General features: G+C 50.1%; 99 protein-coding genes, 1 tRNA gene, 3 pseudogenes and 2 other annotated features (2 of these 105 cut by a window edge). Of the genes and pseudogenes, 85 read left to right on the top strand and 18 right to left on the bottom strand.

The window, feature by feature from the left end; genetic code table 11:
- Positions 1–960, bottom strand: the 5' portion of a protein-coding gene (locus QQK89_RS19645; protein ID WP_284240359.1) for a LacI family DNA-binding transcriptional regulator. It extends 78 nt beyond the left edge of the window; the window shows 960 of its 1,038 coding nt (coding positions 1–960); it begins with the start codon at positions 958–960; its stop codon lies off the left edge, out of view.
- Between the two features lie 116 nt (positions 961–1,076).
- Here QQK89_RS19645 and QQK89_RS19640 point away from each other — a divergent pair.
- A pseudogene (locus tag QQK89_RS19640) lies at positions 1,077–7,883 on the top strand (carbohydrate binding domain-containing protein); the annotation flags it as partial.
- 48 nt (positions 7,884–7,931) lie between these two features.
- Positions 7,932–8,501: pseudogene (locus QQK89_RS19635) on the top strand (chitinase N-terminal domain-containing protein); the annotation flags it as partial.
- Positions 8,502–8,567: 66 nt separating this feature from the next.
- Here the strand turns inward: QQK89_RS19635 and nagA are convergent.
- Positions 8,568–9,752, bottom strand: a complete 1,185-nt coding sequence (gene nagA, locus QQK89_RS19630) for an N-acetylglucosamine-6-phosphate deacetylase (RefSeq protein WP_284240358.1) — start codon at positions 9,750–9,752, stop codon at positions 8,568–8,570.
- A complete protein-coding gene (gene nagB, locus QQK89_RS19625; protein WP_284240357.1) occupies positions 9,752–10,477 on the bottom strand; it encodes a glucosamine-6-phosphate deaminase in 726 nt (241 codons plus the stop codon). The genes nagA and nagB overlap by 1 nt, the downstream gene beginning before the upstream one ends.
- Positions 10,478–10,739: 262 nt before the next feature.
- Here nagB and fni point away from each other — a divergent pair, with 262 nt between their 5' ends.
- A complete protein-coding gene (gene fni / locus QQK89_RS19620) occupies positions 10,740–11,810 on the top strand; it encodes a type 2 isopentenyl-diphosphate Delta-isomerase (RefSeq protein WP_284240356.1) in 1,071 nt (356 codons plus the stop codon).
- Between the two features lie 74 nt (positions 11,811–11,884).
- Positions 11,885–12,871 (top strand): MBL fold metallo-hydrolase, encoded by a 987-nt coding sequence (locus QQK89_RS19615; protein ID WP_284240355.1) that lies wholly within the window; start codon positions 11,885–11,887, stop codon positions 12,869–12,871.
- Positions 12,872–12,885: 14 nt separating this feature from the next.
- Here the strand turns inward: QQK89_RS19615 and QQK89_RS19610 are convergent, their stop codons facing one another.
- The 3 genes from QQK89_RS19610 to QQK89_RS19600 form a co-directional block, all read right to left on the bottom strand.
- Positions 12,886–13,620 (bottom strand): sulfotransferase family 2 domain-containing protein, encoded by a 735-nt coding sequence (locus tag QQK89_RS19610; RefSeq protein ID WP_284240354.1) that lies wholly within the window; start codon positions 13,618–13,620, stop codon positions 12,886–12,888.
- Positions 13,610–14,239: an adenylyl-sulfate kinase gene (gene cysC / locus QQK89_RS19605; protein WP_284240353.1), complete on the bottom strand. Its 630-nt coding sequence runs from the start codon at positions 14,237–14,239 to the stop codon at positions 13,610–13,612. Before cysC ends, QQK89_RS19610 begins: the two co-directional genes overlap by 11 nt.
- 149 nt (positions 14,240–14,388) lie before the next feature.
- Positions 14,389–14,928 carry a phosphatidylglycerophosphatase A family protein gene (locus QQK89_RS19600; RefSeq protein WP_284240352.1) on the bottom strand — a complete coding sequence of 180 codons (540 nt, stop codon included), beginning with the start codon at positions 14,926–14,928 and terminating at the stop codon, positions 14,389–14,391.
- A 132-nt stretch (positions 14,929–15,060) separates the two neighbouring features.
- On the opposite strand from QQK89_RS19600, the gene QQK89_RS19595 reads away from it, so the two are divergent.
- The 3 genes from QQK89_RS19595 to rdgB all read left to right on the top strand — a co-directional run bounded on the left by QQK89_RS19595 (position 15,061) and on the right by rdgB (position 17,658).
- Entirely contained in the window at positions 15,061–16,116 is a 1,056-nt protein-coding gene (locus QQK89_RS19595; RefSeq protein ID WP_284240350.1) for a GerMN domain-containing protein, read from the top strand.
- Positions 16,117–16,282: 166 nt separating this feature from the next.
- Entirely contained in the window at positions 16,283–17,020 is a 738-nt protein-coding gene (gene rph / locus QQK89_RS19590; RefSeq protein WP_284240349.1) for a ribonuclease PH, read from the top strand.
- 5 nt (positions 17,021–17,025) lie between these two features.
- A complete protein-coding gene (rdgB, locus tag QQK89_RS19585) occupies positions 17,026–17,658 on the top strand; it encodes an RdgB/HAM1 family non-canonical purine NTP pyrophosphatase (RefSeq protein WP_284240348.1) in 633 nt (210 codons plus the stop codon).
- 213 nt (positions 17,659–17,871) lie between these two features.
- Here rdgB and asnB read toward each other — a convergent pair whose 3' ends face one another.
- Entirely contained in the window at positions 17,872–19,716 is a 1,845-nt protein-coding gene (asnB, locus tag QQK89_RS19580) for an asparagine synthase (glutamine-hydrolyzing) (protein ID WP_284240347.1), read from the bottom strand.
- Between the two features lie 132 nt (positions 19,717–19,848).
- Here asnB and QQK89_RS19575 point away from each other — a divergent pair, with 132 nt between their 5' ends.
- Positions 19,849–20,190, top strand: coding sequence for a hypothetical protein (locus QQK89_RS19575; protein ID WP_284240346.1), 342 nt, complete (start codon positions 19,849–19,851; stop codon positions 20,188–20,190).
- Between the two features lie 166 nt (positions 20,191–20,356).
- Complete coding sequence (locus tag QQK89_RS19570; protein WP_284240345.1) at positions 20,357–20,962, top strand: AAA family ATPase; 606 nt, start codon at positions 20,357–20,359, stop codon at positions 20,960–20,962.
- Between the two features lie 117 nt (positions 20,963–21,079).
- Here the strand turns inward: QQK89_RS19570 and QQK89_RS19565 are convergent.
- Positions 21,080–21,156, bottom strand: a tRNA-Arg gene (locus QQK89_RS19565).
- 258 nt (positions 21,157–21,414) lie between these two features.
- On the opposite strand from QQK89_RS19565, the gene QQK89_RS19560 reads away from it, so the two are divergent.
- The 19 genes from QQK89_RS19560 (at position 21,415) to QQK89_RS19470 (ending at position 44,102) form a co-directional block, all read left to right on the top strand.
- A complete protein-coding gene (locus QQK89_RS19560) occupies positions 21,415–22,302 on the top strand; it encodes a hypothetical protein (RefSeq protein ID WP_284240344.1) in 888 nt (295 codons plus the stop codon).
- An 87-nt stretch (positions 22,303–22,389) separates the two neighbouring features.
- Positions 22,390–23,694 (top strand): trigger factor, encoded by a 1,305-nt coding sequence (gene tig, locus QQK89_RS19555; RefSeq protein WP_284240343.1) that lies wholly within the window; start codon positions 22,390–22,392, stop codon positions 23,692–23,694.
- A gap of 222 nt (positions 23,695–23,916) precedes the next feature.
- Complete coding sequence (gene clpP, locus QQK89_RS19550; protein ID WP_284240342.1) at positions 23,917–24,510, top strand: ATP-dependent Clp endopeptidase proteolytic subunit ClpP; 594 nt, start codon at positions 23,917–23,919, stop codon at positions 24,508–24,510.
- A gap of 24 nt (positions 24,511–24,534) precedes the next feature.
- A complete protein-coding gene (gene clpX / locus QQK89_RS19545) occupies positions 24,535–25,791 on the top strand; it encodes an ATP-dependent protease ATP-binding subunit ClpX (RefSeq protein WP_015846009.1) in 1,257 nt (418 codons plus the stop codon).
- Positions 25,792–25,881: 90 nt separating this feature from the next.
- Positions 25,882–26,991 (top strand): flavodoxin-dependent (E)-4-hydroxy-3-methylbut-2-enyl-diphosphate synthase, encoded by a 1,110-nt coding sequence (gene ispG / locus QQK89_RS19540; RefSeq protein ID WP_284240341.1) that lies wholly within the window; start codon positions 25,882–25,884, stop codon positions 26,989–26,991.
- 172 nt (positions 26,992–27,163) lie between these two features.
- Positions 27,164–28,867, top strand: a complete 1,704-nt coding sequence (gene lonB / locus QQK89_RS19535; RefSeq protein WP_284240340.1) for an ATP-dependent protease LonB — start codon at positions 27,164–27,166, stop codon at positions 28,865–28,867.
- A gap of 36 nt (positions 28,868–28,903) precedes the next feature.
- Positions 28,904–31,411 (top strand): endopeptidase La, encoded by a 2,508-nt coding sequence (lon, locus tag QQK89_RS19530; protein ID WP_284240339.1) that lies wholly within the window; start codon positions 28,904–28,906, stop codon positions 31,409–31,411.
- Positions 31,408–31,995, top strand: a complete 588-nt coding sequence (yihA, locus tag QQK89_RS19525) for a ribosome biogenesis GTP-binding protein YihA/YsxC (RefSeq protein ID WP_284240338.1) — start codon at positions 31,408–31,410, stop codon at positions 31,993–31,995. Before lon ends, yihA begins: the two co-directional genes overlap by 4 nt.
- Positions 31,996–32,192: 197 nt before the next feature.
- Positions 32,193–32,783 (top strand): non-ribosomal peptide synthetase module, encoded by a 591-nt coding sequence (locus QQK89_RS19520; RefSeq protein WP_284240337.1) that lies wholly within the window; start codon positions 32,193–32,195, stop codon positions 32,781–32,783.
- 367 nt (positions 32,784–33,150) lie between these two features.
- A complete protein-coding gene (speD, locus tag QQK89_RS19515; protein WP_284240336.1) occupies positions 33,151–33,549 on the top strand; it encodes an adenosylmethionine decarboxylase in 399 nt (132 codons plus the stop codon).
- 193 nt (positions 33,550–33,742) lie between these two features.
- Positions 33,743–35,113 (top strand): glutamyl-tRNA reductase, encoded by a 1,371-nt coding sequence (hemA, locus tag QQK89_RS19510; RefSeq protein ID WP_284240335.1) that lies wholly within the window; start codon positions 33,743–33,745, stop codon positions 35,111–35,113.
- A gap of 46 nt (positions 35,114–35,159) precedes the next feature.
- Positions 35,160–35,975 (top strand): cytochrome c biogenesis protein CcsA, encoded by an 816-nt coding sequence (gene ccsA, locus QQK89_RS19505; RefSeq protein ID WP_284240334.1) that lies wholly within the window; start codon positions 35,160–35,162, stop codon positions 35,973–35,975.
- A gap of 16 nt (positions 35,976–35,991) precedes the next feature.
- Positions 35,992–36,630 carry a precorrin-2 dehydrogenase/sirohydrochlorin ferrochelatase family protein gene (locus tag QQK89_RS19500; RefSeq protein ID WP_284240333.1) on the top strand — a complete coding sequence of 213 codons (639 nt, stop codon included), beginning with the start codon at positions 35,992–35,994 and terminating at the stop codon, positions 36,628–36,630.
- An 18-nt stretch (positions 36,631–36,648) separates the two neighbouring features.
- Complete coding sequence (gene hemC / locus QQK89_RS19495) at positions 36,649–37,626, top strand: hydroxymethylbilane synthase (protein WP_284240332.1); 978 nt, start codon at positions 36,649–36,651, stop codon at positions 37,624–37,626.
- On the top strand, positions 37,623–39,158 hold the full coding sequence (gene cobA, locus QQK89_RS19490; protein ID WP_284240331.1) for a uroporphyrinogen-III C-methyltransferase: 1,536 nt from the start codon (positions 37,623–37,625) through the stop codon (positions 39,156–39,158). The genes hemC and cobA overlap by 4 nt, the downstream gene beginning before the upstream one ends.
- A gap of 84 nt (positions 39,159–39,242) precedes the next feature.
- The gene (hemB, locus tag QQK89_RS19485) at positions 39,243–40,238 is read left to right on the top strand and encodes a porphobilinogen synthase (RefSeq protein ID WP_284240330.1); all 996 of its coding nucleotides are present in this window, start codon (positions 39,243–39,245) and stop codon (positions 40,236–40,238) included.
- A gap of 6 nt (positions 40,239–40,244) precedes the next feature.
- Positions 40,245–41,546 (top strand): glutamate-1-semialdehyde 2,1-aminomutase, encoded by a 1,302-nt coding sequence (gene hemL / locus QQK89_RS19480; protein WP_284240329.1) that lies wholly within the window; start codon positions 40,245–40,247, stop codon positions 41,544–41,546.
- Between the two features lie 114 nt (positions 41,547–41,660).
- Positions 41,661–42,620: an RluA family pseudouridine synthase gene (locus QQK89_RS19475; protein ID WP_284240328.1), complete on the top strand. Its 960-nt coding sequence runs from the start codon at positions 41,661–41,663 to the stop codon at positions 42,618–42,620.
- A 108-nt stretch (positions 42,621–42,728) separates the two neighbouring features.
- Entirely contained in the window at positions 42,729–44,102 is a 1,374-nt protein-coding gene (locus QQK89_RS19470; RefSeq protein ID WP_284240327.1) for a LysM peptidoglycan-binding domain-containing protein, read from the top strand.
- An 82-nt stretch (positions 44,103–44,184) separates the two neighbouring features.
- On the opposite strand, the gene QQK89_RS19465 is transcribed toward QQK89_RS19470, so the two are convergent.
- Positions 44,185–44,802 carry a TetR/AcrR family transcriptional regulator gene (locus QQK89_RS19465; RefSeq protein WP_284240326.1) on the bottom strand — a complete coding sequence of 206 codons (618 nt, stop codon included), beginning with the start codon at positions 44,800–44,802 and terminating at the stop codon, positions 44,185–44,187.
- A 193-nt stretch (positions 44,803–44,995) separates the two neighbouring features.
- Here QQK89_RS19465 and QQK89_RS19460 point away from each other — a divergent pair, with 193 nt between their 5' ends.
- The 14 genes from QQK89_RS19460 to QQK89_RS19395 all read left to right on the top strand — a co-directional run bounded on the left by QQK89_RS19460 (position 44,996) and on the right by QQK89_RS19395 (position 60,883).
- Complete coding sequence (locus tag QQK89_RS19460) at positions 44,996–46,498, top strand: MDR family MFS transporter (RefSeq protein WP_284240325.1); 1,503 nt, start codon at positions 44,996–44,998, stop codon at positions 46,496–46,498.
- Between the two features lie 72 nt (positions 46,499–46,570).
- Positions 46,571–46,802, top strand: a binding site (T-box leader).
- A gap of 91 nt (positions 46,803–46,893) precedes the next feature.
- Positions 46,894–49,548: a valine--tRNA ligase gene (locus QQK89_RS19455; RefSeq protein ID WP_284240324.1), complete on the top strand. Its 2,655-nt coding sequence runs from the start codon at positions 46,894–46,896 to the stop codon at positions 49,546–49,548.
- 27 nt (positions 49,549–49,575) lie between these two features.
- On the top strand, positions 49,576–50,952 hold the full coding sequence (locus QQK89_RS19450) for a bifunctional folylpolyglutamate synthase/dihydrofolate synthase (protein ID WP_284240322.1): 1,377 nt from the start codon (positions 49,576–49,578) through the stop codon (positions 50,950–50,952).
- A 7-nt stretch (positions 50,953–50,959) separates the two neighbouring features.
- A complete protein-coding gene (gene murC / locus QQK89_RS19445; protein WP_284240320.1) occupies positions 50,960–52,348 on the top strand; it encodes a UDP-N-acetylmuramate--L-alanine ligase in 1,389 nt (462 codons plus the stop codon).
- A 144-nt stretch (positions 52,349–52,492) separates the two neighbouring features.
- Positions 52,493–53,932, top strand: coding sequence for a hypothetical protein (locus tag QQK89_RS19440; RefSeq protein ID WP_284240318.1), 1,440 nt, complete (start codon positions 52,493–52,495; stop codon positions 53,930–53,932).
- A gap of 62 nt (positions 53,933–53,994) precedes the next feature.
- Positions 53,995–54,237 (top strand): DUF4321 domain-containing protein, encoded by a 243-nt coding sequence (locus QQK89_RS19435; RefSeq protein ID WP_284240317.1) that lies wholly within the window; start codon positions 53,995–53,997, stop codon positions 54,235–54,237.
- Positions 54,238–54,256: 19 nt separating this feature from the next.
- Positions 54,257–54,904, top strand: coding sequence for a Maf family protein (locus tag QQK89_RS19430; protein WP_434481724.1), 648 nt, complete (start codon positions 54,257–54,259; stop codon positions 54,902–54,904).
- 85 nt (positions 54,905–54,989) lie between these two features.
- Positions 54,990–55,676: a RadC family protein gene (gene radC / locus QQK89_RS19425; RefSeq protein WP_284240315.1), complete on the top strand. Its 687-nt coding sequence runs from the start codon at positions 54,990–54,992 to the stop codon at positions 55,674–55,676.
- Positions 55,677–55,717: 41 nt separating this feature from the next.
- Positions 55,718–56,746 (top strand): rod shape-determining protein, encoded by a 1,029-nt coding sequence (locus tag QQK89_RS19420; protein ID WP_284240314.1) that lies wholly within the window; start codon positions 55,718–55,720, stop codon positions 56,744–56,746.
- Positions 56,747–56,828: 82 nt separating this feature from the next.
- Entirely contained in the window at positions 56,829–57,668 is an 840-nt protein-coding gene (gene mreC, locus QQK89_RS19415) for a rod shape-determining protein MreC (RefSeq protein WP_284240313.1), read from the top strand.
- The gene (gene mreD, locus QQK89_RS19410) at positions 57,668–58,201 is read left to right on the top strand and encodes a rod shape-determining protein MreD (RefSeq protein WP_284240312.1); all 534 of its coding nucleotides are present in this window, start codon (positions 57,668–57,670) and stop codon (positions 58,199–58,201) included. Before mreC ends, mreD begins: the two co-directional genes overlap by 1 nt.
- 67 nt (positions 58,202–58,268) lie before the next feature.
- Positions 58,269–58,922, top strand: a complete 654-nt coding sequence (locus QQK89_RS19405; RefSeq protein WP_284240311.1) for a septum site-determining protein MinC — start codon at positions 58,269–58,271, stop codon at positions 58,920–58,922.
- A 13-nt stretch (positions 58,923–58,935) separates the two neighbouring features.
- Entirely contained in the window at positions 58,936–59,727 is a 792-nt protein-coding gene (gene minD, locus QQK89_RS19400) for a septum site-determining protein MinD (protein ID WP_284240309.1), read from the top strand.
- A 7-nt stretch (positions 59,728–59,734) separates the two neighbouring features.
- On the top strand, positions 59,735–60,883 hold the full coding sequence (locus tag QQK89_RS19395) for an FtsW/RodA/SpoVE family cell cycle protein (protein ID WP_284240307.1): 1,149 nt from the start codon (positions 59,735–59,737) through the stop codon (positions 60,881–60,883).
- A 413-nt stretch (positions 60,884–61,296) separates the two neighbouring features.
- On the opposite strand, the gene QQK89_RS19390 is transcribed toward QQK89_RS19395, so the two are convergent.
- The gene (locus tag QQK89_RS19390; protein ID WP_284240305.1) at positions 61,297–61,458 is read right to left on the bottom strand and encodes a hypothetical protein; all 162 of its coding nucleotides are present in this window, start codon (positions 61,456–61,458) and stop codon (positions 61,297–61,299) included.
- Between the two features lie 212 nt (positions 61,459–61,670).
- Between QQK89_RS19390 and QQK89_RS19385 the strand changes: the two genes are divergently transcribed.
- The 23 genes from QQK89_RS19385 to yajC all read left to right on the top strand — a co-directional run bounded on the left by QQK89_RS19385 (position 61,671) and on the right by yajC (position 83,440).
- Positions 61,671–62,219: a collagen-like triple helix repeat-containing protein gene (locus QQK89_RS19385; protein ID WP_284240304.1), complete on the top strand. Its 549-nt coding sequence runs from the start codon at positions 61,671–61,673 to the stop codon at positions 62,217–62,219.
- 405 nt (positions 62,220–62,624) lie between these two features.
- Positions 62,625–63,617 carry a M23 family metallopeptidase gene (locus QQK89_RS19380; RefSeq protein WP_284240303.1) on the top strand — a complete coding sequence of 331 codons (993 nt, stop codon included), beginning with the start codon at positions 62,625–62,627 and terminating at the stop codon, positions 63,615–63,617.
- Positions 63,610–64,491 (top strand): M50 family metallopeptidase, encoded by an 882-nt coding sequence (locus QQK89_RS19375; protein WP_284240302.1) that lies wholly within the window; start codon positions 63,610–63,612, stop codon positions 64,489–64,491. The genes QQK89_RS19380 and QQK89_RS19375 overlap by 8 nt, the downstream gene beginning before the upstream one ends.
- 84 nt (positions 64,492–64,575) lie before the next feature.
- Positions 64,576–65,829, top strand: a complete 1,254-nt coding sequence (locus QQK89_RS19370) for an Rne/Rng family ribonuclease (RefSeq protein ID WP_284240301.1) — start codon at positions 64,576–64,578, stop codon at positions 65,827–65,829.
- A gap of 67 nt (positions 65,830–65,896) precedes the next feature.
- Positions 65,897–65,980, top strand: a sequence feature (ribosomal protein L21 leader region).
- 13 nt (positions 65,981–65,993) lie between these two features.
- The gene (gene rplU / locus QQK89_RS19365; protein ID WP_284240300.1) at positions 65,994–66,305 is read left to right on the top strand and encodes a 50S ribosomal protein L21; all 312 of its coding nucleotides are present in this window, start codon (positions 65,994–65,996) and stop codon (positions 66,303–66,305) included.
- A 12-nt stretch (positions 66,306–66,317) separates the two neighbouring features.
- On the top strand, positions 66,318–66,653 hold the full coding sequence (locus tag QQK89_RS19360; protein WP_284240299.1) for a ribosomal-processing cysteine protease Prp: 336 nt from the start codon (positions 66,318–66,320) through the stop codon (positions 66,651–66,653).
- A 17-nt stretch (positions 66,654–66,670) separates the two neighbouring features.
- Positions 66,671–66,982: a 50S ribosomal protein L27 gene (gene rpmA, locus QQK89_RS19355; RefSeq protein ID WP_015845972.1), complete on the top strand. Its 312-nt coding sequence runs from the start codon at positions 66,671–66,673 to the stop codon at positions 66,980–66,982.
- Positions 66,983–67,105: 123 nt separating this feature from the next.
- A complete protein-coding gene (locus QQK89_RS19350) occupies positions 67,106–67,843 on the top strand; it encodes a Spo0B domain-containing protein (protein WP_284240298.1) in 738 nt (245 codons plus the stop codon).
- A 16-nt stretch (positions 67,844–67,859) separates the two neighbouring features.
- On the top strand, positions 67,860–69,179 hold the full coding sequence (obgE, locus tag QQK89_RS19345) for a GTPase ObgE (RefSeq protein ID WP_284240297.1): 1,320 nt from the start codon (positions 67,860–67,862) through the stop codon (positions 69,177–69,179).
- A gap of 148 nt (positions 69,180–69,327) precedes the next feature.
- Entirely contained in the window at positions 69,328–69,765 is a 438-nt protein-coding gene (locus tag QQK89_RS19340) for an ACT domain-containing protein (RefSeq protein ID WP_284240296.1), read from the top strand.
- 18 nt (positions 69,766–69,783) lie between these two features.
- Entirely contained in the window at positions 69,784–71,070 is a 1,287-nt protein-coding gene (locus QQK89_RS19335; RefSeq protein ID WP_284240295.1) for a homoserine dehydrogenase, read from the top strand.
- A 54-nt stretch (positions 71,071–71,124) separates the two neighbouring features.
- On the top strand, positions 71,125–72,096 hold the full coding sequence (gene thrB, locus QQK89_RS19330; RefSeq protein ID WP_284240294.1) for a homoserine kinase: 972 nt from the start codon (positions 71,125–71,127) through the stop codon (positions 72,094–72,096).
- Positions 72,093–72,971 carry a prephenate dehydratase gene (pheA, locus tag QQK89_RS19325; protein ID WP_284240293.1) on the top strand — a complete coding sequence of 293 codons (879 nt, stop codon included), beginning with the start codon at positions 72,093–72,095 and terminating at the stop codon, positions 72,969–72,971. Before thrB ends, pheA begins: the two co-directional genes overlap by 4 nt.
- A 154-nt stretch (positions 72,972–73,125) precedes the next feature.
- Positions 73,126–75,210, top strand: a complete 2,085-nt coding sequence (locus QQK89_RS19320) for a LysM peptidoglycan-binding domain-containing protein (protein ID WP_284240292.1) — start codon at positions 73,126–73,128, stop codon at positions 75,208–75,210.
- Positions 75,211–75,334: 124 nt separating this feature from the next.
- Positions 75,335–75,991, top strand: a complete 657-nt coding sequence (locus QQK89_RS19315) for a BofC C-terminal domain-containing protein (protein WP_284240291.1) — start codon at positions 75,335–75,337, stop codon at positions 75,989–75,991.
- 151 nt (positions 75,992–76,142) lie between these two features.
- Positions 76,143–76,643 carry a crossover junction endodeoxyribonuclease RuvC gene (gene ruvC / locus QQK89_RS19310; RefSeq protein ID WP_284240290.1) on the top strand — a complete coding sequence of 167 codons (501 nt, stop codon included), beginning with the start codon at positions 76,143–76,145 and terminating at the stop codon, positions 76,641–76,643.
- Positions 76,640–77,278, top strand: coding sequence for a Holliday junction branch migration protein RuvA (gene ruvA / locus QQK89_RS19305; RefSeq protein WP_284240289.1), 639 nt, complete (start codon positions 76,640–76,642; stop codon positions 77,276–77,278). The genes ruvC and ruvA overlap by 4 nt, the downstream gene beginning before the upstream one ends.
- 21 nt (positions 77,279–77,299) lie before the next feature.
- Positions 77,300–78,301: a Holliday junction branch migration DNA helicase RuvB gene (ruvB, locus tag QQK89_RS19300; protein ID WP_284240288.1), complete on the top strand. Its 1,002-nt coding sequence runs from the start codon at positions 77,300–77,302 to the stop codon at positions 78,299–78,301.
- A gap of 5 nt (positions 78,302–78,306) precedes the next feature.
- Positions 78,307–78,750 carry a thiol-disulfide oxidoreductase DCC family protein gene (locus QQK89_RS19295; protein WP_284240287.1) on the top strand — a complete coding sequence of 148 codons (444 nt, stop codon included), beginning with the start codon at positions 78,307–78,309 and terminating at the stop codon, positions 78,748–78,750.
- Entirely contained in the window at positions 78,750–80,849 is a 2,100-nt protein-coding gene (locus QQK89_RS19290; RefSeq protein WP_284240286.1) for a SpoIID/LytB domain-containing protein, read from the top strand. The genes QQK89_RS19295 and QQK89_RS19290 overlap by 1 nt, the downstream gene beginning before the upstream one ends.
- 8 nt (positions 80,850–80,857) lie before the next feature.
- Positions 80,858–81,904, top strand: coding sequence for a tRNA preQ1(34) S-adenosylmethionine ribosyltransferase-isomerase QueA (gene queA / locus QQK89_RS19285; protein ID WP_284240285.1), 1,047 nt, complete (start codon positions 80,858–80,860; stop codon positions 81,902–81,904).
- Between the two features lie 53 nt (positions 81,905–81,957).
- Positions 81,958–83,094: a tRNA guanosine(34) transglycosylase Tgt gene (gene tgt / locus QQK89_RS19280; RefSeq protein ID WP_284240454.1), complete on the top strand. Its 1,137-nt coding sequence runs from the start codon at positions 81,958–81,960 to the stop codon at positions 83,092–83,094.
- A gap of 31 nt (positions 83,095–83,125) precedes the next feature.
- The gene (yajC, locus tag QQK89_RS19275; RefSeq protein WP_284240284.1) at positions 83,126–83,440 is read left to right on the top strand and encodes a preprotein translocase subunit YajC; all 315 of its coding nucleotides are present in this window, start codon (positions 83,126–83,128) and stop codon (positions 83,438–83,440) included.
- An 86-nt stretch (positions 83,441–83,526) separates the two neighbouring features.
- On the opposite strand, the gene QQK89_RS19270 is transcribed toward yajC, so the two are convergent.
- Positions 83,527–83,919: a TIGR04086 family membrane protein gene (locus QQK89_RS19270; RefSeq protein WP_284240283.1), complete on the bottom strand. Its 393-nt coding sequence runs from the start codon at positions 83,917–83,919 to the stop codon at positions 83,527–83,529.
- Between the two features lie 147 nt (positions 83,920–84,066).
- Between QQK89_RS19270 and QQK89_RS19265 the strand changes: the two genes are divergently transcribed.
- Together QQK89_RS19265 and QQK89_RS19260 are read left to right on the top strand one after the other, a co-directional pair.
- Positions 84,067–85,386 (top strand): ArsB/NhaD family transporter, encoded by a 1,320-nt coding sequence (locus tag QQK89_RS19265; protein ID WP_284240282.1) that lies wholly within the window; start codon positions 84,067–84,069, stop codon positions 85,384–85,386.
- A 116-nt stretch (positions 85,387–85,502) separates the two neighbouring features.
- Positions 85,503–86,243 carry a DUF421 domain-containing protein gene (locus QQK89_RS19260; RefSeq protein WP_284240281.1) on the top strand — a complete coding sequence of 247 codons (741 nt, stop codon included), beginning with the start codon at positions 85,503–85,505 and terminating at the stop codon, positions 86,241–86,243.
- A 58-nt stretch (positions 86,244–86,301) separates the two neighbouring features.
- Here the strand turns inward: QQK89_RS19260 and spoVB are convergent, their stop codons facing one another.
- Positions 86,302–87,858 (bottom strand): stage V sporulation protein B, encoded by a 1,557-nt coding sequence (spoVB, locus tag QQK89_RS19255; protein WP_284240280.1) that lies wholly within the window; start codon positions 87,856–87,858, stop codon positions 86,302–86,304.
- Between the two features lie 232 nt (positions 87,859–88,090).
- On the opposite strand from spoVB, the gene QQK89_RS19250 reads away from it, so the two are divergent.
- The 17 genes from QQK89_RS19250 (at position 88,091) to QQK89_RS19170 (ending at position 108,426) form a co-directional block, all read left to right on the top strand.
- Positions 88,091–88,330 carry a post-transcriptional regulator gene (locus QQK89_RS19250; RefSeq protein WP_284240279.1) on the top strand — a complete coding sequence of 80 codons (240 nt, stop codon included), beginning with the start codon at positions 88,091–88,093 and terminating at the stop codon, positions 88,328–88,330.
- 94 nt (positions 88,331–88,424) lie between these two features.
- Positions 88,425–89,657 carry a protein translocase subunit SecD gene (gene secD / locus QQK89_RS19245; protein ID WP_284240278.1) on the top strand — a complete coding sequence of 411 codons (1,233 nt, stop codon included), beginning with the start codon at positions 88,425–88,427 and terminating at the stop codon, positions 89,655–89,657.
- Positions 89,647–90,567 (top strand): protein translocase subunit SecF, encoded by a 921-nt coding sequence (gene secF / locus QQK89_RS19240; protein ID WP_284240277.1) that lies wholly within the window; start codon positions 89,647–89,649, stop codon positions 90,565–90,567. Before secD ends, secF begins: the two co-directional genes overlap by 11 nt.
- A gap of 39 nt (positions 90,568–90,606) precedes the next feature.
- Positions 90,607–91,479, top strand: a complete 873-nt coding sequence (locus QQK89_RS19235) for a cation diffusion facilitator family transporter (RefSeq protein ID WP_284240276.1) — start codon at positions 90,607–90,609, stop codon at positions 91,477–91,479.
- Positions 91,480–91,503: 24 nt separating this feature from the next.
- Positions 91,504–93,537, top strand: coding sequence for a single-stranded-DNA-specific exonuclease RecJ (gene recJ / locus QQK89_RS19230; RefSeq protein ID WP_284240275.1), 2,034 nt, complete (start codon positions 91,504–91,506; stop codon positions 93,535–93,537).
- Between the two features lie 44 nt (positions 93,538–93,581).
- Entirely contained in the window at positions 93,582–94,094 is a 513-nt protein-coding gene (locus tag QQK89_RS19225; RefSeq protein WP_284240453.1) for an adenine phosphoribosyltransferase, read from the top strand.
- Positions 94,095–94,374: 280 nt separating this feature from the next.
- Entirely contained in the window at positions 94,375–95,334 is a 960-nt protein-coding gene (locus QQK89_RS19220) for an ABC transporter permease (RefSeq protein ID WP_284240274.1), read from the top strand.
- A 52-nt stretch (positions 95,335–95,386) separates the two neighbouring features.
- Positions 95,387–96,286 (top strand): carbohydrate ABC transporter permease, encoded by a 900-nt coding sequence (locus tag QQK89_RS19215; RefSeq protein ID WP_284240273.1) that lies wholly within the window; start codon positions 95,387–95,389, stop codon positions 96,284–96,286.
- 126 nt (positions 96,287–96,412) lie between these two features.
- On the top strand, positions 96,413–98,092 hold the full coding sequence (locus QQK89_RS19210; RefSeq protein WP_284240272.1) for an ABC transporter substrate-binding protein: 1,680 nt from the start codon (positions 96,413–96,415) through the stop codon (positions 98,090–98,092).
- A gap of 138 nt (positions 98,093–98,230) precedes the next feature.
- Positions 98,231–99,034 carry a response regulator transcription factor gene (locus tag QQK89_RS19205; RefSeq protein ID WP_284240271.1) on the top strand — a complete coding sequence of 268 codons (804 nt, stop codon included), beginning with the start codon at positions 98,231–98,233 and terminating at the stop codon, positions 99,032–99,034.
- The gene (locus tag QQK89_RS19200; protein ID WP_284240270.1) at positions 99,035–100,795 is read left to right on the top strand and encodes a cache domain-containing sensor histidine kinase; all 1,761 of its coding nucleotides are present in this window, start codon (positions 99,035–99,037) and stop codon (positions 100,793–100,795) included. It abuts the gene before it with no gap.
- A 188-nt stretch (positions 100,796–100,983) separates the two neighbouring features.
- Complete coding sequence (locus QQK89_RS19195; protein ID WP_284240269.1) at positions 100,984–103,167, top strand: RelA/SpoT family protein; 2,184 nt, start codon at positions 100,984–100,986, stop codon at positions 103,165–103,167.
- Between the two features lie 17 nt (positions 103,168–103,184).
- Positions 103,185–103,628: a D-aminoacyl-tRNA deacylase gene (dtd, locus tag QQK89_RS19190; RefSeq protein WP_284240268.1), complete on the top strand. Its 444-nt coding sequence runs from the start codon at positions 103,185–103,187 to the stop codon at positions 103,626–103,628.
- A 91-nt stretch (positions 103,629–103,719) separates the two neighbouring features.
- Positions 103,720–103,887: a hypothetical protein gene (locus QQK89_RS19185; RefSeq protein WP_284240267.1), complete on the top strand. Its 168-nt coding sequence runs from the start codon at positions 103,720–103,722 to the stop codon at positions 103,885–103,887.
- A gap of 631 nt (positions 103,888–104,518) precedes the next feature.
- A complete protein-coding gene (gene hisS, locus QQK89_RS19180; protein ID WP_284240266.1) occupies positions 104,519–105,769 on the top strand; it encodes a histidine--tRNA ligase in 1,251 nt (416 codons plus the stop codon).
- A 24-nt stretch (positions 105,770–105,793) separates the two neighbouring features.
- Positions 105,794–107,602 (top strand): aspartate--tRNA ligase, encoded by a 1,809-nt coding sequence (gene aspS, locus QQK89_RS19175; protein WP_284240265.1) that lies wholly within the window; start codon positions 105,794–105,796, stop codon positions 107,600–107,602.
- Positions 107,603–107,670: 68 nt separating this feature from the next.
- Entirely contained in the window at positions 107,671–108,426 is a 756-nt protein-coding gene (locus tag QQK89_RS19170; RefSeq protein WP_284240264.1) for a tRNA threonylcarbamoyladenosine dehydratase, read from the top strand.
- Positions 108,427–108,720: 294 nt separating this feature from the next.
- Here QQK89_RS19170 and QQK89_RS19165 read toward each other — a convergent pair whose 3' ends face one another.
- Together QQK89_RS19165 and QQK89_RS19160 are read right to left on the bottom strand one after the other, a co-directional pair.
- Entirely contained in the window at positions 108,721–110,205 is a 1,485-nt protein-coding gene (locus QQK89_RS19165; RefSeq protein WP_284240263.1) for a methyl-accepting chemotaxis protein, read from the bottom strand.
- Positions 110,206–110,235: 30 nt separating this feature from the next.
- Positions 110,236–110,814 carry a GNAT family N-acetyltransferase gene (locus QQK89_RS19160; protein ID WP_284240262.1) on the bottom strand — a complete coding sequence of 193 codons (579 nt, stop codon included), beginning with the start codon at positions 110,812–110,814 and terminating at the stop codon, positions 110,236–110,238.
- Between the two features lie 279 nt (positions 110,815–111,093).
- Here QQK89_RS19160 and QQK89_RS19155 point away from each other — a divergent pair, with 279 nt between their 5' ends.
- The gene (locus QQK89_RS19155) at positions 111,094–112,404 is read left to right on the top strand and encodes a replication-associated recombination protein A (protein ID WP_284240261.1); all 1,311 of its coding nucleotides are present in this window, start codon (positions 111,094–111,096) and stop codon (positions 112,402–112,404) included.
- 57 nt (positions 112,405–112,461) lie between these two features.
- Here QQK89_RS19155 and QQK89_RS19150 read toward each other — a convergent pair whose 3' ends face one another.
- From QQK89_RS19150 to QQK89_RS19140, 4 genes and pseudogenes are all read right to left on the bottom strand, one after another.
- Positions 112,462–113,748, bottom strand: coding sequence for a sensor histidine kinase (locus QQK89_RS19150; RefSeq protein WP_284240260.1), 1,287 nt, complete (start codon positions 113,746–113,748; stop codon positions 112,462–112,464).
- Positions 113,749–113,920: 172 nt separating this feature from the next.
- Positions 113,921–114,124, bottom strand: a pseudogene (locus QQK89_RS29735) (hypothetical protein); the annotation flags it as partial.
- A 223-nt stretch (positions 114,125–114,347) separates the two neighbouring features.
- Positions 114,348–115,145 carry an ABC transporter ATP-binding protein gene (locus tag QQK89_RS19145; RefSeq protein ID WP_284240259.1) on the bottom strand — a complete coding sequence of 266 codons (798 nt, stop codon included), beginning with the start codon at positions 115,143–115,145 and terminating at the stop codon, positions 114,348–114,350.
- 21 nt (positions 115,146–115,166) lie between these two features.
- Positions 115,167–115,343 carry the final stretch of a FecCD family ABC transporter permease gene (locus QQK89_RS19140; RefSeq protein WP_284240258.1) on the bottom strand. It continues 873 nt past the right edge of the window, so 177 of the gene's 1,050 nt are visible here — the last part of the coding sequence; the start codon falls outside the window, past its right edge — the gene reads right to left on this strand; its stop codon occupies positions 115,167–115,169.

Raw genomic sequence — 115,343 nt, 5'->3', positions numbered from 1 at the left:
GATTCTTCGGAGCATCAGTTCTGCCGCACGCTCGCCGGCTTCGCGCACTAACAGTAGCGGGCGGGACATATAGGGGAAAAACGGGCTCTCCTCATTCTCCATGCCAACGACCGAGAGGTCGCTCGGGATACTCAGGTCCAATCTAGCCGCGGCGGCGGCAATCCATTCCGACATATAAGGCACCGCGCTAATGACGGCAGTGAACCGGCCACTGGCGAGCTTCCGGCATAGATCGTCCAGCCAACTGTTCCGATCAACAGCCTGGCTGATCATATGCAAGCCGGGATTCGTCAGATCATATAGGCCAAGCCGCTGCGCGGAAGTAACAAAAGCTTTCCATCGCAAGTGAAACCCTCTCATGGGGGCTATATCCACCACATACAGAATTTCACGGTGTCCATAGCGGTACAGTTCCTCCATGGACCGATGAACGGCGTATTCAACATCCCATATTACGCTGTCTACTTCGGCTAAATCAGGCGGATAATTGAGTAGCACCTTAGGAAGTGGCTGCTTAAGCAGATCGTTCTCCATCCACTCGGGAAGAGCTGCGGTCAGAAACAATCCGTCCGAAAATAATAGTTCGTTTTCATTCAGCCACGCTTTAAACCTTGCTCCTTGCGTGAGACCGGGAGGGACTGAAAGAGGATATACCGAGTGTCCCAGCTCGTTCATCCGAATGCTTACGCCTTCAAATTGAAGACGATGAAACCGCGTATCTCCGATAATTAGCATGGCAAATCGGCGATATTTGGTATACCCCCATGGAATTCGCTCCGCGGACATGCCTTCTTCCTGATCCTTCGTTTTATAGCCAAGTTCCCGTGCCCGTGTAGCGACGAGTCTTCTCGTCGATTCGGACATACCGGGCAGTCCCCGAAGCGCTTTGGATACCGTATGGATTGTGAGGCCAAGCTCATCGGCTATCGTTTGCAAGCTTACCTGTTTTTTTCTCGCCACAGCCTTCCCTCCCCACATACCGCAAACATTATTGTAACAAAATTGAAACTATTATTTAAGCGCTTTCTTTTCTACAATGAAGCCGTTCATATCATATTTTAGGGGAAAAGGCAGGGATGGGGATGTATGTTTACAAAAAGAGCAAAAGGGCGGTAGCTATGTTATGCGCGGTGCTTCTTCTACTTTCAATACTTCCGGGTAATTTGGCTTCAGCAGCGGAAGCGCAAGTCACGCATGTACTCTCCGCAACGCTTAAAGGAGATGCAACCGATTGGGCTTATGTCGAACAGCCTATTACCGGGATTACCGTAAATACAGACTATACATATGGCGTTTGGATAAAAGGGGACGGCATTGTAACATTAAAGGTTTCGGCGAACGGAACCACGTTGTCTTATAAACGTGCGCTTGCTACTTCGGACTGGACCTATGAAAGCGTGCCGTTTAATTCTGGAGCACGTTCGGGTACGGTTACTTTCTCGATTGTAGACAGCGCGGCAACGGCTTATCCGCAAAGCGAGACTGCCGGGCAGATGTACTTGAACGACGCGTTTTTTGGAGGAGCCGGTTCCAATGTGAATCTCTTGCAAAACGGTGGGTTTGAGGATGGTTTTAGCGGATGGAACAAATACGCAAAAGACGTGTTTGCAGTAATCGAGGAGGAAGCCACCGAACCTAACGAACCACCGGCTGATACAACCGTTCATAGCGGCCAATATTCGCTTCAAGCACAACTGCTTGGCAAGTCCGCCAATTGGGCGTACGTGACGCAACAGATCACGGGAATCGTCTCTGGCAATGTCTATGAGATGGGGATGTGGGTGAAAGGCACCGGTGTGGCAACCTTCAAAATATCAAAAGGCTCCAGCTCTTCAAACGCACTCCAATTTGTGAGGCAGAAGGGTACCGGAGATTGGACTTATTGGACAGCGGATTATACGGCAACTTCGAATGAGAACGTGTACCTGTCGGTCTTCGACAGCGCCGCAGCTTCCGGATCGGGGATTACGCAAGCAGAAGCGGCAGGGACTATGCATGTGGACGATCTTTATTTCGGAGTGAAAGGTTCTTCGGTTAACCTTGTGCAAAATCCCGGATTTGAATCGGGGCTGACAGGTTGGATTGCGGCCAATAACAGCTCGCCAACCGTCTTCTCCATACTAGAAGGGAACGGATCGGGTGAACCGACGCCAACTCCAACACCAACTCCAACACCGACGGAGACGCCTGCACCAACAGCAACGCCTGCACCAACGGCAACGCCGGTTCCTACGGATCCGGACAATCCTGGCAATATCCACAGCGGCAACCGTTCAATGCAAGCTGTTACCTTAGGCAAAAAATCCGATTGGAAAACAGTGACCCAGCAGGTCAGCGGCATTACTGCTAATACCGACTATACATTTGGAGCCTGGATTAAAGGCAGCGGCGCGATTACGATCAAGACGACAAAAAGCAATGGAGAGAATCTTCAATTCATCCGTCCAGAAGCAACGGGCACCTGGTCCTATGTAACTACCGCCTTTAATTCGGGCACGTATGCAGGCAGCATCGTCTTTACCATTTCCGACAGTGCGGGAAGCGCGCTTCCCGAGGCGGAAGCGGCAGGAACGATGTACTTGGACGATGTGTTTTTCGGGAAGACGGGAGATCAGAATCTGCTGCTTAACGGCGGATTCGAGGAGCAGCTTAAATTTTGGGGAGGAGACAAAGGAACGGTCTTTACCCGCTATCCGGACCGTTCGGACAATCCCCCGGCCGAGCAGTATGAGGGGATTAACAACGTAGGCGTCTACTCCTGGGATCGCAATCCGGAAGGCGTAACGGATTTTGGGGATTGGGTTGGAAGAACTCCTTATCTGGCGGAAGATTTCCTCGAACAAAATACCTGGTTTGACCTCGAGGGCGGTGTCCGGCTTGCTCCATGGAAGGATACGCCTTATGCAAGCAAGATGCTTTGGGCGGCATATCCGTTCCCGAAGACTGGTGGAAGTCTGGCCCAAGCTGCAAGCGGAGCCTATAATGACCACTATCGGACATTGGGAGAAAACTTGATCGCAAACGGTATGGCTAACGCAACGATCCGTTTCGGTCATGAATTTAACGGGGGCTGGTATATCTGGTCGATAGGAAATGCGAATGATCCGAATCACCTGCAGAAGGCACAGGATTTTGCGGAAGCTTTCCGCCAATTTGTAACGACTCTGAGGAGTATTGAAGGCCAGCAGTTCAAGTTTGTTTGGAATCCGGCAACGGCGATCTGGGGCGTAGATCTCGAGGCTGCTTTTCCGGGCAGAGATTATGTAGACTTCGTTGGGATTGACCATTACGATCAGACCTGGACGCAAAGCAACGGTACTCCTATTTACGGCGCAAGCTACCAGAATGCCGATCCTGCCGAGAAGCTTAGGAGACAACAGCTGGCCTGGAATGCCGAAGTGAACGATGGCAATTGGGGATTAAACATGATTGCCCGGTTTGCGGAAGATCAAGGCGTTCCTGTAGCAATCTGCGAGTGGGGGCTTGCAACAAGATCGGATGGCATGGGCGGTGCGGACAATCCGTATTTCATCGAGAAGATGCATGAGTGGATTGAAAGCAACAACGTAGCTTGGCATGTATATTTCAATGTATCGGCTGACGACGGGGATCATGATCTTTACGATACGGTAGCGTTCCCGCAAGCATCCGCCAAATTTAGCGAGCTATGGAATCCAAGCGGTGCGCCTGATACTTCTCCGGCGATAGAACCTGCAGATATACCGGAGATCAGCGGGCCATATGTCAAGATTGAAGGGGAAGACGGCATTCTGACAGGAAGCGTGAACAGGTATCACGGAGATCCGTGGGCTTCCGGCGGGGAATTTGCAGCCATGTATAAATCGGTGAACGCTCTTACTTTTACAAATGCGAATCAGGCGGACAGCGGATTAGCCATCGTGTATCAAGGCTGGGCCGACGATCAGAAAGCTTCGCTATATGTAAACGGAACGCTTGTTAAACCGAACATCCTGTTTCCGCAACATGGACGTTCCTGGTCGCATAGCTACGGTTATGTCATTCTAAACGATGTTCAGATCCCTGCCGGAGCTACCGTTAAACTTCAAATCAATCCGAGCGATGAGTTGAATAATTACTCGAGCCTGAAGATTGATTACATCTTGCTGCTAGGGGCAACAGGCGAATATGAACCCGCAGATCCAAGCGAGTTGACGGACTTAAATGATGCCGTAAGCGTCCCTTCACGAACCTCCTACTCGCATAGCGGCGTATGGGCTTTAACGGCGAATGTGAAAGGGACAGGAGATACAAACGGATCCAGTTATAACGCGAAGCCTACTCTTACGGCTGGCAAAAGCTATACGTTTGGAGCCTGGATCAAAGGCTCGGGCAAAATGGCTCTTGTTATCCAGAATACGACAAGCTGGGCAGAGGTGCTGGTGAAGCCGTTTCAGGCTACGGAAGAATGGCAATTTGTATCGGCAACCTATACGCCTACCGTTACCGGCCCCTACAATATTAAGCTCGGGGACAGGGATACAAGCGGAGTTCCGGGTCGGGTCTATATCGACGACGTGAAGCTGGCGGGAACGGAGGACGGCATTCCGGTCATCGACGATAATTTCGAAGACGGCGGCGTGAAATGGTGGCACCCGGCCAACTATTTCATCATGACCGATTACTCGCAAAATTCCGGAGGCGCAAATGCACATAGCGGGAGCTGGGCTCTGAAGGTCAACTCCTCGGAGTCGGCACAGGAACAGGATAGCGAGCTTGCTTCCGCACGGCGGTTGAAGGGCGGTGTGGCTTATACGTTTAAGTTCTGGATGAAGGGTTCGGGCAATTTGAACGTACAACTGCTTAAAGACGGGCAGGTTGTGTCCGATAAACCATTCTCGGCTGCGCAGAATTGGCAGGAATACAGCTTTACGATTACGCCTGAAGCAACGTCCGACTATACCTTGAGGCTTCATAACGCCGACACTGAAGGCGTAAAAATCGTGGACGATCTGCTTTTGTATGCATCCGGTGGAAATAATCTGCTGCCCAATAGCGATTTCGAGCTGGGGAAGGAATACTGGCAAGAGAACGATACGTATTCGGTCGTGAATGCTTCCGAAATTGTATTGGATCATGGATTGTTGGATAACTTGGATAACTTGATGCAGGTTAAGGAATCTGGCAATCTCGCTATAGACAGCACAAACGCCTCCTGGTATGGAGGCGATACGGCGAGGGCAGTTAGAAAAGACGATGGTGAGAGTTATCTGATCTATGAACTGCCGACGGGGATCCGATCCGTTTCCATATCGGTGTACGATTCGGAAAGGTCGGATGGCAATGGAGTGACTGCTGCCGTCTCGAAGGGGAGCGGTTTCGAAGAGCTTGAGCTGACCAAGGACTCGTATGCCAATGCCGTCAAGGCAGATTTGCCGCTTACGGTGTATGGCAGCTACCATATTCCGGACGGCGCTTCATTATTGAAGCTGACCTTGCCAAGCCAAAGCAGCGCCCAGCTGTCGGAAGTCGCGCTTAATATTACAGCCGCACCGGTAACAGCCTCGCCGAATGCCGGAGAGTTCGTCACAGGTCAGAACGTTTCCCTCGCGACAGAGGAGGCCGACGGAGCTATCTATTATCAATTATCGGGCAGCTCGGACAAACAGCTCTACACAAGCCCGATCAAGCTGGAACATTCCGCAACGGTTACCGCCTGGACGGAAAAAGAAGGGAAACGAAAAAGTATTGTCCGCATCTTCAACTATGTCAATGCAGACGAGGTGCTGGTAGATCCGTACGGTCAAATCCGCAGCGCCGAATTTGACGGGAAGGTGCATAATGAATCCGAATTCGCTCAGGCAGCCAAGGAAGACGAGACCTTGCGCGAAGAGCTTTCCGTCCCTTCCGGCAGAGATGAATATGGCGGACTGGAGGGGAGCCAGTCCACCTATCAATTGGCGAAGACCGGTTACTTCCATATGGAGAAGCTAAACGGCAAATCGGTAATGGTTGATCCGCTCGGAAACTTGTATTTCAATCTCGCCGTTAACGGAACGGGATATGTCGACGAGACTTTTACCGTTGTCAAAGGACGCGAGAATGTCTATGAATGGTTGCCGTCTCCAACCGGAGAGTTCAAGACCGCCTACGATGGCAATGGCAACTTCTCCTTCTATGTGGCTAACTTGATCCGCCAAACCGGGCAACCGTTTAGCCAAGCCGCATATTCATTGGACAGTGTGGACTTCGTCAAATCGCTTGGCTTCAACGGACTAGGCGCGTGGTCCAATGCGAGCGGCATGCCGTATGTGAATTGGCTTCCGATGCCTAACCTGAAGATTGGGGACAGCGGACTATTCGATATCTTCCATCCGGATATGGCGGCTCAAATGGATGCCAGATTTGCGGCGCTTGCGAATAATAAAGACGATCATCTTCTAATTGGATATATGTTTGGCAACGAGCTGCCGTACAACAAGCTGAGGAGTGCGGTGCCGGCGGCTAGCGCCTCTACGGGCAGCAAACTAAAACTTGTTGAAATGTTGGCTGAAGAGTATGGCACAATCGATCAGTTTAATGCGGCTTGGGCCATGAATGCGGCAAGTTTCGAGGCGCTGAAAAGTCTTTCGTTCACCGTCAAGACCGGACCGGCGGCGGAGGATATGGACCGTTTCACCGGTTTGTATTTGGATGAGCTTTACAAACAGGTTGCCTACTATACCAAAAAGTATGACCCGGACCATCTGGTCATGGGAGACCGCTGGCTGGTCGGTGTCATGAACGACAGCAAGCTAAGGGAAGCGCTCGCCGTGCATGCCGGCAAATATATGGATGTATTGACGTACAACTATTACACTTATGATCCGAATCTGGAAATGATTAAGCACTTGTACGAGCTTGCGGGCGGCACGCCTTTTATCATGACGGAATTCCATTACGGCGATCCTACGACCGGACTCACCTTTGCTGCGAGAATGGCCGAAGATGAACAGGAAAAAGGACTAATGTATAGCAATTATGTCGAGCAGGCGGCGGCATCGGGTTATATTGTAGGAACGAACTGGTTCTCTTATTTGGATCAGGCGCCAACGGGAAGATGGTTCGAAGGATTAAACGGCGAAGCGGGTGCAATTGGGTTGATGAATGTCGTCAATCGGCCTTATAAGGACTTCCTGCAGTCGGTCTCCCGCACAAACGCCAATATTTATGACATCATGCTGGGCTCCACTCCGCCGTATGACCATGTGTTCAAGCCAGGTCAAGTAGAGAGGACTTCCGATAAAGAACTAAAGATCCCGCAAACGGCAAGTAGCCCGGTTATTGGCGATTTTGCTTCCGCTTGGCAAGAGGCGGCAACGGCAAATCTCACGGATGTTGATCTTGTGCTTGGTGTGATGAAAACAGGGATCGGCGCTCAGATGAGCATGACCTGGGATGATGAAGCGGTTTATTTGCGCGCTCACGTCAACGACCCCTCGCCGATGCAAAATCCAAACGTGATCAAGGGGATTACCGTGCCTGCCGCCAAAGCTTACTTGTGGGCTGGAGACGCAATTGAGCTGTTTTTTGGACCGGATCATGTCAATGAAGGCGGATCGATGCAATTCAACGATAGTCAGCTTATGCTTGCGGCGGCGCCAGATGCGGAGGGCAACATTCAAACCGCCTATTATTGGGCGGGTTACAGAGTAGAGGAACAGCCGGCAATCGAGATGGCTGCGAAGTTGGATGAAGACGGTCAAGGATATTGGATGGATGCCAAGATTAAATTCGAAGATATTGGGGTTTCGAATCCTTCGGACGGCACGGTTATCCGTTATGACATGGGATTTGATGAAGGGGGGGCCAAGGGGCGCGAACGTCAGTTTTACTGGAACGGCGTTGACGGGAACTCTGCCAACCGGGAGAAATGGGGCAAAATAGTGCTGGATGGCGGAGAAGAGACTCCGGCCGATTCGGCAACGGGTGCGCCAGGGAAGCCTGTTCTATCTGACAACAACGGCTACGATAACGGACTTCATGACGGCAGTTACGACATTACGATGAATATGTGGTGGGGCAATAACGGGACAACGTATAAACTTTACGAGAACGATGTCCTGATTGACACCCGAACGCTGTCAGCACAGTCTCCGAACGCGCAGAATAGCGTTACGGAGATCGAGAGAAAACCAAATGGAATCTACCGCTATTATGCGGAGCTGACCAATAAGTTCGGAACGACCCGAAGCGACGTATTATCGGTTCAGGTTACCGATGCTGCTCCGGCTATACCGGTTCTAAGTCATGACAATTGGGATGCGGACGGCAATTTTTCAATCACCATGAACCTATGGTGGGGGACGAACGGAACGATTTACAAGTTGTACGAAAATGGCGTTCTCATTGATACGCAACCGTTAGAGGAGCATACGCCAAATGCCCAGTCTGCCGTAACCGCCATTCATGGTCGGGATCCAGGGGTCTATGAATACCGTTGTGAATTGATCAATCAGGAAGGTATAACAGCAAGCCAAACGATAACCGTCAAGGTTACTTGACTCTATAGGGAACAATGCAAAGAGCGGTTGAAGGAAATGATCCTTCAACCGCTCTTTGCTAGTTTCTTATGCCTTATATACCTGTCTGCCATTCACCCAAGTCGAACGCACTTGGCTGAAATCCGGCGCGGCCAGCACAAGGTCGGCTTGTTTGCCAACCGCGATCGAGCCTGTACGATCAAACATGGCAAGCTGTTTGGCCGGATTGGCGCTTGCATACCGGCTGATATCGGTTACGCTAAGTCCGGAATGCTCCAACATATACCGGAAAGCGTTAATCATCGTTAAGCTGCTGCCGGCAAGGTTGCCCTCCGCAAGTCTTGCGACGCCGCCTTGAACGGTAACCGGCAAGCCGCCCAGATCATACAATCCGTCCGGTCTTCCGGCTGCGGACATGGCATCCGTAATCAAGATCAGCTTGTCTGCCGGTTTGGAGCGGGCAAGCAGCCGGATCGCTCCTGGATGAACGTGATGGCCGTCGGCAATCAGCTCCGCATAGATCCGGTCATCGGTCAATACGGCGCCAACAGTACCTGGCTCGCGGTGATGAAGCGGACGCATGGCGTTGTAGGTGTGAACCGCATGCGTAAGACCGGCATCAGCCGCTTGAGCCATCACTTCATACGTCGCATCCGTATGGCCGCATGCAACAATTACATTTTGCCCGGATAACCATTTAATCGCATCAATCGCGCCTTCGTTCTCCGGAGCTAAGGTTAGCAACTTCAGAATGCCCGGATAACGCGTTGTCCAGTCCTTCAGCCAGTCAAGTCTAGGAGGCGTCTGGAAAGCCGGATTCTGGGCTCCCATCCATTTCGGGCTGATGAAAGGCCCTTCCAAATGGACCCCAAGCAATGCCGCGTAAGGCATTGCTTGCTGCACGTAGGAGCTAGTCGCTTGGAATACCGCTTCAATCGCTTCCCGCGAAGCCGTAACCGTCGTTGCGAGCATCCCCGTTGTGCCTTGGGAAGCATGGAACTGTGTAATCGTATCGTAGCTTTCCTGATTGGCATCCATGAAATCTCCGCCAAATCCGCCGTGCACGTGCACGTCAATAAAGCCCGGAAGCAGCCATGCGCCTTCACCGTCTACAACCTGTTCCGCCTCTATTGCCTGATCCTCATTCTTTTCAATAATAGTAGCAATGATACTGTCTTTAACAAGCACGCTGCCTTCTATCACGGTGTCTTCCAGAACGATCTTTACATTTCGAATGAGCATTTGTTTGTCTTGTTTATTGTGTTGGTCCATTAATCCAACATCCTTCCCGCCTCGCGGTCAAGAAGTACGGTAACGCGCGGATGCGTCTGCAGAAGCGATGCCGGAACCTCCGTTGTAATTGGTCCGGTCAAAGCCTGCTTGACGATTTCCGCTTTGTCCGCACCCCGTACCACAAGCAAAATCGAATTGGCTTTCAATATCGAACCTACGCCCATCGTAATCGCGTATTCCGGAACTTCGTCCATCGTTGCGAAAAATCTAGCGTTTGCTTCCCGTGTTGCTTCCTTCAGTTTAACGACATGAGTTCCGCCGGAGAGGGCATGGTCAGGCTCGTTAAAGCCGATATGGCCGTTATGGCCGAGGCCAAGCAGTTGAACATCAATTTGCTTTAAAACCTGCATCTTGTCGTAATTAACGCATTCCGCATCCAGATCTTCGGCCATCCCATTCGGCAGGAATGTCTGCGTATCCGGAATATCAATATGAGCGAATAAATGCTTGTTCATATAATAAGCATAACTTTGATCGTTATAAGGCTTAAGTCCGACATATTCGTCAAGGTTAAACGTCGTTACGCCGGAGAAGGATACTTCGCCCTTGCGGTACATCTCCACCATTTTGGCATAAATCCCGATAGGTGTCGATCCTGTTGCAAGACCTAAAACGGCGTTTGGTTTTGAAATAACGGTATCAATAAGAAGATTGGCTGCAGACGCGTCCAATTCTGCTTGCGTATCAAATATTTGAATGTGCATGAAAGAGGCCTCCTTAATTTCATTTTGATTCTATTCTAATTTATATTATTCATTTTAACAACAAAATTGATTGTAAAATTCATTTTAATGATTGTAAACGTCAAAATAATAGTAGGTCTTTGTTCCGTCCTTGCTCCAGTCCAGAGCACTGGGTTATGATGAACAAAAGTATTCTCGCAAAGCTTGAAGCTTATGCTCAGGTACAGGAATTGCCTGATCATAAGCAGGAAAGTTGGCTATACAAATAGGAGGATTGCCCGATATGACAGTAGAGCAAGAGACGGGGGCAAGCGTTTCCACATCGAAACGCAAAAGTGAGCATATACGCATATGCCTGCAGGAGAACGTGGCCGGGGAAGGCATCGATACGGGGCTGGCGCAGCTGCGCTTCCGCCATAATGCGCTTCCGGAAATCGCGTTTGAAGACATCAAGCTGGACTCGGAATGGCTTGGCCGGCGTATGCGCACACCGCTGCTTGTCAGTTCCATGACGGGAGGCACAAGCGAAGCCGGAGCCATTAACCGGCGGTTGGCGGAAGCGGCAGAGACGCGGGGCTGGGCCATCGGACTTGGTTCCATGCGGGCGGCCATTGAACATGAGGAGCTAGCCTCTTCTTTTTATATCCGGGACATCGCGCCAACGGTTCCTGTCATTGCCAATCTTGGAGCGGTACAGCTTAATTACGGATACGGCGTGGAAGCTTGCAGGAGAGCGGTTGACATTGCGGAAGCGGACGCTTTGGTGCTTCATTTGAACAGTATGCAGGAGGTATTTCAGCCGGAAGGCGATACGAACTTCCGCGACTTGCTTCCAAAGATTGAGGAGGTATGCCGGGCATTGCCTGTGCCAGTTGGCATTAAAGAGGTAGGCTGGGGAATAGATGCCGATTCGGCTGCAGCACTTGCTTTGGCGGGGGCTGCTTTTATTGATGTTGCGGGAGCAGGGGGGACTTCATGGAGTCAGGTGGAGAAATTCCGCCAAAATGATCCGATGCGCAGATTAGCGGCGGAAGCGTTTGCCGGTTGGGGCATCCCAACCGCGGCAAGCCTCGCGGAGGTTAAAGCGCGTTTGCCACATATGCCTGTTATAGCAAGCGGCGGCTTGCAGCATGGCGTAGATGCCGCCAAATCGATTGCGCTCGGGGCGGATCTTGCGGGATTTGGACGCGTGCTTCTTCCGCGTGCGGCAAACGAAGATACCCGGATATCCGTAGAGATGTTAGTCGAGCAATTCGAACGTATCGAATTTGAGCTGCGCGCGGCGATGTTTGGCATAGGGGCAGCAACGATTGCGGAGCTGCAGCATACAAACCGACTTATTCCAGTGCGCTGACCAATTAAGTCCGGCATGTATGGCGAATACTAAACGGTATAAGATTGGTTGAAGAGCGGGAGGGCAGAACATACATGACGGTAGAGACAAAAGTATGGGGCGACGGATATATTCAAGTGAAAATTCCGCTTCCCTTTTCATTGAAGTGGGTGAACAGTTATCTGATTCCGGAGGAAGGCGGCGGTTATACGCTTATCGATCCGGGACTTCATACGGACGAAGCGCTGCAGTCCTGGGATGAAGCGTTTCTGAACCACGGCATTACGATTGAGCAGATCAAACGAATTATCGTTACGCATCAGCACCCGGACCATTATGGACTCGCGGGACATTTCCAGGATAGGACCGGCGCCCCGGTCTACATTTCGGAACGTTCGCATGGCTATACGAGACGGTTATGGGGAGAGAGCAGCACGTATTCGGAAGAGCTGCGGGCGCATTTTGCCATCCACGGCATGCCGGATGAACTAACGCTTGCCATCAAAAACAATCTGGATGGATTTGTTCGGCAAGTATCTCCCCAGCCCGATGTCACCTATTTAAATCCCGGGGATACCATCCGGCTCGGAGGCTACGAATGGCAGATGATTGATGCGCCGGGGCATGCTTTTGGGCAGTTGTGCTTTTATGAACCATCCTTGGAGTATATGATCTGCGGTGATCAGGTGCTTCCCCATATTACCCCTAATATCGCGTTTAATCCCGGCGAAGAAGAAGATCCGCTCGGCTGTTTCCTAGGCAGTCTGGACGAGCTTTATGCCTATAAAGTGAAGCTGGCGTTCCCGGGACACCGCGAACCGTTCGACGATTTTGCGGGCCGGATTGTGGAGATCAAGCAGCATCATGAGCGGCGGCTGCAAAAAATGTGGGAGATGCTAAGGGAGCCAAGCAGCGCTTTCGAGCTTTGCGAGCATTTATTTGGCGGTCATCTGCGAACCAACCCTCATAACTTGCGATTTGCGATGTCGGAGACGGTCGCCCACCTCCATTATCTGGAGAAGCGGGGCAAAGTGATTCGTACCGGAACAGCGGATACGGTCATGTTCCGCACTGTTGAATAACGTATGTAAAAGCCTCACGGTTGTGAGGTTTTTTTTCTGCCTTCTCTCAAGTAAGTTTTAAGTTGTTGTCCTTGTTCAAAAGACAGATTCAAAATCCGCTCGTTAAATTGCCGGTAAGCATATTTGTACAATTTGTGGTCAATCTCGTTTTTGAGCAGGACCGACTTCATGGCTTCCTTCGATAAGGAGATGTCCAAGGGACGGACTTTGGTTACGTTTACCTTAGGGTAATGCTTCGGCTCCCAGTTCATCTTCTGCGCAAATAGAAATAAAGAAGCCTCGTATTGCTCGGTTATGCCAAAAAAGGCGAAGTGCTGCTTCAGACGATCCCGGGCTGTTTTGTAATTTGGGTATGGATTGGTAATTTCTCCTGATATCATCCTAGCTTGCAAATTGCAATACTCAAGGTCAAAGTAAGGATTCAACACATATTCCTCGAAGGTTAGCTCCTGATTATAGGAGAACATATAAGCCGGATTTTTGTATTTGAAATAAAAGGAAGAGAATGTGCGTTCAAGAGGATGGCGAAGCATGGTTGCATATTGGTATTCCCGCTCGGTAAATTGATGGATCCCATAGATAAAATGACCGCATAAGGCGTCTGCGCCGATAAGGCTCTCGCTCAGCTCGGCTGCATTGTTTAAGGTGTAGAAATGGACCGTATTCGGGCAATTGTCCATAATAGTTTGGGTGAAAGAAGATCCTCCCGTCTTCGGGATGTGCAAATACAGCAGCAGCTTATCGTCCATGTTCCTCTCCACCAGCCCTTGAGGGATGAAGCAGTCCGCGGCGCCGAATGTATGCCATAACCCGGCTTACGGATTCATCTATCGTCTCACCGTCTGTTTCTACAATTAGTTCCGGATGAAGAGGGGGTTCGTATGGCGCGGAAATGCCAGTGAAATGAGTGATTTCACCTGAACGTGCTTTCTTGTACAGACCTTTCGGGTCTCGTCTCTCGCATTCCTCGAGCGTGCATTTCACGTAAATCTCAACAAATCCGCTTGATGCCAGAGAACTCCTCAGTTTATCCCGATCCTCTCGGTATGGAGCAATGACCGCCACAATGGTGATTATTCCCGCATCCGCAAAAAGCCTCGCGATCTCCCCAATTCTGCGAATGTTCTCCGACCGGTCTTCCGGACGGAAACCAAGGTCGCGGTTGATGCCGAATCTTAAATTGTCGCCATCCAGAATGTAGCAGCGTAACCGCTCGGTGAACAATTCCTGTTCCAGCGCCGCCGCAAGGGTAGATTTGCCAGAGCCCGAAAGCCCTGTCAACCATAAGATACAGCTTGAATGGCCATTCAGAAGCTGCCGGTCTTCCCGTGTAAGGCGGGAACGATGCCATTCCACATTCTCGCTCATATGCCCGTGTCACCTCTCTCAGACGATTCCATCTCGAACACGAAACTACTTTACTCATAAAATATTCCAAAAAATAGAAAAAGGTTCAGAGAGTAGGCAGAGGATAACAAAAAGCCGCCCTGCAAATGCGGGCGGCTTTTTGGCCAATGTTATTCTTGTGCGCGTACGGTTGCTTCTTCGCGCTCGGCTTGCTTGCGGTGAGCTAGGCGGCTTGCGGCCGAAGCGGCGATTGCCCCTACGATGTCATCCAGGAAGGTATGAATCTGAGTATCGTTTTTGTCATTCAGCTTCTTCAGAATGCCCGGCTTCAGCTTGTCAATATAGCCGAAGTTCGTAAATCCGATACTGCCGTAAACGTTGACGATCGATAACGCTAAAATTTCATCGCAGCCGTAAAGGCCTTCGTCATTTTTGATCATATTTTGGAGCGGCGCCATCAACTTGCCTTCCTCCGCCAGCAGATCTAGCTGAATGCCGGTTAAGACGGCATTTTGCACTTCTCTTTTTGACAGGACGGCCTCTACATGACTGATGCATTCATCCAACGTCAGTTCAGGATAATAATCCTTCTGCAGGAAATGAACGAGCTGCGCAATGGATGTTTTGGATACGCCTCGTTTGTCGAGCCATTCGTTTGTTGCTTCCGCGACCTCACGGCTGTTCAAGCTATAAGTGACTTGATTAAACATATTTGATTACCCCCTCAGATTTTGTGGACAAAACTGGTCTAAAAAAGGGAAGGGCTCGTATACATAGTACTACAAATCAACAAATGTACAAAGCCGCCGAACAGGCAATAACTTATTTGGGAGGAAAAATCAATGACTCAAACAAGATGGATTCGCCGTGCAGCAATTTGCGGTGTGCTAGTATTTCCCATTCTAGCAACAGGATGCGGCTTGATCTCGCAGGGTACAAAAGGAGAGATTGACCCGCCGCAGCAATCGGAATCCGTAGACGGAACCAATACCGGACAGGCTGTTCTGCCCGGACAAGCGGATGACTCCAATCTGACGGTGTACCTTGAGGACCGCAACGGTTATCTTGCCCCCGTATCCTTGAATACGGCGCTTGACCAGAACGACATTGCAGTAGCCGGCAAAAAAGCGCTTGAGCTTATGGTTGACGGCGGTAGCTTAGCTAACCAGCTGCCTGAAGACTTCCGTGCCGTACTTCCGAAAGGCACAGAAGTGAAGTCGCTTCAGCTTGATCCGAAGTCGCAAATCGCAACCGTTGAATTTGGCGGAACTTTTACGGATTACCCGGCAACGGACGAGCGTACAATCGTTGAGGCCATTACTTGGACGCTGACTGCTTTGGGCGCAAAAGGAGTAGAGGTGTGGTACGACGGCGCCAAGCTGCCGGAGATGCCGCAGGATGGATTCCCGCTTGACGAGCCGCTTACTCGCGCGGTAGGGATCAACCTGGAAGCAGCCGACGGAGTCAATTATTTGAACTCGACGCCGGTAACCTTGTACTTCTCGTCCACAACGTCAAACGATGAGCAATATTATGTACCGGTTACCCGCTTGATTAACCGCACGGACGAATCGTCCGCCAAAGCGGCCATGGAGCAGTTGATTGACGGTCCGCTTAAGGCCAAAGACCTGACGGCGGTTCTCACAAACGACGTGGAAGTTACGAGCATTAATCAAAAAGAAGATACCGTAACCGTTGACCTGAAAGATCAGGCGTTTGAAGAAGGGCTGCCGGCTCCGGCTGAAATGCTCGAGGCCATCGTCCTCTCGATTACGGAGAACACAGGCGCCGCTCAAGTCCAAATTACGCTTAACGGACAAAACGTAACGGATGAGAACAATGTGGATTACAGCAAGCCGGTATCCCGTCCTCACCATGTCAATGCCATTAAGAGCTAATTTGAAATAATAGGTAAAAAAGCAGTCCCAAAAGGTTCCAGTGACCTTGCGGGACTGCTTTTTTGCGTGAAAAGATGCTTTTCGCAGGTCGCTTTGGTAAAATAGGAAAGATTGCGATGCCAGTACATAACAGCAAAATGAGAAGGATCCAGGAGGAACAAACAGAATGAGAACAGACGGTCGGCAACAAAGCCAGCTTCGGCCGGTTACGATAACGCCAGGCGTTAATAAATATGCGGAAGGTTCCGTACTTATCGAAGTCGGCGAGACAAAGGTCATTTGCACGGCTAGCGTAGAAGAACGCGTGCCTCCATTTATGAAAGGACAAGGCAAAGGCTGGATTACAGCAGAATATTCGATGCTGCCTCGTGCCACGCATTCCCGTAACCAACGGGAAGCGGCCAAAGGAAAGCTGACGGGCCGGACGATGGAAATTCAACGTTTGATCGGACGCGCGTTGCGTTCCGTCGTAGACCTGCAAGCGCTAGGCGAGCGTACGATTACGCTTGATTGCGATGTCATTCAGGCGGATGGGGGGACGCGCACAACGTCCATTACCGGTGCTTTCGTAGCGCTATGCCTCGCGGTGAACAAGCTGTCCAAAACTACCACCTTCGCCAAATATCCAATTACCGATTTTCTTGCTTCGGTGAGCGTTGGGGTTATTCAGGAACGCGAACTGCTTGATTTGAATTACGAAGAGGATTCCAAAGCGAAAGTCGACATGAACGTGGTCATGACCGGCCAAGGCAAATTCGTCGAACTGCAAGGTACCGGTGAAGATGAGCCATTCTCCCGCGCGGAACTTAATAAGCTGCTGGAGCTGGCAGAAGGCGGAATCGAGGAATTAATCGAGAAGCAGCGCGCGGCACTTGGAGAGATCGCTGACCGGATCGGAGGATAACATTCGTGTCACAGCCCATATTGATTGCAACGAAAAACGAAGGCAAGGTAAAAGAATTTGCCCATGCCTTCGCCAAGCTAGGCCGGACGGTCGTCAGCTTGAACGAATATCCGGATTTCCCGGACATCGTGGAAGACGGGGATACCTTCTCGGCTAATGCCCGAATTAAAGCGAAAGCGGCAGGCGATGCGTTCCAGGTTCCAGTGCTTGCGGATGACTCGGGCCTACGCGTAGCCGCACTTGATGGTGCTCCAGGCGTCTACTCCGCGCGTTATTCCGGAGAAGGCGCTACGGATGCTTCCAACAACGCCAAGCTGCTTGCAGAACTGGGACGCCTTAACGTACCGGACGCGGCAGATCCGTTGCCGGACGGAACCCGGCTGCTAAGCCCCGCTCAATTCGTCTGCGTGCTCGCGCTCTACGACCCGGCAACCGGCCAGTTTGTCGAGACGGAAGGCACGGTCGACGGCTTCATCGCCGAGCGTCCGCGCGGCGAGGGCGGCTTCGGCTACGATCCGCTCTTCTGGCTCCCTCAGCTCGGCCGTTCCATGGCGGAGTTGTCCAAGGAAGAAAAACAAGCGATTAGCCATCGCGGCAACGCTCTAGCCAAGCTGATCGATGAACTTAAAACGAACTAGTCTCAAAAAAACGTCACCGGATGACACACCGGTGACGTTTTTCTTCCCTCTTTAAGGTTTGGTGAGCGGAGCAGTTCGAATGATTCTGGAGAAACGATAGTGTTCGCTTTTGTGAGGGGATTCCTACCTTTAAAAATTAATTCAGAGGAATCCACGAGCAATGGCGATCGGAAGAACATTCGAATGCGCAGTGATTATCTTTTATCTCACTTCTCACTTAATACTTACCCCATACTCCTTAAGCCAAGTATTCACCTGATACAAATAAGCAAACAACTGCGGCCCCGACATCAGCTGACCAAACCAAGGTATATTCGATTTGGCCGAGTCCGATTCAGCCAGCTCCCTGATCTTGTTCACGTTAATGAGCGGCAATACAGGAGAGGAAGGATCGTTTAATATATCAAGCATCAGACCTTTGACGGCCGCAAGATAATTCGGGTTATGCGTTTTTGGATACGGGCTTTTTTTGCGGGTCAGCACATCGTCAGGAAGCACGCCGCGCAGGGCCCGCCTTAGAATGCCCTTCTCGCGGTCGCCGGCCGTCTTGATCTCCCACGGGATATTCCAGACGTATTGCACAAGCCGGTGATCGCAGAACGGAACGCGTACCTCTAGGCCTGCGGCCATGCTCATCCGGTCTTTCCGGTCAAGCAGGGTCGGCATGAAACGCGTAATGTTCAAATAGGACATTTTGCGCATTTTGCGTACCGTCTCGGATTCCCCGTCCAGATGCGGCACTTCCGCAATGGCTTGCGCGTAACGGTCATTAATATAGTCAATTGGCTTGATCCAAGCCGCAACATCCGGAGCAAGCAGTTCCGCGCGCATAGAGGAAGCGAGAGACCAAGGGAACGTATTTGCGCTTAGCGCTTCTTCGCGGTGGAACCAAGGGTAACCGCCGAAAATCTCGTCCGCCGCTTCGCCGGAAATGGCAACCGTGGCGCCTTTTTTAATCTCGCGGCAGAACAGCAGAAGGGATGCGTCGACGTCAGCCATGCCCGGCAAATCTCTTGCGAGCGTTGCGTCTCTTAATGCGCCGACGAGCTCCGGAGTATCGAATTGAATCGGATGGTGAATGGTGTCCAGATGGGAAACCATCCGCTCGATCCAAGGCGCATCGCTGTTTGGCTGGAAGGCATGCGCCTGGAAATGCTTGTCGTTATCCGCATAGTCAACGGAATACGTATGCACATTGCCTTGGCCGGTTTGTTCGTAATAACGCACGGCCAGCGTAGTTAACGCGCTGGAGTCGAGCCCCCCGGAGAGCAGGGTGCCGACCGGCACGTCGGATACAAGCTGGCGTTCCGTTGTATCTTTCAGAAGCTCGCGGACATGTTCTGCCGTTGCTTCTACATCCTCTTCGTGAGGAATGGTCTCAAGACTCCAATATTTCGTTTTGCGGACGCCGGAGCGGTTAACCGTCATGCATTGTCCGGGCAGCAGTTCGGTAATATCTTTATAGACGCCTTGGCCCGGCGTGCGGGCTGGGCCCATAATGAAAATTTCGGCGAGACCTTCCGCGCCGACTTCCGCTTTGACGGCCGGATGGGCAAGAATCGCTTTTGGCTCTGAACCGAAAATAAAAAGTCCATCCGCAAAGCTGATGAACAGTGGTTTTACGCCCAATCGGTCGCGGGCAAGGAACATTTCCTGCTCCGTTACATCCCAAATCGCAAAGGCGAAAATTCCGTTGAACCTTTCGACGCAAGCTTTGCCCCATTCCATGTAAGACACCAGCAGCACTTCCGTATCGCAATGCGTCGTAAAGGTTCTGCCGCGGTCCTCCAGCTCTTTCCTCAGCTCTAGCGCGTTATAAAGCTCGCCGTTGTACACAACGACATATGTGTCATCGCCCGAGCGCCGAATCATCGGCTGAGCGCCATTCTCGGGATCAATTACGCTAAGCCTGCGATGGCCAAGCGCACAACTGGGCGAAATCCAAGTACCCGACGCATCAGGCCCGCGCAGCGCCAAAGTCTCCGTCATTTTGATCAGGCTGCTGCTGTCCTGGGTTAGATCCCGGGTCCAATCGATCCAGCCGGTTATTCCACACATATTCTCATTCCTCTCTTCTGCTGGACTCCAGTAGCGATAATATCCGTTATATGCTGAAAAAAGGGATAAAATGTCTGTCCGCCGGGGGATGCTAAGCGAGCAGGTTTGCATAAAGGAGCTGAGTATTAGCAGATGTCGGGCGATGAGCGTAAAAAATACTATGTTTCGGTTCAGGCAGGACAAATATTGCGGGATCAGGGAGCTGCTTCGTACGAGCTTGAGATTATGGCCGATTACGAGGAGTATAACCAGCTCCAGGTTATGTTCGAGGAATTGTCCAGCATGGACAATGCGATAACGGGCCACTACAACTATACGGTGGGAACTTTGCAGTCGGAAAGCAGCGATAATCGGATGAATGCGGGATATGATGCCATATTGCATGATATCTATCTGTTTATTCATGAGCATGGCACGGAATCTACCCGCAAACACGTGGAGTCGATGGGCATCCTCGATCCAGGCCGTATATAATTATGAATAAGAAAGGGTAATGGACCGCTACCTCGGGACATTATCCTTTTTTTTGTGAGTATGATGTCGAAATCTCGCTGAAATTGTAGCCTTTGTGATACCTTTATTGGGTTAGGAGTGTTACAATAGGGGGATAAAACGAGTAATTTAGTGGAGGCATCAGGCATTGCAAAAGTTAGTGTTTTTCGTAGGAGTTGCCGGTACCGGCAAAACAACCGTGGCAAGGAAGCTTTCGGAACGGATTCCCGCTGCATTTTTGGACCGGGATACGGTGGGGGGCCGATTTGTAGAGGCGATGCTGGAACGCAGCGGATTCGATAAGAATGATCGGGATTCGGATTTCTACAAGCAGAATCTTCGCGACTTGGAATATGACACAACCAAAGATATTTGCATCGAGAATCTGGCAGCTGGTCAGAACGTATTTATGATCTCTCCTTTTACGGCAGAGTTGAAAAATAAAGCATGGATCGAAGAAGTTGTTGCGGCTGCCGGTCTGACGAAAGCGCAAGTGGACGTTAAGGTCGTTGTCGTAACCCTTGAAAATATCGAGCTGCAGAAAAACCGCATTATCGGACGCCAAACCGAGCGCGATCAATGGAAGCTCGACAACTGGTCGCATTTCGAGAAACGCGTGGCGTTCGTTCCCGAGATCAATTGGGATATTCCTCAATCGTCAATCCTCGTGTTCGATAACAGCGGCGAGATGACGGCGGAGAAAGTCGAGAAGCTTCAGCAATTTGTCGAAGACAGAGCTGTAGCAACGGTATAAACAAATAAGACGGAGCCTATCAATAGGCTCCGTCTTATTTGTAGGTAATCAGATCATAAAAAAACCCGCAACACCTTGTTTGACAAGGGATTGCGGGTCTGAATGTTGTTGGGAAAATGGCGTCCCAGGAGGGATTCGAACCCCCGACCGCACGCTTAGAAGGCGTGTGCTCTATCCGGCTGAGCTACTGGGACACGTAAGAATGAGTATAGCATGTAACTTCTTGACTTGGCAAGAGTTAATTTCAAAAAGTTTGTAGCAAGCGAAGGGACATCAAATTCGCTTGGTAAATATAGCATAGACCAGCTGAAGAAAGCAAGACTAAAAAACAGGTTAGTTTTTATATTAGCAGGTTCCGTGATATAATCGAACGCAAGCAATAGGCAGACGATTGGGACCTACAAGGTGGTGATACCATAACTACACCCGATAACGTATATTTATTTCCGAAGATGCTGGATCACTATCAAATTCAGCTCACCCGCATGCTGGAATCCGAGCAATATGGCGAAGCCAAAAATTTGCTAAGGTTCCTGTTGCAATGCCGAGGTGAAGATGAACGGCATTACGAGGAATGGGGAAGTCTTCTCTCCTGGCTGGAAATGGCGTTTCCAGGGACGGAAGAGTCCGGCATGATGACCGGCATTGACGATAAGCAGGAAGACAGCGAAGAGAGCTTTCGCGAGCAGCTTCTTAATCCCCCTGAGCAAGATGAAGCCTATATCAAGCAAGTGCTTTATATCATGGAGCATCATCCGATGATCGACCAGCAGATTCTGGCGCTGGAACGTGCGGCCTACATACAATCTACAGAAGTGGATCAGGTGATGTTGGACTGGCTTTCCAGCGGCAAGCCTATCCATCCAGTCGTTCAATTTAAAGCATTGCAATGTCTGCGGAAGCGGGAAATATCCGGGCAGCTGATGCTTGACCGGATGGGCGAGAAGGTAGAGCTCGATATCGAAGCGACGCCGCTTGCGCTCGATGATTTCCCCGCGCCGGTAATCCGGATTCTGGAACGAGTGGAAGCCGTTGCCGAAGCGGATGATCCGACTTTGCCTCATTTTGCCAGGGAACTATGGAAGGAAAGTCTCCAATTTCTGTATGGTACTTCTGCTTACCTATGGATGCAGAGAGAGGACGACGAGACCGTCGACAGTTATGCAGCCGCGCTGCATTTAACCTTGCTGCTTACGGTTTACGGCACTGCAAACGACGATGATATCCGTGAGGCATACGGCATAACGGAGCCTCTCAGATTCCGTTATGAACAGGCGTGCCGAACTCTTCGGCAGGTAGCTGCGATGCAGCAATCTACCGAAGATGATCATCAGCCTTGAAATGATGGCCAAGGTTGATTATAATAGAGTGGTTTATGAAGCGAATACTAATTGGCGTGATGCGTATTTTGGAGGGGAAAGCATAAAATGAAAGCAACTTGGGAAAAAATAGACAAGAACCTCGTATCGATCGATGTTGAGGTTGATGCTGAGAAAGTCGCTGCAGCACTTGATCAGGCATTTAAGAAAGTCGTTCAAAAAGTAAACGTACCTGGCTTCCGTAAAGGTAAAGTGCCGCGTGCAATGTTCGAATCGCGTTTCGGCGTAGAAAGCCTGTACCAGGATGCAATTGACATCCTGTTGCCGCAAGCTTACGAAGAAGCAGTCAAAGCAACTGAGCAACGTCCGGTTGACCGTCCGGAAATCGACGTTGAACAATTCGCTAAAGGCCAAACGTTCAAGTTCAAAGCTAAAGTTATCGTTCGTCCGGAAGTAACGCTTGGCGAATACAAAGGTCTGGAAATCCCGTCCTTTGAAGCAACTGTAAGCGACGAAGAAGTGAACGCTGAACTCGAGCGTCTGCAACAGCGCCATGCTGAGCTGACTGTTCTTGAAGAAGGCGCTGCTCAAAACGGCGACATCGCTGTAATCGACTTTGACGGCTATGTAGACGGCGAAGCATTCGACGGCGGCAAAGCTGAAAGCTACTCCCTGGAACTGGGTTCCAACTCGTTTATCCCAGGCTTCGAAGACCAAGTAGTTGGCATGCAAACTGGCGACTTCAAGGATGTTGAAGTAACATTCCCTGAAAGCTACCATGCTGAGAATCTGGCTGGCAAACCAGCTGTGTTCAAAGTGAAACTGCATGAAATCAAACGCAAAAACCTGCCTGCTCTTGACGATGAGTTCGCAAAAGACATCAGTGAATTCGATACTCTTGAAGAGTACAAGCAGGATCTTGTCTCCAAGCTGAAAGAAAACAAAGAAGGCGAAGCAGAGCGCAATCTGCAAAACGCCGTAATCGAAAAAGCGGCTGAAGCTGCTGAAGTAGAAGTTCCACAACCAATGATCGCTACAGAAGTTGACTTTATGCTTCGTGATTTCGAGAACCGTCTTCGCTCGCAAGGCATGAACATCGACCTGTACTACCAGTTCTCCGGTCAATCCGAACAAGTTCTGCGCGAACAAATGACTGAAGACGCAGAGAAACGCGTTCGCAACAACCTGGTTCTGAATGCCATTGCTAAAGCGGAAAACATCCAAGTTTCCGAAGAAGACGTGAGCGAAGAGCTCGAATCGCTGTCCAAAGCTTACAACCGTCCTGCGGCTGAGCTTCGCGAAATCTTCGAGAAAAACGGTCAACTTGACAGCTTGAAAGAAGACATCGAGCTTCGCAAAACGATCGAATTCCTCGTTGAAAACAGCAAGACAGCTGAAGTTGCCGGAGCATAATAGTTCAATTGAATAAATAAGAAGAAAAGGCACGTCATCGTCAGATACGTGCCTTCTTTTCACCCTACATATTGGTTGTGCAATCCCAAAGAACAATCTTCAATACATATCGAGCGAAGCTCACCGTATACTGTATTACCGGAAAAATGACATTGCTCATTTGACGTGATACAATAGAAAACATGAAACATAAAAGTCTCAAATAGAAAAGAGGTTGGTCGCATGAATCTGGTACCTATCGTAGTTGAACAAACAAATCGGGGAGAACGGTCTTACGATATTTACTCCCGCTTGCTCAAGGACAGAATCATTTTTCTCGGGAGCGCTATCGATGATGATGTAGCAAACTCCATTATCGCACAGCTGCTTTTTCTGGCGGCCGACGACCCGGAAAAAGACATTCACTTGTACATAAATTCCCCTGGCGGCTCGGTAACGGCCGGCATGGCTATTTATGACACAATGCAATATATTAAGCCAGACGTCTCGACGATCTGTATGGGCATGGCGGCTAGCATGGGCTCGCTCCTGCTTACAGCCGGCGCGAAAGGCAAACGCTTTGCTCTTCCGAACGCGGAAGTGATGATCCATCAGCCGCTTGGCGGCGTTCGCGGCCAGGCATCGGACATTAAGATCCACGCGGATTGGATTATCAAAACTAAGCAAAAGCTCAATCAGATCTATGTGGAACGCACGGGTCAGCCTTATGAGAAGATTGACCGCGATACCGACCGCGATAATTTCATGAGCGCGGAAGACGCACTGAATTACGGTTTGATTGACAAAGTCATTACAACTCCGGTATCGGTATCGTAAAGATTTAATCGAAGGGGTGAATATATGTTTAAATTTAATGATGAGAAGGGCCAATTGAAATGCTCGTTCTGCGGCAAATCCCAGGAACAAGTACGCAAGCTGGTTGCCGGTCCTGGCGTTTATATATGTGACGAATGTATCGAGCTCTGCACGGAAATCGTGGAAGAGGAGCTTGGACATGAGGAAGAGCTTGATCTGAAGGACATTCCGAAACCAAAGGATATTCGCGCAATTCTTGATTCCTATGTAATTGGGCAGGAATTTGCGAAAAAATCCCTTTCGGTTGCGGTTTACAACCATTACAAACGGATCAACTCGCAAAGCAAAATCGAAGACGTTGAACTTCAAAAGTCCAATATCCTGCTTGTAGGTCCTACAGGTTCGGGTAAAACGTTGCTTGCCCAAACGATGGCCAAAATTTTGAACGTACCGTTTGCGATTGCGGATGCAACCTCGCTAACGGAAGCCGGCTATGTCGGTGAAGACGTTGAGAATATTTTGCTTAAGCTTATTCAAGCAGCGGATTACGATGTAGAGAAAGCTGAACGCGGCATTATCTACATCGATGAAATTGATAAAGTTGCCCGCAAATCGGAAAATCCGTCGATTACTCGCGATGTGTCCGGTGAAGGCGTTCAGCAAGCATTGCTCAAAATTCTTGAAGGAACAGTTGCTTCCGTTCCACCGCAAGGCGGACGCAAGCACCCTCATCAAGAATTTATCCAAATCGATACAACAAACATTTTGTTCATTTGCGGCGGTGCATTTGACGGCCTTGAGTCGCTGATCAAACGTCGTATCGGCAAAAAGGTGATTGGTTTCAGCTCGACCGGCGAGGTTCAAAAGGACCTGAAGCCTGGCGAATATTTGTCGATGGTTCTACCGGAAGACTTGCTGAAGTTTGGTCTCATTCCAGAGTTCGTAGGCCGTTTGCCGGTCATCTCGACTTTGGAGCCGCTTGATGAAGCAGCCTTGATGCGTATTTTGTCCGAACCAAAAAATGCTTTGGTGAAACAATACCAAAAACTGCTTGAGATGGATAACGTGAAGCTCGACTTTGAACCTGCTGCTCTGGAAGCGATCGCGAAAGAAGCGATCAAACGGAACACGGGCGCTCGCGGCTTGCGTGCCATTATCGAGGGCATTATGCTTGAAGTGATGTATGAAGTCCCTTCGCGTGACGACGTGAGCACTTGTCTCATTACGGAGAAAAACGTAAAAGACAAAATCATGCCGGAGCTGACAGCTAAGAAGGGCAAGAAGAAAGAAGAAAGCGCCTAAGTTCATTACCGTCATCGCCTCCACCCTTTGGCCTGCGGAAATTTCGCCGGTCAAAGGGTGGACTTTGACGTTCATGGGAGAGATCATTTTATGTATTTGCGCAAGGATACTGTGCCGGTCAAAGTCGGCAACTTAACAATTGGCGGCAGCAATGAAGTCATCATTCAGAGTATGTGTACAACGAAGACGGCTGATGTAGAGGCTACAGTAGCCGAGATTTTGCGTCTGGAAGAGGCAGGTTGCCAGATTGTACGGGTTACCGTCAACAATAAGGAAGCTGCCGATGCGATTAAGGAAATTAAGAAGCGGATCAACATTCCGCTTGTCGCGGATATCCATTTCGACTATCGCCTAGCTCTGCAAGCGATCGAGAACGGCATCGATAAAGTTCGGATCAACCCGGGCAATATCGGCCGCCGCGAGAAGGTCGAAGCTGTCGTTAAGGCTTGTAAGGAACGCGGTATTCCAATCCGAATCGGCGTTAATGCCGGTTCTCTTGAGAATCATCTGCTGGAGAAATACGGTTACCCGACACCGGAAGCTATGGTAGAAAGCGCGCTGTTCCATATCGGCATTCTGGAAGAGCTCGATTTCCACGATATTATCGTGTCGCTGAAGGCATCTGATGTTCCTATGGCCATTGCGGCTTATAGCATGGCTGCGGAGAAAATCAAGTATCCGCTTCATCTGGGCATCACGGAAGCCGGCACTCTGCACTCTGGTACCATCAAGAGTTCAGCGGGTATCGGCGCGCTGCTCGCAATGGGTATCGGTAACACGGTGCGGATCAGCTTAAGTGCGGATCCGGTAGAAGAAGTGAAAGTAGCGCGCGAATTGCTCAAGACTTTTGGATTGATCACAAACGCAGCTACCCTGATTTCCTGTCCGACTTGCGGACGACTGGATATCGACCTCTTCTCGATCGCTAACGAGGTAGAAGAGTACATTTCGAAGGTTAAAGTGCCGATCAAGGTGTCCGTGCTTGGTTGTGCGGTTAACGGCCCGGGCGAAGCGCGCGAAGCGGATATCGGCATTGCCGGTGCACGCGGCGAAGGCATGTTGTTCCGTTACGGAGAAATGATCCGTAAAGTGCCGGAAGCGGAGCTCCTTAACGAGCTGAAGAAAGAAATCGACGTGATCGTACGCGCATTTGAGGAAACCGGCGAAATTCCGGGACGCAAAAATCACGCGCATGCATAACTTTTCGTCTTTATCCCTTCATAGAAGAGGCATTCCGAAGCAATCGCTAACGCGGTTGCGGGCGAATGCCTCTTTTTTCTTCCGAAAGCGATTATTCCCTGCCGCAAGGGGCAATACTAGCAATTACGTACTCTTTTGCCGGAATAGGTTGCTTTGAGAGGAGAAGATAATAATGAGTTTAAGTATGGTATTGATGTTGATCCAAGTCTTTTTTGCTGTGGTTATTGGTTTATATTTTTGGAATTTGCTGCGCAATCAGAAGACGAACCGCTCCGCGGTTGATCGTGAGTCGCGCAAGGAGATGGACAAGCTGCGCAAGCTTCGTTCTATTTCGCTGACAAAGCCGCTCGCGGAAAAAACGCGTCCGCAAGCGATGCAGGATATCGTTGGGCAAGTGGACGGCCTACGTGCGCTGAAAGCAGCGTTATGCAGCGCGAATCCGCAGCATGTTATTATTTATGGACCGCCTGGCGTCGGCAAGACGGCGGCAGCGCGCGTAGTGCTTGAGGAAGCGAAGAAGAATCCTTCTTCGCCGTTTCTGACAGAAGCGAAATTTACCGAGATTGATGCGACGACTGCCCGCTTTGACGAGCGGGGGATTGCCGATCCGCTGATCGGATCCGTTCATGATCCGATTTACCAAGGTGCAGGTGCCATGGGCGTAGCCGGTATTCCGCAGCCTAAACCAGGTGCGGTGACGAAAGCGCATGGCGGGATTTTGTTTATCGACGAAATCGGTGAATTGCATCCCATTCAGATGAATAAGCTGTTAAAAGTACTGGAAGACCGTAAAGTGTTTCTGGAGAGCGCTTATTACAATTCCGAAGATGCGAATATTCCGCTCTATATCCATGATATTTTCCAGAACGGTCTGCCCGCTGATTTCCGTCTCGTTGGCGCAACTACCCGTTCGCCGCAGGATTTGCCTCCGGCAATCCGCTCGCGTTGCATGGAAATTTATTTCCGGCCGCTGCTTGCCAGCGAGATTGCTTCGATCGCCGAAAACGCGGTCAAAAAAATCGGTTTTGGCCCATGTCAGGAAGCAGTTGATGTTGTGAAGAAATATGCAACGAACGGCCGCGAAGCGGTTAACGTGATCCAGCTGGCCGCCGGTATGGCTTTGTCCGAGAAACGCGACAACATTACGGCAGCCGACGTGGAATGGGTAGTTAACAGCAGCCAAATTCCACCGCGTCCAGATCGAAAAATTCCGGAAGCTCCGCAAATCGGTTTCGTAAACGGTCTGGCGGTGTATGGTCCTAATATGGGAACTCTGCTGGAGATTGAAGTAAGCAGCATTCCTGCTGCCGAAGGCAAAGGGCAATATACGATTACCGGGGTAGTAGACGAAGAAGAGCTTGGAGGAGGATCTCGGACGCTTAGACGGAAAAGCATGGCGAAGGGCTCCGTTGAAAATGTGCTGACGATGCTCCGTCGTTACGGGCTCAATCCGCATGATTACGATTTGCATATCAATTTCCCGGGAGGAACTCCAATCGACGGACCGTCCGCGGGAATTGCGATGGCAACGGCAATCGCCTCGGCCATCAAAGAGGTGCCCATCGACAACAAGCTTGCGATGACGGGCGAGATAGGCATCCACGGCAACGTGAAGCCGGTTGGCGGCGTATTGGCCAAGGTAGAAGCGGCGTTCCAAGCCGGTGCGGATACCGTTATTATTCCGCGCGAGAACTGGCAAGCGATTTTTGCGAATCTGGAAGGACTGAAAGTCATACCGGTAGACCGGGTTGACGAGGTGTTCAGATACGTGTTTCCAATTGGCGAGAGCGTTGTTGCGGAAGTCGAAAAACCCGTCGGATCCGATTTATTTATCCCTTCAGGGGTTCCTTATTTGCAGGCGGATTCCGTGGAATGATAAAATAGGGTATTCGAAACAATTGGAGGTGCTGGTGTGGGATCCGGAAAAACGAAAAACCGGCGGCTTCCCCTGCTTCCTTTAAGGGGGCTGCTTGTATATCCCAGCATGGTGCTCCACCTTGATGTGGGAAGAGACAAGTCGGTGCGGGCGCTTGAGAAATCGATGATCGACGATCACATGATTCTTTTGTGCTCGCAGTCCGAAGTCAATATTGAAGAGCCTACAGAAGACGATATTTACCGCGTCGGCACCATTGCAAAGGTCAGACAAATGCTGAAGCTACCAAACGGTACCATCCGCGTGCTTGTAGAAGGCGTAGTGAGAGCAGAGATTGTGGATTATGTACCTAACGATCAGTACTATGAGGTGACGGTTATTGAACTTCCGGAGCCGGAGACGGAAGATCCGGAAGTGGACGCCCTCATGCGCTCGGTGCTTAGCCAATTCGAGCATTACATTACGTTATCCAAAAAGGTAACGCCTGAGACGTTGGCAGCCGTATCGGATATTGATGAACCGGGCCGGCTGGCCGATGTCATTACGAGCCACCTGTCGCTTAAAATTAAGGATAAGCAGGATATTCTGGAGACGATCGATGTTCGGGAGCGTCTGGAACGCCTGCTTGATATTCTTAATAATGAGCGCGAAGTGCTGGAGCTTGAACGCAAAATCAACCAACGCGTTAAAAAACAGATGGAAAAAACGCAAAAGGAATATTATTTGCGCGAGCAGATGAAAGCGATCCAGAAGGAGCTTGGCGAGAAGGAAGGCCGCGCCGGCGAGGTTGAAGAGCTTCGCAATCAGCTCCAAGAGGCAGGAGTTCCTGATCTCGTAAGAGAGAAGGTCGAGAAAGAAATCGACCGTCTTGAGAAAATGCCCGCGACCTCTGCGGAGGGCGGCGTTATCCGCAATTATATCGATTGGTTATTAGCACTGCCTTGGAGCAAGCATACGGAAGACGACTTAAGTCTCAGCAAGGCAGAAGAAGTTCTGAACAACGACCACTACGGCCTTGAGAAGCCGAAGGAACGCGTGCTTGAATATTTGGCCGTTCAGCAGCTGGTCAAAAAGATGAAAGGGCCGATCCTTTGCCTTGTGGGCCCTCCAGGCGTCGGCAAAACGTCACTGGCCCGTTCGATCGCCAAGTCGCTTGAACGCAAGTTTGTGCGGGTATCGCTTGGCGGCGTGCGGGATGAAGCCGAGATTCGCGGTCACCGCCGCACGTATGTAGGCGCAATGCCGGGACGGATCATCCAAGGGATGAAGACGGCTGGATCCTATAATCCGGTCTTCCTGCTTGATGAGATTGACAAGATGGCCAGCGATTTCCGGGGAGATCCGGCATCGGCTTTGCTTGAGGTGCTTGATCCCGAACAAAACAATACGTTCAGCGATCATTTTATCGAAGTACCGTTTGACTTATCGAACGTCATGTTCGTTACGACCGCAAACTCTCTGCATTCGATCCCCCGTCCGTTGTTAGACCGGATGGAGGTACTGTACATTCCGGGCTATACGGAGCTTGAGAAACAGCAAATCGCAGAGCGCTACTTGCTTCCGAAACAGCGCAAGGAGCACGGGTTGACGGAAGATCAACTAGCCCTTGAAGATGAAGTGTTATTGACGCTCATCCGGGAGTACACGCGTGAATCCGGCGTACGGAACCTTGAACAGCAGATTGCGGCGATTTGCCGGAAGGCGGCGAAGCATATCGTAGCGGCCGGTTCCAAGCTGCAAACTGAGGGCAAGCCGGAGTCGGACGATGCAGCTTTAGCAGGACAGCCGTATGAAGCGCCTGAAATGAACGCGCTTGAGGCCGCGTTTGGTTCTGACATGGATGACAAGCAAACGCAGGCTCAGAATACAACCTTAACGCCGGCAACCTTGACCGTAACGCCGGAGCTTCTGAAGGAATGGCTCGGACCAGCGAAATTCCGTCATGGAACCGCAGAAATCGAGAACCAGATCGGAGCGGTTACCGGCCTCGCATGGACGGAAGTTGGCGGGGATACGCTTGTCATTGAAGTAACGGTTATGCCGGGCAGCGGCAAGCTTACGCTAACGGGCAAGCTTGGCGACGTAATGAAAGAGTCCGCGCAGGCCGCGTTCAGCTACACCCGTTCCAAAGCGCTAGAGCTCGGCATAGATCCGGCCTTCCATGAGAATAAGGATATTCATATCCATATTCCTGAAGGAGCCATTCCTAAGGATGGACCTTCAGCGGGGATTACGATGGCGACAGCCTTGATCTCCGCGCTTACCAATCGTTATGTCTCGAAAGAGGTTGCGATGACCGGGGAGATTACCCTCCGCGGACGCGTGCTTCCGATTGGAGGACTGAAGGAGAAATCGCTTGCCGCTCACCGGGCAGGCATCCGCAAGGTGCTTCTGCCGAAGGATAATGAACGTGACCTCAGCGATATTCCGGACAGCATTCGCAGCGAAATGACTTTTGTTCCTGTCAGCCATATGGACGAAGTACTGCGGCACGCGCTGCTGCCGGTCAACACAGAAGAGAAAGCAGGAACAGTAATCGGATGAAAATTACCCAATCAGAATTTATTATAAGCGCAGTAAGACCTTCCCAATATCCAGTTGACGCCTTGCCAGAGATTGCTCTGGCAGGGCGTTCCAATGTCGGCAAATCGTCGCTCATCAACAAATTGATCTTGCGGAAAAACCTTGCAAGAACAAGCTCGCAGCCCGGAAAGACGCAGCAGCTTAACTACTATCGCGTGAATGACATGGTCTATTTTGTCGATTTTCCAGGCTACGGCTACGCCAAAGTATCCAAAACGCAGCGAGAGCTGTTCGGGCAAATGATCGAGACTTATATTCGTGACCGCGAAGAACTGAAATTGCAGCTGCTTGTCATTGATATGCGGCATGCGCCTTCTAAAGATGATGTTCTTATGTATCATTGGCTCAAGCATTATAACGTGCCGACCTGCATTGTCTGCACCAAAGCGGACAAAATCCCAAAAGGCAAGTGGGACAAGCATGTTAAGGTTATTAAAGATACGCTGGAAGCGGACCCGCGCGATCAGATAGTCATGTTTTCATCGGAAACGGGGCTTGGCCGGGAGAAGCTTTGGGAAGTCATTTCAGAAGCAATTGGCACATAACGGAGATAGATCAATAACTACGTCTATAAGGCAGAGGATACAGCAAGAAATACAGCTTTCCTCGTGAAATCTACGGGATTTTTCTGAAATATGCGAGAATATCGAAGCTGGACGGCAGGAATAAAAAGTTCTGATCACGTATAATATACTTAGGCATTAAGAACAAAGCGCAAGTTTAAAGAATTGAGGAGATTTTTATGGCTCAGCGGCTAGCCACAGAGTATGTAAGCGCCAAACTGCAATTGACGAGCGATGAGATGAAGCAATTTATCCGTTTTTTCGATGACCAACAGGTTTGCATGAATATCAAGGTCCTCGACAACGGAAACCAGGAGCTGGTTCTCGAAGACGTAGCAGGGAAGGAAGAAGTCACACTGACGTTCGAACGTCAGCAAGACTACTATGTATGTGAACTCTCTTGCCGCCTGATTCACCCTAAGCTAACCAACGCCATGCGCAAAGCCGTATCGGCTTTCCGTGGAGACGCAGTTGTTAATCGTATCTACAGCCATTATACGATGATCTATCATTATACAAACGGAAGCGTCCGCAAAATCGTTGAGAGCACATCGTCGGGCACGCGGGTCGTATTCGAATACAAGGATACGATTGGCCAATTGGAGCGTGTGTTCCGGAGCCGACTGATTGAACGTGAGATCGAACTGGTCAACAACGCAATTAACGAGCTGCTAGATCTGCGCAATCAAACGAAGGACCTTGAGCAAATTGCCGGCATCGACGATAGACTGGCAATGATGACCAGAAAGTTATTTGTTCTCGAAGCATAACGAAACGATAAATCCTGTAGTGGAAGAGCCGCTTATTCGCGGCTCTTTTCTTATTTTGTTAACGAAAAACGAAAATAGGTATGTAGCTATATCCAGGTACCTAAAGCGCTGTCGTAACATACTGTGTATACGGGATTAAAGCGGAATGAAAAATTCGTTTTACCCGAAAAAAAAGTAGTTGCAATTCTGCCCAATAGATGTTATTTTTAATCTCGTTGAAAACATTGGTCTAAACAAAATAGGAACCAGGATTCACTCAGGACATGGTTATGTTGCGAGAGATTATTCCCTCGGGAAGTGAATGACGTAGGTCCTAGCGGATGAAATTTTTTTAAACATTTTATTCCTAGGAAGGGGGAACCGGAAGATGGAATATTCAACTTTCGGAAGACACGTTGCTGTTGATACTTGGGGAGTAGATTTTGATCTGCTGAACAACGCTGAATTTTTGCAAGCCCAAATGGTGGAGGCTGCTGAAGCATGCGGCGCTTCTGTATTATCGGTGCAATCGAAACAATTTGAGCCTCAAGGAGCAACAGTGCTTGTATTGCTGTCGGAGAGTCATCTCTCGATTCATACGTATCCTGAGAAAGGATTCGCCGCTCTCGATTGTTACACTTGCGGTGAAACTGTGGATCCGCAGCTTGCAATTGACTACATGATCGCTGTATTGAAACCAACAACTACTCATGCTAAGAAACTTGTTCGCGGCATGGGCGAATTGAAGGTCGAAGAACCAAAAATGCAACAAGTTGAGCTTGTATAAGCTCCTAATTGAAACGATATAGAGATAACCATAGACCTTTGGTCCATGGTTATTTTCTTTATATAAACAGGGAATAATGGCAATGTGGGTTTTCAAATATTATTCATAAATGAAGGCATTATGAAGTCTTGCGGGTTGTCGAACTATGTTATAATTATTCTAACGAAAATTGAAGAAAGGCAGGTGAACGCGCATGCACATTATCGTAGTCGGTTTGAACTACCGAACATCACCCGTAGAAGTAAGAGAACGGTTTGCCATCGCAGATAAAGAATTGCCGGAAGCACTCAGACAGCTAATGAATACGAACAGTATTATGGAATGTGTCATTGTTGCGACCTGCAATCGTACCGAGTTGTATGCGGTAGTGGACAGGCATCATTTGTGCGGTCATTATATCCGCAGCTTTATGGAGCAGTGGTTTAAGCTGCCTAGACAGCAGTTCACTAGCCATTTATATATGCATGAAGACGACAAGGCCATCGAGCATTTATTCCGAGTAACAAGCGGACTTGATTCCATGGTGATCGGTGAAACGCAAATTTTGGGTCAGGTGAAGGATGCTTTTGCACTAGCCCAAGAGCAGAAAACAACGGGCACCTTGTTTAATATGTTGTTCAAGCAAGCTGTTACTATGGCCAAACGTGCACATTCGGAAACTACGATTGGAGAATCGGCAGTCTCTGTCAGTTATGCGGCGGTTGAGCTTGGCAAACGGATTTTCGGCCAATTCAACAAAAAGACGGTAATGGTCATTGGCGCAGGCGAGACGGGCGAATTGACCGCAAAACATTTGTACGCGAATGGCGCAGACCGCGTTATTGTTGTGAATCGCACATACGATCGGGCAGCTCAGCTCGCAGAGAAGTTCAACGGTTTGGCTTGCTCCATGGAAGATGCGGCACACAAGCTGCATGAAGCAGACATTGTCATCAGCTCAACAGGAGCAGACGGGTATGTTCTGAACCGTCAAGTTGTTGCAGATGCGATGAAACGCCGGAAGTCGAAGCCTTTGTTCATGATTGATATCGCGGTTCCGCGTGACCTGGATCCCGGTATTGCTGCGGTCGAGAACGTATTTCTCTACGACATTGACGATTTGGAAGGTATCGTAGCAAGCAATATCGAGCAGCGCCGGAAGGAAGCGGAGAAGATCGAAACGATGATTGAGCAAGAAGTTGAGCAATTCCAGCAGTGGTACAAAACGCTTGGCGTTGTTCCTCTAATCCGTTCATTGCAGACTAAAGCTGCCCATATTCATGAAGAGACGATGAACAGCTTGACGAACAAGCTGCCGGATTTGGAAGAGCATGAGTTAAAGGTGATCCGCAAGCTGACCAAAAGCATTGTGAACCAAATGATGCAAGATCCGATCCTGCGGATTAAAGAAATGGCCGGGGACAAGCATTCCGAAGAAGCTATGGATATGTTCGTGAAGTTGTTTGCGCTTGAAGAAGAGCTGGCCCAGTCGAAACAAGCTGAAGCAGACTCAGAGGCTGCGGCGAAAAAGAAAACGATGCCTGCACGTCCGGCAGCTTCGGCACTGGCGTCCATCCTTCGATAATAGCGCGCTACCCGAATAATCGCGAAGGGCGGCAAGGTGGAAGCTTATGTTCTTAACGCAAAAATGGCTATACGACGCGATACTTTATATCTACGCCCTGAGCCTTCTGTTTTACTTCTCCGATTTCATGGATGCGAACCGGAGAGCGAAACGGATTGGAACAGGGCTCCTTATTTTTGTATGGATATTGCAAACGGTCATTCTGGTATGGCGGCTCGTTACGCATTTCGAGGAGACGGCTATATCCTCCTTTGAATATTGGCTTGGCTTCTCTTGGCTTTTAGTTACCATCTCGCTTGTGATTAGCCAGTTTTTCAAGATCGAGTTTCTGGTTTTTGTGGTCAATCTGATCAGCTTCTCCGTGCTGGCGCTGAACTTATACAGCCGGCCGGGAATGGAAGGGCAATTCGGGGTTTCGCAGGCGATGCGCGACTTGCTTATCGTACATATTAGTTTGGTATTATGCGCTTACGCCGCGCTAACCATCGGTTCCGTATTCGCAGGCATGTACTTGTTTCTGCATAAACAGTTAAAGGGGAAGAGATGGACGCCTTTCACTCGGAGATTGCCAAGTCTCGATACCATTGAACGGTTCTCGGACAGAGCCATAATTATAGGGGTGCCGCTGCTTGCCATGTCTTTGTCGGTTGCGGTTACGGTGCTTTTGGCGGAAGGCCGGCCAAAGCTGCTGCTGGACTGGAAAGTGTTAACCTCGTTTGCGACGTTGATCTTTTATGTCAATTATATCATTCAGAGGGCAATGCTTAGACGTCCGGGCAAACAGCTGGCGAGAATTCATCTTATTGCATTTGTCATGTTGCTCATTAATCTTTTATCCAATTCTTTATCGACGTTTCATTAGGAAGAAGGGGATGCGCATGAACGGATATTATCCGGTAATGCTTCAACTTCGGGGTGAACGCTGCGTTATTGTTGGCGGCGGGCGGATTGCCGAGCGCAAGTTGCTTGGTCTCCTGGAAGCGGGAGCGGATAACGTTGCAATCGTCAGTCCGGAGCTTACTCCGCGCCTATCGGAGCTTGCAGCCGGTGGATCCTTTCAGTGGGTAAGCCGCAACTTTCAACCTTTGGATGTTGTAGGAGCGAGACTGCTGTTCGCCGCAACGAATCATGCGGAGCTTAATCGCCTTATAGCCGAAGAAGGCAGGCATGCCGGGGCATGGGTGAATACGGTGGACGAGGAGCGTGGAAGAGGGTTCCTGAATCCTTCCGTTGTCCGCCGCGGTGATTTGTTAATCGCGGTGTCTGCATCGGGAGCGAGTCCCGCTTTGTCGGCGAGGCTGAAGCGGGAGCTTGAACGGCACTACGGCGATGATTACGAGTATAGCGTGGAGCGGCTTCGAATGCTGCGTGAACATATGAAAGCCGCTGTCTATGAGCCTGGCGAGCGTGAAGCACTATTAAGGCTAGCTGCCGAAGAGGTACCCTTCCAGGAAGAGACAGCGTTCGATATGACAACTTGGATAACGCGACTTCGAGCGAAACGGCTTGAGGATTGACGACAGGAGGAAACAAATATGGGAGCTGCAAATAATGGACAGCGTACGATCGTGGTAGGGACTCGTCAGAGCGCGCTTGCTTTGACGCAAACCGGCCAAGTGATTGATGCATTGAAACAAATCAGCGAGAAACATGGGTTTGACTACAATTTTGAAATTCGGAAAATTGTGACGAAAGGCGACCGCATTTTGGATGTGACGTTGTCCAAGGTTGGAGGCAAAGGTTTATTCGTCAAAGAGATCGAGCAGGCTTTGATTGACGGCGAGATCGACATGGCTGTTCACAGCATGAAGGATATGCCATACGAGCTCCCTGAAGGATTAATGAACGGCGCTATTCCAAAACGGGTTGATCCTCGTGATTGTCTCATTTTGAAGGACGGACTATCGCTTGACAATCTGCCGGAAGGAGCGCGTGTTGGGACAAGCAGCCTTCGCCGTTCGAGCCAGCTTAAAAATATGCGGCCGGATCTTCGGCTGGAGTCGATCCGCGGCAATATCGATTCGCGGATTAAGAAGATCGAGACGGAAGGATTCGATGCGGTTGTACTTGCGGCGGCCGGCTTAACCCGCATGGGCTGGCAGGAACGAATCTCGGCCTATATCCCGGTTGATGTGTCCATTCCGGCTGTTGGACAAGGAGCCCTTGGCATTGAATGCCGCGCGGATGATGCGAATGTGCGCGAGTTGTTAGATTTGTTCAATGATACGGAGACTTCGCTTGCGGTGAGAGCGGAGAGAAGTTTCCTCGGCGCGTTGAACGGCGGCTGCCAGATTCCGATCGGCGCGTATGCCGTCGTGCACAAGAAGACAGAAGATAGCTTCGAGCATGCCGAACTGGAATTGACGGGAATGGTTGGATCTCCTGACGGTGAAACCATGTTGAAGGAAATCCGGAAGGGAACCGATCCCGAGCAACTGGGCCGCGATGTTGCGGAAGCATTAGTAGCAAGAGGCGCGGATCGAATATTGGCGGAGATCGGGGATCACGTATGAAAAAAGGGATTGTCTATTTAGTAGGCGCCGGACCGGGTGATCCTAAGCTCATCACCGTTCGTGGACTGGAATGTCTGGAACGTTGCGATGTTGTCGTCTATGACCGTCTGGCCAGCCCGAGATTGCTTCGTCATGTGAAGGAAGGCACGCGTAAAATTTATGTCGGCAAGCTGCCTGACCGCCATACGATGAAGCAGGAGGAGATCAACCAACTGTTGGTTGATCTGGCTTTGGAAGGCCACACCGTAACGAGGCTAAAAGGCGGAGATCCCACGATATTCGGCCGCGTAGGAGAAGAAGCCGAATTGTTGCAGGACAACGGCATCCCGTTCGAGATTGTTCCCGGCATCACATCCGCGATCGCGGTGCCCGCTTATGCCGGAATTCCGGTCACGCACCGTGATCTGGCCTCATCCTTATCTATTATTACGGGACATGAAAGCCCTGAGAAGCTGGACCGTTCCATCCATTGGGATAAAGTGACCAATGCGACGGGTACTCTTATCTTTCTGATGGGAGTAGCCAAGATTGGTTATATTGCCGAACAGCTGATCCGCCACGGCAAGCCTTCAACGACGCCGGTTGCGCTGATTCGCTGGGGTACTCGCGTGGAGCAGCAAACGATCGTCGGCACTTTGGAGTCGATTGAACGGATTGTGAAAGAGGCGAACTTCCAACCGCCGGCAGTTATCGTAGTTGGCGATGTGGTATTGCAGCGGGACAAGCTGAAATGGTACGAGCAGAAGCCGCTCTTTGGCGTCCGCGTTCTCGTTACGCGCGCAAGAGCGCAAGCGAGCGATCTGGCCGACCGGATCGAGGAGCTAGGCGGCGAGCCTTGCGAGCTGCCCGTCATTGAGATGCGGGAGCCCAAGGATGAGGCCGCGGTTCAATCGATTGAGGCCGCGCTTGCGGAAGCTGAATCGTTTAACTGGATGATGTTCACAAGCGTGAATGGCGTTGAATATTTCTTCAACTGGCTGGATCGGTTTAACGTAGATATTCGCCGATTCCATGCGGCTAGGATAGCAGCGGTAGGACCAAAGACGGCCGAAGCGCTGCGGCATCGCGGACTTGTTGCGGAGCAGCTTCCGGCCAAGTTCCAAGCAGAAGGTTTGCTGGATGTGCTGGAAGACAAGCTGAAGCCCGGCGAGAAGGTATTGTTGCCGCGGGGCGATCTTGCCCGCGAGATTCTTCCGCGCGAGCTGGAGGCCAAAGGTCTTGTTCCTGTGGAACTGGACGTATACGAAACGGTAATGGCAGATACGCAGGACGAACAGGCATTTGAGTGGATCCGCAACAGGGAGATTCATGCGATTACGTTCACCAGCTCTTCCACGGTAACGAATTTGCTTGAGTTGCTTCGGAGGAACGGGTTCGAGGATCCTGCCGCCCAACTGAAAGGTATCACAGTCGCCAGTATTGGCCCTGTGACTACAAAAACGGCGGAAGAAGCCGGGCTTACGGTCAACGTTGAACCAAAAGAAGCTACGATTGATGCTCTTCTTGAAGCGCTTATCCAATATATGAACTAGAGTAACGCTTTCGAAGTATGAATCACCACAAAACTGGTTAATGTTTCACCTTTGTATGGCAATTCATTTGAGGAGGAAGATAAAATGGCATTTCCAATTGTAAGACACCGCAGACTTCGCCAGTCGGCCGCTATGCGCAACATCGTGCGCGAAACGGTTCTGACCGCGAATGATTTTATATATCCGATTTATGTGAAATACGGCACCAATATCAAGGAAGAAATCAGCTCCATGCCTGGCGTGTACCGCTTCTCTCTTGATGTGCTGGAGGCTGAAATCCGCGAGATTACTTCGCTTGGCATCCAGGCGATTATGTTGTTTGGTCTGCCGGACCATAAAGATGCGGAAGGTACTTCAGCTTATGATCCCAACGGAATTGTTCAGGAAGCTACCCGTTTGATCAAACAATGGGCGCCTGGGCTCATCGTCATGGCGGATACTTGCTTGTGCCAATTTACAGACCATGGCCATTGCGGGATGGTGCACTTGGATGATGCGACTGGAACGGCAGTTGTCGATAATGATCCATCGCTATCCCTGCTTGTCCGTACGGCTGTTTCCCAAGCGGAAGCTGGCGCTGACGTGATTGCTCCCTCCAACATGATGGACGGCTTTGTGTCCGCAATCCGCGAGGGGCTTGACGAAGCGGGCTTCAGCCACGTACCGATCTTGTCGTATTCCGTGAAATACGCATCTGCCTTCTATGGACCATTCCGGGATGCAGCGAAATCCGCGCCGCAATTCGGCGACCGCAAGACGTATCAGATGGACCCGGCCAACGCGCGCGAAGCGTTGCGCGAAGCCGATTCCGATGTTTTCGAAGGCGCTGATATGCTTATGGTCAAACCGGCTTTGTCTTATCTGGATATTGTCCGTCAACTGCGTGACAGCTTTGATCTGCCGATTGTCGCTTACAATGTAAGCGGGGAATACGCAATGGTGAAGGCTGCAGCGGCTAACGGCTGGATTGACGAGCGGGCTATCGTGCTGGAGAAGCTGATCAGCATGAAGCGCGCCGGCGCGGATCTAATCATAACTTACCATGCGAAGGATGCTTCGCGTTGGTTGAGAGGAGAGTAACGTCAGATGAGCAATACGATTGGCAACAGACGTGACGACCGTTCAAGAGAGGCTTTTGCCCGTGCCAAACAGGTGCTGCCAGGCGGAGTGAACAGCCCGGTGCGCGCATTCAAATCGGTAGGGTTAAATCCGGTTTATATGGACCACGGCAAAGGAAGCCGTGTCTATGATATTGATGGCAACAGCTATATCGATTATGTTGGCTCGTGGGGACCGCTCATCATGGGGCATGCCCACCCGGAAGTAATCGAAGCGATCAAGAAAACAGCTGAAAAAGGAACAAGCTTTGGCGCGCCAACCGAGCTCGAGACGTTGATGGCGGAATTGGTTGTGGAACGCGTGCCGTCCGTTGATATTGTCCGCATGGTGAACTCCGGTACAGAGGCTACGATGAGCGCTCTCCGCCTTGCGCGCGGTTATACGAAGCGGAGCAAAATCTTGAAATTTGAAGGCTCTTACCACGGACATGCCGATAGCCTGCTGATCAAAGCCGGCTCAGGCGTTGCTACGCTTGGTCTGCCGGATAGTCCTGGCGTGCCGGAAGGCGTGGCTTCCCAGACGATTACAGTGCCTTATAACGATCTGGAATCGGCCATTGTGGCGTTCGAGAAGTTTGGCGAAGAGATCGCCTGCATCATTGTTGAGCCTGTGGCCGGCAATATGGGCGTTGTGCCTCCGCTGCCCGGCTTCCTGCAAGGATTGCGAGACCTGACGGAGCAATACGGCAGTCTGTTGATCTTTGACGAAGTCATGACCGGCTTCCGCGTTAATTACCATTGTGCGCAAGGATTGTACGGAGTGACGCCGGATTTGACCTGTTTTGGCAAAGTGATCGGCGGAGGTCTGCCGGTTGGTGCTTATGGCGGCAAACGCGAGATTATGGAAATGATCGCGCCAAGCGGCCCAATCTATCAGGCAGGTACATTGTCCGGTAATCCGCTTGCGATGGCTGCCGGTTACACGACACTTAAGCTGCTCACAAAAGAAACGTATGAGAAGCTGGAGCGTTCGGCGGTCCGCCTGCAGCTTGGTTTTGAGAAGAACGCAGCAAAACACGGCATTGCGACGACGATCAACCGCGTGGGCTCGATGGTATGTCCGTTCTTTACCGAGACGCATGTCATTAACTTCGAGACGGCGAAAACATCCAATCTCGAACAGTTCAGAGCTTATTTCTCCGCGATGCTCGATCTTGGCGTAAGTATCGCTCCTTCTCAGTTTGAAGGAATGTTTGTATCCGGCGTCCATTCGGATGAAGATATCGACGCAACGATTGAAGCCCATGATCAGGCGTTTGGCAGCTTATAAGATATACAACCTTGTATGGCAATTCATTAGGTTTATGCTTTCGAAGTATGAATCACCACAAACGGTTGCTATACAACCTTGTTTGGCAATTCATTTTAGGAGGGTTTTCGATCCATGCATAAACGTCCTTACCGGCGTATTGGACAATGGCTAGAGCTTCTGCCGGCAGATATTGCCGCAGAAGCGGGCAAGGATTCGGAACCGGAGGCCGGCAGTCATCCGCATCTCGTGCGGCAATGGCTGCTGGCCTGTTCTCTATTTCCGGCCAAATGGATTAACAGGCTGTTTTCGGTAGGCGGAATCAAATGGGAAGGGGAACGGATCGCTCTCCTTGCCTTCCCGCCAGCGGATCCGGTTAAGGATCCGTTATACCGGAAAGCCCAAATGAACAGTAGCTCCGTAGAGGAACCAGAGGTGCTCTATGAAGATGATTTCTGCCTAGTTCTTAACAAACCCGCTGGCATGCCGGTTCACGAGTCGTATCCCGGCCAGATCGGTACGCTCGACGAAGCGGCGGCACGATTGCAGCTAAGGAAAGGTGATCCGCTGACCGTGCGCCATATTCACCGTCTCGACGACGATACGTCCGGACCTGTATTGTATGCTAAAAATGATCTAGCCCAATGGATACTGGATGAAGCCATGCGCGACAAACGGATTGACCGTCGTTATCTGGCCGTTGTAGAGGGTCATGTGAAGAAAGCTTCGGGTACGATTAACGCTCCAATCGGCAAAGACCGTCACCATTCCTCGAAGCGCCGCGTGACGCCAGGCGGAGAATTATCGGTTACCCATTATGATAAGGTCCGTACGTTTGCTAATGCAACTCTAGTCCGGTTGAAGCTTGAAACAGGCAGGACGCATCAAATCAGGGTGCATATGAGCCATCTTGGACATCCGCTCCTTGGCGACAAGCTTTATGGCGGAGATACAAGGCTGCTGCCGCATCAAGCCTTGCATGGAGAGCGGATTCTTTTTCCACATCCCTGGACGGGAGAAACGGTGGAAGCGGCTGCGCCGCAGCCCGATTGGCTGATAGGTCTGCTTGACAAGCTTGGCGGACGGACAAATTGATAGTCATGCTCCTTATAACCGCGCCATATAGATATTAGTGAGTGTAACTTTAGCCCAAGCTTTAGGCATTTGCTATTTATTCATGGTTATAGGGAGGGAGGAAATCGCGTGACGGATCAGTCCAAGGGATTGCGATTTGATTTGTATGAGCGTATTCATCTGCCGGATGAAGTAGCGGCGATTGACGAACTGGAGGAAATTGAGCTTACCCCGCGTATTCAGGTGATCGAGCAGGGGGATCATGCGGTACTGAAGGGACAGCTGCTCTTGAATGGGGTTTATCGCGGCCAAAATGATGGCGGCAGCTTGCAAACGCTTGAGCATTGGATACCGGTCGAAATTACGCTGCCTCTTAATCGGGTGTCGCGGCTAGACGAGATTTCGGTGGAGATCGACAACTTTGATGTCGATCTGCTATCCGCCCGGACACTGAACGTGACCGGCGTGTTATCGCTCCGCGGTATTCTTGTTGAACCGCTTCCGGAAGCCGAAGAAGCATGGCGCGAGGAGCCGATTACGGTAGTCCATGAACGCGAGGCTTCAAACGACAGTGATGAGTTTGAACCACAGGCTAATGAGGGAATAACCCAAGAGACTTGGCATTCGGTAACGCAACAGCCTTATTTTACGGGTTACGCCGGACAAATTCCTTCTCCTCAAAGGGCACAGGAAGAAGAGTTTGAGGAAGAAGAGGAAGAGGAAAGTTACGAAGCCTACGAGGAAGCTGAGGAGGAAGAAGCCGATGCTGACGAGGCCGATGCTTCCGTTACGATCTCAGCTTCGCCTCGGGATAGCGGATGGTCGGCATCGCAATGGTTCCAGTCGAACCAACCTCCGAATCAACCGCCGAACCAGCCACCTAACCATCCTGCGTATCAGCCGGCGATCCAGCAGAACCCGCAGTATTATCAGCCTATAAATCAGCCTCCACAGCGTGAGAATACTTACGAACTGGAACAAGAGAGCGAGGAGTTCGAGGAGTCCTCATTTGCCCAAGAGGCTGAACCAGACGAGGAGCCGGCTTCTTTTAACGGTGATTCGGCTAGCGAATCGGAATGGCAAACGCAAGCCGAAGCGTCTCGTGTTCCCGATAGCAACGAGAAGCAGGAAATTCGAATCGGCGTAGGCAGCAAGCAGCCGGAAGCCAATCCGGAGCAGGCGCCTAATGTCGGAATCATGACCTTATTGCAGACGAGCAAGCGGGAGCAGGCGATAAGGCAAGCAGCAGAGGAAGTCGCAGCCAAGCAGGCGGAGCAAGCCAAAACTCGTTCTTCCGGCGATGAAATCGAGTGGAAGACGTTATTCCTCGGCAAACAGTCCGATGAGAACGAGTTCCGCAAAATCCGCGTCTGCATCGTGCAAAGGGATGAGACGCTGGAATCGATTGCCGTAAGATACAGCTTGAATCCGCGCGAGATTTTGCTCTACAACGGCTTAAACGAATCTTCCGTGGCCGAAGGCCAACTCCTGTATATTCCATAATGAAATAAAAGCTCCGCCAATAGCCGTCCTACGGCAGTTGGCGGAGCTTTTGTTAGTATTCACCGGAATAAAGCGCGTCGCGTTACGCCATTTCACCTTGGTTAGGCCTGAAAAGAGGATCGATCAAAGTCTTGCAGAAGTTGTCGGCTATTTGTTCAATCGGGTAAGCTAGCACCTTCGAATAATAAAGAAGAGATTCGGGAGCCATCGTACTAATCAACAAATGAGCGGTGAACTCGGGATTCAGGGAAATAATCTCTTTCTTGCTCTGCGCTTCGCTTAGAAGAGATAACAACAATTGATTTAATTTGCTGTAGCTTGGACTCTCAAAGAAATCCATATCATCCGGCTTGCACGGTTTGCTGATACGAATCACATTCAGCCATTCCAGCTGGTCGTAAGAGAATCGAAGCAAGCGCCGGAACACGACCGTCAATCGGAACTGGACGGGCTGATCGGCGCACGGAAGCAGCAATTGTTTAATTTCATCCATAAGATTGTCGAAGGTGTCGTTCATCAAGTCCATGCATAAATCTGATTTATTCGCATAACGCCTGTACAGCGTGCCTTGTCCAATTTGAATCGATTTAGCGATTTGGTGCATGCTGACGGCTTCAACGCCGTGTTCGGCAAAAAGGGATCTCGCGGCTTGCAGAATCATCTGGCTAACCTCTTTGGAGTCCTTCTTTTTTTCTATCATGCGCGCACCCTCCATTCATAAAAAAATAACAAAGAAACGGCTGTATTGACAACCGGACAATTGTCCGGTATCATACGTTAGCGGACAATTGTCCGCAGTCGTCTTACGCCTTTCCCATTTTACTGCTGCATTATGCAATGGTCAAGGCGTCAGCAGATAGATAGAAAGATATACAAGGAGGAGTAGGGAGAACATGACTGAAGCAACAAACAACAACTCCATGTCCATCAAGTCCATCATGGTGCCGCTTTTGGCTATCATCGTGGGAATGTTCATGGTTATTCTCGACGGTACGGCGATGAACGTCGCTATTCCGAAGCTGCGTGAAGATTTCGGGGGAGCGTCCCTGTCGCTCGTACAATGGACCGTTACGGGTTATGCGCTTGCGCAGGCAGCGGTTATTCCGCTTGCGGGCTGGTTGTCCGACCGGTTCGGCGCGAAGCAAATTTACTTAACTTCGATTGTGCTTTTCACGATAGGCTCTGCGTTATGCGCATTTGCGACTAACGCCGACCAATTGATTGTTTACCGTATTATTCAAGGTCTTGGCGGGGGTATGGTTGCTCCAATCGCCATGGCATTTACTTATCGTTTAAGCCCTCCGGGCAAACAAGGCGCTGTAATGGGTATGATCGGTATTCCGATGCTTCTTGCGCCAGCTCTTGGTCCTGTGCTTGCCGGCTGGCTTGTTGATTATGTAACTTGGCACTGGATTTTTATTATCAATATCCCTGTTGGCGCGATCGCGGTTATCCTTGGTCTTCGTACATTGCCGGCATTGGCACGCCAAAGCGTTCCACAGCTTGATCTTCTTGGCATGATTTTTGCGCCGCTTGCGTTTGCGGGTCTTGCGTACGGCGTTAGTGAAGGCGGTACAGACTGGGGCTCTGCCAAAACATTAACCGGTCTGATCGTCGGCGGCATCTCGCTTATTATCTTTATTATCGTAGAATTGAACCGCAAGCAGCCGTTGCTTGAACTTCGCGTCTTCAAATCGGCGGATTTCTCCAAAGGCATCGTTGTTCAATGGGTATCGCAAATTGCATTATTTGGTACTCTGTTCTTGTTCCCATTGTTCTTGCAAACCGCAAAAGGCTATTCCGCTCTGGATACGGGCTTGATCCTGCTTCCTCAGGCACTGGCAGCCGCGGTATTCATGCCAATTGGCGGCAAACTATTTGACAAGATTGGTGCTCGTCCGCTAGTTATGAGCGGTCTTGCGATTGTTACGATTGGCGCTTTCTTGCTCTCGAATATTTCGGCCGATGCAACCGTAGGCACTTATATTCTTCCTTTAATTTTGCTTGGAGCAGGTATGGGCCTATCCATGATGCCGCTGAATACGCATATTATTCAAGCAGCGCCTCCGGAGCTTGTTGGCCGCGTTACGTCCCTGACAAGTGCCGCTCAGCAGGTTATGACTTCCTTTGCCGTAGCAGGTCTTGCAACGATTCTCGCTAGACGCACGGAACATTATATGGCATCGGAAATGGCAGCTGGAGGCATCTCCAACCCTGCTGATCTTACACCGGCGATTGCCGCTCAAGTTGCGTCTTCTTCCTATGGCGACACATTCCTGATCTTGACGATTGTTGGCGTTGTAGGGACGCTGGTAGGTTTCCTTCTGTCGAAGCCGAAACGCGCAGAAGGCGCAAACACGGAAAAAACAGAAGTGCCGATGATGATGGGCCACTAATTAGGCGTCCCCGAAAGTTGACTTTCGGGGACATCTTGGATAAAATATGCTATATCTGATTTTTTTCAACATATATTGACGTTGAAGGGGAAGAGGAAGTAGCAAACCTTCAGAGAGCGGGACTGTAACGCTGAGAGGTACCGCAGGAATTTACTGCTTCGCTTGTCGCCCCGGAGTTGCTTGAATGAAGCGGGTTCATCCGTTATTTCGAGCCGGCCACAGCCGTTATCTGTTTGAGTGCCGTGCTTGTTATCTAAGCGCGGAACAAAGGTGGTACCACGGAAGATAACCTTTCGTCCTTTGCTATAAGGGCGGAAGGTTTTTTTGTATTTCTATCCATGCAATGACAAGAATGGAAATGCTTGCGAAGCAATTCATTTTAGGAGGATGTAAAGATGTCAGACAAGACGACGACTATGCCGACGACTTACGATCCGAAGGCAGCCGAGCAGAAATGGTACGATTTCTGGCAGCAGGGTCAATTTTTTAAAGCGGGCCAGCGCCCGGAAGCGAAACCTTTCACCATCGTAATCCCGCCGCCAAACGTTACGGGGATGCTTCATATCGGGCATGCGCTCGATTTCACCCTTCAAGATATTATTATCCGCACGAAACGGATGCAAGGTTTTGACACGCTCTGGCTCCCGGGAACGGACCATGCGGGCATTGCGACTCAGACGAAGGTAGAGCAGAAGCTGCGCGAGCAAGGCCTCAGCCGCTATGATCTTGGCCGCGAGAAATTCCTGGAGCAGGTATGGGATTGGAAAGAGCTGTATGCGAACACGATTCGCGAGCAATGGGGTAAAATGGGACTGTCTCTGGACTACTCCCGCGAACGTTTTACATTGGATGAAGGTTTGTCCAAGGCGGTTCGCGAAGTGTTTGTCCGTCTTCATGAGAAAGGTCTTATCTACCGCGGCAAAAAAATCATTAACTGGGATCCGGCTGCGCGTACGGCTTTGTCCGATATCGAAGTAGAGCACAAGGAAATTAACGGCCATTTGTATCATCTCCAATATCCGCTCAAAGACGGCAGCGGCCATATTACCGTTGCAACTACCCGTCCGGAGACGATGCTTGGCGATACAGCCGTTGCCGTTCATCCGGAAGACGAGCGATACAAACATCTGATTGGCCAAATGATCGTATTGCCGGTTGTTGGCCGCGAAATTCCGATTATTGCCGATGACTACGTAGAGAAAGAGTTTGGATCCGGTGCCGTAAAAATTACGCCTGCCCATGATCCGAACGACTTCGAAGTTGGCCTTCGCCATGATCTCCCGCAAATCATCGTGATGGATGAGACGGGCACGATGAACGAACAAGCCGGTCCTTATCAAGGTCTTGACCGCGCAGACTGCCGCAAGCAGCTGGTGAAGGATCTGCAGGAGCAAGGCGTTTGCATACTCATTGAGGACCACGTCCACCAGGTTGGCCACAGCGAGCGCAGCGGCGCGGTTGTTGAGCCTTATTTGTCGACGCAATGGTTCGTTGCGATGAAACCTCTGGCTGAACGCGCAATCGAGGCGCAGAAATCCGGCAAAGGCGTAAACTTTGTGCCTGACCGCTTTGAGAAAATTTATTTGAACTGGATCGAAAACGTTCGCGACTGGTGTATTTCCCGCCAGCTATGGTGGGGCCACCGTATTCCGGCGTGGTATTGCGAATCTTGCGGCGAGATGCACGTTGCGCGCGAAGATATTACAGCTTGCGCGGCTTGCGGAAGCACGTCGCTGCGCCAGGACGAAGACGTACTGGATACCTGGTTCAGTTCAGGGCTATGGCCGTTCTCCACGCTCGGCTGGCCGGAAGAAACCGAAGACTTCAAACGCTACTACCCGACCGACGTATTGGTAACGGGTTATGATATCGTTTATTTCTGGGTTGCGCGCATGATCTTTACGGCGCTTGAATTCACGGATCAAATCCCGTTCAAGGACGTATTGATGCATGGTCTCGTACGCGACGCGGAAGGACGCAAAATGTCCAAGTCGCTTGGCAACGGCGTTGATCCGCTGGACGTTATCGAGAACTACGGCGCCGATGCGATGCGTTATATGATCTCGACAAGCAGCACGCCCGGACAGGATCTGCGTTTCCGGATCGAGAAGGTCGAGCAGGCCCGTAACTTTGCGAACAAGATCTGGAACGCTTCCCGTTTTGCACTCATGAACCTCGAAGGCTTCACCGCTTCCGATATTGATATCAAGAGCAACTTGGGTACGGCGGAGCGCTGGATTCTGCACCGCTTGAACGAAACGATTCGCGAAGCAACCCGTCTGATCGACAGTTATGAGTTCGGCGAAACCGGCCGTATTTTGTACAATTTCATTTGGGATGATCTGTGCGATTGGTACATCGAATTCGCGAAGCTGAATTTGTACGGTACAGACGAGCAGGCCAAACGCGCAACGCAGTCGGTACTGGCTTATGTGCTTGACCGCACGCAGCGTCTGATTCATCCGTTTATGCCTTATATCAGTGAAGAGATCTGGCAGCATCTGCCGCATGAAGGCGAGTCGATTACCGTTGCCGCTTGGCCGGTATACGACGAAGCGCTTGAAGCGCCGGAAGCGGTTAAAGAGATGGAGCTTCTCATGGACATTATTCGTGCGGTACGTAACGTTCGCGCGGAAGTGAACGTGCCGATGAGCAAAAAGGTTGAGCTTATGATCAAACCTTCCAGCGAAGCGGAAGCGGCTATTGTGAGCCGCAACGAGGAGTTTATCAGACGTTTCTGCGGAACTTCGTCGTTTGAGACCGGCCTTGAATTGGCCGCTCCGGACAAAGCGATGACGGCGATCGTAACGGGAGCCGAGCTGTACCTTCCGCTTGCGGGCCTGATTGATATTTCGCAAGAGATTGCTCGTCTTGAGAAAGAGTTTGCAACGCTTAACTCTGAAGTAGAGCGCGTGGAGAAAAAGCTTGGCAACGAAGGCTTTGTTGCGAAGGCGCCTGCGAAGGTCATTGAAGAAGAACGTGCGAAAATGGCGGATTACGCCGGTAAACGCGACAAAGTGCTTGCGCGGATCGAAGAGCTGCGCAGCTAATGATCTGATGGAAGAAGGACGTTTAAGATGAGCGAGAACGGTACTGAAATGGAACGAAGCGGCATGCTTCGTTCCTATACTGAAGCGGTCGATTGGATTAACGGACTTATTCCGTTTGGAATCCGCCCGGGTCTTGACCGTATTGAGCAACTGCTGGAGCGTTTGAATAATCCGCACCGCAGGCTCAAATTTATTCATATCGCAGGTACAAACGGCAAAGGTTCGACCTGCGCATACTTAACGAGCGTATTGCTCAAAAGCGGCTATGACGTAGGTACGTTTACTTCGCCTTATATTACGAAGTTCACAAACCGCTTCCAATATAACGGGCAGGATATCGACGAGGAGACCCTTCTCCGACTGTCCAATGAGCTTAAGCCGCATGTAGAAGCGATTGCGGAGACGGATTTCGGATCGCCAACGATGTTCGAGGTATCGACGGCTCTTGCGATTCTGTTCTACGCGACAGTGACTTATCCGGATTTCGTGGTTTGGGAGACAGGCCTTGGCGGAAGAATGGACGTTACGAATATCGTTACTCCTATTATTTCTGTCATCACGAATGTCGGACATGACCACATGGACCGCTTAGGCAATACGCTTGAAGCCGTAGCCGGGGAAAAGGCAGGCATCATTAAAGCCGGCGTTCCGGTCGTGAGCGCGGTTGCTCAGCCCGAAGTGGTTGAAGTTGTGAAACGGACGGCGGCGGAGAAAAAAAGCACGCTTTATTTGCTAGGCGAGCAGTTTAACGTGAACGAGCTGTCAAGCCGGGAAGATGAACAATCCTTCCGTTTTGAAGGCATGTTCCGAGCAATCGAACCGCTCACCATTACGTTAAACGGAGCGCATCAGAGGACCAATGCCGCGGTTGCGGTAATGGCGCTTGAGGTGCTGCGACAATACTACGCGTTGATCGTAGAAGACGAAGCGTTGGCGGAAGGCTTGCGCGAGGCTAAATGGCCGGGCCGCTTGGAAATGGTATCCCGCTCTCCCCGCATTCTAATCGACGGCGCGCATAATCCCGAAGGCGCTGAATCGCTTGTCCAGACGTTGCGCTCGACTTACAAGTATGATCGGCTTCATGTCATGATGGCGATGGTAGAGAATAAGAATCATCGGGATGTTCTAAAGCATATACTACCAATAGTGGATACGCTTATCGTGACCGAGCCTGATTTCCGCAGTAAATTGGATGCGGAACTTCTCGCCGATCTTGTCCGCGAAGTGAAAACAGCGGAGCATTCTTTTGAGCTTATCGTGGAGAAGGATTGGCGCGAAGGCCTCCGCAAATTGCAAGAAATGACCGGGGAAACAGACCTTGGGGTTGTGACTGGAACGCTTTATTTGATAGGTGACGTTCGCTCCCGCATATTGTACAACTCGGATTCTGAAAAAGGTTGGTGAACCGTCTTTGAATACGGCAGAACATGTTCATTTCATCGGAATCGGCGGTTACGGCATGAGCGCAATCGCCCGCGTTATGCTCGAAATGGGATATAAAATTACCGGTTCCGATGTAGCCCGTCAGGAATTGACGGAGAAGCTTGCGGCGAAAGGCGCGCAAATCTATATCGGCCATGAGGCGGAGCATGTCAAGGGAGCGGATCTTGTCGTTTATTCGACTGCTCTATCTAGGGACAATGTTGAGCGGGTAGCGGCGGAAGAGCTGAATATTCCGGTTCTGCACCGGGCTCAAATGCTTGCGCGGCTTATGAATGCCGGTAAAGGCGTAGCCGTAGCCGGGGCGCATGGGAAGACGACAACTTCCTCCATGATTGCACTCGTAATGGAGAAATGCGAAGCTGATCCAACTTATATTATCGGCGGCGAGATCGTCAATGTGGGAACGAATGCTAAAGCCGGCAAAGGCGAATATGTCGTTGCGGAAGCGGATGAAAGCGACGGTTCGTTTTTGCAATATCACCCAAGCATTGCTATTGTAACGAATATTGAGCCTGACCATCTGGAGAACTATGACGGTGATTTCAACAAGCTTAAGGCAGCTTATGTGAAATTCTTGACCCAGGTTAAATCGGACGGCAAGGCGATTGTATGCTCGGATGACGAGACGGTTACCGAACTCTTGCCTAAGCTTGACGCGGACACGGTTGCCAAGCTGATCACTTACGGCATCGACAGCGATGCCGAGTACAAGGCGGAGAACATCGTTCTCGGAGACCGCAAAGTTTCGTTTGTCATGTCGCATCGCGGAACTTCGCTTGGCACAATTGAATTGTCCGTTCCAGGACGCCATAACGTGTATAATGCCATGGCAACGGTTATTACCTGTCTTGAAGCGGGATTATCGTTCGACAAGATTGCCGCGGCTATTCATGAATTTATCGGCGCCAAACGCCGATTCCAGGTGCTTGGCGAAGTAAATGACATCTTAGTTATTGATGACTACGCGCATCATCCAACCGAGATTCAAGCTACCATTAGCGCGGCGAAAGCGACGGGCAAACGGATTATTGCCGTATTCCAGCCGCAGCGTTATACGCGTACGTTTTTCCTGCTGGAGCAGTTCAGCCGGGCATTCCCGGAAGCAGATGAGGTAATCATTACCGACATCTACTCTCCTGCCGGCGAACAGCAGATTGAAGGCGTCCATTCCCGGAAGCTGGTCGACATGATTAAGACAAACAGCAATGCCAATACGTTCTATATCCCAACGAAAGAAGAGGTACTGGAACATTTGACCGATAAGGTTGTTCCTGGCGATCTCGTCATTACGATGGGTGCAGGCGACATTTGGAAAACAGCGGATGCGCTTGCGAAGACGTTAAAAGCAAAAGCTTAAATAAAGATGGCGAAGAACGCCCTGAGTGCCTCATACGAGGTCATTCAGGGCGTTTTTTGTATCGGTTTACTAGGCAAATCTATCATAATTCTCTATCGAATCTCATAGAGTAGAGTGAGATGAATGGGACAAGGAGAGAATGACATGAACAAGAATAACCGCATTACTTACCGATTTGACCGTGCCGGCCAGACGATTGATGATAACAGCCGTAAAGAAAATAACGCCAAGCCTCAGACAGTCCCTGTGCGGGATCCAGGCAAGCCTTCAAATATTGTTCCTTTGTACTCCTCTACCGAATATGAACAAGCGGCAAGTCCGTTCAGCCCTTGGATGAGTCCGTTTCAGGAGGATGTAAGCGCGCTGGAGGATTTGATCAGAGAGACGGAAGAGAAGCCTAAGGCCGTACCTGCGCCGGCACCGACATCGGAAAGAAAGCAATCTGAAATCCCGCAGCCACCGATTCCGCAGCCAGAAGAGGCGCAGCAGTCCGCTGAGTGGCATCCCCGCAAACGGGTTCACGCCGAAGTAATGCAGGGCAATGCCGTAAAGCCGCAGCCAGAGGCGATCTCGAAAGCCCCTGTTCAGCCGGAGAAGCCTATTGCTGCCCAACAGCGCGCGGTTGATGCTTCGAGTGAAGAGCAGCATTTCCCCGAGGTAGAACTGGAGACAGATTCAGCCAAACGCTGGTCGGGTCCTGTTCATAAATATTCCGCCCCGCCATCCTGGATTAAAGTGTTCCTATCGGTAGCCGGAGCTTTAGCAACGGGGGCTCTATTTGGTTATCTACTGCTCAACTTGTTCACTAACATGCCGGATCAAACGAAAGGCACCAATGATAATCCTGCAAATCCAGTGAACGGTACTGTATCAAATAATCCAACCGCTTCGCCTGCTAATGGGAAAACCAATACTAACAAGGGCACGAACGTTGCTCCAACAGCCGGACAGGTGAAGCTGGACATTCCGGCTCAGACGTACCAATTGTTGCAATATGGCGTATTCAGCAACGCGGAAGGCAGTGATGCGGCAATCAAGGAGTTAACGGATAAGGGGCTTGCGGCGGCAGGATTGAAGACAGCGGATGATTACCGCGTGTATGCAGGAATGGCGATTGATCGGGGCAAGGCGATGACGCTCAGCAATGATCTAGGCGAAGATGTGCCTGTCTATATTAAGCAAGTTGATGTCGAGGTTCCCCAGCAATTCCCTTTTGCGGGCGATGCTAAGGCAGCAACTGCTTTCATGAATAATACGATCAGCCTGATCAGCATGCTGGATGAGTTGTCTTTGACCCAGTTGGAACAGACGGATCTGTCTCCGCTAAGTTCAGCGGCAGCCGATGCTTGGCAGGCTGAGCATCAGCAGTGGACCGCAAGCGTGAAAGCCATGCAGGCCGGCGTAACGGACGAGGCCGGAAAAGCATTTCTCATAAAATTAATTCAGTCTATGAATACGGCAGCCAAATCTCTTCAGGAATACGATAAAAAGCCGTCACAATCGCATTTGTGGGCGGTTCAGGATGCAGTAATGGAGGCGGTTGTCACGCAAAAAGAATGGTATGACGCAATCCGCGCATTGTAAACGAAATGGAACCTAAGTATAATAGGGGACAGGTGTCAATAAATGGCGAGAGGCGTTGAATAATGAAGAAAAACGGCTGGATTTTATTGCTTTTCCTCGTGCTTGGCTTATTGGCGGGCGCCCTGATTGCCCGATGGCTCGAGCCGGTATCCGGAATCTCTTTTTTGACCAAAACGATAGATACGACTTGGTCTCCTGCCGTTGATCTTTACGTACTCAGCCTTGATTTGAACGTACATGTTCAAATCAGTTTATTCAGCATTATTGGCGCATTAGCCGCAATCTGGCTATATCGTAAAATGTAAGACGTCTTATCGGGCGGAAATGAAGGAGCAAGTGGAACATTTGAGCAAGAATGTACAGGATAATCCGATTCGCCAGCTTGTGCTGGCATCGTCGTCACCGCGCCGGAAGGAACTGGTCGCATCTCTCGGCCTTTCCTTGCCGGTTTCTATTTTGTCTTCGGATGTAGGCGAGTCTGTGCCTTCCGAATGGACACCTGCTCATATCGTTGAGCAGCTTGCTTTGCGCAAAGCAAACGCAACCGCTTCGATTCTAGTGGAACGGCATGAAGAGCTGTTGTCTCTTGTTGTTGGCGCAGATACGATTGTTGTTGTTGACGGCCAAGTGCTGGGCAAGCCAAAGGATCATGAGGATGCTTTGCTAATGCTGCGCAGCCTGCAAGGGCGGGAACACGAGGTTTATACGGGAGTAGCTTGCGTTATTGCCCAGTCCGGCGAGGCGACAGTTGCGCACCGGATGACGAAAGTTTATATGAAGCCGATGTCTGACGAAGTTCTGAAGCGATATATTGCAACGGGTGAACCTCAAGATAAAGCCGGCGCGTACGGCATTCAGGGATTAGGCTCCACGATGGTCGAGAAGATCGAGGGCTGTTACTTTAACGTTGTTGGCCTGCCGGTATCGTTATTATCGGACATGCTTGCTCAATATGAGATTTACGTTTTCTAGCAATACCATTCATGAAGTGGCATTGATTTGGACATAACACCAAGTAATGCCATATTATCGTTTTTAAGCAAAGGCAGGGACGGACATGGAACAAGGCAATTTGTTGCGTAATGTCCCCCATGAAGAACGACCAAGAGAACGCATGATGCAATATGGGGCTGAAGCGCTTAGCCATACCGAATTGCTTGCGATCCTGCTGCGTACGGGTACGAAGCAGGAATCAGCTGTGCATTTGGCTGGTAAAATATTGAAAGAATGCGGAAGCTTGCGAAATTTGCTTGATATGAGCATGAGCGAGCTGACGGCTATAAAAGGCATCGGACCGGCCAAAGCGGTCCAATTGCGGGCTGGAATCGAACTTGGCCGCCGTATTGTACGAACCGGGCAAGGCGAAGTCGTGACGGTACGTAAACCGCAAGATGCTGCGAACTATGTGATGGAAGAGCTGCGCTACTTGAAAAAGGAGCACTTCGTCTGCCTGTTTCTGAATACGAAGAACCATATTATTGCCCGGGAAACATTATCGGTAGGTACGCTGAACGCTTCGCTTGTTCATCCGAGAGAAGTGTTTCGGGCAGCCGTCAAAGCCGGCAGTGCTTCAATTATTTGTGTACATAATCATCCGAGCGGCGATCCCATGCCAAGCCCGGAAGATATAACACTGACGAAGCGCCTTGTGGAAGCCGGTGAGCTGATGGGTATTGAAGTACTTGACCATCTGGTCATCGGGGATGGAAGGTTTATCAGTTTGAAGGAACATGGTTACATGTAATATAATAAGAAGGATTGTCGCAATTAGAAGGGAGCATTAACATGTTTGGTGGTTTTTCGAAAGATTTAGGAATTGATTTGGGTACTGCAAACACGCTCGTATTTGTAAAAGGTAAAGGGATTGTTGTAAGAGAGCCGTCTGTAGTAGCCCTGCGTACTGACACTAAAACGATTGAAGCGGTTGGCGAGCAAGCGAAAAAAATGATCGGCAGAACGCCTGGCAATATTCGCGCTGTACGTCCAATGAAAGACGGCGTTATCGCCGACTTTGAAACAACCGCAACAATGATTAAATATTTCATTCGTTCCGCACAAAAACAAAAATCGCTGTTTCCAAAACATCCGAACGTGATGGTATGCGTACCGTCCGGTATTACAGCGGTAGAAAAACGCGCCGTTGAAGATGCGGCGAAGCAAGCGGGCGCTCGTGAAGCCTATACGATTGAAGAGCCGTTTGCGGCAGCGATTGGCGCAGACCTTCCGGTTTGGGAGCCAACGGGCAGCATGGTAGTAGATATCGGCGGCGGTACGACGGAAGTTGCTGTTATTTCGCTTGGAGGTATTGTAACTAGCCGTTCGATTCGCGTAGCCGGTGACGAGATGGATGAAGCAATCATCCAATATATCAAACGTTTCTATAACCTGATGATTGGTGAAAGAACGGCTGAGCAGCTCAAGATGGAGATTGGTACGGCACTTCCGCTTGACGCTTCCGAATCGATTGAAATTCGCGGCCGCGACCTGGTAACAGGTTTGCCTAAGACTTTGCCGATTACATCGGAAGAGGTTACGGAAGCATTGATGGATACGGTTAATTCGATCGTTGATGCGGTGAAAATTACGCTTGAAAAATGCCCGCCTGAATTGTCGGCTGATATTATGGACCGCGGCATTGTTCTGACTGGCGGCGGCGCGTTGCTTCGCAACCTGGACAAGCTGCTGGCTCGCGAGACTGGCATGCCCGTTATTGTTGCGGACAATCCGCTTGACTGCGTAGCTATTGGTACAGGCCGTTCGCTTGACCATATTCATTTGTTCAAAAAAGGCGGATCTTCCCGCTCGAAACGATAATTTATAGAACCAGAGCGGAACTGGATATGGAACGGGCAGGTGATTAAAACTGTTTAAGCTGCTAAGAAATAAGCGGTTGTTTATGCTTATGATTGGGTTAATCCTGTTCATTGCGGTTATCGGTTTCTCGCTGAGCGACCGTAAGGAACTGACCTACCCCGAGAAGTTTCTCGGAGATTCTGTTGGATTCGCGCAGCAATGGTTCTACAAGCCCGCTGGAATAGTAGCGGGCTTCTTTGAGGACATTCGCGATCTTAAGACGCTGCATGAAGAGAATGAACAGCTGAGATTGACGGCCGCTGCTTATGCACGGGATAAAATTAATTATAATTTTATCCAGAAGGATAATGAGCGACTGCAGAAAGAGCTGGATTTCACGGAACGGCAGAAAAATATGAATAAATATAAGTATGTCATTGCTCAAGTCATTGCAATCGATAACGATCCTTACAATCATACGATGGTTATAAATCTAGGCTCCAAGGACGGTATTAAACCAAATATGGCCGTTACCACAATTGACGGGCTAGTTGGTCTGGTAAGCAACGTACGTCCTTACACGGCGACCGTAACCCCGATTACGGAGCTGGATGATACTTCGCCAACGTCCAATTCCATAGCGGCAACGGTTCTTGGCAGAGAAGACACGTCCTTTGGTATTGTCGGCAGTTACGACAAAGAAACCGATCGCCTGATTATGACGAAGATCGCCGAGAACGACAAAATGATCGTAGATGACACCGTCATTACGTCGGGTCTTGGCAACGTGTATCCGCGCGGTCTTGTTATCGGTACGGTAGAAACGAGACAGGTAGGCGATTTTGGCCTAACGCATACGGCTACGATTAAGATGGCTGCCAAATTCGATCATTTGACGGAAGTATTTGTCGTTAAGACTTCGAACTCGGGAGATGAAGAGTAATGGGCGATAGAGGCATTAACCGTCTCCTTCTCGTCATGCTGCTGCTCTTTATCGTAGAGGGCACCATTATGCCATGGCTGATTCCGGTAGAGCTGACGGGCCGAATCGTTCCTCATTTTTTGTTCGTGTTTGTTATGTTTGCTGCGTTATACAGCGGACGGCATCGGGCTTTGTTTTTTGGCATAAGCTTCGGCTTTTTGCAGGATATCGTCTATTTCGGACATCTAATGGGCGTTAACGCATTTGCTATGGGACTTATCGGATACTATACCGGGGTTCTTCTGGAACGTCGCCGCTGCACGCTATTGACGGCTTTATCGGTCATTGGCCTCGGCTGCATTTTATATGATACGATCGTATATTTCGTCAACATGGTGTTCCGGATTACGAACGAATCATATGCCTGGGCATTGATGGATCATATATTGCCAAGCTTATTCCTTCAGTTGGTATTTGCGCTCGCGGTGTACGTGCCTGCTAGACGTCTCTTTGAAAGCCATTTGAAGTTAAATCAGGAGACGGAAGAAGAATAATTTTATAGGCAGAAAGCAGGAATTTGCACACCGTGAAAAGAATGGATTACGTTGGGGAGGGGCAGACGTGACCGAGAAACAGCATATCATGATAAAAGGTGTCAAAGAAGGTCTCGTGTTCCTTCTCGACGATAAGTGCGAATTCGCAGTATTGCTTGACGAATTGCAGTACAAGCTGGAAAAAACGCATCAGCAACTGCTTACCGGCCCGCTGGTTCACGTACACGTGAAACTCGGGACAAGGCAGCTTGACGAGGATGATAAAGAGCGGATCAAATCGGTTATCCGCTCGCAAGGCAATTTGATGGTACAGTCGATCGACTCATCCGCAGCGGCGCAGGATGGTATCGCTACGCCGGCAGGCCCTCATGTCATTACAGGCATGGTTCGTTCCGGCCAAACGATTGAACATGACGGCGATCTGCTGCTTGCAGGCGACGTGAATCCAGGCGGTACTATCTTGTGCAGCGGTGATATCTATGTAATGGGCGCGCTGAGAGGTGTCGCCCATGCAGGCGTAAACGGCCGGACGGATGTCATCATAGCCGCATCGCTTATGCGGCCAACCCAGCTTCGAATTGCCGATATCATCAGCCGGCCGCCGGAGGAATGGATGTCCGGGGACGCGGCTATGGAGTTCGCTTATTTGTATGAGGGAAGCATGCAGATCGACAAGATGACGCAATTATTCCGTTTACGCAATAATCCGATTAAGGTATAAGGGGTGTTCAGGCATGGGAGAGGCGATTGTTGTAACATCGGGCAAAGGTGGAGTCGGTAAAACGACAACCTCGGCTAATTTAGGTACGGCACTTGCTTTGCTTGGTAAAAAGGTTTGTATGGTCGATACCGACATCGGATTGCGTAATTTGGATGTTGTAATGGGACTTGAGAATCGAATTATTTATGACCTTATTGATGTGGCAGAAGGACGTTGCCGCCTGAATCAGGCTTTGATTAAGGACAAGCGCTTTGATGAGCTCTACATGCTGCCTGCCGCCCAAACGAAGGATAAGCAGGACGTATCGCCGGAGCAAGTGAAGGATATGATTCTTGAACTTAAGAAAGACTTCGATTATGTGGTTATTGATTGCCCGGCAGGCATCGAGCATGGCTTCCGGAATGCCATTGCGGGCGCAGACCGCGCAATCGTCGTTACTACGCCGGAAAATGCCGCGGTACGCGATGCGGACCGCGTTATCGGGCTTCTTGAAAAAGAGCAAATTGCATCCAAAATTATTATTAACCGGATTCGCCAGAACATGGTGAAAAGCGGGGAAATGCTTGATATCGACGAAATCTGCCAGGTGCTTGCCGTTGATTTGTTAGGCATTGTGCCGGATGATGAGAAGGTTATCAAAGCGGCAAATTCCGGTGAACCAACCGTAATGGATCCTTCTTCGCGCGCGGCTATTGCTTACCGCAATATCGCCCGCAGAATTCTTGGCGATATGGTCCCTCTTATGCTGCTTGACGAGAAGGCTGGTGCCTTCAAACGCTTCCGTAAGTTTCTTGGAATAGGATGATTGCCTTGTGCTTAACAAGCTGAAAAAGATAGACTGGGGAATCGTTGCGATTCTGCTCTGCCTAATGGCCATTAGCACCATTCTGGTTAGAAGCGCGACGCATAATAACCCGGTTTATCACAACTATGATCTAAAAACAGTCGTCTATTACATCATCGGTTTTGTCATAGCGATAATGGCAACGGTTTTTGATTATCGCATTTTGCTGAAAAGCTGGTACATTTTATACGGTATTGGTGTAGCCCTGCTGATTGCGGTTTTTTTCTTCGGCGCAAACATTAATGGCGCGTCCGGCTGGTTCAAGCTGCCTGGTGGCTTCTTGTTTCAACCAGCCGAGATTATGAAAATTATCATTATTATCGGTATTGCTTACATTATGGGCAGGCGTCAAGGCGACAGGTTAACCTTTTCAGGGGATCTGCTTCCGATTGCCGCCTTTGCTTTTTTACCGTTCATGCTTGTTATGATCCAACCTGACCTAGGCAATGCGATTATTTATCTTGTCATCGTTCTGGGAATGCTTTGGATCGGCAATGTCAAGTACACGCATGTATTGGTCGGATTAACGACTGTTGTTGCGGGGATAGTACTGTTTGTCTCCTTGTTCACGATGTTTAACACGGAGATTGAGACTTATCTGAAGGATCACAATAAGGAACACTGGTATAAGCGTATCAACACGTTTCTTGATCCAAGCCAAGCTTCAAGCGATGACAAGCATCAATCGGAAAATGCAAAGATTGCGATCGGTTCCGGCGGTCTAAGCGGCGACGGCTACTTGAAGGGCGACATGATTAACGGGAAGTTTATTCCGTATCCGTATTCCGATTCGATCTTTGTTGTCATCGGGGAGGAATTTGGCTTCCAGGGTTCAGCGATTCTGTTGCTGCTGTACTTCCTACTGATATATAGGATGATTCTGATCGCCTTCCGATGTTATGACAATCGGGCTGCGTTTATCGTAATCGGGATCTCTTCGATGTACGTGTTCCAGATCTTCCAGAATATCGGGATGATGATTGGCCTCATGCCAATCACCGGGATTACGCTGCCGTTCATTAGTTACGGCGGTACGTCGTTGATGCTGAATATGCTGTGTATTGGCATTTTGTTTAGTATTAATGCCCACCAAGAGAAATACGAGCTGGCCGAGTAGGCCAGCTTTTTTTCGTTGTGTTCGTGGATTAATGGGGCAGGGCTGCGCATCAAATGTTCTTCCGATCGCCATTGCTCGGGGATTCCTGCGGAACAATTCCTAGCGGAATGGAATCCCCAGAGCAAAAGCGAACACTCCGTTTCTCCAGAATCATTTGATGCTCCGCCCTTGCCATTAACCTGCAACTCAAAAAGAGCTGAAGCTTCTCGCCCAGCTCGTATGGAAACCGCCAATGCCGAGCAGATTGAAACCTGCTCGGTTTTTTATGGCGTGCTGCGCATCAAATGTTCTTCCGATCGCCATTGCTCGGGGATTCCTTCGGAACTATTCCTAACGGAATGGAATCCCCAGAGCAAAAGCGAACGCTTAAAAACTTTCTGAAAGAAAGTTACTTCGTAAGCATAATCTTGCTTCTACAGAATCATTTGATGCTCCGCCCTTGCCATTAACCACAACTCAAAAAGAGCTGAAACTTTTCGCCCAGCTCGTAAGGAAACCGCCGCAATACCGAGCAGATTGAAACCTGCTCGTTTTTTTATGGCGTGCTGCGCATCAAATGTTCTTCCGATCGCCATTGCTCGGGGATTCCTTGGAACTATTCCTAACGGAATGACTTTGGATACGGTTTAATGGTCACCGTTCGGAGAATAGAGAACGAAGAGAGAGTATTTGACGGGTTATGAGTAATTACATTATTTACCATAAATAATGATATAGATCTATCACCACACTTCCACCATATCATACGATAAACAGTAGATTTTATTTTTATTTAGGAGTGATGTCAATGGGAGACACCGGATTAACCGGCCCAACAGGACTAACTGGTCTTACTGGAGCAACTGGCCCTCCAGGACTTCAAGGCCCGCAAGGTGAACGGGGGGTTCAGGGAGTTCAAGGTCCGCCAGGATCAGGATTCTTACCAGCTTATGGCACTATGTACAACTTCAATGTAGTAGCACCGTCAAGTGGAGACTATGTAATTCTCAATTCAATCGGTCCTAACAATGGAACGAACCCCAATTCTGTAGTTAATGGATTTACGGTAGATTCCGCGGGGATTTACATGTTAGCCTTTAACTGCAATTTTTCGATAAATACCGCTGTTATGCAGTCAGGAAGTATTGTATTAAGATACTCCATTAACAATGATACAACTATGAATCAAGGGCAAATATCTTTAACTGCAACCGCTTCTGGTTCAATCGAAAGTCTTCCAGCTGCAAGCAGTACTATCGCTTCTCTTAATGCAGGCGATACCGTAAAGATCTTTGTCATCTTAGTAAATAACATCACATACTCAACGTCTTCCTTCTCAATATTAAGGATCGCATAGACAAAATGTAATACGTTGCAATTATCTTTCAAGAGGCAGTTGAAGCTCCTCGCCCAGCTCTTAAAAAAACACAATTTAGCCGTGAAGATACAATCACGGCTATTTGTTTTCGGTCCCTTTAGGCTAAGCCGAAAAGGAGCAGCTCGAATGATTCTGGAAAAGCGTAGCGCTCGCCTTTGTTCTCCGGATTCCAACCTTAACGTAGATTCAAGGAATCCGGGAACAACAGCGATTGGAAGAACATTCGATTGTGGAATGATACAGCTCAGTCCAATTTCTGCTCGGTCCATTTTGGATTATGCCGCCCCTCGCATACTTGTGAGCTTGGCCACATAGTTATGTAGAAAGGAAATGTGGGCGAAGCTTTGGCGGCGCCAGCTTGTCTTGCGAGAGGGAGGCTATTCGATGAGTAAAAATGACGGGATCAGAGAGCGGAGGCAAGAAAAGATCAGACAGCTGCTGGAGCAACAGGAGAAGCAAAGCAAGCTGTGGCAGCAGCAGGAGCGCAAGCAGGAGAAGCAGGCAATGCCGGCAAAGAGCCGGCCCATGAAGGAGAAACAGGAACCGCAACCCTATGAGGAGCAATCGTATTTTCCGGTGCCTTATAACCTGGATCCGGGCAGCGGGGATGAGCTTGATCCGGAGAAATTGTGGAAAACCAATCCGCAGCCTTGGCTCGGCTGGGATTCTAAAGGCAACAAATCCAGACCCGGGAATTTTGCGCATCCGGAATATGGCACAGTGCATGACTACGATGACGGAGGCAACAACCGCAGACCCTTTTTGCGAAGCGAGTTGAAATGGAAAGCCGTCATTGCGGTTGTTCTGTTCGCCGCGATCTGGGGCGTTTTTCATAATGAGTCACCGCTTGCGCAAAAAGGACAAACTATCGTAAAAAACGCCTTAACCGACGAAATGGACTTTACGGCGGTGGCTACCTGGTACAAAGAGACGTTTGCCGGTGCCCCTTCGTTTATACCGATTTTTAACGATCATACAAAGGAAGCGGAATCGGCTAACGGTTCGGTTGAGCTACCAGTTGTATCCCCTCTTCCGGATGGCGCTATCGTACGTACTTTCGCGGAGCTGCTGAACGGGATCGAGCTGGCGGGCACGTCCAAAGAGGAAGTGTCGGCCATCGAGACGGGCAGGGTGCTGGTCGTATCGGAGGCGGAGAACGGGGGCGGCTATACCATCGTGATTGAGCATGCGAATAGCCGCTCTTCCGTTTATGCCAAGCTTGGTACCGTATCCGTGAAGCCCAATGACTGGGTGGAAGCGGGTGACGCGATAGGTACTTTACAAGAATCGACATCGGATGAACCAAGTCTGCTGCATTTTGCTATAAGGCAAAATAACCAGTACGTCGATCCCGTGGGCGTGATTCCGATTGATTAAATGGAAAGGCATCCGCTGGTCCGTTCATCCGCTCTTTGTTCTTATTATGATTGGTTCTGTCGCTACGGGTTATTTCGCAGAGCTCTTCACTCTATTTCTAATTGTCCTTGTGCATGAGATTGGACATGTTGTTGTCGCGAGGAGCTTTGATCTTACCGTCCGGGAGGTTAAGCTGCTGCCATTTGGCGGAGTTGCCGAGATCGAAGACGCGGGCAGCATTCCGGCAGGACAAGACGCATTGATTGCCATTGCAGGTCCGCTTCAGAACGTGTGGATGGGCCTTGCCGCATGGGGCTGCGGCCAGCTGGGTTTGTGGGATCCGGAATGGGCGGCATATGTATGGCAGGCTAATCTGATTATCGGATTGTTTAATCTTCTTCCTATTTACCCGCTGGACGGCGGCAAACTGATGCAATCAGCTTTCAGCTACGGATTCGCCTACTACCCGATGATGAAATGGACGTCCAGAATCAGCATCGTTTTGAGTGTCATAATGATTGGATACGCCGTCTATACGGCGTTCCTGCCCGGTGACGGACTGCAGCTTAACTTGCTTGTTGTCGGTTTATTTCTGTTTATGACCAATTGGACCTATTACCGGAACATTCCGTATTTATTTGTCCGCTTTCTCATGCATCGCGACCGCGTCGCTGTCAGATCTATTGCCAAAGGCTCATTGGCAAGACCAATAATTGTAAATATGAAGCAACCAATTATTGCCGTCGTGCGTCTATTATGGCGTGAGCAATACCACCTGTTTTATTTAATGGAGCTGGAAGGCCGGATCGTTAAGGTCGTTCCTGAACAAGAGGTCGTGGACCGCTATTTATCGGAAAGAGATCCTAACCGCGCTGTCATCGAACTTTTCCGGTAGAGGTAAAATAGACCACTTTTTCGCTCAGGCAAGTTGGTGGTAGAATAGAGTAATGACAAAAGGTAAGGCGGTTGATGTTCGGGAATGAAGCGGATGTTAATGCACGGACACGGCGAGCTGCTGCAGACCGCCGTGCTGCTCGGCGAGCGGCTAATTGATTTTTTTATGGAACAGTCGGAAAGCAGCGGGATGGTAGGCAATGTGTACAAAGGACGGGTTGTCAATGTGCTTCCGGGCATGCAGGCCGCTTTTGTAGATATTGGCCTGGGGAAAAATGCGTTTCTATACATAGATGATCTCCTGCATCCGCATTTGGAGAAACAACCGGAGCAAAAGCCGTCCATTACGGAACTGGTTAAGCCCGGTCAAGAATTGGTTGTGCAAGTAATGAAGGAACCGATGGGAAGTAAAGGAGCGCGCGTGACCACGCATTTTACCCTTCCCGGGCGGTGGTTGGTATATATGCCGATCGCCGGATACGTCGGTGTTTCGAAGAAGATTATGGCCGAAAGCGAGCGTTCGCGTATTCGGATGATCGGCGAGCGGCTGCGGCAAGGCGAGGAAGGAATCATCATGCGTACCGCAGCGGAAGGCGAATGCCAAGAGTCGCTTGGAGCAGACGTTGAGCAGCTGCGCAAGCTTTGGACAGGCATCCAGGAGCGGTCGCTCACAGCCAAAGCTCCATCCGAGCTGCATCGCGAAGCGGGATTATTAAGGCGTGCCGTAAGAGATACGTTAACTGACGATATTGACGAGGTATGGCTTGATGATGCTTCCCGTTACGGCGAAGCTGCGGCCTTGCTGGAAGAAATGACTCCGCATCTGGTGGACAGGCTGAAGCTGTTTGATGCGAGACGGGAGAAAACCTCCTTATTTGACCGTTTCGGCGTAACCGAGCAGATTGACGCAGCTTTTCAATCCAGAATTCGCCTGGAGAGCGGCGGTTCTCTTGTCTGGGATGAGACGGAGGCGTTGACGGTAATTGATGTGAATACGGCCAAATATACGGGCGCAATCGATCTGGAAGACACGGTGTTCAACACGAATATGGAAGCAGCGGACGAGATTGCAAGGTTATTGCGCATACGCGATGTCGGCGGCATTATAATTATTGATTTTATTGATATGGAGAATGAATCCAACCGGGAGAAAGTGATGAACAGGCTGTCGGATTGGGCGAAAAGAGACCGGACCAAATGCACGGTGTTTGGCTGGACAAGGCTTGGCTTACTTGAATTAACAAGGCGGAAGGCTAGAGACAACGCAGCACGTCAGCTCAACGAACGCTGCCCTGCATGCGGTGGAACCGGAAAGAAATCTTCGGCTTTGCATGTCTAAGTTATAGTTGATTGATTAGGCGACGTGTGATAGAATGTTCTAGTATGTCTCATCCTACATGTTTGTGGACATGCATGAACCGCTCCAATCGGGTATAAGAGCAACAGCTTTTTGCTGCTGCCACCTAGATTAGGCGAGTCTTCGACAATAAGGAGGTGCAACTCATGTTCGCAATTATTGAAACTGGCGGCAAGCAATACAAAGTTCAAGAGGGCGATGTAATCTACATCGAAAAACTGAACGTAAACGAAGGCGAAAGCGTAACGTTTGATCGTGTATTGGCAGTATCTAACGGCGAAGGTCTGGTAACTGGTACTCCAGTTGTTTCCGGCGCTACTGTTTCCGGTAAAATCGAGAAACAAGGTAAAGGCCAAAAGATCATCGTTTACAAATACAAAGCCAAAAAGAACTACCGCCGCAAGCAAGGTCATCGTCAACCGTTCACAAAAGTAACTATCGAGAAAATCCAAGCGTAAGAGGACTTTCTTATGATATCTGTTACGATCGAACGTAGAGCCACTGACAGACGGATTGTATCTTTTGCGATCTCCGGACACGCGAAGTATGCAGACCGCGGCAAGGATATTATCTGCGCCGGGGTGTCGGCCGTATCGGTCGGAACCGTCAATGCTATCGAGGCTTTGACGAAGGTGAAATTACCGGCTTCGATGAAGAATGGCTGGCTATCGTCAGACATTACAGAGCAGTCTGATAAAGAAACCGACGACAAAGTGCAGTTGTTGCTCGAATCGATGGTCGTTATGCTCGGCAATATCGCACAATCTTACGGCAAATTTGTCGTAATTCATGAACAACTTCTTTAACGAAGGAGGGAAACACCATGTTGAAATTAGATCTTCAGCTTTTCGCATCGAAGAAAGGTGTAGGTTCTACAAAGAACGGCCGCGACAGCCATTCGAAACGTCTTGGCGCTAAACGCGCTGACGGTCAAGTCGTATCCGCTGGCAGCATTTTGTTCCGCCAACGCGGTACAAAAATTCACCCGGGCACTAACGTGGGCATCGGTAAAGATGACACGCTGTTCGCACTGGTTGAAGGCGTTGTTAAGTTCGAACGTTTGGGACGCGATCGCAAAAAAGTGAGCGTGTACCCTGTTGATCTGGCTCCGGTAGCCGCAGCAGTAGAAGCTTAATAACAGCAAAGAGCCCCGGCCTGATGACAGGCCGGGGTTTTTGTTTGTTTAGACCTTCCAGCTGCCGTATTCGCGTGCTATACTGATTTAGCTAGAAACAAGCAGAAAGTGGGATCGAACACGATGGATCGCATTAGAGTGGCGAGACAGTCGGCGGCGGCTTCCGTTGTGCTGCCTTTTGCGGCTGTATTCATTTGGCCATCGCAGACGTGGCTGAATGCACTTTTTCTCCTATGGACGATAGCAGCTGCGGTATACTGGATGAAATCGGAGCGCAAAGAGCAAGAACTAAGAATGGCGCGGACGGTGCAGATGCTGCAAACGGCCGGCGTCAAGACATTAAATCATCACCGGCATGATTGGATGAATGATCTTCAGGTATTATTCGGATACATACGGATGAACAAGCTGGATAAAACCGTGGAATACGTGGAGAAAATAAGGGTTAGAATGACGGAAGAGAGTCAAATCGCAAAACTTGGCATACCTTCGCTGATTAGCTATATACAATCCTTCCGCACCTTAACCAATGCGTTGCAGCTTGAGGTGAAACTTGATGAAGGCATTCATCTGAATGAACTGGACGACAAGGGCCGGGATATAGCGGAAAACCTGATTAGCCTGATCAATGCCTACAGATTTTCGGTAAAGACGGGTTATGGCGATCCGGCAGTACTCACTTTGAGTCTCTCCCGCATAGAGGAGAAGCTGACGGTAGCGTTTTATTACGAGGGAGATTTAACCAGCGAGCAGCAGCTCGCGGATAAAATAAAACAGCAGTTGGAAGGCGCGTATCTGTTGCCGGTCGATGTGGAGCATCCGCAGCGGAAATTGGTATTGGAAGCGGATTGGCGCGCTTGAACGGGGGCAAAACAACATGTTTGTCGATAAAGCGAAAATATTTGTAAAAGGCGGCAACGGGGGCAACGGAATCGTGTCCTACCGCCGAGAGAAATACGTACCGGAAGGCGGACCAGCAGGCGGCGACGGCGGTAATGGCGGCGACGTTATTTTCCGTGTCGATGAAGGTCTCCGGACTTTGATGGACTTCCGTTACCAGAAGCATTTCAAAGGACCGGCAGGCGAACGCGGCAAAGTCAAATCGATGCATGGCGCAAGCGCGGATGATATGATCGTACGAATCCCTCCGGGCACCATTATCGTCAATGATGATACGCAAGAGATTATCGCCGACATGACGCGTCACGGGCAAGAGGTTGTTGTTGCGCGCGGCGGCCGCGGCGGTCGCGGCAACATAAGGTTCGCGACCATTAACAACCCGGCTCCGGATATTTGCGAGAACGGTGAAGAAGGCGAAGAGCGTTGGGTAACGCTGGAGCTTAAAGTTATGGCGGATGTTGGACTTGTTGGGTTTCCGAGCGTAGGCAAATCGACGCTGCTATCGGTTGTATCCGGTGCCAAGCCCAAGATTGGCGCGTACCACTTCACAACTATTACGCCGAACCTTGGCGTAGTGGATGTCGGCGACAGCCGCAGCTTTGTTATGGCGGACTTGCCGGGGCTGATTGAAGGCGCGCATGAAGGCATTGGACTTGGCCATGAGTTTTTGCGGCATGTTGAACGGACGAGAGTTATTGTCCATGTCGTGGATATGGCGGGAACAGAAGGACGCGATCCGTTCGAGGATTGGGTCAAAATTAACGAAGAGCTCGTGAAATATAACGAGAAGCTTTCGGAACGTCCGCAGATTATTGCGGCGAACAAGATGGATATGCCAGAGGCGGCTGACAATCTGGAATTGTTCAAGCAGCAGCTGGATGAAGTTCGCGGTGATCGCGAATACATGATTGTCCCGATCTCCTCGCTGACCAAACAAGGCGTGCAGGAGCTTCTGTACAAAGCAGCGGATACGCTGGACTCCGTGCCGGAGGAAGTCGCGCTTGAAGAAGTGAAAGACGTTGCGGAACGCAAAGTGTTCACGTTCGAGAAACGCGAAGACGACAGCTTCACCATCCACCGCGAAGACGAAATCTTTGTCGTGAAGGGCCTCAGAATCGAGAACTATCTGAAGCGCATGAACATGAACTCGTACGACGCTATTATGCGGTTTGCGCAATTGATGCGGAAGATGGGCGTTGATGCGGCGCTTCGCCGCGAAGGAGCTAGAGACGGAGATACGGTTCAAATCGCCGACTTCACCTTCGAGTTCTTTGAAGGCAGCGACTATAACGGTTAAGCTATATAATAGTAGACGAACAAGGACGGCCTTTCTATGGCCGTCTTTTTTCTTGTAAAGCCTCGCAGTTACCTATTGCCGCATTAGCTATCTTCCGATATAATGTCCATTATAGAAGAACAACTGTCTTTGTAGGGAGGACGAAATAGTGACGCATCGTTATTATGTCGTTCGTGAGGATATGCTCCCGGAAGCGATTGCCAAGACCATTCAAGTCAAAGAGATGCTAAACCGGGGCGAAGCGTCCACGGTGCATGAGGCGGTCGAGAAGGTTGGCCTCAGCCGAAGCGCTTTTTACAAGTATAAAGATGGCGTATACGGCCTTCAGGAGCTGGAACGTGAGCGGATCGTGACGATATCCATGGATTTGGAGCATCGATCCGGTGTATTATCTAAGGTATTGGGTCTTGTGGCAAGCCTTGAAGGCAATGTGCTGACAATGAATCAGAGCATTCCGCTTCAAGGATTCGCCAACGTGGTCATATCGGTAGATATTTCTCAGCTCAATGAAGAACTGACAACGCTTATTGAAGTGATTCGCAGCCAGCAAGGCGTGCGTAAAGCAGCCGTTATTGGACAAGGTTGATTAGATGGAGGGAATAATATGAAGCCAGTGAAGGTAGGTTTACTTGGTCTCGGTACAGTAGGGACTGGCGTAGTTCGCATTGTGGAAGGGCATCAGGAAGATTTGCAAAGCCAGGTCGGCTCATCGATCGTTATCGAGAAAATTCTCGTGCAAAATAAAAGCAAGTCGCGCAGCATTTCGATTGACGCAAGCAAGCTGACGGAGGATCCGTGGGAGATTATCGGCAATCCGGACATTGACGTAATCGTTGAGGTCATGGGCGGTATCGGTTCAACAAAAGAATATATTATGGAAGCTCTTTCCCGGGGCAAACATGTCGTAACGGCCAATAAGGATTTGATGGCGCTGCACGGTCCGGAAATTCTGGCAAAAGCGCAAGAGAATGGCTGCGACGTATTGTACGAGGCAAGCGTGGCCGGCGGCATTCCGATTATCCGCACCTTGGTGGAAGGGTTCTCCTCCGACCGCATTACCAAAATTATGGGTATTGTGAACGGGACAACGAATTACATCCTGTCTAAGATGAGCATGGAAGGCGCTTCTTATGATGCGGTATTGAAGGAAGCACAAGAACTTGGTTATGCCGAATCGGATCCGACTTCCGATGTGGAAGGCCTTGATGCTGCCCGTAAAATGACAATCCTCGCAACGCTTGGCTTCCGCGCAAAAGTTGCTCTTGAAGATGTGTCCGTGCAAGGGATGTCGAAAGTATCGAAAGAGGATATCCTGTACGCGAAACGTCTTGGTTACGAAGTGAAGCTGCTTGGCATTGCCGAGCGCCAAGATGACCAATTCAGCATCAGCGTTCAACCAACGATGGTGAAGCAATCGCATCCAATCGCATCCGTTAACGGTGTATATAATGCGGTTTATGTATATGGCGAAGCCGTAGGCGAGACGATGTTTTATGGTCCTGGCGCAGGTGAGCTGCCTACAGCTACTTCGATCGTATCCGACCTTGTTGCCGTTGTGAAAAACCTGAAGCTTGGCGTAAACGGCAAGCAAGGCGTATTGACTTACAAGGAGAAAAAGCTGAAGTCCGATGAGCAAATCTCCTCTAAATATTTCCTGCTCCTGCATGTGGATGACCGCGCAGGCGTGCTTGCTCAAATTACGCAAATTTTCGCCGAGTACGAAGTTAGCCTGGAATCGGTGCTGCAGCAGCCGAACCCCGTGAATCCGGACGCGGAAATTATCGTTATTACGCATGATGCGAATAAAGCCGCAATCAACAAAGTACTTGCGAGGTTTGAATCGCTGGACGTGATTCGCAAAGTGAAAAGCGTCTACCGCGTAGAAGGCTAAACAAGTCATCAAGATTGCAAGATTGCAAAAGCAGATAAAGGAGCTTTATCCGTCATGAATAATCGAGTAATTGTGAAAGTGCCAGCCAGCACGGCAAATTTAGGGCCGGGCTTTGATACGCTTGGCATGGCTCTTTCGTTATACGCATGGATCGAGATGTCGGCCGCGGAGAAGACAACATTTCGACTGTTCGGCGACAATATGCAAGGCATTCCTACCGATAAATCCAATTTGCTATATGAAGTAGCTCAACTTGTATTTGATGAAGCGGGAGTAAGCGTACCGGAACTGGAAGTGGCCATGTACAGCGATATCCCGCTAGCTAGAGGTCTCGGAAGCAGCGCAACGGCAATCGTTGGCGCGCTGGTAGCGGCAAACGCCCTTATCGGCGGCCCTTTGTCTGACGATAAGTTGTTCCAGCTCGCCACTAAGCTGGAGGGACATCCCGACAATGTTGGCGCATCCTTGTTCGGCGGTATCGTTGTATCCGCATGGGATGGGGAACGCGCAGATTACGTGAAGCTTACGCCACATGCGAAGCTGGAAACATTGGTTGCTATTCCGGCATTCCAGCTGTCGACCGAAAAAGCACGCCATGCGTTGCCTTCGCAAATCAGCATGGCTGACGCTGTATTTAATGTAGGGCGCAGTTCATTGCTTGTTGCGGCGCTTGCGAGCGGCGAGCTTGGATTAATCCGCCATGCCATGCGAGACCGGCTCCATCAGCCTTACCGGGCACCGCTGATCCCGGGCATGTCCACGATACTGGAGCATGCAACGGAATACGGTGCTCTCGGAGCGGCATTAAGCGGCGCGGGCCCAACCCTGATCGCGTTTGTGGAAGCAGGCAGCAAGAACGATTCGGGCTTGGAACCGTTCCTCCTCGGCACGTTGAAGCAGGAAGGGATTGCTGCGGAGACAATGCGGTTGAAGCCTTGCCTTGACGGTCCGGTTATTACTGTAGAGGATATAGCTAGCCCTGCCCAAGACCTCATGGACCGCATAAAAGGAGAAGTTGTACGATGAAGACCATTGCAGTATTGCCTGCCGGATCCGTCTCGGACGAAGCCGTCAAGCGATTATTTGCCATTGAAGGCGAAGAAATGAACTGGAAACATCACCGCTTGATCGCCGATGTATTTATGTCGACGGTTAACGGTATCAGTGATTATAGCGTTGTTCCAATCGAGAATACAATTGAAGGTTCCGTTAATCTGCACGTGGATTGGCTTGTGCACGAGGTGGACATGCCGATCCAGGCGGAATGGGTATATCCTTCCATTCAGAACCTGATCGGCCGAGCTTCTGAAGCAGCAGGAGAAGACGGCGGATTGGATTTCAGCAAGATCAAAAAAGTAATCAGCCATCCTGTCGCAATTGCCCAATGTCTTCAATTCCTGCGCAATGAGCTCCCGCATGCGGAGATCGAAACGGTTGGCAGCACGTCTGAAGGCGTCAAGATCGTGAAGGAAAATCCCGGACAAGGGTGGGCGGCAATCGGCACGATGACGGCAGCCGCCAATAACGAGCTGGACGTGCTTAGCCAAGGGATCACCGATCATGATAATAACTTCACCCGGTTCTTGCTCGTTGGCCCCGAGCCTTTTACGGCGCGCCAATCCGAAGCGCAGAAGACCAGCGTGTTGATTACGTTGCCGGAGGATTTCCCAGGTGCGCTTCATCAAGTGCTAGCGGCATTTGCTTGGCGCAAAATTAACTTGTCCAAAATCGAATCCCGCCCGACGAAGAAAAAGCTGGGCAATTATTATTTTTATATCGATATCGAGATGGCGCTTGACACGGTTCTTCTGCCGTCGGCGCTTGAAGAGATCGAAGCTCTTGGATGCCAGGTGCGTATACTCGGAACTTATCCAAGCTTTACTTATGAGCAGCTTAAGTAATGAAATAGAGAAGATAGCGGTGCCTTTGATGGCGCCGCTATTTTTTTTGCGTGAAGGTGGAGACACCAGCCTATGTTCTGCATAGGATGTAAGGATTGATAGCAGGCATTCGCCGTGCCGTTACACAAAGTACGTGACAGGAGGTTTTTGGCTAGTGAAAATCCATGTAGTAAAGAAAGGCGATACATTGTATTTCATTGCGCAGAAACATAATGTATCGATTGACGACATTTTAAAATTGAACCCTTCCATTACGAACCCGGATATGCTGGATGTCGGAATGAAGCTAAAAGTTCCATCAACTAGTGAAGCAGGCGGAGGAACAGGAGGGATGGACATTATGCATCAGCACGTAGTGAAGCAAGGGGATACGCTTTGGAAACTGTCGAAAGCTTGGGGAGTGCCTCTGGCAGACATGATTAAAGCAAACCCGCAGCTTAAAAACCCGAATGTGCTTTTGACCGGCGAAATTGTCAACATCCCTAAAACGGCTACTCCTACAGAGATGCAATCTGGCGGCGGAGTTACCGCACAAGGTACGGGCAACGCGCATCATCCGCTTCACCCGATGTCGCTTATGAACGGCGTACAAAATTGGGTAGGCAAAAAACCGACAGGCGTTATGCCGTCTGCTCAAACGCCGGCTCAAAAAATCCCGACGGCGCCAATTGCGCCTGCGGGGAAAACGCCAACCGCGCCAATCGTCACTCCAGTAGCGCCAGCTGCAAAAGAACCTGCGAAAAAAGCGCTGCCGGTTCAAAAATCGCCGGATAAAAAAGCGAAACACGCGGAAGAAGCGGCGAACGTGAAACCAAACATGAAACCTAATATGGAAGCGAACGTTCAGCCGAAAATGAAAGCGAATGTCGCTCCTATTATGCAATCCAATGCGGAACCGAATCTGCAACCTAGCGTTGATTTGTTCAAGCAATTCGGCGTTCCTGCCGTTGAGGCAGCTTCCCAGCATCACCATGGCGGTTACGGCAATAATATGGCGCCTATGGTATCTCCAATGCAAGTTGGACCTGGATTTGGCTACGGTTATGGCGGCTGGCCGGGATCCAATGTAAGCCCTGCAAATGAAGGACCGTGGTGCCCTCCTGGAACAATGCCAATCGCTGCTGGCCCTGGTTATGGTTATGGAATGGGCAACGTATCGCCTGCTGTATTTGGTTCGGAGAATGCTTCACCGGTTCTTGGCGCGGACAATGTTGCTCCAGCCGCGCTTGGCGACAATGCGCCGGCAAACGTAAGCCCGGCTGCGGTAAGCCCGGCAATGGGAGGATATGGATTCGTCTCTCCGGCGAGCGTAGGTCCGGAGTATGGCTATGGTTATGGTCCAACTGCCGTATCTCCAGCAGAAACAGGTTACGGCTATGGTCCATCGGCAGTGTCTCCGGCAAATGTCGGCCCAGATTTTGGCCATGGCTACGGCTACGGCCCAACTGCAGTATCCCCGGCAGAGATGGGTCCTGGCTATGGCTGGCCAGGAGCGGTATCCCCGGCAGAGATGGGTCCCGGCTATGGCTACGGCTGGCCAGGAGCGGTGTCGCCGGCAAGCTTTGGTCCAGACAATGTATCTCCGGCTGCTCTAGCGGACAATAATGCCGCTCCAACGTTTGTTAGTCCGGAGATGACAGGTCCTGCCGGCGGTTACGGCTACGGTCCTGGCTGGGTATCGCCTGCTGGCATGGGCCCAGACTACGGCTATGGTTACGGCCATCCGGGAATGGTATCCCCGGCAGAAATGGGTCCTGACTACGGTTACGGTTATGGGTATGGCCATCCGGGAATGGTGTCTCCAGAAGCAATGGGCCCTAATGTAGCGCCGATGGCTCTTGGTTCGAATGTCGGCCCGACGGCTCTTGGCTCGAATGTCGGCCCGACGGCTCTTGGCTCGAACGTAGGCCCGACCGCTCTTGGTTCTAATGCGGCGCCAATGGCGCTTGGCTCTAACGTATCGCCAGCCGGCTTTGCTCCAATGGGCTACGGCTATGGTTATGGCAATCCGGTTGCAGGAGCACAAGGTTTTACTCCTTATTCTTACTGGCCGGGTCAAACCGCAGGCGCGCAAGATGATCCATGCGGCTGCCATGGCGGCAAGCGTATCGAAGAAGAGCCAGTCGAAGCAGAGTTCGCAAGCAAAAAATCAAAACCGCGCAAAACGGCTAAAATCCGTTCAGTTGCTCCTAAGTCCAGAAAAGGAAACCGGAACAGCCAGCCTTGGATTAACCGTTAATGCCGATCCTAATCAGCCTCTTGCCTTTTTTCAGGCAGGAGGCTGAATGCTTTTTTATATACATACATATTTATGGAAGCATTGAGTTAAACTAGGTCAAAAAGAAAAACAAGGGGCCTTTATTATGTTGATGAAGTTTAGCTTATGGAAGCATTTGAAAAAAAGATTGCGAAGAAGCAGGCGGCCAATGTGGACGCTTGGCTCGTTCTTGATAGGTTTGACGGCGGTAGCAGTCACGGCTTATGGCACGCCCGTGTCGGCATCGGATGAAGCTCGCGCCGCTCAGGAACCGGGAGAAGGGAATCCAGGCTTGATCCGCATATTGCAAGAGCATGAAGAGCCGCTTGCGGTTCAATTGCACAAGCGATACATTTGCGGGGATGAAACCCAGCCCTTTGGCCAAATGACATCGGCGGAGGTCATCCGCATTCTGATGTCGCATCCTGAATGGACGGCAATGTTGTCTCAAGATGGACAAACGGTGCTATTGGAACAAAATATCGAGGATTTCTCCCAGTCTTGCAAAGGCAATGTATATATGGGATTGGACAAGCAGGGTTTTTTATCCTTATTTGAAGGAGCTCCCAAGAAGGAGAAGGTGGTAAAAACCTTTTTCCAGCTTGATGTCCGATACATGGAGAGCAGTCTGCCGCAAGATAAGGTAGATCGCCTTGCCGAAGGCATACAAATATCCGATATGGACGAATACAACAGCGTTTTGTCCACGTACAGCGATTTTGCGATGCCGGCTAATCAAAAAGTCATGAAACCGACTTATTAATCGGATGACGGAAACCTTCCGCTTGCTTCTTTGCGGGAGGTTTTTTCATGCCGAGGCTCCCAATCTCAAACGCGTGTTCTCATACGGACCAACTTTTGCTATAATGGACGGATAAGAAGCGGTAAAATACTGCCGCAAAGGAGTTGGCGGATTGCGCGTTCTTGGTATAGACCCCGGTATAGCGATTGCAGGGTTTGGATTTATTGATAAAGAAGGCCATAAGCTGAAGCCGGTGCAATATGGCTGCATTCAGACGGCTGCCCATACGCCTCAAGAAGAGAGGCTTGTACAGATTTATGATTCGGCTGTTGCCCTTATGGATAAGTATAAGCCGGATACCGTCGCGGTGGAGAAATTGTTCTTCAACCGCAACGTAACTACGGCGTTTGCCGTCGGGCAGGCTAGAGGGGTCATTATTCTGGCGGCTGCCCAACGGGGATTGCCGGTTGCGGAATATACGCCGCTTCAAGTGAAGCAGGCCGTTGTAGGTTATGGCAAAGCAGAGAAGCGCCAGGTACAGGAAATGGTCAAAATGTTTCTTAAGCTGTCGGCTATACCTAAGCCGGACGATGTGGCGGATGCGCTGGCAGTAGCGATCTGTCATGCCCATGCTTCAGGTATGACGCAAAAAATTAACGAGGTGCTTCGATGATTGATTTTTTACGCGGACTTATTTCCCATGTGGAATCGGAATACGTCGTCTTAGATGTGAGAGATGTCGGTTACCAAGTGTTTACGCCTAATCCTTACGCCTTTGCGGGCAAAGAGGAGACCGTCACTATTTATATTCATCATCATGTCCGCGAGGATGCGATTCTACTATACGGATTTGAAACCAGAGAAGAGCAGACCTTGTTCCGCAAGCTGCTTGAAGTATCCGGCATCGGACCAAGAGTAGCGCTCGGAATACTGGCCGGAGGGCGTCCCGATGCGGTAATCGGCGCAATCCAGCAGGAGAATATCGCGTTCCTGACTAGACTTCCGGGCATCGGCAAAAAGACCGCTCAGCGAATGATCCTTGATTTGAAGGATAAGCTGGCGGGTTTTGCCACGGATGCGGGACTGCTTGCAGCGGCGGGACTTGCGCCTCATCAGCCAATCTCTGCCGCAAGCGCGCAACTGGGCACCGGAACAGCATGGGAAGAAGCGCGAGAGGGGCTTTCTGCGCTTGGTTACACCGCTGCCGAGCTGGATAAGGCATGGAGCGTGCTGTCGCCATCGGTATCGGCAGAGGAAACGGTAGACTCATTAATGAAACGTGCCCTGCAGCAGCTGTTTAAAGGTTAATGGAAAAGGAGCTGAACAAGGGTGGATGACCGGATTATATCCGCTAACCTCATGATGGATGAGCAGGCCATGGAACTCAGTCTGCGTCCCCGGTATTTGGCTGAATATATCGGGCAATCCAAAGCGAAGGAAAATTTGAAGATTTATATAGATGCGGCCAAGATGCGGAAGGAAGCGCTTGACCACGTGTTGCTGTACGGACCTCCGGGACTTGGGAAAACAACGTTGTCCAACATTATTGCTAACGAACTTGGCGTCAATCTGCGCACAACATCGGGACCTGCCATTGAGCGTCCCGGCGATCTCGCGGCCCTGCTTACGAATCTGCAGGAAGGCGACGTGCTCTTTATTGACGAGATTCACCGCCTTCACCGTACGGTTGAAGAAGTATTATATCCGGCGATGGAGGATTTCGCGCTTGATATTATGATCGGCAAAGGTCCAAGTGCCCGTTCCGTCCGGTTGGACCTGCCGCCATTCACGCTGATTGGCGCAACGACAAGGGCGGGGCTATTGTCTGCTCCGCTGCGGGACCGGTTTGGCGTTATTAGCCGCTTGGAGTTTTATACGGTGGATGAACTGGCTTATATCGTATCCCGTTCTGCCGAAATTTTTGATATTGCCATTATCGGGCAAGCCGCGGAAGAGATTGCGATGCGCTCGAGAGGTACGCCGCGTATTGCGAACCGACTGCTCAAGCGGGTCCGCGATTATGCGCAAGTACGGGGCGACGGCATTATAACCCATGAGATTGCGCAATCCGCGCTTGAATTGCAGCAGGTTGACCCGGTTGGGCTCGATAGTATTGATCATAAAATGTTGCTCGCGATGATGACGACGTTTGCCGGCCGGCCGGTTGGTCTGGATACGATTGCGGCTTCGATCGGAGAAGAAAGCCAGACGATTGAAGATGTATACGAGCCTTATTTGATGCAGATCGGCTTCTTGCAACGGACGTCGCGCGGCCGAATTGCAACGGATCAAGCCTATCGTCATTTAGGAGTGCCGATACCAGAGAGGTGAGGCGTATGAGGAAGCAGCGGGAGAAGTTGTACGTCGTTTATGACGGCACCTGCAATCTGTGCATTGGGACAGTGACCAAGCTGAAGGAGCTCCGCTCGAACGCGGAGCTGATCTTTGTTCCGGCGCAATCGCTTAAGGAAGCGGGAGTTAAGGTGCCGGGCATTGAAAAGGTTGCCGAAACGGAGTTATACGAGAAGATGCACGTCGCAGACGAGAAAGGGCAGCTATACGCCGGTGCCGACGGCGTCGTCCGGATATTGCGAACGATAAACGGCTTCCGGCTGCTCGCAATGCTTTATCGGCTACCCGGCCTTAGCCGGGTTGGCGACTTGGTGTACCGCTATATTGCAAAACGAAGATATGACTGGTTTGGACGTACCGAACAAAGCTGTTCCGTAAATGGCTGCGCCTTGCCGCCGCAACATGAGAGGGGAAAGGGGAATCATTGATGAAATTTCAACGATGGTCGTTCAAGCGACTGACGCTGCTTACGATCGCCGGACTGTTGGTTGTCTCGACCTGGTGGGCCAAGCCTTCGCTTGGCGCCGTACCGAAGCTAGATACGATTCGTGTCGCCATCTATTTGCAATTGCCGGGGAAATATCAAGTAAATACGCCAGCAGCTACTTTTGCGTCTGCTGGAGGTTTGACCATAGGCATGAGCGATCCCGCGGGAACCGTACCGTGGTTGAATATCGGAGCAAATGAACAGTCTCGGGTTGCCAAAGACGATTACAAGGTTAGAGTCGTCGAGACGGAAAGCTTTGACACCGCCCTTGCCGTTTATAAACGGCTTCAGGCTCTGTCGGGCAGCGGTTTTATAACTTCTCTTAATAAAAAAGGCAGTACGGTTTATCAGGTAACGGAAGGTACATACGGCAATTCGGCGGATGCAACAACCGCTATGGCGAAATGGAGCTCGGACAGTACGCTTAGCAAGCTGATCGGCAGTGCAAAAGCCGCGATACAAGGTCCGTTCCACCTGGAAAGCGCATCAACGTACGCCTCCGAAGCCGAGGCGTTGAAAGCTTCCGAAGCATTCGGCGCTGCCGGTGTGGATGCTTTTGTAGGTGTCCGCAATTCGGGCGGCAGCGTGAAATATTCCGTCTTTGTCGGAGCGGCGGCGAGCTCGGCTGAGTTATCCGTGGTGAAGGCAGCTGCCGGCGCGGCGGGCAGCGGACTGAAGGAAGCGGATGACTCGGCTTATCTGCTCGAACGCAATGACCATACGTTAACCGGCAAAGCCGGCAGCCCCGTTAAGCTGTATGCTTTTCCAATTAATAATGCAAAGGTTCGGATTATGCCTGCCGGCGATAGCCCGATTAAACTGACGGAGCGCAGCGGCAGAACTTATCGAGGACAATTCGAGGTTAGTGAATTTAACGATAAGCTAGCGGTCGTCAACGAACTGCCTACCGAGCAATATTTATATTCCGTGGTTGGCGGGGAAATGATGGCGTCATGGCCGCTGGAAGCTTTGAAGGCGCAGGCGGTATCGGCACGAACCTATGCGCTTTATCAAGGCGCGGGTTTCCAGATTGCCAACGTTGTGGATAGCGTGAGCAGCCAGGAATATCAAGGTACCATTACGGAGAAGCCTTCAACGATTCAAGCGGTAGATGAGACCGCCGGTGAAGTTATGTTGTATAACGGCAAGCTGATCGAAGCATTATTCTCATCGAATGGCGGCGGTCAAACGGCCGATGCTTCAGAGATCTGGGGTAATTCCGTTGCTTACTTGAAGAGCGTATCGAGTCCAAGCGACAGTTCGTCGGAGAAAGGCTTGTACACCTGGTACCGGGTTGTGCTGCCAAATAATCAGACAGGTTATATCCGCGAGGATCTGCTCACCGATTCCGGCCAGACGAATGCAGCAGGCGTAAAACTGATGACCGTGAACACAGACGGTACGAAGGTTAGGAAAAACCCGAAAGTAGAAGATTCGCTCCCTCTAGTCGGACAAGTGAACCAAGGAACAGCGGTTGCCGTTCTTGACAAGGCCGTTGAGAATAACGCGATGTCTTGGGTGAAAGGACCGTTTACTTCTTCGGAGCTTATCGCAACGATGACAAAGCAAGCAAGCGTAACGGGACCAATAACATCTCTGCAGGCTGGATCGACGGGCCCATCCGGGCGTGTTACGCAATTGCTTGTCAACGGACAGCCTTACAAGGTAAAATATCCTGATGTGCTTCGTTCTGCGCTTGGCGGCTTGCCTAGTACGTTGTTCAAAGTGGATGAAACCGCGAAGGTAACGATGCTTGGAGCTGGCGGTTCCACCCGCACAAAGACTTCGTCCGCACAGCCGGTATACATGATTCAAGCCGGCGGGAAAGTTACGCAGGCAGACGGCAATGTCATGGTCATGAACGGAGATAACCATCTTCGCGCTACAACCAAAGATCCTTCATTCCGTTTCGTCGGGTCAGGAAACGGCCACGGAATCGGATTATCCCAATATGGAGCGCTTGGACTGGCACAGCAAGGGTATGACTACTCTTATATCTTGCAATACTACTATAAAGATGTAACCATCGCTAAGGAATGATTGATTCGATGAATGTAGATTTGTTTGATTTCGAATTGCCGGAGCATTTGATCGCCCAGACGCCTCTCGCAGAGCGCACGGCATCGAGACTATTGGCGCTTAACAAAGAGACCGGTGACATTGCGCACCGCACGTTTACCGATCTCGCTGATTATATGAATCCGGGAGATGTGCTTGTACTGAATAATACCCGCGTTCTTCCGGCGCGTCTGATGGGGATCAAGGGGGATACGGGCGCAAAGATTGAACTTCTTCTCCTGAAGCAACTGGAAGGAGACCGTTGGGAGGTGCTAGCGAAGCCGGCTAAGCGGATGAAGGTAGGCTCGGAGCTGTGGTTCGGCGATAACGGCCACGGTGAGCCGCTGCTCCGCGCTTTCGTTGAAGATGAAGGCGATATGGGCGCGAGAACGATTCGGTTCCAATATGAAGGCATATTCCAAGAGCTGCTTGACCGGCTTGGCGAGATGCCTTTGCCTCCGTATATCAAAGAGAGGCTGGAAGAGCGGGAGCGATACCAGACGGTCTATGCCAAACATGAAGGTTCGGCAGCTGCACCTACGGCAGGTCTCCATTTTACAACTGATTTTCTGCGGCAGCTGGAGGACAAAGGGGTTAAGATTGCATATGTAACCCTGCATGTCGGTCTTGGTACTTTCCGCCCGATGTCCGTAGACAAAGTCGAAGAGCATGAGATGCATTCGGAGTATTACGAACTGGACGAACATAATGCTTCAATAATAAATGAAGCCAAATCGTCTGGAGCTCGTATAATAGCTGTGGGCACGACTTCGTCAAGAACGCTTGAGACGGTTGCCGCAAGATTTGACGGCGGTCCGATCGAGGCCTGCAGCGGATGGACGGATATTTTTATTTTTCCGGGTTATAAATTCAAGCTGTTAGATGCCTTGCTGACAAACTTCCATTTGCCGAAGTCGACGCTTGTCATGCTGGTCAGCGCGTTAGCCGGACGGGATGCGATCATGAAGGCTTATCATGAAGCCGTTCGCGAACAATATCGCTTCTTCAGCTTTGGCGACGCCATGTTTATCTATTAGCCTATATTGAATTTGATACGAGCACGATAATTCCATAAAGACAGGAAGAATGAATAGTGGCTGTAAAATATGAATTAATTAAAGTTTGCAAACAGTCCGGCGCACGTCTTGGACGAGTTCACACCCCGCATGGCGTCATTGAGACCCCTACCTTTATGCCGGTTGGAACGCAAGCAACCGTGAAGACGATGAGTCCGGAAGAATTAAAAACAATGGATGCTCAAATTATTTTGAGCAATACGTATCACTTGTTCTTGCGCCCTGGCCATGAGATTGTCGGTAAAGCCGGCGGGCTCCATAAATTCATGAACTGGGACCGGCCGATTCTGACCGACAGCGGCGGCTTCCAAGTGTTCAGTCTTTCCGAGATGCGCAAGATTACGGAAGAAGGCGTCCAATTCCGTTCGCATCTGAACGGGGACAAGTTGTTTATCTCTCCCGAGAAAGCAATGGAAATTCAGAACGCGTTAGGGTCGGATATTATGATGGCCTTTGACGAGTGTCCGCCTTATCCGGCTGACTATGATTATGTGAAGCAATCGCTTGAACGGACAACCCGCTGGGCAGAACGTTGCCTCAATTCCCATGCCCGCAAACATGACCAAGGTTTGTTTGCGATCGTGCAGGGCGGCATGTACAAAGACCTTCGGATTCAAAGCGCGAAAGATTTGACTTCCATGGATTTCCCGGGGTATGCTATTGGTGGACTAAGCGTAGGCGAGCCTAAGCATTTGATGTACGATGTGCTCGATTATACTGTTCCGGAGTTGCCGGCTAACAAACCAAGATATTTGATGGGCGTAGGTTCGCCGGATGCCCTAATTGAAGGATCGATCCGCGGCATAGATATGTTTGACTGCGTATTACCGACGCGTATTGCCCGGAACGGGACAACGATGACAAGCCAAGGGCGCCTGGTTATCCGCAACGCGAAGTTTGCGGAAGACTTTGGACCGCTTGATCCGGAATGCTCTTGCTACACCTGCAAGAACTATTCGCGGGCTTACATCCGCCATTTGCTGAAGGCGGACGAGACTTTTGGCATTCGACTTACGACTTATCACAACCTGCATTTCCTATTAGAGCTCATGCGTGGGGTACGTCAGGCAATTATGGAAGACCGGCTTCTAGATTTCCGCGACGAGTTTTTCACACAGTATGGCCTGTTTAATAACGAGAAGGGCTTTTAAGCTTAGATTTTAGGGAAAGGGGGGAATTTCCATGATGACATATTTGGCAGCAGACTCAGCTGGCAGCACGAATATTTTTCAGATGATCTGGCCTTTCATTCTGATGTTTGCGGTCTTTTATTTCTTGCTTATCCGTCCGCAACAGAAGAAAACGAAACAGCGCAACTCTCTTCTTAGCCAACTGAAGAAGGGCGATAAAATTCAAACCATCGGCGGCCTGCAAGGCACGATCGTTGAATTGTCGGACGACGTTGTTGTTCTTCGCGTAAACGATACAACGAAGATGACGTTCGACCGCAGCGCAATCAGCTCCGTGCTGAACAGCGCTCCGGCAGCAACGGAATAATTCACGCATGCAAAGAAGCTGACTTTTATAGTCAGCTTCTTTTTCATTGACCTTGATGTATGTAGTATGTGCAGGAATGATACGCATTATTTCTTCAGATTGACGCCAATCATCCCGCCAAATGCTCCGGCGAGCACGGCGGCAAGCAACATCATGGCACTTTTGGCCGACAACCCGCTGTCCGCTGCAAGAAAGCCGATGGTCAATACCGTGATGCCGTAGATCAAACCAAGCAAAGCGCCTTGATACCAACCTTTAGCGCCTGAGCGTTTGCCCGATACAAAACCGCCTGCAAGAGCGGAGAAGCCGTGGACGGCAAGCGAATACTGAGGCAGGTTATTTTCCTTCATGCCGCTGAAGTAGAGCAGGAATGACAGCAACAAAGCCCCAATTGCCAGCCAAATAATCGAGAAGATGACACCTGCAATCAGCGGAGAACCGATACGAGGCGGCCGGACAATTGATTTGGTCGAATTCATGTTATCCCCCCTTGTACAAGACTATTAGTACACCTTATGGTCAAGCCAGGCGGAATAGACCAGCCGATTGGGACAGACTGGACGTTATTTGCATCTTTTTTGTATAATTTGCTTTATGTCTTATTTACGGAACTAGGAGTTGATCGTTTGGAGCATCTATACCATCCTGCACAGTGGCAAGTCGTTGCCGCTGTTGTTATTTTCTTGACCACGTACGCCATCATTATTACGGAGAAAATAAACCGTACGGTGATCGCTTTGTTTGGCGCAGTCATCATGATTGTGCTTGGCGTGCTGGATATGAATTTAGCTTTTTCCGAACATATTGAATGGGAAACCATCTTCTTATTAATCGGAATGATGATTCTGGTCGGCATAACGAATAAGACCGGCGTGTTCCAATATGCCGCAGTGAAAGCAGCGCAAGCCGCTAAGGGAGATCCGGTTAAGATTTTTATCATCTTATCGTTGTTGACGGGGATTGGTTCTGCTTTCCTGGACAATGTGACCACGGTGTTGCTTATTGTTCCGATCACCTTCTCCATTACGCGGATATTGAATATTACGCCGGTACCGTTTCTGTTTGCGGAGATCCTATCCAGCAATATCGGCGGCACGGCGACGTTAATTGGCGATCCGCCCAATATTATGATCGGTTCAGCTAATGATAACTTGACGTTTAATGATTTCCTCATTCATTTGGCACCGGTTATTCTCGTTATTCTGGCCGTTACGATTTTCTTGCTTGTATGGATTTACCGGAAGAAGCTCATTGTATCCGAGGAATCCAAGAAGCAGCTTATGGCGCTTAAAGCAGAGGATAATATCAAGGATCGTAAGCTGATGACCAAATCGCTTGTTATTTTATTGCTGACGATTGTTGGTTTTGTTCTGCATTCGGTCATTGATGTTGAAGCGGCCGTTATCGCGCTTGGCGGCGCTACGCTGCTCATGATGATCGGAGTGAAAAGGGAGGATGCGGAAGCGGCGTTTGATTTCGTGGAATGGGAAACGATCTTTTTCTTTATCGGATTGTTTATGCTCGTTGGCGGCTTGATTGAGACCAATATCATCTCGGATTTGGCCAATGTAACGTTGCAGTTGACTTCGGGAGACATGACGAAGACATCTATGCTTATTTTGTGGGTATCCGGCGTTGCGTCCGCCACAATTGATAACATCCCGTATGTCGCAACGATGATCCCTCTTATTCAAGATTTGGGCGTGCAGATGAATATTACAAATCCGAATGATCTCAATCCATTATGGTGGTCTTTATCGCTTGGCGCATGTCTTGGCGGCAACGGAACGCTCATTGGCGCATCGGCCAATGTCGTTGTAGCAGGGCTGGCCATGCGTGAAGGCAAAGGCTTCAGCTACATGGATTATTTGAAGATTGGTGCTCCGCTAACTTTGGTTGCCCTTGTGATCTCAACCATATATATCTATTTTATTATACTTCCATAGGTTATTTACCCATAATTCGTTACTTCTCGAATCGCATGATGTGTGAGGCCGAAGGTCAGAATAGCTGTACGGGCTGTTCAGATGGCAGGCATGACAAAATCGAGGAGGCGGTTAGGATGGAATATTGGAGTGTGCTGCTCCGAACCGTATTCATTTACTTCGTCGTATTTCTGATCATGCGTTCTATGGGTAAAAGGGAAATAGGCAAGTTATCCGTATTTGATCTAGTCATCTCCGTCATGATTGCAGAGATTGCGGTTATTGTCATTGAAGATGTTGACCGGTCCATGTGGGAAGGCATCTTGCCGATGGTGGTTCTATTGCTGATCCAGATCGGAATTGCCTTTATTGCCCTGAAAAACCGCAAACTCAGATTATGGTTTGACGGAAAACCAAGCTTCATTATTGCCAAAGGAAAACTGAACCGGGATGTGATGCGCAAGCAGCGCTATAACCTGGATGATCTTCTGCTTCAATTAAGGGAGAACAAAATTTCTAATGTTGCCGACGTCGAGTTTGCCATCTTGGAGACGACCGGCAAATTATCGGTTATTGAGAAGGACGATATAGACGGAAGACAAGAGGAACCAAAGGCAAATACAGAGAAAGATACAGCCCCAATAGTTAAACCTGAAGTAAAGACCCCGGCGCAATTCCGGTTCGAGATGTTGCCCATTCCGCTTATTATGGACGGCAAGGTGCAAGATGAGAATTTGGCGAAGCTGGACAAAACGAGATTTTGGTTGAAAAATGTGCTGCAGGAGCAAGGTGTGTTTGATTCTAAGGAAGTGTTTCTGTGCACGATTGACCATAAAGGAAAGTTGTTTATCGATTCCGACAAAAAGCCGCGCTTCTAGCCGCAATCCCTCCTGAAGGCAGGTCGAGGAGGGATTGTCGGCAAGAAGCCGGCTTTTTTTATTTGAACCATTGCCCGAGCAGTGGGATTCTCGCCATATCGTACCGGTCAATAATCTTCATAATAACCATTAGAACCAGATAGATGATCATACTGATGAAGCAAGCGAGAATCAGATTGATCCATTCCAACGTTAACGGCTTTGTATTCATAATCCAGCTTGCCGCAGCCCCCATAATCAGCATGGCTGCTCCAACCTTTACGAAATCCATCACTTGCATATGAAAGCCTATAAAACGCAATACGCTAATACCGTGCAGAATGGTTACGAGTACAATGTTGACATTGATTGCAATTAACGCGCCGTAGATGCCAAGCTCGGGCTTGGAAGCGAGCATAGTGATGAGCATGAGCTTGACTGCCGCCCCGATGAACGTATTCATAAGCGCCGTACCGGGCTTGTTTAGCGCTTGAAGCGCCGCTTGCAAAGGCGCTTGAAGGTACACGAAAATCCCAACCGGTGCCATTAACTTCAGCATGGGCGCAATATCGGCGTGGTTGTACATGATTCGGCAGATCGGTTCGGCAAATAGCCACATCACGACGACAAACGGGGCGCCGGCGACTAGCGCAAGCCGCATCGACTGATGCATTCTTTTATGAATGGTCGCTTTATCGCCTCTTGCCGCGGCTTCGGATAAGGAGGGCACGAGAGAAGAAGCAAGCGAGAACGTTAAAGCGGTAGGAAGCAGCAGCAACGGAATAATCATGCCCTGCAGGGAACCGTATAAAGCGGTTGCCGTGCCTGTGGCGATGCCTGCTGCCGCAAGACTTCTAGCGGTAAGAATGGATTCCAGCAAATAAGACAAGGATCCGACCATTCGGCTGCCTGTAACCGGGATCGACAGGTCAAGCAAACGGCGAAGCACGGTTATGTTTTTCTCATCGGGCGAATCGTTGTGCTCATTGGCGTGCTTTAATTTGGTCCGCTCTTTAATATAAGTCCACAGCAGAACAGCTAAAGCGCCAACTTCACCAACAACTACGCCAAGCATTGCGCCTGCTGCCGCCCATTCTATCCCTCTTGGAAGCAACATGGAGGCAAACGTAAGCGACCCGATAATCCGGATCACCGTTTCAACAATTTGAGAAGTGGCGGAAGGGATCATATTTTGTTTGCCTTGGAAATATCCCCGGTAGACGGATGAAATGCCGATTATGAGCATAAGAGGCGTCATCACAAGAAAACTTTGATAAACCCTCGGATCGGTCAACACATGTTTAGTTATCCATTCGGCTAATAAGAGAAGAGCGGCGGTCATTATGACGGCTAGCACAATCGTTAATGCCATTGCGGTCCGGAAAATCTGTTTGACCCGCGACGAGTCGCCGCGAGATACCGCCTCTGCCGTCCATTTGGTAATCGCGAGCGGAATGCCCCCCGTAATAACCGTCAGCATCACGGTCAGGAACGGGTAGCTAAGCTGATACAGCCCAACGCCTTCCGCTCCGATAATCCGCGGGAGAGCAATACGCGGTACAAAACCGAGCAACCGGTTGATGATGCCGGCGGCCAACAGAATCATAGCCCCTTTTATAAATGTTTGCTTCGTCATTTGTCGCCCTCATCTCTTCAATAATCCCGCCTTCATAACCCCAAAAGACAGGAGACAGGCTTTCCGTACATCTTTATGCGCGGCATGTCCGAATCATGAGTCATTCCCTCCCGGTCATCCAAATTTATCAATTCCAAAGGTTCAGCAGGAAAAGCAACAATCAGTAGCGAATAGATAAAAGGATTGTTATCAGCATGTGGGACATTTGCAAGGCCAGGAGGAGGAGAAAGCCGTGGGAGATGAGGATTTGAACGGCGTGATCGAGCAGCTGTGCAACAGCAAAGCGGAAGAATTTCATCTCATCGGATATGAACATGTTACGGGGAAAGAAATTTGGGAATGCGTAAGCGAGAAGTATAAAAAAACCGGTCAGCCGGAGCTTCATCAAATCGTAAACGATATCTTGTCCTTAAAAGTGACAAAATTTATGAATTTTATGACGCTGAACGCTTTTCGGGGAAACCATTTCTAATGGAAGGGTTTTCTTTTTTTTGCGCGGAGTTTTACACGCAAGTACAACCTAAGTATAATAGGAATATTGAGATCTTAAGGGGGACTATGTACGTATGAACTGGAAGAGATTAACTGCCTTCCTTGCGGTCGTTGTCATCATGTTTGGCGCCATCGCTTGGACGAGCCCGGATCTGGTCAAAGGTATCCGGCTAGGTCTTGACTTGAAGGGCGGATTCGAGGTATTATATGAAGCTTCTCCGCTTGAAGGCGGCGAGAAGGTAACGCCTGAATCGCTCAAGGAAACGGCTCACAGTCTGGAACAACGGATTGACTCCACGGGAACGACTGAGCCTGAAATTACGCGCGAAGGCAATAATCGGATCCGCGTAAAAATTCCTGGCGTGCAGGATGAAACGGCAATCAGAGAAATGCTGAAAAAGCCGGTCAATCTGACCTTCCGCGGTCCGGACGGAACTGTAGAGCTTCAAGGCAATGACTTCGTACAAAATGGTGCAAAGGTTGAATTCGACCAATTGGGTAAACCAATGATCACCATTAAATTGAAAGACGCAAAGAAATTCGAAGATGTTACAACTAAGCTGACTGGCAAAACGTTATCTATTTACCTCGATGACGAACTGCTGTCCAGCCCTTCGGTCAACTATCCGATTACGGGCGGTTCGGCACAAATCTCAGGCAATTATACGCTGGATGAAGCCAATAACCTGAAAGATACGATCAACCTTGGCGCATTGCCGCTGAAGCTGACGGAAATTTATACGCAAAGCGTAGGCGCCAAACTTGGCCAGAAGTCGCTTGAAGATACTGTAGGTGCTGGCGTGATCGGTACGGTCATTATTTTGATCTTGCTGATTATCATGTTCCGGGTTCCCGGATTTGTTGCGGGAATTACCGTTATCACTTATACTTGGTTGCTTGTTGTCGTATTTGAGCTGATGGATGCGACGCTAACGCTTCCGGGTATCGCGGCCTTTGTGCTTGGTATAGGCATGGCGGTTGACGCCAACATCATTATGTATGAGCGGATCAAAGAAGAGATTCGCAGCGGCAAGAGCTTGCTGTCCTCTCTGAAGGCAGGTTCGAAGAACTCGTTCCGTACCATTATGGACGCGAACGTAACGAATATTATTTCTTGTGCTGTCTTGTACTTTATCGGCAATGGCGCGATCCGGGGCTTTGCTTTGACGATGATCTTCAGTATTCTCGTCAGTATCGTGACCAACATCTTCTTGGCACGTCTGCTGATTCACTTGCTGATCCGCAGTAACCTCTTTACTAAACCTGGCTACTACGGCGTGAAGGAGGCAGAAATCCGTGCTCTATAATACGAAGGTTCGGTTCGATTTCATTAAACACCGCAACAAGTTTTTCATGTTCTCAGCGATTTTGACGCTAGTCGGTATTTTGATGGTCAGCATCTTCCATATGAACTTCGGGGTTGACTTCAAGGCCGGTACGAATATGGATATTCTCGTAGGCAAGAAGATTACCCAGGCAGAAGCCAAAGATATTCTTGCAGGACAAGGCTATACGGATGTTACGCCTACCGTTGGCGGGACGAACGGTGACCGCGTTTCGGCTCGTTTCGACGATGTTCTTGAACAGCCGAAGGTACAAGCCATTGAGGATGCTTTCAAAGCGAAATACGGCGATAACGTATCCTCCGAGGTTAACGTCGTATCTCCGGATATGGCGCAGGAGTTGGGTGTAAAAGCGATCTATGCGGTAATTATCGCGAGCGTTGCGATCATGCTCTATGTTATGATCCGTTTTGAGTGGCGTATGGCATTGGCAGCTAACATTGCGATTTTGTATGATGCCTTTGTTGTTATCACCATGTTCTCGATCTTCCGTCTGCAGGTTGACCTTCCGTTTATCGCGGCGGTACTGACGACAATCGGTTACTCGATTAACGATAAGATTGTTATCTTTGACCGGATTCGCGAGAATCTCCGCTTTGCCAAAACGAAAAACGCCGATCAAATTGGCGATCTTGTGAACCAAAGCTTGTGGCAGACGATGGCGCGTAATATTTACACGGTACTTGCCGTTCTCATTATCGCAACCTGTCTATTCATCTTCGGCAGCGAATCGATTAAGCTGTTCGCTCTCGCTAAGATGATTGGTCTGGCCAGCGGCGCGTACTCTTCGATCTGTATCGCGGCACCGCTGTGGATGGTTATGAAAAGCAAGCAAAAGCCGTCTACAAAAGCAGCAGCTAAAAAAGCAGTATAAGTTAGGCAGAGACAGAATCTAATTTATTTGGAGGCATAGATGTCAACCGAACAACGATTTGCGGAGGCAAAGCCCGCCGTTCAGGCAGGCTTATGGGGAACTGCGGCGCTGGCGTTGTTTAAAGGCATAGTAGGCGGACTGGCGGGCAGCAAATCGTTGCTCGCCGATGCCTTCCGTACGGCGGCAGAATGTGCCGCCGCTTTTGCTTTGTCTTCGACTAAACAGAGTGGGCAGCAACGCGCGGAAGCCCTGACGAATGTTTTCCTTGCCGTATTTTTTCTTATTACCAGTCTGGAGATCGGGATTTCGGCGATTCGTTCAATCGCGGAAGGCGTGGATCAGCCGCCGCATTGGAGCGCTCTCGTAGCAGTTCTTGTTTGTCTCCTTGCGAAGGAGCTGTTCTTCTCCAACAAGGAGAGAGGTTCAAGCTTATATTGCTCGCTGGCGGCGCTTGTTGGCACCGGAGGAGCTTTGCTTGGCAAAGCGGCAGCGTTGCCGGCTCTTTATTATTTGGATCCTGCCGCTGCTATTGTCATTGCCGTTATTGTCATGGTAAGCGGATATCGTACGATTTCGGGTTTTGTTCGCAAAGATGCGCGAAAGGATTCTCCAAACGAGGATACTGAAGTTCTGATGCAGCTGATTCAGCGCGTAGAAGGAGTTATCACCGTAGAATCCATTACAGCGAAAGAACAGGGCCATTATGTCGTAGCTCATATTGTCATTAGCGTAAACCCGCGTATATCGGTATTGGAAGGCCATGAAATTGCGAAGCGGGTCAAGCAGCTGCTGCTGACGAGGTTCGGTCACGTAACAGACGTAACCATCCATGTAGAGCCTTATGATCCTGGTTATCCGTACAAGTCGAATCATGATCCGAATCAGGAGCATATGCCAACGCTTCTGCAATAGAATGGAAAGGGGTTGAACATCGGTGTGATCAAAGCAAAAACACGCTGGAATTTGGCGCCTTGGAGCAAAGAAGATGAACAGTCGGCAGAGCAGTTATCAAAGAGTTTAAGTATTCCTCCCCTTGTTGCCAAGCTGCTTGTACAGCGAGGTTACAGGGAGCAGGAGGCGGCTGAAACTTTTCTGCGCGGTGGCGAAGACCGATTGCATGATCCCTATTTATTGAAAGGAATGAAGGAAGCCGTTGCCCGGATTCAGAAGGCGGCAGAGGAGAATGAATTCATTCGGATTTATGGGGATTACGATGCGGACGGCGTGTCCAGCACGTCATTGCTCGTACATGTATTTCGCGAGTTAGGCTATTCCTTTGATTATTATATTCCGCATCGCGCTTTGGAGGGCTACGGCTTAAACAACGGTGCGATCGATTTGGCTGCCGCCGATGGCGTTCGTCTCATCGTAACGGTGGACACGGGCATCAGCGCATATGAGCAAGTGGAATATGCGAAGCAGCTTGGCATCGATATTGTCGTTACTGACCATCATGAGCCGCCTGAGCAGATTCCGGATGCGGTTGCCGTTGTAAATCCCAAACGCGAAGATTGTCCTTACCCGTTCAAAGGGTTAGCCGGCGTTGGCGTTGCTTTCAAGCTGGCTACAGCTCTGATGGGGCGCCCGCCAATGGAATGGACCGATATCGTATGCCTTGGGACGATTGCCGACATTATGCCGCTGACGGACGAGAACCGGGTGCTTGTCAGGGCAGGGCTTGCAAGGCTTAGCAATACCGATAATACCGGTTTCCGTGCATTGTCGGAAGCATGCGGCATCGAGCTTAATGATGTAACTTCCACCACGGTTGCCTTTGGCATGGCGCCGCGCATTAATGCGGCAGGCCGGCTTGATCACGCGAAACGCGCGGTTGAGCTGCTCACGACCGGAGATTATGACGAGGCGATTCGTGCCGCGTCTTCGTTAGACGTGCTAAATAAGGAAAGACAGCGGATTGTAGACGGAATCGTGAAGGAAGCGGATTTGCAGTGGCAGGGGAAAAGAGAAGCCGCTCAAGCTGCCGCAAGCGAGGAGGCTGCCGTTATCGTCTTGGCGGGTGAAGGCTGGAACGTTGGGGTAATTGGCATCGTTGCTTCTAAGATTCTGGAGCGTTATTATAAGCCGGTTATCATCCTTGGCATTGATCCGGAGAGCGGAATGTGCAAAGGCTCGGCGAGATCCATTGATGGTTATGATTTGCATGCGGCATTAACGGCATGCGATGAACTTCTCGACCATTATGGCGGCCATCAGGCAGCTGCCGGCATGAGTTTGCACCGGGACAATCTGCAAGCTTTTGAAGTGAAGCTTGGAGAGCTGGCTATGGAATGGTTGACGGAGCAGGACTGGATTCCGAAGACGGCTATCGATCTTGTATGCTCTATTGAGGATGCAAGCGTGGGCACGATTGGACAGCTTGCGCTGCTCGAGCCGTTTGGGGCAGGTAACCCGTCGCCTAGACTTCTTCTGCAGTCTGCGGAGTTATCGGACTATAGAACGATGGGCAAGGATTCAAGGCACTTGAAGCTTGCGCTGCGAAGCGGACGTACCGCGCTCGACGCCGTAGGTTTCGGACTAGGACAGTTATCTGAACAGCTTCAAACCGGTCTACCGGTTGATCTCGTCGGGGAACTGTCAATCAACGAATGGAACGGTCAGCGCAAAGCCCAGCTGCACATTCACGATCTTTATTTTGGAGGAGCGCTTGCCAGATTTCCGGAGCGGGAGCATTTCGGAAAGGTCTATCAGCTGCTTAAACGGAAGCAACGCATTCCGGTGAAGGGGCTGGAGACGTACCTGTCCGAACAATGCGGCTGGCCGGAGCAGACGATTACCGTCATGCTGGAAGTATTCCTCGAACTTGGTTTTATCGCGGTGGAAGGCAGTCATTTTGTCGTCGTTGAAGCGCCGCAAAAACGCGATCTTGGTACCTCCGAGCGGTATCAGGAGGCGAAACGCGAGGCCGACAGGCTGCGTTCGCCGTATGTTCCAAACGAAGTAATGGCATAATTGAAATGGGAAGTAGAGAAAGGATTGAACAAAGAATGAGCGACATTAATTTCAAAGATTACATCCGGGTGATCCCCGATTTTCCACAACCAGGCATCCGTTTCAAAGATATTACGACTCTTCTGAAGGACGGTAACGTATACCGCTCGGCAATCGAAGAAATCCGCAAAGCCGTTGAGCATCTTCAAATCGATATTATTGCAGGTCCTGAAGCGCGCGGGTTCGTCATTGGCGCTCCCCTTGCTACAGCGCTTGGCGTAGGTTTCGCGCCAATCCGCAAAAGCGGCAAGTTGCCTGGCGAGACGATCCAAGCAAGCTACGACCTGGAATACGGCAACGACAGCTTGGCGATGCATAAGGACGCGATTTCCCCTGGTCAACGCGTGCTTATTGCGGATGACTTGCTCGCAACGGGCGGTACGATCGCAACGTCGATGAATCTGGTCCGCCAGCTTGGCGGCGAAGTGGTTGGCGCGGCTTTCCTAATTGAGCTGTCCTACTTGACTGGCCGCGAGAAGCTGGAAGGCGTTGAAGTATTCTCGCTGGTTACCTACTAAAATATAGTTTTTTCCCGAACTGTCCTTTTCGCATGAAGCGAAAGGGACAGTTTTTTTATTTTCATACACCTGTCAATTGATGTTAGTTGGAAACGGATTCAAATTTATGGTCTCAAATGCAATCGCATACATCGGAATTCAGTGTTATGAATAATAACATGATTCGATTGAAAAGTATCATTTTTCGTTGGTCAGGCAAATAGTAACGAACCCTCATCGGCTTCTACAATAGAAGCAAGACCAATGCATGCAAATGTATGCGAATGAAGGGGGATTACGAATGGCAGAGGTCACCGCAGCCGTTGTAGAGAGACAACAAGCGCAGAAACGATCATCCAAGCTCCGCCGTTTTCTGAAGCAATGGGATTTGCAATTGATGGTCATTCCGGCGCTCCTGCTTATCTTTGTATTTAGTTACATACCGATGTACGGGGTGTTAACCGCTTTTCAGAATTACAACATTTTCAAAGGCTTTTTGGATAGTCCGTGGGTAGGTTTCAAGCATTTCGAGATGTTTTTCCATGCTCCGGAATTTGAACGGGTTATGCGCAACACGATCATCATCAGCGCATTGAAGTTGCTATTCGGTTTCCCGGCGCCAATCGTGCTTGCATTGATGCTGAATGAAGTGAAAAACATGTATTTCAAACGCGTTGTACAGACGGTCAGCTATTTGCCGCATTTTTTATCGTGGGTAATCGTGTCGGGCTTTGCGATGTCGATCCTCTCGGTTGAAAACGGAAGTTTGAACATCTTGCTCGAGTCCCTTCATCTGATTAAAGAGCCGATCAGCTTCCTGGCTATTCCGGAATATTTCTGGACCATTATCGTGACAACGGGCATCTGGAAAGAAATCGGGTTCAGCTCAATTGTCTACTTAGCCGCGATTGCCGGGATTGACCCGAACATGTACGAAGCGGCTTCGATTGACGGGGCTAGCCGGTTCAAGCAAATTTTTATGATTACAATCCCAACAATCATGCCGGTCGTTATTATTTTCCTCATTCTCGCAATCGGCAATTTGCTCAGTGCGGGCTTCGAGGATCTGCTCCTCCTTGGCGTCAATCCCGTCTTGAGGGATGTCTCCGATGTGCTCGATACGTACGTGTACCGAACCGGCATAACGGGGCAGCGCTTCTCTTACGCAACGGCGGTCGGACTGTTCAAAGCGATAATAAGCGTTGGCCTGCTTACCTTTGCCAATCTGCTGGCAAGAAGAACGGGCAACAGCTTATGGTAAATCAACGCTTTAATTCCTATCGAACTTTGCATACAAGGAGGGCCGTGCGGTTATGAGAATCAAAACCAGTTTCAGTGATAAAAGCTTGAGCATCTTTGTTTATATCTGCTTGACCGTCATCGCCTTTTTCACCTTTTATCCGTTCTGGAACGCCACGGTTATCTCGTTTAACAAAGGGATGGATACCGCGATGGGCGGCGTGACCTTCTGGCCGAGGGCCTTTACGCTCGACAATTATGAAATCGTCTTCCAAGACAAGCGCATAATTAACGGCTTCTACATTTCTATCTTGCGGACGGTAATCGGTACGGTATTTTCGATTCTGTTCACGGCTATATTCGCTTACGGAATGACCAAGCGGGAGCTGATGGGCCGGAAGTTTTATATGATCGCCTGCATCGTCACGATGTATTTCAGCGGAGGCATTATCCCGACGTTTCTGCTGATCCGGGGTTTGGGGTTGATGGATAACTTCCTTGTCTTTATTATCCCGGGACTAATTAGCGTATGGAACATGATTATATTCCGAACGTTTTTCCAAGGGCTCCCCAAAGGGCTAGAGGAATCCGCGCAAATTGACGGATGCGGTTACTGGGCAACGTTTTTCCGGATTATACTCCCGCTCTCCGGTCCGGTTATCGCGACACTCGCTTTGTTCACGGCGGTGGGCCACTGGAACGACTGGTTCTATCCTAGCCTTTATATAACGAAAGAAAAGCTTATTCCGATTCAAACGATGCTCCAGCAGATTCTGAATTCCAACATTATGAGCGAGCAATTCTCGCAGCTTGATTCCGCATCGCAAAGCAGACTAAGCTCCATGAAAAGCATAACAAGCAAATCATTGTCGATGGCTACCATGATGGTGGCGACTATTCCGATCATCCTCGTCTATCCGTTTGTGCAGAAGTATTTTGTAAAAGGCGTATTGGTCGGTTCACTGAAAGAGTAGGCGTTTAGCAAGCAATAACTATCGTTTTCATCGTGAAACGGATCACGCTTGTCTTGCAGCATGGATCGACAAATCCGCTTCCGCTGAACATAATTAAAAGCATGGGGAGAGAGGGGTAATATCAAGATGAGCAGATTGAGGAAATCGGCAACATTTGGACTTGCGGGCGCTCTTGCTATCGTAATGGCGATGACGGGGTGCTCCAGTAACGGCAACGGCGGGAATGGGACGAACAATGCACCGGCGGCTACAAACGGCGAGAAGCCGGCAGAAAGCACCGCACCATCGAACGCAACCGGAGCTACGGAGGCGTGGAAGCTTGGCAGCGAACCGCTCAATTTCTCCTTCTACGGGCATTATGACTGGTATTCGATGCCTGCTTGGGGCGGCGATGAAGCGACCAAATGGATCAAAGACAATATGAAGGTAGACATTACGCCGGTACAATCGGGCGGCAATGCCGCTCAGAAGCTGAACACCATGATTGCTTCGGGCGAACTGCCGGATGTCATATGGATGGACCGCGGCGCGGATGTGGAAAAGCTTCGTGAACCTTTTGATGATTACCTCGACAAATATCCGAACTTCAAGAAGTGGGTAGGCGAAGAGGCCATAAACATGCTCCGTTCGAAAGACGGCAAGATCTATCAGTTCCCGAACTGGTACACGTCCCAACCGAACGGCAACGCAGGATATCTCGTAAATAAGAAAATCTATGAAGAGCTTGGCAAGCCGGCTCTTGAGACGACGGATGATTTCTACAACTATTTGAAAATGGTCAAAGAGAAATATCCGAACGTTACGCCGTTTAACCCGGATCTGGCGATCGACGGCCAAGGGCTTGACGTGTTATATGCGGCGTTTGGCGAAGATTACTCGCCGGCTTATGTAGCAAATCGCGCCGTACCAAGCGGCGACAAGTTGACGTCCTTATTCCTTGATCCTGTCTTCCGCGAGTCGATGCAATTCGCAAGCAAGTTATTCCGCGAGAAGCTGATGACCCCGGATGCGCTGACTCAAACGAAGGATCAAGTGAAAGAGCAGGCATATAACGGCACGGCTGCCGTATTCGCTGGGGCAAGCCCGACGGAATACGGCGCGGTTGGCGATGCCGAGCTGAAGAAGAAGGATCCAAACGACGGTTATATGATGGTATGGCCGGTACACAAAGCCGGACTTGATAAGAACAAAATTTGGGCAGGTACTTACACGCAGCTGGGCTGGAACGTAAGCGTCATTACGAAGTCCGCCAAAGATCCGGAGAAAGTGTTTGCATTCCTTGATTACCTGACCGGGCCAGAAGGCACGCGTACATTATTCTGGGGTCCGGAAGGGATCTACTGGAAAGGTACTGACGCGGACGGTTCCCCGATCTTCACCGATGCTTATACGTCTGACGTAGAAGGCCGCACCAAAATGATGGACGCCACCGTTAACTTCCAATGGAACGGAAATACGGTCTTTATCGATACGTCCAAAATGAAATTCGAGCTTACGCTGCCCGAAGAAGAGCAATCCTGGGAAGCGCGTTGGCAGAACGCGATTACATGGAAAACGCAGAAGAACGCAACAGAGTACATTAACCTCGCGCCGGCACCGGACTCAGAGGAAGGCATAATCGCCCAATCTTTCGAAGAGCTGTACAAAGAAGCGAGAGCCAAAGCCTTGTATGCGAAGAGCGACGAAGAAGTGCTTGCCATCCTCGATAAAGCGCAAAAGGACGCGGTGGCGATCGGCTACGATAAGTTGCTTGCCTTCAAAACAACGAAGTGGCAGGAAAACGTAAATAGCATGAAAGGCAATTAACAATAGAGACGAATACTGGAGTATAATTTGGTCAAGCGGTTGCGCCGTCCCTGTCTGTCACGGGGGCGGCTCTGCCGTTTCCATTGCAGCATATCGCAACTATACTAATCTATTCCGCAGATCGGAGATGAGGCTTCCATGTACAAAGTATTAATCGCAGACGATGAAGTGCTCGATCTGGAAGGTATGCGTATGTTTATTCCGTGGACCGAGCTTGGCCTTGAGGTGGTTGCCGCCGTCAATAACGGTTTTGATGCTTATGAGGTATTGAAGGAGAAGAAAATCGATATCTTGGTGACGGATGTCCATATGCCCAGCATGTCCGGACTTGAATTGGCGCGCAAAGCGCAGGAAACGGATGGCTGCGGCGATCTGAGGGTTATTTTCGTCAGCGGCTATCAGGACTTTCATTACGTGAAGCAAGCTTTGTCACTTCGCGCCTACAGCTATGTGCTGAAGCCGATGGATGATGCGGAGCTGGTAGAAGCGCTTGTCCAGGTCAAGAAGGAGCTCGATCAGGAGACCAGGCATCTGGAAGAAGAACGCCAATGGCGAGATGCTTTCCTGAAGTCCCCAAGCGGACGAAGGCAAGCGGCGGAAGCCGTTCCGGGCGACAAGGGCAAACATACGAAGTTGATTCAGGAAATGATCGTCTATATGAAAGAACATTTGCACCGCTCCCTAACGCTTAAGGAAGTGGCTGACCGGTTTTCCTTTTCTCCGAATTATTTGGGTTCCATGTTTAAGGAAGAGACGGGAACCGGCTTTAGCGAATATGTAATCGCCATGCGAATGGAGAAGGCGGGGCAATTATTGAAGGATCCCAAGGTGAAAATCTATGAGGTGGCTGATTTGGTCGGCTACCGGTACATGCCTTATTTCAGCCGGCAATTTAAAGAGACCTTCGGCATGACGCCGATTGAATTCAGGAGACAGCACTAGATGCACACGCCTTCCATGCTTCCTCAGCAAGCACGCAAATATATGCCGTTTGGCATTAAGCTTCTTATTTCCTATATGCTCCTTATAATTGCTCCGATCTTCGCGCTTGGTTATTTCGCGAGCGAGATTATGACGGACTCGATTCGAGCGAACGCTACCAATACGTTCAAAGGCACGCTTCGGCAAATTGAAGATAACGTCATCTACAAGCTCGAAGATACAACGCGCTTATCCGATCTGCTCTATTACGATACCACGTTGTCGAAGCAGCTGCTTCATTATGAAGAAGGCTGGGTCAGCTATGAAGCGACCACCAAGCTGCTGCTGCCCAAATTCAGGCAAACGATTGAATCGACGAACCGCAGTGTATGGCTGACGGTTTATTTGCGCAATGAGACGTTGCCGGAGGTTTATTACGATAACAAGAATATCGATCCTTTGCTTGTGAAAGGGACGTTTTTTGATTTGCTTCATCTGGCAAGGATCGCAGACAAACCATGGTACCGGTCGTATCCGTCGGAAAAGTACGGCGAGACGCAGCAGTGGGAGCAGATCGAAGACGACAGCCGCTATAACCGGATATCGCTGCTTAGACGGTTGGTGGATTTGAATGATCCCGCGAATTTGGATGAGATCGGATTTATCCGGATGAGCGTATATTTGAAGGATTTATTCCAAAGCGTGGACCATAATAAGATCGGTGCGGGGAGCACTCTCTTTATTACGGACGGGACAAGGAATATATTATATTCTTCAGGAGCGACCGAGCATACCCGCGAGCAGCTTTGGGATGACGCAAACGCCGATTATTTGGTCATTCGCCAGCCTTTGCCCGGACTTAATTGGAGTCTGACGGCCATGGTTCCGTCTTCGGTTCTGGAGGAGGACACGAAAAAAGTTAAAATGCTGTCGCTAGTCATCTGCAGCGTAAGCTGCGTATTGATTATGCTGGTCGCGTATTTCGTATCCCGCACATTTTCGCGCAGGGTGCTCAAGGTCGTGTCCGTCTTGCAATCGTTCCGTCAAGGCGATTTCCAGCGCAGAATCCATTACAGCGGAAATGACGAATTTACGACGATAGCGTCTTCGTTAAATGAACTCGGCAAAAAGACGCAAAATTTAATCGAAGAAGTGTATACGACGAATTTGAAAAAGAAAGAGGCGGAACTTGAAACGCTGCAGGCTCAGATCAATCCGCACTTTTTATATAATACGTTATCCTCGATCAGCCGCTTGGCGAAGTTCGGGGAAGTGGATAAGCAGCATCAGATGGTGATGAACCTGGCGAAGTTTTACCGGTTATCGCTTAATGAAGGACAAACCATCATTCCGATTGGCAAAGAGATCGAGCAGGTACGCGCCTACATGGATATCCAGCAGATCAAATATGGCGACCGGGTGCAAATCGGCTATTTTATTTCCTCGGAAATTGTCGATCTGAATACGGTTAAGCTAATCGTCCAGCCTTTTGTTGAGAATGTTCTCGAACATGCGTGGAGAGGCGACCATATCCAGATTCGCGTGACCGGATATCTTGAAGAGAATGTGGTGCATTTACTCGTTGAAGATAACGGGAATGGCATGCCGCGCGAGGTGCTTGACAATATTTTCAGTGGTGACGGATTGCAACGCGTCGGCTATGGTATACGTAATGTACATGAAAGGATTCAGCTGTATTACGGCAAGGAGTACGGAGTTGCTATTACCAGCGAAGCGGGTGAAGGCACAACCGTTCACATCCGGATTCCGGCTGAACCTTGATAATAAGGTTAATACCGCAGGGGATAGCGTTATCCCTTGCTTTTTTTAATAGGGACATTATCTTGTAAGCGAAATTTGACGAACTAGAACGCCGTTGCAGGTTGACGCGAGAGGCCTATTTCCAGCATAATATTAAGAAAACTCGGAAAATGCGCGAATCGGAGTCAAGCGTTCGGAAAGGAACATTCATGGGCATAGAGCAGTTAATCGAAAAGGCGTCGGCCTATATTAAAGAACAGGATCTGGTACGCATCAGGGAAGCCTATGAATTTGCGGACCAAGCCCACCACGGACAAGTTCGCAAATCGGGGGAGCCGTATATTCTTCACCCTGTTGCCGTTGCTGAAATTATCGTGGACATGCAAATGGACGTACTGTCGATTATCGCAGCATTGCTGCATGATGTCGTTGAAGATACGACAGTTGACCTTGAGGTCATCCGCGCAAAATTTGGCGAAACCTGCGCGATGATTGTCGACGGGCTTACCAAGCTCGAGAAGATCCGGTTCCGATCGAAGGAAGAGCAGCAGAATGAGAACTACCGGAAGATGTTCCTTGCGATGGCGCAGGACATCCGGGTTATTCTGATCAAATTGGCAGACCGCCTTCACAATATGCGCACGCTGAAGTTCCAGTCCGAGGAAGCACAGCGGCGAATTGCGTACGAAACGCTTGAAATTTTTTGTCCGATTGCTCATAGACTCGGTATTTCCGCGATTAAATGGGAGATGGAAGATATCGCGCTCAGGTATTTGAATCCGCAGCAATATTACCGGATTGCGAACCTGATGAAGAAGAAACGGGCAGAGCGCGAGCTGTTTATTTCCGACGTTATCGGCCGAATCAAAGAGAAGCTTGAGGAAATGGGTATTGACGGCGACATTTCGGGCCGCCCGAAACACATATACAGCATTTATAAGAAAATGACGTTCAAGAACAAGCAGTTTAACGAAATTTACGATCTGATGGCGATTCGGATTATCGTAGATAACATTAAAGACTGTTATGCGACGCTTGGCATTATTCATACGTTATGGAAGCCGATGCCCGGTCGTTTCAAAGACTATATCGCGATGCCGAAGGCGAACATGTACCAGTCCTTGCACACGACGGTCATCGGTCCTAACGGCGAACCAACCGAAGTTCAGATTCGCACATGGGATATGCATCGGACTTCCGAATACGGGATCGCGGCCCACTGGGCATATAAAGAAGGCACCGTTGTGCCTAATACGAATTTTGAGGACAAAATGTCCTGGCTCCGCGAGATTATGGAGCTGCAGAACGAAGCGCGCGACGCTTCGGAATTTATGGAAACGCTCAAGATGGACTTTTTCTCCGATCTTGTATTTGTGTTTACGCCTAGCGGCGAAGTAATCGAGCTGCCGGCGGGCTCCGTTCCGCTTGATTTTGCTTATCGGATTCATACGGAAGTAGGCAACCGGACGATTGGCGCAAAAGTCAACGGGCGGATTGTGCCGCTGGACCATAAGCTGAAGACGGGCGACATCATCGAGATTCTGACTTCCAAGCATTCCTACGGCCCAAGCCAGGACTGGGTGAAAATCGCACAGTCTTCCCATGCCCGGACCAAAATCCGCCAATGGTTCAAACGCGAGAAGCGCGAAGAAAACGTTGCGAAAGGCCGCGACCTCCTCGAACGCGAATTGAAACGGATGGGACTTGAGGCATCCGCTTGGATGAGCGATGACAAGCTGCAGGAAGCCGCGGGTAAATATAATTTCAACGATATTGAAGATATGATGTCGGCGATTGGCTTTGGCGGCATCACGGCAGCACAGATTTGTACGAAGTTGACTGAGAAACTCCGCAAGGAAGCGGAGAAAGCGAATCTAATCGAGCTGACGAATGAGCCGAAGGAATTGAAATCTTCCAGTCATCGCAAGAACCGGCCAACGCATGGCGTTACCGTGAAGGGCATCGATAACTTGCTTGTCCGGTTTGCCCGTTGCTGTAATCCGGTGCCTGGAGACGCCATTGTCGGCTATATTACTCGCGGCAGAGGAGTATCGGTTCACCGTCTCGATTGCCAGAACATTCCGTTCAACGCGGAAGGTGAAGAAGCGGACCGCGTTATTGAAGTGGAATGGGAAGATTCCATCGAGGCCAACTATAGCGTTGATATTGAAATTACCGGGCATGACCGGACCGGACTGTTGAACGAAGTTCTGCAAGCCGTCTCGGAGAGCAAGACGAATATTTCGGCTGTTACGGGCCGTTCGGTTAAGAATAAAATGGCGATGATTCATATGACCGTGCTGATTCGCAATATTGATCATTTGTCTTCCGTTGTGGAGAAAATCAAACGCGTGCAGGATGTCTATTCCGTACAGCGCATTATGAACAGCTAGTTGGAGGTTTATTCGCAGTGAAAGTTGTTGTGCAGCGCAGCAAGCAGGCAAGCGTCACGATTGAAGGAGAGATCGCCGGAGCAATTGAACACGGTCTCGTCCTTCTTGTCGGAATAACGCATGAGGATACGGAAGAAGATATCCGCTGGATGGCGGACAAGGTTGCTGGTCTTCGGATCTTTGAAGACGAGAATGAGAAGATGAATTTCTCCGTCTTGGATGTAGGCGGACAAATATTGTCGATTTCACAGTTCACGCTGTATGGCGACAGCAGGAAGGGGCGGCGCCCGAATTTCATGGCAGCTGCCCGTCCGGAGCAAGCGGAGCCTTTATATGACCGTTTTAACGTGTTGCTTCGCGAAGCTGGCCTTGTCGTTGAGACCGGCCGGTTTGGCGCCATGATGGATGTCGCGCTCGTGAATTCCGGTCCAGTAACGTTGATTATTGACAGCAAGCAATAATGGACGGGTAAGATGCATGGCGGCTGGCAACAATAGGAGTAACCAACCACCCTCAAGTGGTTCGAGATCCGATGTTGAAGGAGTTATTGCCATGCATCAATCCCGCAAGGAACAAGGAGTGGAGCGCGCTTCGCGCAGGCTCCTCTATACCGATCGCCGAGAAGCGATCGTGATGACCAGGATGGAAGAACAGGTGGAGGCGGCAGAAGAGTTTCTTGCCTTTCCTTCGAACCGGCGAGAACCTGGCGGCCGCATGTAACTTTGGCAAAAGCTGCTCTAATCTGGAGCGGCTTTTGTTATTTACTGGTACCCGTCTATATAGGAGAATGTTCGTAATTGAACCGCTTTCTATTTTGTAATATTACTGTAATGAGTTCATAACGTTTATTTAACATCGTTCACCTATAATAAATCTCGACCCCCTTTTTAAAAATATAATTTTGGAACCTGCGACGATGGCTGCAGGTTTTTTTTTGTCCAAAATGAGGCATACTGATGAAATGCGATTGACTATTGACTTATTTTGTCGACCCGGTTAATATTAAATCTCAGTATACAATTTTTCTGATTCGTTGATGGAACAAAGTAATCCCGTGCACGTACCCAGAGATAGACGCCTTTGGCTGCAAGCGTCTTTATGGTGACAGGATGAACAGACTTTCCGGAGAACAGACGGTGAACGGATGATTGCATGATCATTGCCACTAGCCGGTCTGCGTGTTGCGGGCGTTAACCGTTAATGAGCGGACGAAAGTCCGGAATTTGGGTGGCACCACGGGAGTTCAACTCTCGTCCCTAACGATTAGCCTTTAACGGCATGTCGTTGGGGGCGGGAGTTTTTTGCGTGTTTATGGGCTTTAAATGGTTATTTCGTTTGAGGAGGGGTTGTAATGGCTTTTCAGAAATCGCCGGGCACACAAGATATATTGCCTGGAGTAGTAGAGCGCTGGCAGTACGCGGAACAGAAAGCACGCGATATTTGCCGCCGTTTTAATTTCCGTGAAATTCGCACGCCGATCTTTGAAGCAACGGAGTTGTTCCAACGCGGCGTAGGCGAAACGACGGATATTGTGGAGAAAGAAATGTATACCTTCACGGACCGAGGCAACCGCAGCATTACTCTTCGTCCGGAAGGGACTGCTGGCGTTGTCCGCTCTTACGTGGAAAATAAACTGTACGGTGAACCGGATGTATCAAAGCTCTATTATATCGGACCTATGTTCCGTTATGAGCGTCAGCAAGCTGGCCGTTACCGCCAGTTCCACCAATTCGGAATCGAAGCGCTGGGATCGGTTGATCCGGCAATCGATGCGGAAGTTATCGCTCTTGGTTATTCTTTCTACACGGAGGTAGGACTTAAAGGCGTACGCGTGGAGATTAACTCCGTTGGTACTCCAGCGGTCCGCGCAGCCTTCCGCGAGAAGCTGCTTGCTTTCCTGATGCCGATGCGCGAGCAGCTGTGCAAAGACTGTCAATCCCGTATGGAGCGTAATCCGCTTCGGGTGCTTGATTGCAAGACGGATCAAGCCCGTTTCGAAGGCGCACCGTCGATTCTGGACAGCTTGGACGAGGAATGCAACGCTCATTTTGACAAAGTAAAAATGCATTTGTCGGATATGGGCATTCCGTTCTCGATTAATCCAAGACTTGTTCGCGGTCTCGATTATTACACGCACACCGCTTTTGAATACAAAGCGGAAGGCATTGGCGCGATTGACACAATCGGCGGCGGCGGTCGTTATAACGGCCTTGTAGCCGAAGTCGGCGGTCCGGATCAACCGGGCGTAGGTCTCGGCCTTGGCCTGGAACGCACCATTATGCTGCTGGAGCACCAACAAGCCGAGCTCGAAAATGCGCATCAGGTAGATGTGTATGTGGTAGCGCTTGGTGAAGCGGCAGACCGGGAAGTAACAAGACTCGTCTACGAGCTTCGCACCTCCGGCATCCGTGCGGAACGCGATTATCTGGGCCGTAAAATGAAGGCGCAGATGAAATCGGCGGACCGTCTTCAAGCTCGTTATACGGCAATTCTCGGCGACGACGAATTAGCCAGCGGCGAGATTGCCTTGAAGGAAATGGCGACTGGCGAGCAGCGCCTTGTGGCGATTGCAAACCTCGCAACCGAATTGAAATCCAACTAATAACAAAGGGGAGTTACATCCATTATGATGCTTAAAACTCATCAGTGCGGCACATTGACTAAAGCCAACATTGGCGAAGAAGTAACCTTGAACGGCTGGGTACAACGCCGTCGCGACCTTGGCGGCGTATTGTTCATCGACCTGCGCGACCGCACGGGTATCGTGCAAACCGTATTTAACCCTGATTTCTCCGGTGAAGCTCTAGCTGTAGCCGACCGTGCGCGTAACGAATTCGTTCTCGCCGTTAAAGGTACAGTTGTAGAACGCGACTCCGAAACGGTAAACAAAAACCTGGCAACAGGCGAAATCGAAATCCGCGTGACGGAGATCGAAGTGATCAACGCTGCCAAGACGCCTCCGTTCCCAATCGAAGACGGCGTTGAAGTTGACGAATCGCTTCGCCTGAAATACCGTTACCTCGACCTGCGTCGTCCGGAAATGCACAAAACGTTGCTGCTCCGTTCGAAAGCAGCGAAAGTATTCCGCGATTTCCTTGACGGTGAAGGCTTTATCGACGTTGAAACGCCAATTCTGACGAAAAGCACGCCGGAAGGCGCTCGTGACTACCTGGTACCAAGCCGCGTTCATGAAGGCGAGTTCTTCGCGCTTCCGCAATCGCCGCAAATCTTCAAGCAATTACTGATGGTCGGCGGTATCGAGCGTTACTACCAAATCGCACGCTGCTTCCGCGACGAAGATCTTCGCGCAGACCGTCAACCGGAATTCACTCAAGTCGACATCGAGACTTCGTTCTTGAACCAAGATCAACTGCTTGGCATGATGGAGCAGCTGATTGCGCGTCTGTTCCGCGAAACGATCGGCGTAGAGGTTGAGCTTCCGATCCAACGCATCACTTACGCGGATGCTATGAACAAATACGGTTCCGACAAGCCGGATCTTCGTTTCGGCATGGAGATCGAAGATATTACCGATATCGTTGCGACAAGCGACGTTAAAGTATTCGCAAGCGTTGCGGCAAGCGGCGGCGTCGTGAAGGCGTTCAACGCAAAAGGCTGCGGCCACTGGAGCCGCAAAGAGCTTGACGATCTGCAGCCGTTTGCTGCCCGTTACGGCGGTAAAGGTCTTGCATGGATCACGATTAAAGACGGCGAGTGGAAAGGTCCAATCGTTAAATTCTTGAAACCGGAAGAAATCGCAGCTCTAACTGAGCGTTTGAACGTAGAAGAAGGCGACCTGCTGACATTCTCCGCCGATAAATACAAAGTTGTTGCTGACGTGCTTGGCAACCTGCGTCTGAAAGTTGGCCGTGAGCTTGGTCTGATCGACGATTCCAAATTCAAATTTGTTTGGGTAGTGGACTTCCCAATGCTCGAGTGGGACGAAGAAGCGAAACGTTATGTCGCTGTCCATCATCCATTCACTCGTCCAAAAGACGAAGACCTGCATTTGTTCGAGACAGATCCGGGCCAAATCCGCGCGCAAGCTTACGATATCGTACTGAACGGCTACGAAGTTGGCGGCGGTTCGATGCGTATCTACAAACGAGACGTGCAAGAAAAAATGTTCGGAGCGCTTGGATTCAGCATGGAAGAAGCGCATGAGAAGTTTGGCTTCCTGCTTGACGCATTCGACTTTGGTACGCCTCCACACGGCGGTATTGCATTCGGCTTCGACCGTCTCGTTATGCTGCTGACTGGACGTACAAACCTGCGCGAGACGATCGCATTCCCGAAAACAGCAAGCGCAACCGACCTGCTGTGCGATGCTCCGTCCCCAGTCGAGCTGTCCCAGCTTGAGCAGCTTCATATCCGTACCGTCCTGAAGCCTAAGCCGGAAGCAGCAGCTGCAGCTACAGGCAACAAACAGGCTTAAGCTGAATCATCACGAACAGCCGTAAAGCTGTTTAGGTGACCATTCTTTTTAGGAGGCGGCAACCGATTATGCTGCATCAATTTTCCCGTACCGAGCTTGCCATCGGTCCGGAAGGTCTCGACACGATGAAAGGGAGTACCATCGCCGTGCTTGGCATCGGCGGCGTTGGCTCCATCGCGGCCGAGGCGCTTGCCCGGACCGGCGTAGGCCGGATCATCCTGATTGACAAGGATGTTGTTGATATAACGAACGTGAACCGCCAGATTCATGCGCTTACGACGACGGTAGGGCAACCGAAGGCAGATTTGATGCGCGACCGGATTAAGCTGATTAATCCGGAATGCGACGTTATCTCCCTGCGGATGTTCTATACGGAAGAGACGTATGAAGAGCTGTTCGCTTACGATCTGGATTATGTCGTAGATGCTTCCGACACGATCTCGTACAAAGTTCACTTGATCAAGCAATGTCTGGAGCGGAACATTCCGATCATCTCCAGCATGGGTGCTGCGAACAAGATGGATCCTACGAGATTTACGGTGGCGGACATCTCGAAGACCCACACGGATCCTATCGCTCGCGTCGTACGTACAAGGCTGCGCAAGGATGGCATTAAGAAAGGCGTGAAAGTGGTCTTCTCTGACGAGTTGCCCAAAAAGCCTCGTGAGGACGTGACGCAGCGCATTGTGCCGGAGAACGCTCCGGAGATCCGCAAAGCGCAGCAGCCTCCTGCGAGCAACGCTTTTGTGCCTCCTGTCGCGGGTCTTATCATGGTAAGCGTAGTGGTGAAGGATCTGTTGGAGAAGCGTGGCATTGAAGTTTAGGGGAAGGCTGTCCTTTGGGGCAGCCTTTTTTTTTGTCTGTATGGGATGGCGGATTTACAGGAATGTATCTCCTTCCGGTTGCTGTTGCTTGTGCTTTGCTTGAATAATATTCAGCGGTAGCAAAGCACAAGCAAAGGCAAGCGCTCCGCTCCTCCAGGAGATACATTCCTTTCAATCCTTAGCCATATGTACAAAGCAAAAAAGACAATTCCAAAAAGATCCTTCACCGGGGAGGGGCGGAAAAAACCCGCAAGCGGAGAATACCGCTTGCGGGTTAGTTGGGGAGTAGGGCTGTTATTTTTTTGGCTCCACTAGGTCTTTGAGTTCCGAGATGAGGACATCAAGCTGGGAGTAACCTTCGACCAGATGGCCGATCTTAACGTCTTGGGTCTCCATGCTCGCGCATACCTCTTCGACGGAAGCCATATTTTGTTCCGTAATGGCGGCCATGCCAGTCATCTCATCCGAGATGGAGGCATATTGTTCATGCAGTTGTCTGGACGACTGGCCAACGGTGTCGGATTGCTTCTTCACTTGTTCCGTATTGCTATTGATTCGCTGGATAATACCCTCGACCTTCTGAGAAGCGTCATAGCTGGTGTCAACGGCCTGCTGGCCTAGATGCACTTGTTTGCTTACGGCGGAGATCGAGGTATGGATGCTGCTCAGGATGCTCGTAATTTCGCCGGCTGCGATACTCGCATGATCGGCAAGTTTGCGAACCTCGCCGGCTACAACGGCAAATCCTCTGCCTTGTTCGCCGGCACGGGCAGCTTCAATTGCCGCATTTAGAGACAATAGATTGGTCTGCTCGGAAATTTCCCGAATGGAACCAACGATCAAGCTTACTTTTTCATTTTGGTCGATAAGTTGTTCCATGAGGGAGACGGTTTCTCCAATAATGGTTTTGACGCTGTTCACATCGGCCGTTAAGTTCTTGATTAAATCGTTGCCTTCATCGGTCAACACGGCCGTATCCGCAGAATATTGCTGCAACTGGGAAGAGCCCTCGCGAAGCTGGGTAACGGCCGACTCAATCGTATGGGCAGAATCGCTGACGTTAAGCACCATGCTGGTCTGCTTCTCGATCGAAGCGGACATTTCCGCGAAGGTGGTCGTGACCTCCCTGGAGATTTGTCCGGTAGAGTCTACCGTGCCTTTCTGCTCGCTGCTGAATTCGCCAAGAATGAGAATCATGGATTTCAGCTTCTCTACAACCTTCTCGGTAAGTTCTTTGGATTCAAGCGCTTCACGCCGTTCGGCTGTAACATCCGCTTGCAGCCGTTGGCTGAATTTGGCGGAGAAGGAGAGCGCCACCGTCGCAAAGATCAGATAAAGGAATAGGTAAAGCAGGGAATCGCTCGGGAATAACTGCTGTTGCAAATCCGAATCCATAAAAATATAGGTGCTGACGCCCATGCCGAGAACGCCTGTAAAAATGATAGGCTTGTAATCCGCATAAAGCGTCATAACGGCAATATTCACGTAGACGAGGAAGTAGGTGCTAATAATCGGATGCGGATCGGATACGATTAACAATACCGTTAGCGCCGTTAGAATAATGGGAACAACATACATGATGTACTGAACCATAATTCGCTTGTAGGTCATAAAGGTAGCGAGACCGCAGCTGATGAGACCAACAATGGCCAGCAATAAAATCATATCCGTTCCAAGCCCGGCGCCAAGATCAGCGACCAGGCCCAAGGCAAGCAATCCCCATAAAATTTTTACGAACAATCGGTTTCTTTTGTCGAGTACAATTTGATCTCTGGTCATAGTGTTGATCTCTACCTTTGCAAATTGGTTTTAGCTTGCGGTTATGGCATTGTTCATACAGGCTGCAGGAGCATGGTTGGCCAGCCAACGATATTGCTGTTTATTGCGGTAGATTGCTTCCATGTCGAAGAGGACCGGAATCACGTCATCGCCTTTGTAGAACGTTCTGGCGCCGACCTTTTCCATCGGGACATGGAATGTAATACGCAAGGCACGGTAAAATACAGGCTCGAGGAGCGAGATGAAATAGCGGTAATTATATTGCTCAGCGCAATATACCGCGGAAGATAACAGATCCGAGATGGATTGTTGTCCTCTATGGGATTGCAGAACGGCGATTTTATCGATTTCCGCTACGCGGGTAGGATCTTCGATGACTTTAGGATGTAGATGAAAAGGAGCGACTGTGTCGATTTCGCTTGAGCTTGAGCCAGGGAAATAGGGCTTAATTTCGGATGTGCCGACAAATTGTCCGTCATCGGCCACAGCCAGGTATCGTTCTACGATCCGGCTGGCATATTCGAGTTCATAACCTTTCTCTTCCCATACAGAGACCCAGATTCGGTTGAATGCCGTTAGTTCCCACTCGCTCTTCACAGATTTGAACAATTTATACTCTCCTTATCCTCTCTCTCTGTCTAATGTTTTTTATCTCTATTTTTGTTCCCTCTCGTTTTGTAATTCGCCTCACAACGTAATTACAAAGGAAAAATATTCCTAGTCCTTTATATCGGCATTTTAGTAGTAAAAGATTATAGGAAACCCTACAAATTAACTAGGTATTAGTGAAAAAAATATGGCAGCAGTCCCATCTGCGCACGGTGGCGAACGTATGTGCGAGTATGCTATCATCGTAAGTACAGTGGGCAAAAAAGGTTGTGAGAAGCCATGGATTTATTTTCTTATCAGGAAGCGGAGACGCCGCGGGCGAGATTGCTTGCCGACCGGATGCGGCCGGAAACGCTGGATGATTATATCGGGCAAGAACATATTGTTGGAGCGGGCAAGCTGCTGAGGAGAGCGATAGAGGGCGATCAAGTGTCGTCGATATTGCTGTATGGCCCTCCGGGCTGCGGCAAGACGACGCTAGCTAACATTATTTCTAAACGCACGGCTGGAGAATTCGTTAAGCTGAATGCCGTGGACGCTTCGGTGAAAGACGTGCGGGAAGTGATAGAAGCGGCCAAGTCGAACAAATTGATGTACGGCAAAAAAACGATCCTCTTCCTCGACGAGGTACACAGGTTCAACACGTCAAGGCAAGACGCGTTGCTGCCTGCCGTCGAGCAGGGCATCATTATTTTTATCGGGGCAACAACCGAGAATCCGTTCCATCATGTCAACGGGGCGTTGCTCTCCCGTTCAACGTTGTTCCAGCTTGAGCCTTTGAACGAAAAGCATGCGCTCGAAGCGATGAAGCGGGCAATTGCGGACAAGGGCCGCGGTCTTGGATTTATGACCTTGCATGCGGATGAAGAAGCGCTTGAACATATTGCTTCCATGGCAGGCGGAGACATCCGCCGGGCGTTAAACGCATTGGAGCTTGCTGCGGTCACGACGCCTTCGGAGCCGGACGGTTCGGTTCGGATTACGGTGGAGGTTGCGCAGGAATCGATCCGGAAGCCAACCGTCCGGGCGGATATGTCGACGCAATACGATGTTTTGTCGGCATTCCACAAGAGTATTCGAGGCTCCAGCGATGCTGCGTTATTCTGGTTTTTGTATGCGGTAGAGAAGCTGGGAATGGACCCAATGACTTTCCTGCGACGACTGATCGTGGCCTGCAGCGAAGATATTGGACTTGCCAACCCGCAGGCGATGGTGCAAGCCGTAACGGCTATGGATGCTTACCATAAGATTGGCTGGCCGGAGGCCAAATACAATATTGCGCAAGCGATATTGTTTGCCGTCGAGAGTCCAAAGTCCAATGCGGCGGCGGTGGCGATCGGCAAAGCGATGGCAGCCATGGAAGGGATCGGCCAGGCCGAAGTTCCGCTCCATCTGCGGGATACGCATTACAAAGGCGCTCAGCAGCTTGGACACGAAGGCTACAAGTACCCGCATGATTACCCGGGCCATTACGTGAATCAGCAGTATTTGCCGGATCCTATTAAGGGGATAACGGTTTACAAAGCGACCGAGCAGGGAATGGAAGGGAAAATCCGCCAGAACCAAGAGCTTCGTCAGCGGAAGAAATAAATTTATAAGCACAAAACAAAGGACCTCCGATCGCGGAGGTCCTTTGTTCCATTCAAACTAAATCGTTATTTGGATGCGCACCATTTCATCCTCATAGTTGAACCGGATCGTTCCATGGTACTTTTTAACCGTTTGGCTAATAATCTTTAATCCGTTGCCGCGCAGGGCATCCGTATTTTCTTTGGAAGAATAGCCTTCCTTCTGGAACAGCGATTTCTGCTCCTTGGCACTTAGAATAGCCGGGTTCTCTACGGAATAGACAGTTTGCGTTCCTTGTGCTTGAAAGGTTAGTACAATCCTCCGCGGATGTTTGCCTTCGTAGGTTTCCGTTGCATCAATGGCATTGTCGAGCAGATTGGAGAAGATTTTGACCAGATCCATGGATTCCATTTGATAACATTCCTCGGAATTCGTATCAAACAACAGCTCAATCCCCTTGGATTGCGCGAGCTCCCATTTGCTCTGGAACAAGATAAGAGCGACCGGATTGCTGATCCGCAAGGATAAATCGAGCGCTTTGGAATCGACGGTCAATTGCTTCAAATATTCCGATGCCTTGTCATATTTCTGAAGGCTTAATAAGCCATTAAGCACTTGAAAATGATTAAGCAGATCATGCCGGCTTGATTTGATCGACTTCATCACCTTGCCCATCTCGGAAATATACATCTGCTCGGATTCGAATAAATCCTGTTTAAGGCTGGTTTTATGCCATTTTCTTAGGATGAAGAAGGCAAGCAGCAGAATCACCGCAAATACGATATCAATGGTAAAAATGATTTTGTTGCTGTTAATGACTTCATCGCTTATGGCTCCCAAATGGCTTGCTTCAATATCAATGGCCATAACGCCTAACTGTTTGCCGGCATCGTTCACAATGGGAACGCCAACCGACAAATATACGCCATGCTGGGCGTCCTTGATAATGTTGGTGTAGTACACCATCCCTTTTTTAGCTTGATTGACCTGTTTGGCCGGAACGGTGCAGGGGAACCCAATCGGGAGCCGGTCGTCTATCGACGGGACGGCGGACAACATCACCTTTGCCACGTCGCTGTCATCCAGAAGCAAGGTGTAGACATATAAAGCGTTAATGCGCGAGCGGTACTCCTCGAGATATTGGATCACTGACGCGTCGGACTGCCGGGTTTGAAGAAAACGTTCGTAAGCAGCCGTATCTAGACCGTTCTCGATGTTTTCCGCTATCGCAATGTATTGCTTGGCTAATGAGGTTTGAGTTGCTTTTTCCGTTGAGTAGTAGGATAAAGCAAGCTTGGAGCAAGTTAAAATACTTAATATACTAAAGGAAGTAACTAGAAAAATCAGTTGCCTTCGTGAATTCATCGATAAAATTTCCTTTTCTAATCGTTATAGATTTATGAAAATACAAATTATGTATTATGGTAAATCGTCCAATCTTCATTATTCATGAAATCTTTATACACAGCAAGACCAAATTTTGATAGAGCGGGTTGAAGCACAAAGAGGCCGTCTCAAAAGGTTATCGCTCACTGTAAAGATGGCGAGAGGAGTAGATACGCTGTATGTACGTATAGATAACGACTTTCATGAGCATTTTGGGGTAGTAGCTGTCCCGGCCACCTCCGGGATAAGCTTTGGTGTATAGCTTCATATCCAAGCAATTGACCGCATCGTTTATGACGCGTACGAGATTATTTTCGGGGGATATCTTAAGGGTCGGTTTCTTTTGTTTGAGCATTTTATGAATAGGTTAAGGGTAGACGGAGCATTAAATGATTCTGGAGAAGCGTCAGCGTTCGCTTTTGTGAAGGGATGCCAACCATACCTCGTTGATTCGAATGAATCCCTGAGCAATGGCGATCGGAAGAACATTTAATGCGCAGGCTGACGTTTAGCCCAAATAAAAAACAGGGGTGTCCCATCGTCATTTTCATGACTTATGGGACACCCCCTTCCCATTTCTAACTCTGTTTAATTTTCTTCCGTCCGTGAGGAACGATCATCGGCGTACCGTACAGCGGGTCGGAGATGACGTCGCTCTTCAAATGGAACACGTCTTCAATCATCGCCGCGTTTACAATTTCCTTTGGCGCGCCTTGCGCGTAGATTGTACCGTTCTTTACGGCCACGATATGATCGGCGTAACGGCAAGCCAAGTTAATATCATGAAGCACCATCACAATGGTCCGGCTATCGCGCTCATTCATCTCTTGCAGCAGGTCAAGGACCTCGATCTGATGGGTGAGATCCAAATATGTGGTTGGCTCGTCTAATAGAATAATGCCGGTCTGCTGCGCCAGCGTCATGGCAATCCAAGCCCGCTGGCGTTGACCGCCCGAGAGGGAGAGGACGGAACGCTCGGCAAGCTCGACGATACCGGTAGCGCTCAAAGCAGACTGAACCGCCTCTTCATCCTCCTTCGACCATTGCTGAAGCCACGATTGATAAGGATAACGGCCTTGCTTCACGAGTTGAAGAACCGTAAGTCCTTCGGGAGCAATAGGGCCTTGGGGGAGCAGGGCCAATTGTTTGGCCGCGGTTTTGGCCGGAATCGACGACAGGTTTTTGCCGCTAAGCGTCACTTCGCCTGCCGTAGGTTTCAGAAGTTTGGACAAAGCCCGCAGCAGCGTGGATTTGCCGCAGCCGTTGCTTCCGACCAGGACGGTTATTTTGCCATCCGGAATGGCTATATTCAACTGTTCAAAGATAGATGCTCCGCCATAAGAGAGGGAGATCCCTTTCGCTTCAAGCATACTCATGGTTGACTTCCTCCAGCTTGTTTATTGGTTGCGTTGGCGGTATAACATGTACAAGAAAAACGGTGCGCCGATGGCTGCGGTGAAGACGCCGGCCGGTATATCCAGCGGAGCGAATAAGGTCCGGGCTGCTAGATCGGACACGAGCAGCAGAAGCGCTCCTATTAATGCGCTGACCGGCAGCAGTCCGCCAAACGACGA

The organism is Paenibacillus glycanilyticus, from assembly GCF_030161375.1.
Classification (GTDB): Bacteria; Bacillota; Bacilli; order Paenibacillales; family Paenibacillaceae; genus Pristimantibacillus; species Pristimantibacillus glycanilyticus_B.
The sequence above is the reverse complement of the archived record's forward strand: the minus strand, read 5'-3'. Positions and strand labels throughout refer to the sequence as shown.

Coding starts and splice junctions, on each gene's coding strand:
- QQK89_RS19220 (WP_284240274.1), top strand. CDS start 94,375: ATGGCAGAGGTCACCGCAGCCGTTGTAGAGAGACAACAAGCGCAGAAA.
- hemC (WP_284240332.1), top strand. CDS start 36,649: ATGGGAGCTGCAAATAATGGACAGCGTACGATCGTGGTAGGGACTCGT.
- QQK89_RS19615 (WP_284240355.1), top strand. CDS start 11,885: ATGACGGTAGAGACAAAAGTATGGGGCGACGGATATATTCAAGTGAAA.
- QQK89_RS19560 (WP_284240344.1), top strand. CDS start 21,415: ATGCTGGATCACTATCAAATTCAGCTCACCCGCATGCTGGAATCCGAG.
- queA (WP_284240285.1), top strand. CDS start 80,858: ATGAATGTAGATTTGTTTGATTTCGAATTGCCGGAGCATTTGATCGCC.
- QQK89_RS19475 (WP_284240328.1), top strand. CDS start 41,661: ATGCATAAACGTCCTTACCGGCGTATTGGACAATGGCTAGAGCTTCTG.
- ccsA (WP_284240334.1), top strand. CDS start 35,160: ATGTTCTTAACGCAAAAATGGCTATACGACGCGATACTTTATATCTAC.
- nagB (WP_284240357.1), bottom strand. CDS start 10,477: ATGCACATTCAAATATTTGATACGCAAGCAGAATTGGACGCGTCTGCA.
- QQK89_RS19460 (WP_284240325.1), top strand. CDS start 44,996: ATGACTGAAGCAACAAACAACAACTCCATGTCCATCAAGTCCATCATG.
- QQK89_RS19165 (WP_284240263.1), bottom strand. CDS start 110,205: ATGACCAGAGATCAAATTGTACTCGACAAAAGAAACCGATTGTTCGTA.
- QQK89_RS19595 (WP_284240350.1), top strand. CDS start 15,061: ATGACTCAAACAAGATGGATTCGCCGTGCAGCAATTTGCGGTGTGCTA.
- QQK89_RS19575 (WP_284240346.1), top strand. CDS start 19,849: ATGTCGGGCGATGAGCGTAAAAAATACTATGTTTCGGTTCAGGCAGGA.
- rpmA (WP_015845972.1), top strand. CDS start 66,671: ATGTTGAAATTAGATCTTCAGCTTTTCGCATCGAAGAAAGGTGTAGGT.
- tig (WP_284240343.1), top strand. CDS start 22,390: ATGAAAGCAACTTGGGAAAAAATAGACAAGAACCTCGTATCGATCGAT.
- aspS (WP_284240265.1), top strand. CDS start 105,794: ATGATGCTTAAAACTCATCAGTGCGGCACATTGACTAAAGCCAACATT.
- nagA (WP_284240358.1), bottom strand. CDS start 9,752: ATGGACCAACACAATAAACAAGACAAACAAATGCTCATTCGAAATGTA.
- QQK89_RS19270 (WP_284240283.1), bottom strand. CDS start 83,919: ATGAATTCGACCAAATCAATTGTCCGGCCGCCTCGTATCGGTTCTCCG.
- QQK89_RS19150 (WP_284240260.1), bottom strand. CDS start 113,748: ATGAATTCACGAAGGCAACTGATTTTTCTAGTTACTTCCTTTAGTATA.
- QQK89_RS19370 (WP_284240301.1), top strand. CDS start 64,576: ATGAAGCGGATGTTAATGCACGGACACGGCGAGCTGCTGCAGACCGCC.
- obgE (WP_284240297.1), top strand. CDS start 67,860: ATGTTTGTCGATAAAGCGAAAATATTTGTAAAAGGCGGCAACGGGGGC.
- radC (WP_284240315.1), top strand. CDS start 54,990: ATGGAACAAGGCAATTTGTTGCGTAATGTCCCCCATGAAGAACGACCA.
- QQK89_RS19185 (WP_284240267.1), top strand. CDS start 103,720: ATGCATCAATCCCGCAAGGAACAAGGAGTGGAGCGCGCTTCGCGCAGG.
- QQK89_RS19215 (WP_284240273.1), top strand. CDS start 95,387: ATGAGAATCAAAACCAGTTTCAGTGATAAAAGCTTGAGCATCTTTGTT.
- QQK89_RS19380 (WP_284240303.1), top strand. CDS start 62,625: ATGAGTAAAAATGACGGGATCAGAGAGCGGAGGCAAGAAAAGATCAGA.
- clpX (WP_015846009.1), top strand. CDS start 24,535: ATGTTTAAATTTAATGATGAGAAGGGCCAATTGAAATGCTCGTTCTGC.
- asnB (WP_284240347.1), bottom strand. CDS start 19,716: ATGTGTGGAATAACCGGCTGGATCGATTGGACCCGGGATCTAACCCAG.
- QQK89_RS19235 (WP_284240276.1), top strand. CDS start 90,607: ATGTCAACCGAACAACGATTTGCGGAGGCAAAGCCCGCCGTTCAGGCA.
- QQK89_RS19210 (WP_284240272.1), top strand. CDS start 96,413: ATGAGCAGATTGAGGAAATCGGCAACATTTGGACTTGCGGGCGCTCTT.
- hemB (WP_284240330.1), top strand. CDS start 39,243: ATGGCATTTCCAATTGTAAGACACCGCAGACTTCGCCAGTCGGCCGCT.
- QQK89_RS19360 (WP_284240299.1), top strand. CDS start 66,318: ATGATATCTGTTACGATCGAACGTAGAGCCACTGACAGACGGATTGTA.
- QQK89_RS19440 (WP_284240318.1), top strand. CDS start 52,493: ATGAACAAGAATAACCGCATTACTTACCGATTTGACCGTGCCGGCCAG.
- QQK89_RS19450 (WP_284240322.1), top strand. CDS start 49,576: ATGAGCGAGAACGGTACTGAAATGGAACGAAGCGGCATGCTTCGTTCC.
- QQK89_RS19200 (WP_284240270.1), top strand. CDS start 99,035: ATGCACACGCCTTCCATGCTTCCTCAGCAAGCACGCAAATATATGCCG.
- QQK89_RS19145 (WP_284240259.1), bottom strand. CDS start 115,145: ATGAGTATGCTTGAAGCGAAAGGGATCTCCCTCTCTTATGGCGGAGCA.
- QQK89_RS19385 (WP_284240304.1), top strand. CDS start 61,671: ATGGGAGACACCGGATTAACCGGCCCAACAGGACTAACTGGTCTTACT.
- QQK89_RS19155 (WP_284240261.1), top strand. CDS start 111,094: ATGGATTTATTTTCTTATCAGGAAGCGGAGACGCCGCGGGCGAGATTG.
- QQK89_RS19290 (WP_284240286.1), top strand. CDS start 78,750: ATGAAATTTCAACGATGGTCGTTCAAGCGACTGACGCTGCTTACGATC.
- hisS (WP_284240266.1), top strand. CDS start 104,519: ATGGCTTTTCAGAAATCGCCGGGCACACAAGATATATTGCCTGGAGTA.
- mreD (WP_284240312.1), top strand. CDS start 57,668: ATGGGCGATAGAGGCATTAACCGTCTCCTTCTCGTCATGCTGCTGCTC.
- speD (WP_284240336.1), top strand. CDS start 33,151: ATGGAATATTCAACTTTCGGAAGACACGTTGCTGTTGATACTTGGGGA.
- thrB (WP_284240294.1), top strand. CDS start 71,125: ATGAATAATCGAGTAATTGTGAAAGTGCCAGCCAGCACGGCAAATTTA.
- QQK89_RS19260 (WP_284240281.1), top strand. CDS start 85,503: ATGGAATATTGGAGTGTGCTGCTCCGAACCGTATTCATTTACTTCGTC.
- QQK89_RS19335 (WP_284240295.1), top strand. CDS start 69,784: ATGAAGCCAGTGAAGGTAGGTTTACTTGGTCTCGGTACAGTAGGGACT.
- hemL (WP_284240329.1), top strand. CDS start 40,245: ATGAGCAATACGATTGGCAACAGACGTGACGACCGTTCAAGAGAGGCT.
- QQK89_RS19420 (WP_284240314.1), top strand. CDS start 55,718: ATGTTTGGTGGTTTTTCGAAAGATTTAGGAATTGATTTGGGTACTGCA.
- fni (WP_284240356.1), top strand. CDS start 10,740: ATGACAGTAGAGCAAGAGACGGGGGCAAGCGTTTCCACATCGAAACGC.
- QQK89_RS19390 (WP_284240305.1), bottom strand. CDS start 61,458: ATGGCGATCGGAAGAACATTTGATGCGCAGCACGCCATAAAAAAACGA.
- QQK89_RS19430 (WP_434481724.1), top strand. CDS start 54,257: ATGAAGGAGCAAGTGGAACATTTGAGCAAGAATGTACAGGATAATCCG.
- cobA (WP_284240331.1), top strand. CDS start 37,623: ATGAAAAAAGGGATTGTCTATTTAGTAGGCGCCGGACCGGGTGATCCT.
- QQK89_RS19500 (WP_284240333.1), top strand. CDS start 35,992: ATGAACGGATATTATCCGGTAATGCTTCAACTTCGGGGTGAACGCTGC.
- hemA (WP_284240335.1), top strand. CDS start 33,743: ATGCACATTATCGTAGTCGGTTTGAACTACCGAACATCACCCGTAGAA.
- rph (WP_284240349.1), top strand. CDS start 16,283: ATGAGAACAGACGGTCGGCAACAAAGCCAGCTTCGGCCGGTTACGATA.
- clpP (WP_284240342.1), top strand. CDS start 23,917: ATGAATCTGGTACCTATCGTAGTTGAACAAACAAATCGGGGAGAACGG.
- QQK89_RS19465 (WP_284240326.1), bottom strand. CDS start 44,802: ATGATAGAAAAAAAGAAGGACTCCAAAGAGGTTAGCCAGATGATTCTG.
- pheA (WP_284240293.1), top strand. CDS start 72,093: ATGAAGACCATTGCAGTATTGCCTGCCGGATCCGTCTCGGACGAAGCC.
- QQK89_RS19195 (WP_284240269.1), top strand. CDS start 100,984: ATGGGCATAGAGCAGTTAATCGAAAAGGCGTCGGCCTATATTAAAGAA.
- yihA (WP_284240338.1), top strand. CDS start 31,408: ATGAAAATTACCCAATCAGAATTTATTATAAGCGCAGTAAGACCTTCC.
- QQK89_RS19610 (WP_284240354.1), bottom strand. CDS start 13,620: ATGGACGATAAGCTGCTGCTGTATTTGCACATCCCGAAGACGGGAGGA.
- QQK89_RS19170 (WP_284240264.1), top strand. CDS start 107,671: ATGCTGCATCAATTTTCCCGTACCGAGCTTGCCATCGGTCCGGAAGGT.
- ruvA (WP_284240289.1), top strand. CDS start 76,640: ATGATTGATTTTTTACGCGGACTTATTTCCCATGTGGAATCGGAATAC.
- QQK89_RS19600 (WP_284240352.1), bottom strand. CDS start 14,928: ATGTTTAATCAAGTCACTTATAGCTTGAACAGCCGTGAGGTCGCGGAA.
- QQK89_RS19315 (WP_284240291.1), top strand. CDS start 75,335: ATGTTGATGAAGTTTAGCTTATGGAAGCATTTGAAAAAAAGATTGCGA.
- spoVB (WP_284240280.1), bottom strand. CDS start 87,858: ATGACGAAGCAAACATTTATAAAAGGGGCTATGATTCTGTTGGCCGCC.
- ispG (WP_284240341.1), top strand. CDS start 25,882: ATGTATTTGCGCAAGGATACTGTGCCGGTCAAAGTCGGCAACTTAACA.
- QQK89_RS19205 (WP_284240271.1), top strand. CDS start 98,231: ATGTACAAAGTATTAATCGCAGACGATGAAGTGCTCGATCTGGAAGGT.
- QQK89_RS19295 (WP_284240287.1), top strand. CDS start 78,307: ATGAGGAAGCAGCGGGAGAAGTTGTACGTCGTTTATGACGGCACCTGC.
- lonB (WP_284240340.1), top strand. CDS start 27,164: ATGAGTTTAAGTATGGTATTGATGTTGATCCAAGTCTTTTTTGCTGTG.
- minD (WP_284240309.1), top strand. CDS start 58,936: ATGGGAGAGGCGATTGTTGTAACATCGGGCAAAGGTGGAGTCGGTAAA.
- yajC (WP_284240284.1), top strand. CDS start 83,126: ATGATGACATATTTGGCAGCAGACTCAGCTGGCAGCACGAATATTTTT.
- mreC (WP_284240313.1), top strand. CDS start 56,829: ATGCTTATGATTGGGTTAATCCTGTTCATTGCGGTTATCGGTTTCTCG.
- QQK89_RS19435 (WP_284240317.1), top strand. CDS start 53,995: ATGAAGAAAAACGGCTGGATTTTATTGCTTTTCCTCGTGCTTGGCTTA.
- QQK89_RS19520 (WP_284240337.1), top strand. CDS start 32,193: ATGGCTCAGCGGCTAGCCACAGAGTATGTAAGCGCCAAACTGCAATTG.
- QQK89_RS19455 (WP_284240324.1), top strand. CDS start 46,894: ATGTCAGACAAGACGACGACTATGCCGACGACTTACGATCCGAAGGCA.
- secD (WP_284240278.1), top strand. CDS start 88,425: ATGAACTGGAAGAGATTAACTGCCTTCCTTGCGGTCGTTGTCATCATG.
- rplU (WP_284240300.1), top strand. CDS start 65,994: ATGTTCGCAATTATTGAAACTGGCGGCAAGCAATACAAAGTTCAAGAG.
- cysC (WP_284240353.1), bottom strand. CDS start 14,239: ATGAGCGAGAATGTGGAATGGCATCGTTCCCGCCTTACACGGGAAGAC.
- QQK89_RS19350 (WP_284240298.1), top strand. CDS start 67,106: ATGGATCGCATTAGAGTGGCGAGACAGTCGGCGGCGGCTTCCGTTGTG.